Annotated in this window: 103 protein-coding genes, 1 other RNA gene and 1 riboswitch; of the genes, 66 read left to right on the forward strand and 38 right to left on the reverse strand. The window is 57.4% G+C overall.

Annotation, left to right across the window (positions count from 1 at the left end):
• Positions 1-8: 8 nt before the first annotated feature.
• From trxA to ALB80_RS15200, 3 genes are read left to right on the forward strand one after another with little or no spacing between them, the layout of a single operon-like run.
• Complete coding sequence (gene trxA / locus ALB80_RS15190) at positions 9-923, forward strand: thioredoxin (protein WP_050604934.1); 915 nt, start codon at positions 9-11, stop codon at positions 921-923.
• A 27-nt stretch (positions 924-950) separates the two neighbouring features.
• Positions 951-1,592, forward strand: coding sequence for an LON peptidase substrate-binding domain-containing protein (locus ALB80_RS15195; protein WP_050604935.1), 642 nt, complete (start codon positions 951-953; stop codon positions 1,590-1,592).
• Positions 1,589-1,774: a Trm112 family protein gene (locus ALB80_RS15200; RefSeq protein WP_050604936.1), complete on the forward strand. Its 186-nt coding sequence runs from the start codon at positions 1,589-1,591 to the stop codon at positions 1,772-1,774. The genes ALB80_RS15195 and ALB80_RS15200 overlap by 4 nt, the downstream gene beginning before the upstream one ends.
• On the opposite strand, the gene ALB80_RS15205 is transcribed toward ALB80_RS15200, so the two are convergent.
• Complete coding sequence (locus ALB80_RS15205; protein ID WP_253276890.1) at positions 1,771-3,033, reverse strand: FAD-dependent monooxygenase; 1,263 nt, start codon at positions 3,031-3,033, stop codon at positions 1,771-1,773. The genes ALB80_RS15200 and ALB80_RS15205 overlap by 4 nt on opposite strands.
• A gap of 52 nt (positions 3,034-3,085) precedes the next feature.
• On the opposite strand from ALB80_RS15205, the gene ALB80_RS15210 reads away from it, so the two are divergent.
• The 4 genes from ALB80_RS15210 (at position 3,086) to ALB80_RS15225 (ending at position 9,279) form a co-directional block, all read left to right on the forward strand.
• Positions 3,086-4,414, forward strand: coding sequence for an amidase (locus ALB80_RS15210; RefSeq protein ID WP_050604937.1), 1,329 nt, complete (start codon positions 3,086-3,088; stop codon positions 4,412-4,414).
• 108 nt (positions 4,415-4,522) lie between these two features.
• On the forward strand, positions 4,523-5,704 hold the full coding sequence (locus tag ALB80_RS15215) for an aminotransferase class I/II-fold pyridoxal phosphate-dependent enzyme (protein ID WP_050604938.1): 1,182 nt from the start codon (positions 4,523-4,525) through the stop codon (positions 5,702-5,704).
• A gap of 14 nt (positions 5,705-5,718) precedes the next feature.
• Positions 5,719-8,643 carry a DNA translocase FtsK gene (locus tag ALB80_RS15220; protein ID WP_050604939.1) on the forward strand — a complete coding sequence of 975 codons (2,925 nt, stop codon included), beginning with the start codon at positions 5,719-5,721 and terminating at the stop codon, positions 8,641-8,643.
• A gap of 39 nt (positions 8,644-8,682) precedes the next feature.
• Positions 8,683-9,279 (forward strand): outer membrane lipoprotein carrier protein LolA, encoded by a 597-nt coding sequence (locus tag ALB80_RS15225; RefSeq protein ID WP_050604940.1) that lies wholly within the window; start codon positions 8,683-8,685, stop codon positions 9,277-9,279.
• A gap of 14 nt (positions 9,280-9,293) precedes the next feature.
• Here ALB80_RS15225 and ALB80_RS15230 read toward each other — a convergent pair whose 3' ends face one another.
• On the reverse strand, positions 9,294-9,875 hold the full coding sequence (locus ALB80_RS15230) for a lytic transglycosylase (RefSeq protein ID WP_050604941.1): 582 nt from the start codon (positions 9,873-9,875) through the stop codon (positions 9,294-9,296).
• 61 nt (positions 9,876-9,936) lie between these two features.
• Entirely contained in the window at positions 9,937-10,818 is an 882-nt protein-coding gene (locus ALB80_RS15235) for an AEC family transporter (RefSeq protein ID WP_050604942.1), read from the reverse strand.
• Between the two features lie 80 nt (positions 10,819-10,898).
• On the opposite strand from ALB80_RS15235, the gene hspQ reads away from it, so the two are divergent.
• Entirely contained in the window at positions 10,899-11,225 is a 327-nt protein-coding gene (gene hspQ / locus ALB80_RS15240) for a heat shock protein HspQ (RefSeq protein WP_050604943.1), read from the forward strand.
• A gap of 35 nt (positions 11,226-11,260) precedes the next feature.
• On the opposite strand, the gene ALB80_RS15245 is transcribed toward hspQ, so the two are convergent.
• From ALB80_RS15245 to ALB80_RS15255, 3 genes are all read right to left on the reverse strand, one after another.
• Complete coding sequence (locus tag ALB80_RS15245) at positions 11,261-12,838, reverse strand: gamma-glutamyltransferase family protein (RefSeq protein ID WP_050604944.1); 1,578 nt, start codon at positions 12,836-12,838, stop codon at positions 11,261-11,263.
• A 205-nt stretch (positions 12,839-13,043) separates the two neighbouring features.
• The gene (locus ALB80_RS15250) at positions 13,044-13,508 is read right to left on the reverse strand and encodes an ATP-binding protein (protein WP_050604945.1); all 465 of its coding nucleotides are present in this window, start codon (positions 13,506-13,508) and stop codon (positions 13,044-13,046) included.
• Between the two features lie 15 nt (positions 13,509-13,523).
• Positions 13,524-13,862, reverse strand: a complete 339-nt coding sequence (locus ALB80_RS15255; protein WP_050604946.1) for an STAS domain-containing protein — start codon at positions 13,860-13,862, stop codon at positions 13,524-13,526.
• Between the two features lie 103 nt (positions 13,863-13,965).
• On the opposite strand from ALB80_RS15255, the gene ALB80_RS15260 reads away from it, so the two are divergent.
• The 13 genes from ALB80_RS15260 to rarD all read left to right on the forward strand — a co-directional run bounded on the left by ALB80_RS15260 (position 13,966) and on the right by rarD (position 28,017).
• On the forward strand, positions 13,966-15,138 hold the full coding sequence (locus ALB80_RS15260) for an acetyl-CoA C-acyltransferase (protein WP_050604947.1): 1,173 nt from the start codon (positions 13,966-13,968) through the stop codon (positions 15,136-15,138).
• 74 nt (positions 15,139-15,212) lie between these two features.
• Entirely contained in the window at positions 15,213-15,668 is a 456-nt protein-coding gene (locus ALB80_RS15265) for a GAF domain-containing protein (protein ID WP_050604948.1), read from the forward strand.
• Between the two features lie 141 nt (positions 15,669-15,809).
• Positions 15,810-16,559, forward strand: coding sequence for a hypothetical protein (locus ALB80_RS15270; protein WP_050604949.1), 750 nt, complete (start codon positions 15,810-15,812; stop codon positions 16,557-16,559).
• A 347-nt stretch (positions 16,560-16,906) separates the two neighbouring features.
• A complete protein-coding gene (locus ALB80_RS15275; protein ID WP_050604950.1) occupies positions 16,907-17,476 on the forward strand; it encodes a helix-turn-helix domain-containing protein in 570 nt (189 codons plus the stop codon).
• Positions 17,476-18,099 carry a LysE family translocator gene (locus ALB80_RS15280; RefSeq protein WP_050604951.1) on the forward strand — a complete coding sequence of 208 codons (624 nt, stop codon included), beginning with the start codon at positions 17,476-17,478 and terminating at the stop codon, positions 18,097-18,099. The genes ALB80_RS15275 and ALB80_RS15280 overlap by 1 nt, the downstream gene beginning before the upstream one ends.
• Positions 18,100-18,103: 4 nt before the next feature.
• Positions 18,104-18,484 carry a GFA family protein gene (locus tag ALB80_RS15285; RefSeq protein ID WP_050604952.1) on the forward strand — a complete coding sequence of 127 codons (381 nt, stop codon included), beginning with the start codon at positions 18,104-18,106 and terminating at the stop codon, positions 18,482-18,484.
• Positions 18,485-18,499: 15 nt separating this feature from the next.
• Complete coding sequence (locus ALB80_RS15290) at positions 18,500-20,947, forward strand: FAD-dependent oxidoreductase (RefSeq protein WP_050604953.1); 2,448 nt, start codon at positions 18,500-18,502, stop codon at positions 20,945-20,947.
• An 18-nt stretch (positions 20,948-20,965) separates the two neighbouring features.
• Complete coding sequence (locus tag ALB80_RS15295; protein ID WP_050604954.1) at positions 20,966-21,442, forward strand: cupin domain-containing protein; 477 nt, start codon at positions 20,966-20,968, stop codon at positions 21,440-21,442.
• 1 nt (position 21,443) lies between these two features.
• Positions 21,444-22,496, forward strand: coding sequence for an alcohol dehydrogenase family protein (locus ALB80_RS15300; protein WP_050604955.1), 1,053 nt, complete (start codon positions 21,444-21,446; stop codon positions 22,494-22,496).
• Between the two features lie 11 nt (positions 22,497-22,507).
• The gene (locus ALB80_RS15305) at positions 22,508-23,401 is read left to right on the forward strand and encodes a homocysteine S-methyltransferase family protein (protein ID WP_050604956.1); all 894 of its coding nucleotides are present in this window, start codon (positions 22,508-22,510) and stop codon (positions 23,399-23,401) included.
• Positions 23,402-23,409: 8 nt separating this feature from the next.
• A complete protein-coding gene (locus tag ALB80_RS15310) occupies positions 23,410-24,387 on the forward strand; it encodes a GlxA family transcriptional regulator (protein ID WP_050604957.1) in 978 nt (325 codons plus the stop codon).
• A gap of 90 nt (positions 24,388-24,477) precedes the next feature.
• The gene (locus tag ALB80_RS15315) at positions 24,478-26,931 is read left to right on the forward strand and encodes an FAD-dependent oxidoreductase (RefSeq protein WP_050604958.1); all 2,454 of its coding nucleotides are present in this window, start codon (positions 24,478-24,480) and stop codon (positions 26,929-26,931) included.
• A 186-nt stretch (positions 26,932-27,117) separates the two neighbouring features.
• The gene (rarD, locus tag ALB80_RS15320; RefSeq protein ID WP_050604959.1) at positions 27,118-28,017 is read left to right on the forward strand and encodes an EamA family transporter RarD; all 900 of its coding nucleotides are present in this window, start codon (positions 27,118-27,120) and stop codon (positions 28,015-28,017) included.
• Here the strand turns inward: rarD and ALB80_RS15325 are convergent.
• Together ALB80_RS15325 and ALB80_RS15330 are read right to left on the reverse strand one after the other, a co-directional pair.
• Entirely contained in the window at positions 28,014-28,724 is a 711-nt protein-coding gene (locus tag ALB80_RS15325; RefSeq protein ID WP_050604960.1) for an SGNH/GDSL hydrolase family protein, read from the reverse strand. The genes rarD and ALB80_RS15325 overlap by 4 nt on opposite strands.
• A gap of 2 nt (positions 28,725-28,726) precedes the next feature.
• Positions 28,727-29,137 carry a nuclear transport factor 2 family protein gene (locus ALB80_RS15330; RefSeq protein ID WP_050604961.1) on the reverse strand — a complete coding sequence of 137 codons (411 nt, stop codon included), beginning with the start codon at positions 29,135-29,137 and terminating at the stop codon, positions 28,727-28,729.
• Positions 29,138-29,229: 92 nt separating this feature from the next.
• Between ALB80_RS15330 and ALB80_RS15335 the strand changes: the two genes are divergently transcribed.
• The 4 genes from ALB80_RS15335 (at position 29,230) to ALB80_RS15350 (ending at position 32,164) form a co-directional block, all read left to right on the forward strand.
• On the forward strand, positions 29,230-29,877 hold the full coding sequence (locus ALB80_RS15335; protein ID WP_050604962.1) for an RluA family pseudouridine synthase: 648 nt from the start codon (positions 29,230-29,232) through the stop codon (positions 29,875-29,877).
• Positions 29,878-30,011: 134 nt separating this feature from the next.
• Positions 30,012-30,683, forward strand: coding sequence for an OmpA family protein (locus ALB80_RS15340; RefSeq protein ID WP_050604963.1), 672 nt, complete (start codon positions 30,012-30,014; stop codon positions 30,681-30,683).
• 131 nt (positions 30,684-30,814) lie between these two features.
• Positions 30,815-31,357, forward strand: a complete 543-nt coding sequence (locus tag ALB80_RS15345) for an NADPH-dependent FMN reductase (protein ID WP_050604964.1) — start codon at positions 30,815-30,817, stop codon at positions 31,355-31,357.
• Between the two features lie 15 nt (positions 31,358-31,372).
• On the forward strand, positions 31,373-32,164 hold the full coding sequence (locus ALB80_RS15350; protein ID WP_050604965.1) for an acyl dehydratase: 792 nt from the start codon (positions 31,373-31,375) through the stop codon (positions 32,162-32,164).
• On the opposite strand, the gene ALB80_RS15355 is transcribed toward ALB80_RS15350, so the two are convergent.
• Positions 32,156-33,190, reverse strand: coding sequence for an FAD-binding oxidoreductase (locus ALB80_RS15355; protein WP_083445323.1), 1,035 nt, complete (start codon positions 33,188-33,190; stop codon positions 32,156-32,158). The genes ALB80_RS15350 and ALB80_RS15355 overlap by 9 nt on opposite strands.
• A gap of 55 nt (positions 33,191-33,245) precedes the next feature.
• On the opposite strand from ALB80_RS15355, the gene mnmD reads away from it, so the two are divergent.
• A complete protein-coding gene (gene mnmD, locus ALB80_RS15360) occupies positions 33,246-33,911 on the forward strand; it encodes a tRNA (5-methylaminomethyl-2-thiouridine)(34)-methyltransferase MnmD (protein WP_050604967.1) in 666 nt (221 codons plus the stop codon).
• Positions 33,908-34,777: a DMT family transporter gene (locus ALB80_RS15365; RefSeq protein ID WP_050604968.1), complete on the forward strand. Its 870-nt coding sequence runs from the start codon at positions 33,908-33,910 to the stop codon at positions 34,775-34,777. Before mnmD ends, ALB80_RS15365 begins: the two co-directional genes overlap by 4 nt.
• On the opposite strand, the gene ALB80_RS15370 is transcribed toward ALB80_RS15365, so the two are convergent.
• A complete protein-coding gene (locus ALB80_RS15370) occupies positions 34,751-36,724 on the reverse strand; it encodes a lytic transglycosylase domain-containing protein (protein ID WP_050604969.1) in 1,974 nt (657 codons plus the stop codon). The two genes, ALB80_RS15365 and ALB80_RS15370, sit on opposite strands and share 27 nt — an antisense overlap.
• Before the next feature lie 134 nt (positions 36,725-36,858).
• On the opposite strand from ALB80_RS15370, the gene dapA reads away from it, so the two are divergent.
• Positions 36,859-37,731 (forward strand): 4-hydroxy-tetrahydrodipicolinate synthase, encoded by an 873-nt coding sequence (gene dapA / locus ALB80_RS15375; protein ID WP_050604970.1) that lies wholly within the window; start codon positions 36,859-36,861, stop codon positions 37,729-37,731.
• Positions 37,732-37,863: 132 nt separating this feature from the next.
• Here the strand turns inward: dapA and ALB80_RS15380 are convergent, their stop codons facing one another.
• The 6 genes from ALB80_RS15380 to ALB80_RS15405 all read right to left on the reverse strand — a co-directional run bounded on the left by ALB80_RS15380 (position 37,864) and on the right by ALB80_RS15405 (position 46,894).
• Positions 37,864-38,736, reverse strand: coding sequence for a DmsC/YnfH family molybdoenzyme membrane anchor subunit (locus ALB80_RS15380; protein WP_050604971.1), 873 nt, complete (start codon positions 38,734-38,736; stop codon positions 37,864-37,866).
• Complete coding sequence (locus tag ALB80_RS15385; protein ID WP_050604972.1) at positions 38,736-39,485, reverse strand: 4Fe-4S dicluster domain-containing protein; 750 nt, start codon at positions 39,483-39,485, stop codon at positions 38,736-38,738. The genes ALB80_RS15380 and ALB80_RS15385 overlap by 1 nt, the downstream gene beginning before the upstream one ends.
• 108 nt (positions 39,486-39,593) lie before the next feature.
• Entirely contained in the window at positions 39,594-42,413 is a 2,820-nt protein-coding gene (locus ALB80_RS15390; RefSeq protein WP_050604973.1) for a molybdopterin oxidoreductase family protein, read from the reverse strand.
• 90 nt (positions 42,414-42,503) lie between these two features.
• Positions 42,504-43,511 (reverse strand): phosphate acetyltransferase, encoded by a 1,008-nt coding sequence (gene pta / locus ALB80_RS15395; protein ID WP_050604974.1) that lies wholly within the window; start codon positions 43,509-43,511, stop codon positions 42,504-42,506.
• 22 nt (positions 43,512-43,533) lie between these two features.
• Positions 43,534-45,309 (reverse strand): sulfoacetaldehyde acetyltransferase, encoded by a 1,776-nt coding sequence (xsc, locus tag ALB80_RS15400; protein ID WP_050604975.1) that lies wholly within the window; start codon positions 45,307-45,309, stop codon positions 43,534-43,536.
• Positions 45,310-45,433: 124 nt separating this feature from the next.
• Positions 45,434-46,894: a PLP-dependent aminotransferase family protein gene (locus tag ALB80_RS15405; RefSeq protein WP_050604976.1), complete on the reverse strand. Its 1,461-nt coding sequence runs from the start codon at positions 46,892-46,894 to the stop codon at positions 45,434-45,436.
• A gap of 133 nt (positions 46,895-47,027) precedes the next feature.
• Here ALB80_RS15405 and ALB80_RS15410 point away from each other — a divergent pair, with 133 nt between their 5' ends.
• Positions 47,028-47,336 carry a helix-turn-helix transcriptional regulator gene (locus tag ALB80_RS15410; protein WP_050604977.1) on the forward strand — a complete coding sequence of 103 codons (309 nt, stop codon included), beginning with the start codon at positions 47,028-47,030 and terminating at the stop codon, positions 47,334-47,336.
• Complete coding sequence (locus ALB80_RS15415; protein WP_050604978.1) at positions 47,329-48,360, forward strand: permease; 1,032 nt, start codon at positions 47,329-47,331, stop codon at positions 48,358-48,360. The genes ALB80_RS15410 and ALB80_RS15415 overlap by 8 nt, the downstream gene beginning before the upstream one ends.
• 56 nt (positions 48,361-48,416) lie before the next feature.
• Here ALB80_RS15415 and ALB80_RS15420 read toward each other — a convergent pair whose 3' ends face one another.
• Both ALB80_RS15420 and ALB80_RS15425 read right to left on the reverse strand, forming a co-directional pair.
• The gene (locus tag ALB80_RS15420; RefSeq protein WP_050604979.1) at positions 48,417-48,806 is read right to left on the reverse strand and encodes a hypothetical protein; all 390 of its coding nucleotides are present in this window, start codon (positions 48,804-48,806) and stop codon (positions 48,417-48,419) included.
• 50 nt (positions 48,807-48,856) lie between these two features.
• Positions 48,857-49,615, reverse strand: coding sequence for a DUF1013 domain-containing protein (locus tag ALB80_RS15425; RefSeq protein WP_050604980.1), 759 nt, complete (start codon positions 49,613-49,615; stop codon positions 48,857-48,859).
• A gap of 130 nt (positions 49,616-49,745) precedes the next feature.
• On the opposite strand from ALB80_RS15425, the gene ALB80_RS15430 reads away from it, so the two are divergent.
• Positions 49,746-50,375, forward strand: a complete 630-nt coding sequence (locus ALB80_RS15430; RefSeq protein WP_050604981.1) for a ribonuclease T2 — start codon at positions 49,746-49,748, stop codon at positions 50,373-50,375.
• Here ALB80_RS15430 and ALB80_RS15435 read toward each other — a convergent pair.
• The 6 genes from ALB80_RS15435 to ALB80_RS15460 all read right to left on the reverse strand — a co-directional run bounded on the left by ALB80_RS15435 (position 50,372) and on the right by ALB80_RS15460 (position 55,309).
• Positions 50,372-50,860: a hypothetical protein gene (locus tag ALB80_RS15435; RefSeq protein WP_050604982.1), complete on the reverse strand. Its 489-nt coding sequence runs from the start codon at positions 50,858-50,860 to the stop codon at positions 50,372-50,374. The genes ALB80_RS15430 and ALB80_RS15435 overlap by 4 nt on opposite strands.
• A gap of 86 nt (positions 50,861-50,946) precedes the next feature.
• The gene (locus tag ALB80_RS15440) at positions 50,947-51,291 is read right to left on the reverse strand and encodes a hypothetical protein (protein WP_050604983.1); all 345 of its coding nucleotides are present in this window, start codon (positions 51,289-51,291) and stop codon (positions 50,947-50,949) included.
• A gap of 154 nt (positions 51,292-51,445) precedes the next feature.
• Positions 51,446-52,039, reverse strand: coding sequence for a recombination mediator RecR (gene recR / locus ALB80_RS15445; protein ID WP_050604984.1), 594 nt, complete (start codon positions 52,037-52,039; stop codon positions 51,446-51,448).
• A 64-nt stretch (positions 52,040-52,103) separates the two neighbouring features.
• A complete protein-coding gene (locus ALB80_RS15450) occupies positions 52,104-52,457 on the reverse strand; it encodes a YbaB/EbfC family nucleoid-associated protein (RefSeq protein WP_050604985.1) in 354 nt (117 codons plus the stop codon).
• A gap of 131 nt (positions 52,458-52,588) precedes the next feature.
• Positions 52,589-53,458, reverse strand: a complete 870-nt coding sequence (locus tag ALB80_RS15455; protein WP_050604986.1) for a TauD/TfdA family dioxygenase — start codon at positions 53,456-53,458, stop codon at positions 52,589-52,591.
• Between the two features lie 87 nt (positions 53,459-53,545).
• Positions 53,546-55,309 carry a DNA polymerase III subunit gamma/tau gene (locus ALB80_RS15460; RefSeq protein ID WP_050604987.1) on the reverse strand — a complete coding sequence of 588 codons (1,764 nt, stop codon included), beginning with the start codon at positions 55,307-55,309 and terminating at the stop codon, positions 53,546-53,548.
• Positions 55,310-55,481: 172 nt separating this feature from the next.
• On the opposite strand from ALB80_RS15460, the gene ALB80_RS15465 reads away from it, so the two are divergent.
• A complete protein-coding gene (locus tag ALB80_RS15465; RefSeq protein WP_050604988.1) occupies positions 55,482-55,982 on the forward strand; it encodes a protein-tyrosine phosphatase family protein in 501 nt (166 codons plus the stop codon).
• Between the two features lie 2 nt (positions 55,983-55,984).
• Here ALB80_RS15465 and ALB80_RS15470 read toward each other — a convergent pair whose 3' ends face one another.
• On the reverse strand, positions 55,985-56,392 hold the full coding sequence (locus ALB80_RS15470) for a hypothetical protein (protein ID WP_050604989.1): 408 nt from the start codon (positions 56,390-56,392) through the stop codon (positions 55,985-55,987).
• A 90-nt stretch (positions 56,393-56,482) separates the two neighbouring features.
• A riboswitch (cobalamin riboswitch) is annotated at positions 56,483-56,705 on the reverse strand.
• A gap of 131 nt (positions 56,706-56,836) precedes the next feature.
• On the opposite strand from ALB80_RS15470, the gene ALB80_RS15475 reads away from it, so the two are divergent.
• Positions 56,837-57,694: a hypothetical protein gene (locus ALB80_RS15475; RefSeq protein WP_050604990.1), complete on the forward strand. Its 858-nt coding sequence runs from the start codon at positions 56,837-56,839 to the stop codon at positions 57,692-57,694.
• 36 nt (positions 57,695-57,730) lie between these two features.
• On the opposite strand, the gene rsgA is transcribed toward ALB80_RS15475, so the two are convergent.
• From rsgA to ALB80_RS15485, 3 genes are all read right to left on the reverse strand, one after another.
• Positions 57,731-58,759, reverse strand: a complete 1,029-nt coding sequence (gene rsgA, locus ALB80_RS15480) for a ribosome small subunit-dependent GTPase A (protein ID WP_050605038.1) — start codon at positions 58,757-58,759, stop codon at positions 57,731-57,733.
• A 158-nt stretch (positions 58,760-58,917) separates the two neighbouring features.
• An RNA gene (ffs, locus tag ALB80_RS21905) (signal recognition particle sRNA small type) lies at positions 58,918-59,016 on the reverse strand.
• Between the two features lie 39 nt (positions 59,017-59,055).
• Positions 59,056-60,924 carry a bifunctional 2',3'-cyclic-nucleotide 2'-phosphodiesterase/3'-nucleotidase gene (locus ALB80_RS15485; RefSeq protein ID WP_050604991.1) on the reverse strand — a complete coding sequence of 623 codons (1,869 nt, stop codon included), beginning with the start codon at positions 60,922-60,924 and terminating at the stop codon, positions 59,056-59,058.
• Between the two features lie 183 nt (positions 60,925-61,107).
• On the opposite strand from ALB80_RS15485, the gene nudC reads away from it, so the two are divergent.
• The 3 genes from nudC to ALB80_RS15500 are packed head-to-tail and all read left to right on the forward strand — an operon-like array spanning position 61,108 to position 63,188.
• On the forward strand, positions 61,108-62,091 hold the full coding sequence (gene nudC, locus ALB80_RS15490; RefSeq protein WP_050604992.1) for an NAD(+) diphosphatase: 984 nt from the start codon (positions 61,108-61,110) through the stop codon (positions 62,089-62,091).
• 37 nt (positions 62,092-62,128) lie between these two features.
• Positions 62,129-62,596 (forward strand): SRPBCC family protein, encoded by a 468-nt coding sequence (locus tag ALB80_RS15495; RefSeq protein WP_050604993.1) that lies wholly within the window; start codon positions 62,129-62,131, stop codon positions 62,594-62,596.
• A 49-nt stretch (positions 62,597-62,645) separates the two neighbouring features.
• Complete coding sequence (locus tag ALB80_RS15500) at positions 62,646-63,188, forward strand: chloramphenicol phosphotransferase CPT family protein (RefSeq protein WP_050604994.1); 543 nt, start codon at positions 62,646-62,648, stop codon at positions 63,186-63,188.
• Positions 63,189-63,192: 4 nt separating this feature from the next.
• On the opposite strand, the gene ALB80_RS15505 is transcribed toward ALB80_RS15500, so the two are convergent.
• Positions 63,193-64,026, reverse strand: coding sequence for a prephenate dehydratase (locus tag ALB80_RS15505; RefSeq protein WP_050604995.1), 834 nt, complete (start codon positions 64,024-64,026; stop codon positions 63,193-63,195).
• Between the two features lie 120 nt (positions 64,027-64,146).
• On the opposite strand from ALB80_RS15505, the gene ALB80_RS15510 reads away from it, so the two are divergent.
• From ALB80_RS15510 to ALB80_RS15530, 5 genes are all read left to right on the forward strand, one after another.
• Positions 64,147-64,659, forward strand: coding sequence for a cytochrome c family protein (locus ALB80_RS15510; RefSeq protein WP_050605039.1), 513 nt, complete (start codon positions 64,147-64,149; stop codon positions 64,657-64,659).
• 170 nt (positions 64,660-64,829) lie between these two features.
• Positions 64,830-66,734: an extracellular solute-binding protein gene (locus tag ALB80_RS15515; protein WP_050604996.1), complete on the forward strand. Its 1,905-nt coding sequence runs from the start codon at positions 64,830-64,832 to the stop codon at positions 66,732-66,734.
• Position 66,735: 1 nt separating this feature from the next.
• Positions 66,736-67,830: a microcin C ABC transporter permease YejB gene (locus ALB80_RS15520; RefSeq protein ID WP_050604997.1), complete on the forward strand. Its 1,095-nt coding sequence runs from the start codon at positions 66,736-66,738 to the stop codon at positions 67,828-67,830.
• Positions 67,831-68,937: an ABC transporter permease gene (locus ALB80_RS15525; RefSeq protein WP_050604998.1), complete on the forward strand. Its 1,107-nt coding sequence runs from the start codon at positions 67,831-67,833 to the stop codon at positions 68,935-68,937. It abuts the gene before it with no gap.
• Complete coding sequence (locus ALB80_RS15530) at positions 68,934-70,511, forward strand: ABC transporter ATP-binding protein (RefSeq protein WP_050604999.1); 1,578 nt, start codon at positions 68,934-68,936, stop codon at positions 70,509-70,511. The genes ALB80_RS15525 and ALB80_RS15530 overlap by 4 nt, the downstream gene beginning before the upstream one ends.
• 24 nt (positions 70,512-70,535) lie before the next feature.
• On the opposite strand, the gene ALB80_RS15535 is transcribed toward ALB80_RS15530, so the two are convergent.
• Both ALB80_RS15535 and hemN read right to left on the reverse strand, forming a co-directional pair.
• Complete coding sequence (locus ALB80_RS15535; protein ID WP_050605000.1) at positions 70,536-72,464, reverse strand: elongation factor G; 1,929 nt, start codon at positions 72,462-72,464, stop codon at positions 70,536-70,538.
• 210 nt (positions 72,465-72,674) lie between these two features.
• Entirely contained in the window at positions 72,675-74,030 is a 1,356-nt protein-coding gene (gene hemN, locus ALB80_RS15540) for an oxygen-independent coproporphyrinogen III oxidase (protein WP_050605001.1), read from the reverse strand.
• Between the two features lie 61 nt (positions 74,031-74,091).
• On the opposite strand from hemN, the gene fnrL reads away from it, so the two are divergent.
• Both fnrL and ALB80_RS15550 read left to right on the forward strand, forming a co-directional pair.
• The gene (gene fnrL / locus ALB80_RS15545; RefSeq protein WP_050605040.1) at positions 74,092-74,835 is read left to right on the forward strand and encodes a transcriptional regulator FnrL; all 744 of its coding nucleotides are present in this window, start codon (positions 74,092-74,094) and stop codon (positions 74,833-74,835) included.
• A gap of 73 nt (positions 74,836-74,908) precedes the next feature.
• Positions 74,909-75,163: a GlsB/YeaQ/YmgE family stress response membrane protein gene (locus ALB80_RS15550; RefSeq protein WP_050605002.1), complete on the forward strand. Its 255-nt coding sequence runs from the start codon at positions 74,909-74,911 to the stop codon at positions 75,161-75,163.
• Between the two features lie 45 nt (positions 75,164-75,208).
• Here the strand turns inward: ALB80_RS15550 and ALB80_RS15555 are convergent, their stop codons facing one another.
• On the reverse strand, positions 75,209-76,048 hold the full coding sequence (locus tag ALB80_RS15555) for a universal stress protein (protein WP_050605003.1): 840 nt from the start codon (positions 76,046-76,048) through the stop codon (positions 75,209-75,211).
• A gap of 201 nt (positions 76,049-76,249) precedes the next feature.
• On the opposite strand from ALB80_RS15555, the gene ccoN reads away from it, so the two are divergent.
• From ccoN to nusG, 11 genes are all read left to right on the forward strand, one after another.
• Entirely contained in the window at positions 76,250-77,857 is a 1,608-nt protein-coding gene (gene ccoN / locus ALB80_RS15560) for a cytochrome-c oxidase, cbb3-type subunit I (protein ID WP_050605004.1), read from the forward strand.
• 14 nt (positions 77,858-77,871) lie between these two features.
• Positions 77,872-78,600 (forward strand): cytochrome-c oxidase, cbb3-type subunit II, encoded by a 729-nt coding sequence (gene ccoO, locus ALB80_RS15565; RefSeq protein ID WP_050605005.1) that lies wholly within the window; start codon positions 77,872-77,874, stop codon positions 78,598-78,600.
• Positions 78,601-78,612: 12 nt separating this feature from the next.
• Positions 78,613-78,798, forward strand: a complete 186-nt coding sequence (locus ALB80_RS15570; protein ID WP_050605006.1) for a CcoQ/FixQ family Cbb3-type cytochrome c oxidase assembly chaperone — start codon at positions 78,613-78,615, stop codon at positions 78,796-78,798.
• Complete coding sequence (ccoP, locus tag ALB80_RS15575; protein ID WP_050605007.1) at positions 78,795-79,658, forward strand: cytochrome-c oxidase, cbb3-type subunit III; 864 nt, start codon at positions 78,795-78,797, stop codon at positions 79,656-79,658. Before ALB80_RS15570 ends, ccoP begins: the two co-directional genes overlap by 4 nt.
• Before the next feature lie 174 nt (positions 79,659-79,832).
• Positions 79,833-79,970 carry a hypothetical protein gene (locus ALB80_RS22225; protein WP_157054225.1) on the forward strand — a complete coding sequence of 46 codons (138 nt, stop codon included), beginning with the start codon at positions 79,833-79,835 and terminating at the stop codon, positions 79,968-79,970.
• A gap of 106 nt (positions 79,971-80,076) precedes the next feature.
• Positions 80,077-81,504 (forward strand): cytochrome c oxidase accessory protein CcoG, encoded by a 1,428-nt coding sequence (gene ccoG / locus ALB80_RS15580; RefSeq protein WP_050605008.1) that lies wholly within the window; start codon positions 80,077-80,079, stop codon positions 81,502-81,504.
• Between the two features lie 2 nt (positions 81,505-81,506).
• The gene (locus tag ALB80_RS15585; RefSeq protein ID WP_050605009.1) at positions 81,507-81,965 is read left to right on the forward strand and encodes a FixH family protein; all 459 of its coding nucleotides are present in this window, start codon (positions 81,507-81,509) and stop codon (positions 81,963-81,965) included.
• Positions 81,966-81,968: 3 nt separating this feature from the next.
• The gene (locus ALB80_RS15590) at positions 81,969-84,146 is read left to right on the forward strand and encodes a heavy metal translocating P-type ATPase (protein WP_050605010.1); all 2,178 of its coding nucleotides are present in this window, start codon (positions 81,969-81,971) and stop codon (positions 84,144-84,146) included.
• 5 nt (positions 84,147-84,151) lie between these two features.
• Complete coding sequence (ccoS, locus tag ALB80_RS15595; protein WP_008757036.1) at positions 84,152-84,310, forward strand: cbb3-type cytochrome oxidase assembly protein CcoS; 159 nt, start codon at positions 84,152-84,154, stop codon at positions 84,308-84,310.
• 91 nt (positions 84,311-84,401) lie between these two features.
• On the forward strand, positions 84,402-84,599 hold the full coding sequence (secE, locus tag ALB80_RS15600) for a preprotein translocase subunit SecE (protein ID WP_050605011.1): 198 nt from the start codon (positions 84,402-84,404) through the stop codon (positions 84,597-84,599).
• Positions 84,600-84,787: 188 nt separating this feature from the next.
• On the forward strand, positions 84,788-85,321 hold the full coding sequence (gene nusG / locus ALB80_RS15605; RefSeq protein WP_050605041.1) for a transcription termination/antitermination protein NusG: 534 nt from the start codon (positions 84,788-84,790) through the stop codon (positions 85,319-85,321).
• A gap of 120 nt (positions 85,322-85,441) precedes the next feature.
• Here nusG and ALB80_RS15610 read toward each other — a convergent pair whose 3' ends face one another.
• The 3 genes from ALB80_RS15610 to ALB80_RS15620 form a co-directional block, all read right to left on the reverse strand.
• Positions 85,442-86,206: a hypothetical protein gene (locus tag ALB80_RS15610; protein ID WP_157054226.1), complete on the reverse strand. Its 765-nt coding sequence runs from the start codon at positions 86,204-86,206 to the stop codon at positions 85,442-85,444.
• Positions 86,203-87,063, reverse strand: coding sequence for a hypothetical protein (locus ALB80_RS15615; protein WP_157054227.1), 861 nt, complete (start codon positions 87,061-87,063; stop codon positions 86,203-86,205). The genes ALB80_RS15610 and ALB80_RS15615 overlap by 4 nt, the downstream gene beginning before the upstream one ends.
• A 342-nt stretch (positions 87,064-87,405) precedes the next feature.
• The gene (locus tag ALB80_RS15620) at positions 87,406-88,617 is read right to left on the reverse strand and encodes a peptidoglycan-binding domain-containing protein (RefSeq protein ID WP_050605014.1); all 1,212 of its coding nucleotides are present in this window, start codon (positions 88,615-88,617) and stop codon (positions 87,406-87,408) included.
• Positions 88,618-89,067: 450 nt separating this feature from the next.
• Here ALB80_RS15620 and rplK point away from each other — a divergent pair, with 450 nt between their 5' ends.
• The 7 genes from rplK (at position 89,068) to rpoC (ending at position 101,075) form a co-directional block, all read left to right on the forward strand.
• Positions 89,068-89,517 (forward strand): 50S ribosomal protein L11, encoded by a 450-nt coding sequence (gene rplK / locus ALB80_RS15630; RefSeq protein WP_050605016.1) that lies wholly within the window; start codon positions 89,068-89,070, stop codon positions 89,515-89,517.
• 1 nt (position 89,518) lies between these two features.
• Positions 89,519-90,217, forward strand: coding sequence for a 50S ribosomal protein L1 (gene rplA / locus ALB80_RS15635; protein ID WP_050605017.1), 699 nt, complete (start codon positions 89,519-89,521; stop codon positions 90,215-90,217).
• Positions 90,218-90,345: 128 nt separating this feature from the next.
• On the forward strand, positions 90,346-91,104 hold the full coding sequence (locus ALB80_RS15640; RefSeq protein WP_050605018.1) for a nuclear transport factor 2 family protein: 759 nt from the start codon (positions 90,346-90,348) through the stop codon (positions 91,102-91,104).
• A gap of 323 nt (positions 91,105-91,427) precedes the next feature.
• A complete protein-coding gene (rplJ, locus tag ALB80_RS15645) occupies positions 91,428-91,946 on the forward strand; it encodes a 50S ribosomal protein L10 (RefSeq protein WP_050605019.1) in 519 nt (172 codons plus the stop codon).
• A gap of 80 nt (positions 91,947-92,026) precedes the next feature.
• A complete protein-coding gene (gene rplL / locus ALB80_RS15650) occupies positions 92,027-92,401 on the forward strand; it encodes a 50S ribosomal protein L7/L12 (RefSeq protein ID WP_037314964.1) in 375 nt (124 codons plus the stop codon).
• Between the two features lie 249 nt (positions 92,402-92,650).
• Positions 92,651-96,784, forward strand: a complete 4,134-nt coding sequence (gene rpoB, locus ALB80_RS15655) for a DNA-directed RNA polymerase subunit beta (RefSeq protein WP_050605020.1) — start codon at positions 92,651-92,653, stop codon at positions 96,782-96,784.
• Between the two features lie 49 nt (positions 96,785-96,833).
• Complete coding sequence (gene rpoC, locus ALB80_RS15660; protein ID WP_050605021.1) at positions 96,834-101,075, forward strand: DNA-directed RNA polymerase subunit beta'; 4,242 nt, start codon at positions 96,834-96,836, stop codon at positions 101,073-101,075.
• 155 nt (positions 101,076-101,230) lie between these two features.
• Here the strand turns inward: rpoC and ALB80_RS15665 are convergent, their stop codons facing one another.
• On the reverse strand, positions 101,231-102,136 hold the full coding sequence (locus ALB80_RS15665; RefSeq protein WP_050605022.1) for a LysR family transcriptional regulator: 906 nt from the start codon (positions 102,134-102,136) through the stop codon (positions 101,231-101,233).
• A gap of 78 nt (positions 102,137-102,214) precedes the next feature.
• Here ALB80_RS15665 and ALB80_RS15670 point away from each other — a divergent pair, with 78 nt between their 5' ends.
• Both ALB80_RS15670 and ALB80_RS15675 read left to right on the forward strand, forming a co-directional pair.
• Positions 102,215-102,880: a class I SAM-dependent methyltransferase gene (locus tag ALB80_RS15670; protein ID WP_253276891.1), complete on the forward strand. Its 666-nt coding sequence runs from the start codon at positions 102,215-102,217 to the stop codon at positions 102,878-102,880.
• 120 nt (positions 102,881-103,000) lie between these two features.
• Complete coding sequence (locus ALB80_RS15675; protein WP_050605023.1) at positions 103,001-103,870, forward strand: DMT family transporter; 870 nt, start codon at positions 103,001-103,003, stop codon at positions 103,868-103,870.
• Here the strand turns inward: ALB80_RS15675 and ALB80_RS15680 are convergent.
• Together ALB80_RS15680 and ALB80_RS15685 are read right to left on the reverse strand one after the other, a co-directional pair.
• Positions 103,855-104,661: a putative rhamnosyl transferase gene (locus tag ALB80_RS15680; RefSeq protein WP_050605024.1), complete on the reverse strand. Its 807-nt coding sequence runs from the start codon at positions 104,659-104,661 to the stop codon at positions 103,855-103,857. The two genes, ALB80_RS15675 and ALB80_RS15680, sit on opposite strands and share 16 nt — an antisense overlap.
• 1 nt (position 104,662) lies before the next feature.
• Positions 104,663-105,472, reverse strand: coding sequence for a putative rhamnosyl transferase (locus ALB80_RS15685; RefSeq protein WP_050605025.1), 810 nt, complete (start codon positions 105,470-105,472; stop codon positions 104,663-104,665).
• 390 nt (positions 105,473-105,862) lie between these two features.
• On the opposite strand from ALB80_RS15685, the gene rpsL reads away from it, so the two are divergent.
• The 3 genes from rpsL to fusA are packed head-to-tail and all read left to right on the forward strand — an operon-like array spanning position 105,863 to position 108,856.
• On the forward strand, positions 105,863-106,234 hold the full coding sequence (rpsL, locus tag ALB80_RS15690) for a 30S ribosomal protein S12 (protein WP_005621086.1): 372 nt from the start codon (positions 105,863-105,865) through the stop codon (positions 106,232-106,234).
• A 15-nt stretch (positions 106,235-106,249) separates the two neighbouring features.
• Positions 106,250-106,720: a 30S ribosomal protein S7 gene (gene rpsG, locus ALB80_RS15695; RefSeq protein ID WP_008756926.1), complete on the forward strand. Its 471-nt coding sequence runs from the start codon at positions 106,250-106,252 to the stop codon at positions 106,718-106,720.
• Positions 106,721-106,738: 18 nt separating this feature from the next.
• Positions 106,739-108,856 carry an elongation factor G gene (fusA, locus tag ALB80_RS15700; protein WP_050605026.1) on the forward strand — a complete coding sequence of 706 codons (2,118 nt, stop codon included), beginning with the start codon at positions 106,739-106,741 and terminating at the stop codon, positions 108,854-108,856.
• The last annotated feature ends 58 nt before the right edge of the window (positions 108,857-108,914 follow it).

The following is a 108,914-nucleotide window of genomic DNA, read 5'->3' on the forward strand; positions in this document are numbered from 1 at the left end:
TGATTGCCATGGACCTTCTGAACGGCGCAGATGCCCCCGCCACCGATCTGATCAAAGACGGGAGCGAGGCCACTTTCATGGCCGATGTGGTCGAAGCTTCGCAAGAAATACCAGTTATTGTTGACTTCTGGGCGCCCTGGTGCGGCCCGTGCAAGACTCTTGGCCCGCTGCTAGAAGAGGCCGTCACTGCCGCGAAAGGCGCGGTGAAGATGGTCAAGATCAACGTGGATGAGGCGCAGATGATCGCGTCGCAATTGCGTATCCAATCGATTCCAACAGTTTATGCCTTTTCCAAGGGCCAGCCGGTCGATGGGTTTCAGGGTGCTTTGCCGGGGTCCGAAATCAAAGCGTTTGTCGACCGCGTGATCGAAGCTGCAGGTGGTGAAAGCCCGGGCGGCCAGTTGGATGATGCCGTGCAAGCTGCCGAAGACATGCTAACCGAAGGCGCAGCTGCGGACGCGGCACAGACCTTTGCGGCTATTCTGGGCGAAGACCCAAACCACGCAGCGGCCTATGGCGGGTTGGTTCGCGCCCATATCGCCACCGGCGATCTGGAACAGGCCGAGGCGATCCTGAACGGTGCTCCTGCCGAGATTTCGGCATCCGCCGAGCTGGAGGCTGCACATGCACAGCTTGAGCTGGCCAAACAGGCCGCGGATGCAGGTCCTGTTGCCGAGTTAACGGCTGCTGTTGAGGCTGATCCTGACAACCACCAAGCTCGGTTCGATCTGGCTCAGGCCCTGCACGCCAACGGGGATGTGGAAGAGGCCGTAACGCAACTGCTGGAGCTGTTCCGCCGGGATCGTGAGTGGAATGATGGCGCGGCCAAAACCCAGCTTTTCACCATTTTTGATGCACTCAAGCCCAATGATCCGATTGTTCTGAACGGACGTCGCAAGCTCAGCTCGATGATATTTGCCTAATCTCTGATCAGAGCTAGAATTGGGTACATGATGCATCCCGCCGACCTGCCGGATACGGTATCCGTTTTTCCATTGCCCGGGGCACTGCTGTTGCCCCGTTCGCGCCTGCCACTTCACATCTTTGAACCGCGTTATCTGCAGATGCTGGACGACGCGCTGAAAACCAAGGAAAGGCTGATCGCAATGGTTCAGCCGAACCCTTCAGTCAGCGACGAGGACAAGCTGCACCGTATCGGATGTGCCGGGCGGGTGACGCAGTTTTCCGAAACAGAAGATGGTCGGTACCTGATCACGTTGACCGGTGTGTCGCGGTTCCGCATTGCGTCCGAGCTGGACGCATTCACACCCTATCGCCGGTGCGCTGTCTCGTGGAACGGCTTCGACCGGGATCTTGGTAGGTCCGAAAAAGATGACGGGTTCAACCGCACCAAGTTTCTGAACTTGCTGGAACGTTTCTTTTCGTCCCGGCAGCTGTCCACTGATTGGGATTCATTGAAAGACGCAGACGATGAGTTGCTTGTGAACTCTTTGTCGATGCTTATGGATTTCGACCCTGAAGACAAACAAGCCCTGCTCGAGGCCCCCTGCCTGCGCACCCGGCGCGAGACATTGGTGACACTGATCGAATTTGCCATGCGCGGCGGATCGAACGAGGAAAAACTGCAATGACCAACCCCGACCATGCATTTGACCGCCACATGCTCGAAGCGCTGATCTGCCCGCAGACACACACGACACTGCACTATGATGTTGAAAAGCAAGAGCTTGTGTCCAAAGCAGCAGGACTGGCCTTTCCCATCCGCAACGGGATCCCGGTCATGCTGATTGATGAGGCGCGGCAGCTCGACTAGATAGGCCGCCCTTGCAACAGCTTGGGCAGGTCTCCGGTCAACCCGGCTGCTTCCCTGACAAAGCCGCGACGCAACCCGGGCAAAGAGCCGACAACTCCCATGCCAATATCTCGTCCAAGGCGCAGTAGGGGGTTATCGTTGGAAAACAGCTTGTTGAAGACATCCGTCGCCATCGCAAGCGAGGCAGTGTCAAAGCGACGCCATTCCTGATACCGCTCTAGCACCATGGTCGATCCGATATCCTCGCCGCGCCGCCCGGCCAGTGTCAGAACCTCGGCCAAGGCCCCGACATCGCGTAGACCGGCATTCAGCCCCTGACCGGCGATGGGATGCATTCCGTGGGCGGCATCCCCGACCAGCGCCATGCGGATGCCGACAAAGGAATTGGCGATGGTCAGGTTCAACGGGTATGTGAAACGATCACCAGCAAGGTGGATATCACCCAGAAAATCGCCAAACCGTGGGCGCAGCACCTGCAGATAATCTTCTTCGGGTAGGGCGTTGATCCGGGCCGCGGTCTCGGTGCGTTCGCTCCAGACGATGGAGCTGCGATTTCCGGTCAACGGCAGAATCGCCAGCGGGCCGGGCGGCATGAAGAACTGATGGGCAATGCCGTTATGCGGCAGATCATGATCGATGGCGCAGACCAGCGCCGTTTGGCCATAGTCCCAACCGGTGCGTTTGATACCCGCCCGCGACGCGGTGCCGCTGCGGCGGCCGTCACAGCCGACCAGCAGGCCGCCTTGCACGGTTGTGCCGTCGTCCAACGTTAAGGTCACTTCGGTGGCGTCGGTCTGTTGGGATACGACGGTCTTACCGCTTACCTGAGTGATGCGCGGCTCTTCCGCCATCGCGTCCAGAAAAGCCCGGCGCAGATGGCGGTCTTCGACCATAAAGCCCATCGGGCCTTCTTCGATCTCGGCATGGTCAAAATGCATGAAAAAGGGTGATGGCCCTGTTCCGGCATGGCCGTCTGTAACCTTGATTTCCAGCATCGGCTGAGCGTGTTCCGCAACACGATCCCACACGCCGATGGCATCCAGCAGGCGTTGCGACGCCAGGGCCAGCGCATATGCACGTCCGTCAAATGCCGCATTCTTGCGAACTTTCTCAGCCAGCGCATCGATCACCGTGACCGAGTGACCGGTTTGTGCCAGTGCTAGCGCCAAAGCGGGGCCGTTCAGCCCGCCGCCCACGATCAGAATATCAGATGCCTGTGTCATGCCCTGCAATATGCGCGCCCTTTCGGGATTGTCCATGTGCAGTCCTGTCGCTACCGTCCCCTTAAGCCGAAAAGCAGGAGGGGGCAGGATGCAGGATTGGTTGACCATGACCGCGTGTGATTTGGGCCGTGGCATTGGGATGGGTCAGATTGATCCGGTCGAGCTCACCGAGACCTATCTTGCGGCCATCGACGCCCACCCGCATCGGGACCGCATCTATGCCCGCGTCACCCATGATCGCGCCCGGTCTGAAGCTGAAGCAGCAAAGCAGCGCGCCAAATTGGGCCTGCGACGGTCTTTGCTGGACGGGGTCCCGATCAGTTGGAAAGACCTGTTCGACACTGCAGGAACCGTAACCGAGGCGGGCTCGGCTCTGTTGAAGGATCGCGTGCCGGATGCGGATGCGCTGGTGTTACGCAACGCGACGCAGATGGGCACCGTCTGTCTGGGCAAGACGCATATGAGCGAGTTGGCCTTTTCCGGGCTTGGGCTGAACCCGATCACCGAAACTCCGCCCTGCATACATGACGAGGCAGCCGTGCCGGGTGGGTCGTCTTCGGGGGCCGGCGCTTCGGTTGCCTGGGGTCTGGCGGCTTGCGGAATCGGATCGGACACCGGCGGGTCGGTCCGAATCCCGGCGGCGTGGAACGATTTGGTGGGGCTGAAAACCACTGCCGGGCGGCTCAGTCTGGAAGGTGTGGTGCCGCTCTGCTTGCGTTTTGATACGGTTGGGCCTCTGGCGCGGTCGGTCGAGGACGCCGCGCAAATGCTGGCTCTGCTCGAGGGCGGAATGCCTGCCGATCTGCGTGGTGCTTCGGTCAAAGGTCGCCGCTTTGCCGATTTGCAAAACATTGCCAAGGACGACCTGCGTGATACGCCCCGCAAGGCGTATGAGGATGCCCTTGCTAAACTTGCGGATGCAGGGGCCGAAATTGTGCCTTTGGAGGTGCCTGCACTGAACGAGGCCATGACCCTGACCAGCATCGTTTACACCACCGAGGCCTATGGACTGTGGCGCGATGTGATCGAGGCCAACCCCGAGGCGATGTATCCCGAGATCCTTGAACGTTTCCGCATCGGAATGGAGTTTTCCGGCCCCGACTATGTGTCCGCTTGGTCCAAGCTCAAGGCTTGCCGCACCGCGTGGGATGCAGCAACCGCCGGGTTTGATGCCGTTCTGGCCCCCACTGCACCGATTCTGCCGCCCAATCTGGAGCGGCTGATGAATGACCACGACTATTACGTGACCGAGAATCTGCTGGCCCTGCGCAACACGCGGATCGGCAATCTGATGGGTCTTGCAGCGCTGAGCCTGCCCACTGGAACCCCCAGTTGCGGTCTGATGATGCTGGGCTATCCCGGCTCGGAAGAGGCGCTTTTGCGGCTGGGTTCAGCGGCGGAATCGGTACTGGCCTGAATGCCACAATCCCCTGATTCGGAACCTCTTTGTCTGGACGGGGAGGCGCACGGACTGTAATCTGCTAAAAAAACGGGGCGCAAATGACCCCGATATTGAGGCAGTATTATGAATTTCCCCGAGCGGTTTTCGAACCTACCGGCTTATGCATTCCCGCGTCTGCGCGCCCTGTTGGATCATCACCAGCCGGGCGGTGACGTTGTTCACATGACCATTGGCGCACCCACGCATGATTTTCCGGCCTGGGTGACCGATGTCATCATCGAAAACGCCGCCGGGTTTCAGGGGTATCCTCCGAACGAAGGCTCGGAAGACCTGCGTGGTGCGATCACAGACTGGATTTATCGACGCTATGGGGTCCAGATGGACCCGGATGCCAATGTGATGGCACTGAACGGCACCCGTGAGGGGCTGTACAACGCCGCCATGGTGCTGTGTCCTGAACAGAAGAACGGCCAGCAACCGATCATCCTGTGCCCGAATCCGTTTTATCAGGTTTATATGGTCGCCTCGCTTTCGGTAGGAGCGCAGCCCTTTTTTGTGCCTGCCACCGCCGCGACGGGCCATCTGCCGGACTATGCTGGTCTGCCTGCGAATGTGCTGAATCGCACCGCCGTGGCCTATATTTGTTCGCCTGCCAACCCGCAGGGGGCTGTTGCCTCTCGCGAATATTGGGTCGAACTGATCCGTCTCGCCGAGCAATACGATTTCCGCATTTTCGCGGATGAATGCTATTCCGAGATTTACCGGGACAAGGCCCCGACAGGTATTCTGACCGTCGCGCAAGAACTGGGCGCTGATCCTGAGCGGATCACGTTGTTCAACTCGCTTTCCAAACGCTCAAACCTGGCCGGGTTGCGGTCGGGCCTGATCGCGGGTGGGCCTGAGACGATCAAACAAGTCAAGCAATTGCGTACCTATGCCGGGTCGCCTCTGCCGCTGCCCTTGCAAGCTGCCGCAGCAAAGGTCTGGGCAGATGAGGAGCATGTTCAGGAAAACCGTGCGCTGTATCAGGAAAAATACGCCATCGCGGATCAGGTCTTCGCGGGGGTACAGGGTTACATGTCGCCAGAGGCCGGGTTCTTTTTGTGGCTGCCGGTCGAGAATGGCGAAGACACTGCATTGAAGGTCTGGAAGGGCACCGGGGTTCGAGTTCTGCCGGGCGCATATCTTTCACAAGGTGATCCGGGGAATAACCCGGGCAAAGGCTTTATCCGGGTTGCGTTGGTGGCCCCAAAAACAGAGTTGCAGCGTGGTCTGATCACACTCCGCGACTGCATCTATTCGTGAGGTACGAGGGCAAAATGGCATCATATAACGCGCGCAACCGCGATCCATTGTTGGACAGCACCACGCAGGCCGCTTTGGAGCGACGCAGTAAGGAACTGATCGGTATCGCCTTGATCCTGCTGGGTTTGGCTGCGGCGGCGATGATCTGGTCCTATACGCCCGATGATCCGAACTGGATGGTGTCGACCGACGCCCCGGTACAGAACTGGATGGGACGGATTGGCGCGTCGATCGCAGCGCCCTTGTTCATGATCGTGGGGTGGGGCAGCTGGGGCATTGCGCTTGTTCTGATCGGGTGGGGTTTGCGTTTCGCGGGCCACTTCGGTGAAGACCGGGCCATCGCACGGTTGATTTTTGCCCCGATCTGGATTGCCGTTGTCTCGGTCTACGCCGCGACCCTTGTTCCCGATGCCGAATGGCGCGCAACCCACAGCTATGGGCTGGGCGGTTTGTTTGGCGACACTGTCATGGGAGCGTTGCTGACACTGTTGCCGATCTCTTCACATTTTCTGGTCAAGCTAATGTCATTGGCCATGGCGGTCGGCATGATTGCGCTGGGCATTTTTGTTTTGGGCTTCACCAAAACGGACGTGAAACGTGGTTTCCACGCCTTCCTGCTGGGCCTTGTGATGTCCTATGACATGCTGATGACCCTGATGGGGCGCGGTGCGGCGTCGGCGGCGCAAGCGGCACGGGATCGCCGAGCGCAGTGGGAAGAACGCAAACTTGCGCGTACTGAGGCGGAAGAGGCCATTTATGAAGACGATCTGGCCTACGCTGATCCAATCTTTGAAGCCCCCGAGCTGGAAAGCCCGGAACCTGCGGTGAAAGGCGGACTGCTGTCGCGCATGCCGTCGCTTATCCGCCGCCCTGACCCTATGCCCGAACCTGAACTGGTCGATCCTGAACCAATCGCGGGCTTTGATGAGATGCCGGGCGAGGATCGCATCCGGTCGAAAATCTCGGCCGCTGTACGCAATCGCAAAGTGGCGGCAGGTGAGATGACGCCCGAGCCGGACCCGAACCTGCCTTTGACCAAAGGTCGAGGCCGCCGCCCTGGTCCGCTGATCCTGAATACAAGCCAGCCGGATGGTCTGCCGATGGAGCCACCGGTGACGGCTGCGGGCTTGCCGTCCGAGCCTCCGGTTTCGGCGGATGTCACTGCAGAGTGGCAAGATCCCGCACCGACGGGATATGCGCCGGAGCCGATGCTGGATCATTATGCGTCTGAGCCGGAAGTAGACGACGCCCCGGTCTTCGAAGATGTTGAAGAGCCCGCACCGCAGCCGCGACCTGCAATGAAAATCCCTGTGGCCGAACCGCGAAAACCCGTGGTTGCCCAACCCGTGCGCCGCACGCCGCAGCCATCCCGTCGGGCACAGGCCGAAGCGCAACCGGCGTTGTCGTTTGAGGACAAACATGCCGATTTCGAACTGCCTCCGCTGGGATTGTTGTCGAATCCGGCCAGCATTCAGCGCCATCATCTGAGTGATGAGGCGTTGGAAGAAAACGCGCGGATGCTGGAAAATGTTCTGGATGATTACGGCGTCAAAGGTGAGATCGTCAGCGTTCGCCCCGGTCCGGTTGTCACCATGTACGAGTTGGAACCGGCTCCGGGTTTGAAAGCCAGCCGCGTGATTGGCCTGGCCGATGACATTGCGCGTTCGATGTCAGCGCTGTCGGCACGTGTTTCAACCCTGCCGGGACGCTCTGTCATCGGCATCGAGCTGCCCAACGAAAACCGCGAGATGGTGGTTCTGCGCGAAATTCTCGCCAGCCGTGACTTTGGCGATGGCAACCATGCACTGCCTCTGGCACTGGGCAAGGATATTGGTGGCGAATCCGTTGTGGCGAACCTGGCCAAGATGCCTCACTTGCTGATCGCAGGGACCACCGGTTCCGGTAAATCGGTGGCGATCAACACGATGATTTTGTCATTGCTGTACAAGCTGACACCGGATGAATGCCGCCTTATCATGATCGATCCGAAGATGCTGGAACTTTCGGTTTATGACGGCATCCCGCACCTGCTCTCGCCTGTCGTCACCGACCCGAAAAAGGCGGTCGTCGCGCTGAAATGGGTCGTGGGTGAGATGGAAGACCGCTATCGCAAGATGTCCAAAATGGGTGTCCGCAATATAGCCGGTTACAACGGTCGCGTGAAAGACGCGCTGGCCAAGGGCGAGCTGTTCAGCCGCACGGTACAGACCGGCTTTGACGATGAAACCGGCGAGCCAACCTTTGAGACCGAAGAATTCGCACCCGAAGCGATGCCCTATATCGTCGTGATCGTCGACGAAATGGCTGACCTGATGATGGTTGCAGGCAAGGAAATCGAAGCCTGCATCCAGCGTCTGGCACAGATGGCGCGGGCCTCGGGCATTCACCTGATCATGGCCACACAACGCCCTTCGGTCGACGTGATCACCGGTACAATCAAGGCCAACTTCCCGACGCGGATTTCATTCCAAGTGACCTCGAAAGTCGACAGCCGCACTATCTTGGGTGAAATGGGCGCTGAACAGCTTCTGGGGCAGGGCGACATGCTCTATATGGCTGGCGGGGCCAAGATCACCCGCTGCCACGGGCCATTCGTCTCAGATGAAGAGGTCGAGGAAATCGTCAACCACCTGAAACAGTTTGGTCCGCCAGACTACGTGAACACGGTGCTGGACGGCCCGGCTGAGGACAAGGCTGACAATATCGACGCTGTTCTGGGTCTGAGCACCGGCGGCAATACAAACGGAGAGGATGCCCTGTATGATCAGGCGGTGGCGATTGTGATCAAGGATCGCAAGTGTTCGACCTCTTACATTCAGCGAAAACTTGCCATTGGCTACAACAAAGCTGCGCGGCTGGTTGAGCAGATGGAAGACGAAGGCGTTGTTTCTGCGGCAAATCACGTCGGTAAGCGGGAAATCCTCGTCCCCGAGCAGTAAGATATTTAATAACAAGGGCAGAAGGCCTATCTGTACGGCATGAAACAGATCGCTTTTGCCCTTGCTTTGACACTGGCCGCTCCTGCCGCATGGGCGGCGGATAAGCTGCCGCTTTCGCAGATTTCGAATTACCTGAACGGATTGAAAACGGTTGAGACGACTTTCACGCAAGTGAACGATGACGGATCGTTGAGCACCGGTAAGCTGTGGATGCAGCGCCCGGGCAAGATGCGGTTCGAATATGACCCCCCCAATAGCGCAGTTGTTTTGGCACGTTCGGGCAGTGTTCAGATTTTCGATCCGAAATCCAACCAGCCCCCCGAGCAATACCCGCTGAAGCGTACGCCGCTGTCCATTGTATTGGCGCGGAATGTGAACTTGGGTCAGGCCAATATGGTCGTAGGCCACAGCTTTGACGGCACAGCCACCGTGGTCACGGCACAAGACCCCAAGAACCCCGAGGCAGGTCGGATTGAGCTTATGTTTACGGACAACCCGGTCGAGCTGCGCAAATGGGTGATTCACGATAACGCTGGTGGGCAGACAAGCGTTCTGCTCGGTGCGCTGAATGAAGGTGGGCGCCTCGATCAGGGCTTGTTCTCGAACAGAAAGAGGGTCGGGTCAGGCAATCGCTGACCCGCCCGAATGTGTCAGTATCGGCAGTTCGCCAACTGCGCTTGGTACAACTGCGCGCGCGCGTCCACGTCATTGGCTACGTTCAATAACCAGGATTTGCTGTTGTAGCTGCCACGCGCGTATCCCGTATGGCCTTCATGATAGGCTAGGTATTGATTGCGCGTATCTGCCGGGTGGATGCCGTTACGTTCGTTGCTTTTATTCATGTACCAGCCGATGAAGTCTGATGCGTCGCGGATACGATCCCGCTTGGCCCGGCGTTTTCCGGTTTCACGCTGGTATTGCTCCCACGTACCATCAAGCGCCTGACCGTAGCCGTAAGCGCTGCTTTGACGACCCATCGGGATGACGCCCAAAACGTATCTATGCGGGGTGCGCGCATCATGGCGATAGCGGCTTTCCTGATAGATCGTGGCCATCTGAACGTGAACGGGAACGCCCCATTTGCGTTCGGTGTTTTTGAAGGCCTTGATGTAGTCAGGCTTTTCACGCGCAATGCTGCACGCGTCGTTCAATCTGCTGGGCGGCTGTTTGGAGCCACCCCCACAGGATGCCAGAAGCAGCACCCCGAAGAGTACGATAAGAATTCTGCTCATGTGCCTCGTGCCTTTTTTGAGGCATTCTAACGCAGATTGAGTAATTATGAAATCACAATCGTTATAAAACGATAGCCAGAATAAGCGGTAACGCTGCGACGGAAAGCACGGTGGATACCATGACCATGCCAGCGACTGCATCGGAATCGGCCCCAAACCGTTCTGCCAACAGGTAAGAGGTTACCGCAACCGGCGTACAGATCTGCAATATCAGAACGCCAAAAGCGATGGTGTCCAGATCAAACAGCACCCCGATACCCCATCCCAAAGCAAAACACACGGTCAGCTTCAACGCTGACAGCCAGATCGCTTGCCCCAGGCTACGTGACGTCAGGCGGGCGATTGCCACGCCGACAGTGACCAGCATCAGTGGGACGGCCATTTGCCCCAAGAGCTCCAATGTGTTTGTCAGGAATTTAGGTGTTTGCCAGCCTTGCCAAAGAAAAATTGCACCAAGGATCGTAGCCCAAGCCATCGGCTGGCGCACAACCTGGCCCCATGCACCTTTTCCTGCGACCAGATAAATCCCATAGGTGAAGGAAAACAGTGCAGTTACAGACAGAAAGATAACTGCATAGCCCAAGCCGATTTGACCAAAGGCAAAAATGCACAACGGCAGGCCGAGGTTGCCGGTATTACCGAAAATCAAAGGTGACAGGTAAGTTCTCTGATCCAGTTTCAAGCCGCGAACGATCAGCCAGAACACCAACGCCAGCAAAAGATTTGCAAGCAAGGTCGCCATTGTGAAGCGCGAAAGATCTCCGCCCGGGATTTCGGTTTGCATTAGGGCAACAAAGATCAGGCTGGGCATTGCCAGGGTTGTCGCAAAGCGGGTGACGAACTGCAGGCGATACTCGAACCCCAGTTTGACCCAGGCAAAACCAATCCCCGCCAACAAAAAGACCGGCGCTACGATTTCGAACACTGTCAGTATTAGGTTCACAGACTGTTTCCCTGAGTTTCACATCAATGATTGGCTTTTCGGGCCAGAAACGGGTAGTAAATGCTCTGGGGGCTGAAACAATGCTAAAGACACGTGCAAAATACGGCTTAGGCCAGGTGGTTCGTCACAAAAAACATCCTTTCCGAGGGGTAATTTTTGACGTGGATCCAGAATTTTCAAATACCGAGGAATGGTATCAGGCCATCCCTGAAGACAGCCGTCCACGGAAAGAGCAGCCATTTTATCACCTGTTGGCTGAGAACGACCAATCCTTCTATGTTGCTTATGTTTCAGAACAAAATCTGGTTGCCGACTATTCCGGAGAGCCGGTCGAGCACCCGGATATCCCCAATATGTTTGGTCCGTTCGAAGACGGCGCATACCCCCTGCATTTCCACCTGAACTAAAGTTACCTGCCACCTCGGTGGCGGTTGTGCGCCTGTTAGTATCCAAGGGCGCAGCCGTCCTTACGCGGGTCGCTGGCACCTTCCAAAATACCGTCTTCCCGGATTCGGATCGCTTGTGCACCCCCTAGTGGCGTTTCGGGTGTTTCGACAGTGTGTCCAATTTCTGTCAATTGTTTCAGCACCTCTTCTGGGTAGCCACGTTCCAGCTTCAGAACAGATCCGTCGAAGAATGCGCGGGGGGCATTGATGGTCTCTTGCAGTTCAAGGCCGAAATCTCTGAGATTGGACACAAATCGCGCGTGGCCAGTTGGTTGATACGCTCCGCCCATCACGCCAAAGGGCATCATGACGCGGTCGTTTTCGGTAAGCATCCCCGGAATAATCGTGTGCATCGGACGCTTGCCGCCGCCCAGTTCGTTTGGGTGGCCCGGCTCCAGCGTGAATCCAGCGCCTCTGTTCTGAAGCAAGATGCCATACTTTTCTGATGCGATGCCCGATCCAAAGCTGTGAAAGATCGAGTAGATCAGCGACACGGCCATCCGATCGCGGTCAACGACGGTGATATAGACAGTGTCCTTGTGAATGGCTTCGGTCAAAGGCGCCGCCGCAGGTATTGCACGTTTGGGATCAATGAGCGCGGCCAGCTTGGCGGCGAGCTCAGGGTCAAGAAAGCGCTCTGCTCTGGCCATATGGTCTGGATCTGCGATGAACCTGTTGCGTGCATCATAGGCCAGTTTGGTCGCCTCTGCCTCGATGTGAATCCGGTCTGCTCCGAATGGATCCATGCGGGTCAGATCAAAGTGTTTCAGGATATTCAGCAGCAAAATCGCAGTCGCGCCTTGGCCGTTTGGCGGATGTTCCACCAGATCGACGCCTTTGTATTCTCCGCGCATGGGCTGAGCGTCGCTACATCCCGCGTTTTGAAAGTCCTCAGCGGTGTGGACGCCGCCGCGAGCGGACAAGGCTGCGATCATGTCCTCGGCAATGTCGCCCGAATAAAACGCGCCGCGACCTTCGCTTGCGATCCGACGCAATACTTCGGCTTGACCTGGCGCGCGAAAGATCTGTCCGACCGAAGGGGCTTGCCCGTCGATCAGATAGTGGTCGCGCGCCGAACCTTGCAATGTTTCCGCCCCAATTCTCCAGTCAAACGAAACTCGGGGCGCAACGGGAACACCCGCTTCCGCGTAGTGAATTGCAGGGGTCAGGATCGCGTCCAACCCCAAACGCCCTTCAGTCTCTGCAAGATGGCAGAACGCGTCCACAGCGCCGGGAATTGTCACGGCATCCGCCCCGTTCAAGGGCACAGATGAAAGGCCCTGATCGCGCAAAAGCTGTGCCTGAGCTGCAGCTGGCGATCGGCCTGAACCGTTCAAGGCTCGGATTCGGCTTTCCCCAGCCCGGTTGAACAGAACAAAGCAATCGCCGCCCAGCCCGGTCATCTGCGGCTCGCAAATTCCCAGCAGGACCGCTCCGGCAATAGCGGCGTCCATTGCGTTGCCGCCCTGTTCCAGAGTGTCGATCGCTACTTTAGCTGCAAGCGGGTGAGATGTTGCACACATCCCGTGCGTCGCAAAAACTTCTGACCGGCCTGGTTTATGCAGATCCCTCATGGTGTGCTCTTTCTCCCTGAAACAAGGGAAAGCTATTCACTGATCCAGGATTGTCCAGAGATTTCAGGAGAGAAGTTCCTCGGCGCCTTTCACTGGGTGGGGGCTGTGATAAGTGGCGCCGAGGGAAGCTATCTGAGCTACGAGTCACTGTATGGCGGTTGTTTGCGGCGCGACAATGTTTCGAAAATGGCGTTATTGTGACCAGTTATGCCCGATTAGGCGCATTGCCGAAGTTAAACCGCAGGGAAAGCCGATTGCACCCATCCCGGCGCTCATACCGGATGTCACTGGTGAGCTGATGAATCAGGAACCAGCCAAACCCCCCTTCCGGTAGGTCTTGCGTGGTTTCCCCCAGCGGTGCAGGCGTTCCGTCCGGCATCCGAAAACCGGGCAGCGGATGGCCGGTATCCGAGATCAGGATGTCCAGCCTATCCCGGTCCAGTCGGCAAGTGACCTGAACATTGGCCGGTGCAATGCCATTGTATGCGTGTTCCACCACGTTGTTGATTGCTTCGGCCAATGCAATCTTCACATCGTCCGATTTATGAGGCGGCAAGCCATGATTCGCCAGACCACTGCTAAGCCGCGCGATACCTGCGCTGGCTTCTGTGTCCGTCGCGTGGAAGCTTAGCTCCAGGCAGGTCTTGTTACAAATTGGCTCCACGCCCATTCACTCCTGCCTAGGTTACGCATCTGGCGCGGACAGCGCGTCGTCCAGTGTTGAAAACAACCGGAAAACAGTATCCATGCGCGTCAGGCGAAAAACTTTCTCGACCACTGGCTGCGGCCCGGCCAGATCCAGTTGCCGGTCTTTGCCCAGCTGCTTCATCGACGCCACAATGGCACCCAGACCGCTGGAATCGATGAACTGAACGCCGGACAGATCCAGCACAACCCGATCTGCGCTGGTCTCGGTTTCCGAGCGCATGTCTTCCTTGAACTGAATGGCCATTGCGGCATCGATCCGGTCGGAATGAACGGTGATTATCTGTGTTGCGCCGTTTGACGCGCTGGTCAGCCCCATGGTTTGGGCACCCTCCAAACTGAAAAATGAGTCGTAGAAATACGCTAGACGCCAATTCTTACCATTCGGTATTCAAGAACCGAAAAGCAGGAGGAAAACCCGGATGAAAGATGTTGTGATTGCAGGGGCCGCCAGAACGCCAATGGGTGGTTTTCAAGGCATGTTCGATGGGGTTGCGGCAGCCGACCTTGGGGGGGACGCGATCCGGGCGGCGTTAAGCCAAGCAGGGGCACAATCAGTTGATGAAGTTCTGATGGGATGTGTTTTGCCAGCGGGGCAGGGCCAGGCCCCCGCGCGGCAGGCAGGTTTTGCCGCTGGTTTGGGCGAAGAGGTCCCGGCAACAACGCTGAACAAGATGTGCGGCTCGGGCATGAAAGCGGCAATGGTTGCCTTTGACCAGATTGCCTTGGGCCATGCGGATACAATGATTGCAGGCGGAATGGAGAGTATGACGAATGCCCCCTACCTGCTGCCCAAGATGCGCGGTGGTGCCCGCATTGGCCACGGTCAGGTGGTCGATCATATGTTCCTGGACGGGCTCGAAGACGCCTATGACAAAGGCCGTCTAATGGGCACTTTTGCTGAGGATTGTGCCGAAGCCTATCAGTTCACCCGCGAAGCGCAGGATGAGTATGCGCTGCAGTCTCTGTCGAACGCCCTGACCGCACAGGAAAACGGTGCATTTGATCGGGAAATTGCTCCGGTCACAGTTCGTACTCGAAAGGGTGAGGTTGTGCACGACACCGATGAGCAACCAAATTCTGCCCGCCCTGATAAAATTCCTACGCTGAAACCCGCGTTTCGCAAGGACGGAACAGTGACGGCCGCCAACTCCTCTTCGATTTCGGACGGGGCCGCGGCGCTTGTTCTGGCTTCGGCCGAGGCGGCCGAAGCGCAAGGGCTGGCGGTGCGTGCCCGTGTTTTGGGTCACGCCAGTCACGCCCAGGCACCCGGGCTGTTTACCACTGCGCCGGTTCCGGCCGCACAGAAACTCTTGTCCCGCATCGGCTGGAGCAAGGAGGATGTTGACCTGTGGGAAGTCAACGAAGCCTTCGCGGTTGTGCCGATGGCGTTCATGTATGAAATGGGATTGCCGCGCGACAAAGTGAACGTGAATGGCGGCGCCTGTGCGCTGGGTCATCCTATCGGTGCCTCGGGCGCGCGCATCATGGTTACATTGCTGAACGCATTGGAGAAGCGAGACCTCAAACGAGGAGTTGCGGCCATCTGCATCGGCGGCGGCGAAGGCACCGCGATTGCAATCGAACGCGTTTGACCCTTCATCTTTTTCCAAATACTTCGGGGTGCGGGGGGGGAGCGCCCCCGCGCAGTCCCAATGGATAAGAACCAATGACAGTCGATTACGACAGCCTGACCAACACAATCGCAGCATTGACCGAAGGCGAAACGGATCAGGTCGCTTTGATGGCCACGGTCGCGTGCGAGGTGCATCATTCAGACGACCGCTTTGACTGGACCGGATTTTATCGTGTGGTGGAACCTGGTTTGCTAAAAATCGGCCCTTATCAAGGTGGGCATGGGTGCCTTGTCATCCCGTTCGAACGCGGCGTTTGCGGTGCCGCAGCGAAGACAGGCAAGGTGCAGCTTGTGTCGGATGTTGACGCTTTCCCGGGTCATATTGCGTGCGCGTCTTCAACCCGGTCTGAACTTGTCCTTCCGGTGCGGGACCCGTCAGGTGATATCATTGCTGTTTTTGACATTGATAGCGATCAGCCAGCTGCATTCTCATCGTTGGATGCGCAAAAACTCCAAGATATTCTGACGGCTGTTTTTGCAGGATCCTAGCTGTCGCAGTCGTTGCTGGCTTGCATCAAAACCAAGGATTCCCGCGTGATTGCACGGCTAAATCGAGTTCGCCTTGCGGGCTTCGAAATGATCTCATATCAAAATCAATAGCGAAGGTTCTTTTTTGGGTGTTTCTCAGGGATGCAAGAAGCTGAAATCAATCCGAGGGTCACAGGCGGGGCGCCCAAAAAAGGGATCAAACGCGCGCATATGGCAACCTTCCCGGATCGTGTCGGCGTTTTACCTCATTCGGTGGCAAGCATTGCATCGCAGGTCGACAAGGTGTTCCTCTGCCTGAATGAGTATCACGATGTACCTGGCTTTCTGAACGAGTTCGACAACGTCACTGCTGTGATCCCCGAGCGGGACTATAAGGATGTCGGCAAGTTTATTTTCCAGCCTGATCCTGAAGACACCGTTTTTCTTGTCGATGACGATATCGAATATGCCGACAACTATGCCCGTCAGACCCTGCGCCGAGCACGGGGCGTTGGAATGGATAAGCGCGTCTTCGGTTATCACGCGACGACGTTCTCAAACCCGACGCCAAGGTCGATACGGCAACGCACGTTATTGCGGATGAATCAAAAACTCACATACTCAACCAGAGTCCATCAGTTGGGAACCGGAACCGTCATGCTGTCCGGATCACTGTTTCCACCTCTGGATTACATGGAGGGCAGTGAGAAGTTCGTTGATGTACGTTTTGCCCGCTACTGTTTCGAAAATGATATCGAAATGTGGACTTTACCCAGAAACCGGCGCCGCTTTCCCAGTTTGCTCGCCGGGCTTGAGCCGGAGAAACGCGAAACGATTGCCGATAGTTTCAGCCGTCGTTGGCCGCAACATGTGCTGGATGAAGTGAAGGTTTTTGCGGGTCTTCAATTCTGAAGCCAAACGAGCTTTCCGACATTGAACGTGTTCCGGGAAGTACCCAGGGCGTGAAGGATAGCCCTTCTTGATGGAAACACGGCAAGGGAGCGCCGCGCGACGTCTTTCCGAAGTCAAATAGCTGTCTGAAGCCATTTCGCATAACTTGTTAGTTTCATATTTTCGATACCCTTTCACCTGCCGGTTCTTAAGGGCCAAGTTTGCCTGCGGTCGTCAACTCGGCGGTTGGCGGTCTGCACAATTCAAAATCCAATCGAAAACCATGCGTGAAAAAATGCTTGGAAATTTCACAAACTTGCTTCATCGTGAAAATAGGAAGAAAAATTTCACAAGATTCGGAGTGGCCAGTGAACAGCCATGCCCCCCAAAGCGCGACACTCGGAGCCGACCTAAGGGCCTTGCGCAAGGCCCGAGGATTGACCTTGACCGAGATTGCAACGCGGCTGGATCGGTCGGTGGGATGGTTGAGTCAGGTTGAACGCGACATGTCCGCCCCCTCGATCTCGGACCTGCGCCAGATCGCCGAGTGCCTTGGCGTCCCCATGTCGATGTTGTTTGCGCATTCAGCTGCACCTGCAGACGAGCAAGGGTATGTTGTACGCGCGGGGTCACGTCGTCCCATGGGGTCGGGCGAAGAAGGGCTGATCGAAGAGTTGCTCTCGCCGGATCTGACCGATGACTTCGAAATGGTGCATTCCACGTTCGAGCCCAATTCGAAGATGCAGACGCCCGCCAATCGCCCGACGCAAGAAGTGGGCTACATGATCTCTGGCCGATTGGATCTGAACATCGGATCACGCGCATTTTCCGTCGGGCCAGGTGACAGTTTTCGGATCAAACACGAACCTTATCAATGGTCTAACCCCTATGATGAGCCCGCGGTGGCCATCTGGGTCATCGCTCCACCGGTGTATTGATGAGCTTTGAAGCCTGGACCATATTCGCGCTGTTCTGGGTGGTATTCGTGACCACGCCGGGCCCGAACGCAGTCAATTGCATCTCGAACGGGATGAGTTTGCCGTTCCCCAAGGCGATGTTGGGTGTTCTGGCAATCCTCACGCAGGCAAGCGCCTTTCTTATCCTGTCTGCGCTGGGCGTTACTGCTTTGATTGCCGCCTCTCCGACCGGGTTCTTTATCGTCAAGCTATTGGGTGCAGGGTTTCTGATCTGGGTTGGAATACGTGGATGGATGAATGCTGCAAAACCTGCACCGGCCTCCGAAAGGCCGGCTCGGCACGTCTATTTTCATGCGCTGGCTGTTGCGGCGATCAATCCCAAAAGCGTGGCCGGATACCTCGCCGCCTTCTCACAATTCGTTCAGCCCGACGTGCCAATCTGGCAGCAGATGGGAGTGATCATGCCCACGGCGCTGATCATCACAACGCTCAGCTACACCGGCTTCACCCTGTTAGGTGCGCTGATGGGCAAAGCGGCGCTGGGGGCCGTGTTCAACATTTGGGTCCGTCGCGTAATGGCGACCTGTTTTGTCATCTACGGCGTGTTGTTAGGGGCCAGCAGCTCGCCCGCAGCAAGGGGGTAAACACATGCATACCGGATCCTGCCTGTGCGGCGCAGTCGCATTTACAATCGACGGAGATCTGTCGCCGCCCTCGGTCTGCCATTGCAGCCAGTGCCGAACGCAATCGGGCCATGTCTGGGCGTCGACTTCGACCCATCAGGACAACCTTAGCTTCACTGCAAGCGATACACTCAGCTGGTTTCGCGCCTCTGACATCGCCCGGCGTGGGTTTTGCAGTGCGTGTGGCTCGTTCCTCTTCTGGCAGCACAATGACGAGGACACGATTTCAGTTTCCATGGGTGCGCTCCGCGAACCCACGGGTTTGATGCTCTCGAAGCACATCTTTGTCGCCGACAAGGGCGATTACTACGACATCACGGACGATCTGCCTCAAGAGGCACAGTAACAGGGAACAAAACACATGAGTGACTTTCCGACAAAAGCCCGCGTGGTCATTATCGGTGGCGGTGTGGTGGGGGCCTCGTCCCTTTATCACCTGGCCAAGAAAGGCTGGACCGATTGTGTCCTGCTGGAGAAGAACGAACTGACTGCAGGCTCGACCTGGCACGCGGCGGGTAACGTTCCGACCTTCTCGACCTCTTGGGCGATCATGAACATGCAGCGGTACTCGACCGAGCTGTATTCGCGGCTGGGCGACGAGGTCGATTATCCGATGAACTACCACCAGACCGGGTCAATCCGTCTGGCGCATTCGAAAGAGCGGGTTCAGGAATTCGAACGCGCAATGGCGATGGGACGCTATCAAGGCATCCCGATGGAAATGTGGACCCCGGAAGAAGCTAAAGAGCGTTATCCCTTCCTGGAAACCCATGATCTCGAGGGCGTTCTTTTTGATCCGTCGGATGGTGATATCGATCCGGCTCAGTTGACTCAGGCGCTTGCGAAGGGCGCTCGGGACATGGGGCAGAAAATCCTCCGCTTCACCCCGGCAACGGGCGTGACGCAGCATGATGACGGTACATGGACCGTACAGACCGAAAAAGGCGATATTGCCTGTGACTATGTTGTGAACGCAGCCGGGTATTATGCCCAGCGCGTGGGCGAGTGGTTCAAACCCTTCGGAGGTCGTACCGTTCCTGCGATGGTCATGAGCCACCAGTACCTGTTGACGGACGAGATCCCCGAGATCGAAGCATGGACCAAGGAAAGCGGTGCCAAGCTGCCTCTGCTGCGAGATGTGGACGTATCCTATTACCTGCGGCAGGAGAAGCATGGCTTCAACCTTGGTCCTTATGAGCCCAACTGCAAGGGCCACTGGATGACGGAAGACGACCCCATGCCCGAGGATTTCAGCTTCCAGCTGTGGAATGATGACCTGGATCGGATCGAAGACATCATGACCGACGCGATGGAGCGGGTTCCGCTGATGGCGACCTCGGGTGTTGGTCGTGTCATCAACGGGCCGATCCCCTATGCACCGGATGGGTTGCCGCTGATTGGCCCGATGCCCGGTGTGAAAAACGCGTTTGAGGCACACACATTTACATTCGGCATCGCGCAGGGCGGTGGTGCAGGCAAGGTGCTGGCAGAGTGGATTGTCGAAGGCGCAACCGAATGGGATATGTGGGCCGTCGATCCGCGCCGCTACACCGATTACACTGATCAGGACTACTGCAATCAGAAGGGTCTGGAGGTTTACGGCAACGAATACGCCATGCATTTCCCCCACCACGAATGGCCTGCTGCGCGTGACAAGAAGCTGTCGCCGGTACATGACAAGGTCAAAGCGCTGGGCGGTGTGATGGGTGCCTACAACGGATGGGAGCGGGCCAACTGGTTCGCGAAGCCGGGCGATGACACCTCGCTTGAGGCGACCCATACCTGGGGCCGTTCCGGCCCGTGGGAGCAGCGGATCAAAGAAGAATGCGAGGCCGTGCGAGACCATTGTGGCGTACTGGATTTGCCAGGTTTCTCGCGCTTCATGGTCAATGGAGAAGGTGCCGCCGAGGCGTTGCGCGGCCTCGCAACCGGTGGATTGCCCAAGGTCGGCCGGATGAACCTCATCTACGTCTCCGACGACCGTGGTCGTATTCTGACCGAGATGTCCTGCATCCGTCTGGGAGAAGACGAGTTCGTGATGATCACCGCGGCGACTGCGCAATGGCACGACCGCGATATTCTGATGAACGCGTTGCCTGCCACTGTGTCGATTACGGATGTCACAACCACGCGCGACACGCTGATCGTCACTGGTCCGAAATCGCGTGAGATCCTGTCGAGTATGAGCGATGCTGATCTGACCTCCGGATGGCTGACCCACCAGTCCGCCACCGTCGCGGGGCAGCCTGCCTACCTGATCCGCGTTTCCTTCGCCGGTGAGCTGGGCTGGGAAGTGCATGCGCTGAACGAGCATATGCCTGCGATCTATGACGCGATCATCGAGGCGGGTGCCAAGCCGTTTGGGATGTATGCGCTGAACTCGCTGCGGATCGAAAAAGGGTATCGCGCTTGGAAAGGCGATCTGTCGACCGACTACTCGCTGCTCGAAGGCGGGTTGGAGCGGTTTGTGAAGCTGGACAAACCACAGGACTTCCCCGGAAAAGCGGCGATCCTGAACGAAAAACAGCAGGGTGTGAAGAAATCATTCGTCACCCTGACTGTTGATGCGGGAGATTGCGACGCGCCATATATGTCCTGCATCTGGCAAGGCGATGAGATCGTAGGTGAGACCACTTCGGGCGCATGGGGATACCGTGTTGGCAAATCCATCGCGCTGGGCATGATCAAGGCCGATCTTGCGAACCCCGGTACTGAACTTGAGGTCGAAATCTACGGTCAAAAGTTCCGTGCTGTGGTAGAGCAGGATCAACCGCTCTGGGATCCCGAGAACGAGCGGTTGCGCGCTTAACCTCTTGCGGAGACAGCCATGAGCAAACGATACGCTAAACTGGGGCCTGGTGAGGGCCCCAGCTATGACTGGGAAAATGACCATACCTACGTGAAGGTGTCAGGTCAGGAAACAGATGGCGCATACACGCTTATGGAAGACAATCTGAAGGCCAGTTTTGCGCTTGGCCTTCATTGTCACGACACCCACGCCGAAACCTTCTATTTTCTGGAAGGTCAGGTTGATTTCTATGTCGATGGTGATTGGCATCGATGTGGACAGGGCACCACGATGCACGTGCCGCCCGGAGTGCCGCATGCCTGTCGTGTGGCGGGCGATGCGCCAGCCAAAATGCTCATGATCTTTCAGCCTTCGGGGTTTGATGGGTTCCTTGCCGAACTTGCAAAGATGAGCGAAACCGACTTTGCCGACGAGGCCAAGATGGCCGATCTCAACGCGCGGTATGACATCGTTCCCATGGGCCCTGTCCCACTGCATCCGGATGATGAGGTCTGAGATGGCCGTTCCAAAATCCATGTCTGGCGTCTACTTGACTGGTCACGGTGGACCCGAAGCGTTGGAGTGGCGCGAAGATATTCCAGTACCCGAGCCCGGTCTGGGCCAGGTGCTTGTTCGCGTCGCCGCCGCGGGTGTGAACAACACGGATATCAACACCCGAGTTGGTTGGTACGCGTCCGAAGTGACGGGGGCCACGGATGCCGTAGATCAGGACGTCGAATCCGGTGGGTGGGGCGGTGCCTTGCACTTCCCCCGCATTCAAGGTGGGGATCTGTGCGGTATTGTCGAGGCTGTGGGTGACGGGGTTCATTTCAGCATGGGCCAACGCGTGACCTGCCCGATCAACTTGCCGCGCCCGCGCCCGGGAAATCCTCAGGGGTTCATCGCGCTTGGGTCCGAGATCGACGGCGCCTTTGCGCAATACTGTCTGGTTGAGGCGGATGATCTGTACGACGTCAGCACCTCGCCTCTGTCGGATGTTGAAATTGCAGCCATTCCCTGCGCCTTTGGCACCGCCGAGAACCTGCTGACCCACGCAGGTGTGACGGCAGGACAAAAGGTCTTGATCACCGGTGCGTCAGGTGGTGTTGGTCTGGCCGCTGTGCAACTCGCAGCACTGCGCGGGGCCACGGTCTGGGGCGTAACAGGTGCCACGAAAGCCGAGGTCGTCAAATCCCAAGGGGCAAAAGCTACCTTTGACCGTGATGAATCGCCGCCGCAGGATATGTTCGACGCGGTGATCGATGTGGTGGGCGGTCTCGCTTGGGCATCGCTGATCCTGGCCTTGAAACCCGGCGGGCATTACGCCGTGTCAGGCGCAATCGCAGGCCCAATTGTTCAGGCCGATCTGCGGGACATCTACTTGCGCGACATCACGATTCATGGGTGTACACATCAGACCCCCGAAGTCTTTGGCCGCCTTGTGGAATTGATGAATGTGGGACGGATCAAACCGCTGATCTCGCGAACCTATCCGCTGCGTGAGATCGCCTTGGCGCAGGCTGATTTTCAATCCAAGACCTTTCCGGGTAAACTGGTTCTTGTGCCTTAAGGAGCGATGGCATGGCAGATATTACCCTTTTGGACGGCTCGATTGGGCAGGAACTGGTCAAGCGCAGTGGTGATGCGCCAACGGCGCTTTGGTCAACCCGGGTCATGATCGATCGCCCTGAATTGGTGCGCGAAGTGCATGCAGAGTACTTTCGGCGCGGGGCGACGATTGCAACGACCAACACTTATGCAGTTCACCGGTCCCGATTACGGTTCGAAAACATCGAAGATCAGTTGGAAACTCTTATTAACATCGCGCTGTCGCAGGCTCAGGCCGCTTGTGAAGGGACGAAGAATCGTGTTGCGGGATCACTGGGGCCATTGCTGGCCTCATACAGACCTGACCTACAGCCAGACCCGAGCGAAGCCGACGAAAAATTTGGTGAATTGGTCAGTTTGATGGCGGATAAGGTAGATCTGTTCCTAATTGAAACGGTTTCTTCCGTGCTCGAAGCCGAAGGTGCGCTACGCGGCACAACCGGGTCTGAAAAACCGGTGTGGCTGGCCCTGTCGGTCAATGACGATGAAGGAAGCTTTCTCAGGTCCGGTGAACCCTTGGCGGACATAGCTACATTGGTCGAAGAGTATTCACCGGATGCTGTGCTGATCAATTGTTCGCGCCCCGAGGCGATCCCGGCAGCATTGGACATCCTGTCGGGCATGTCCCTGCCATTTGGGGCCTATGCCAATGGGTTCACACATATCTCGGACGGGTTCCTCGAAGATGCGCCTACGGTGGACACTTTGGAACAACGACATGACCTTGGTCCGGATGCCTATGCGGATCATGTCATGCGATGGGTCGATCAGGGGGCCACGATCGTCGGCGGATGCTGCGAAATAGGCCCAGATCACATCGAAACGCTGGCCAACCGATTGCGGACGGCCGGACACAGTATCGTCTGAGAACGCTGATGGCAGCAGAGTCGAAACAGGGCGATTCACAACAGACCCTCTGGCAGTTCGACATTATCGTCGCGCCGGGTTTTGTGTTGTTGGAACTCGCCTCGCTTGTGGATGTTCTGCGGGTGGCTAACCGCGTCTGTGCTTCACCGCCTTTCACCTACACGTATCGGTCACTGCGCGGTGGCGATGTGGCCAGCAGCAGTGACGCCGTAGTTTCGACAACAAAACTGCCACCGCAACCCAAGGCCGATTATCTCTTTGTCATTGGCAACTCCGACCCGGATCAACCTGACCTTTCGCTTGGCCGTATCGTTTCGGATTACACGTATCGCGGTGCACAGGTCTTTCTTCTGTCTGAAGCTGCCAGTCGTTACATAGACGAAAACGGCACCGAACATCTGGCGACCCATTGGGAAAACGCCTCTTTCCTACGCGAACGAGGTGCCCGGTTCGAGGCTAAACTCTCAATCGCCACGGAAAACGGGCCGGTGGTTACATGTGCCGGAATGGGGGCCACAGCCGACATCGCATTGGCCGTCATCGGGCGGCATATTTCAGGGCCGACGAAAATGACGGTCGCGGATATCATGCTGCATGAGCAGATTCGCGATTTCTCATCCATGCAGCCATTTTCAGGGGCAAAGACCACGGCCACCGGCGACGCCAAGCTGGATCAATGCATTAAGCTGATGCAAGAGAATATCGAAGACCCCCTGCCTATTCGACAGATTGTCGAGGATCTGAGCCTGTCGAATCGATCGCTGGAGCGTAAGTTCAAATCCTTTTTCGCCACCACACCCAACGGGTTCTATCGCGAAATGCGTCTGGCCAAGGCCAATAATCTTCTGATGAACACCACGATGAGCGTGCGTGAGATCGGTATGGCCTGCGGTTTCCCCAACGGATTTTCGTCTGTTTACAAAAGCTTCTTCGGTGTCACCCCCTTTGTCATGAGGCGGGAAAAACGCCAGGCCGCACAAAGATGATTTTCCCGGATACCGTGACGCTTTTAGTGCATTTGTTGTCGATCCCCCGTGGCATTCTGGCCAGAACCAAACACTAGCGGAGTCGTCACAATGGTTGATCTTCCCAGCAAGGCCCGAGTGGTCATCATCGGCGGCGGCGTCATCGGATGCTCGGTCGCTTATCACCTGACCAAGAAGGGTTGGAAGGATGTCGTGCTGCTGGAACGCAAACAGCTGACCAGTGGTACCACCTGGCACGCGGCAGGCCTTATTGCGCAGCTGCGCGCCACCGCAAACATGACCAAGCTGGCGAAATACAGCCAGGAACTTTATGGCTCGCTGGAAGAAGAAACAGGCGTTGCCACGGGCTTCAAGCGCTGCGGGTCAATCACCGTGGCCTTGACTGAAGAGCGCAAGGAAGAGATCTATCGTCAGGCCGCGATGGCGCGGGCCTTTGGTGTCGAGGTCGAAGAAATCTCGAATGAGCGGGTGCAGGAACTGTACCCACACATCAATCTCGAAGGCGTCAAAGGGGCTGTTTATCTACCATTGGACGGGCAAGGTGATCCGGCCAACATTGCACTGGCCTTGGCCAAAGGCGCGCGTCAGCGCGGCGCTGTAGTGAAAGAGCGAGTGAAGGTTACCGACATCGTCAAACAGGGCCGGTCGGTCACTGGTGTGGACTGGGTCGCCGATGATGGCAGCGCCTCGGGCCATATCGAATGCGACATGGTGGTGAACTGCGCGGGTATGTGGGGGCACGAAGTTGGCCGGATGGCCGGTGTGAATGTACCGCTTCACGCGTGTGAACACTTCTATATCGTAACCGAGAACATTGACGGTCTGACCCAGCTGCCAGTGCTGCGTGTGCCTGACGAGTGCGCCTACTACAAGGAAGATGCAGGTAAAATCCTGCTGGGCGCGTTCGAACCTAACGCGAAACCCTGGGCAACGAACGGTATCCCTGACACGTTCGAGTTCGATCAGCTGCCCGAAGATTTCGACCATTTTGAGCCGATCCTTGAAGCCGCTTGTGAACGGATGCCAATGCTGGCCGAGGCGGGTATCCACACCTTCTTCAACGGTCCTGAAAGCTTCACGCCCGATGATGCGTACCACCTGGGTCTGGCGCCCGAGATGGACAATGTCTGGATTGCCGCCGGGTTCAACTCGATCGGCATCCAATCCGCCGGTGGCGCGGGAATGGCGCTGGCCGAATGGATGGATACAGGCGAGAAACCCTTTGATCTAGGCGACGTGGACGTCAGCCGAATGCAGCCGTTCCAGGGCAACAAGAAGTACCTGTTCGAGCGCTCGAAAGAGACACTGGGATTGCTTTACGCCGACCATTACCCCTATCGCCAAAAAGCCACCGCCCGCGGCGTGCGCCGGACGCCGTTCCATCATCACCTGCTGGAACAGGGCGCTGTTATGGGCGAACTGGCCGGTTGGGAACGCGCCAACTGGTTTGCGAATGACGGTCAGGAGCGCGAATACCAGTACAGCTGGAAACGCCAGAACTGGTTTGAGAATTCGGCGGCCGAACACATGGCGGTACGCGAAAATGTGGGCATGTATGACATGTCTTCCTTTGGCAAAATCCGTGTCGAAGGCCCGGATGCCGAGAGATTCATGAACTACATCGGTGGCGGCGACTACTCGGTGCCAAATGGCAAGATCGTCTACACGCAGTTTCTAAACCGCACAGGTGGGATTGAGGCGGACGTCACCGTGACCCGACTGACCCAAACCTCTTATCTGGTGGTAACCCCGGCGGCGACCCGTCTGGCGGATCAGACCTGGATGCAGCGCCATGCCGGTAATTTCAACGTGGTCATCACCGACGTGACCGCCGGCGAAGGCGTCCTGGCCATCATGGGTCCGAATGCGCGCGCGCTGCTGGAAAAAGTCTCACCCAACGATTTCACGAACGCGACCAATCCGTTCGGCACAGCACAGGAGATCGAGATTGGCATGGGCCTCGCACGTGCTCACCGTGTCACCTATGTAGGCGAGCTTGGATGGGAGATCTATGTCTCTTCGGATATGGCGGGCCACGTCTTCGAAACCCTGCATGACGCCGGGCAGGACATGGGTCTGAAGCTCTGTGGTATGCACATGATGGACAGCTGCCGGATCGAAAAGGGCTTTCGCCATTTTGGTCACGATATTACCTGCGAAGATCACGTTGTCGACGCTGGCCTGGGCTTTGCTGTCAAGGTGGACAAAGGCAGCGATTTCATTGGGCGCGAGGCCGTGATCGCACGGAAAGAGAGCGGCCCCAAATACCGTCTGGTGCAGTTCCGCCTGAGGGAATCCGAACCGCTGTTGTTCCACAATGAACCGATTGTCCGCGACGGTGAGTATGTCGGCTATCTAAGTTCCGGCAACTATGGCCACACTCTCGGTGGTGCTATTGGTTTAGGCTATGTGCCCTGCGAAGGAGAGAAAGCCGCGGACGTCCTGGCTTCGAGCTACGAGATCGACGTTTGTGGTGTGAAGGTCAAAGCTGAAGCGTCGCTGAAGCCGATGTATGATCCAAAATCAGAACGGGTTAAGGTCTAAATCAGAGGGTAGAGGGCTCTGCCCCCGCTACCCGGAGCGCGAGGCAGAGCCTCGCATTTCCGTTTGAAAGCCTTGATGCGGTCGGACAACTCATCAAAAACTGTTATGTGACACATCACTGTTTTCAGAGTTTCCAAACACTTTGGTTCTGCCGTAAACGGAACCGGTATCAACCGGAGACCTGACGTGGCCGACACGCCTTTACCATCTCAGAGCACGGACACGCCGAAAGGTCTTGCGCTGGCTGTCACAGCTTATGTCCTGTGGGGCTTTCTGCCACTATACATGAAAGCGCTGGATCATTTGGGACCGATCGAGGTTGTGGCGCATCGTATTATCTGGTCAGTGCCAGTGGCCGGGCTTTTGCTGGTCGCATTGGGCCGGACCCGAGATCTGAAGGCCGCTTTGGGCAATCCGAAAATGCTGGGCATGGCTGCTGTGACAGCTGCGCTTATATCCGTGAACTGGGCGATTTACGTCTGGGCCATCTCCACGGGTCACGCACTGGATGCAGCGCTGGGATATTACATCAACCCTCTGTTCAGTATCGCGCTGGGGGCGATCTTGTTAAGGGAGCCCCTGACGCGGACGCAACTGTTCGCGGTCGGGTTAGCCGCACTGGGTGTGGTGGTACTTGTGGTGGAGGCCGGCCGGTTGCCTTGGGCGGCTCTTGGACTGATGGTCAGTTGGGGGTTCTATGCGTTTTTCAAACGTTCGCTGCCAATTGGACCCAATCAGGGCTTTCTGCTTGAAGTCCTGATCCTTTTGATTCCAGCCCTCGTCTATGTCACCTTTCTGGGTGTGCAGGGCACGGGGCATTTCGGTGTGGGGATGTCAGATACCCTATTGCTGTCCTGTGCCGGTGTTGTGACGGCTGTGCCCCTGCTGGTCTATGCGAACGGTGCCAAACTGGTGCGGCTGTCCACGATGGGTATCCTGCAATACATTGCGCCGACCATGATTTTCATCACGGCAATCTCTTTGTTTGGCGAAAAGATCGACACCGGCCGGATGATCGCCTTCCCTCTGATCTGGGCGGCTTTGATTGTCTACTCGATCCCGATGATCCGGCAGGCACGGGCTTAGGCCTGACGCAACAGCTGCGCTGCGGCTTCCGCCCAAAGGGCGTAGGCGCGTGGGCTGGGATGATAGCCGTCTGGGGCAGCAAGGGCAGGGTCGTCCGGCAGATCGAGTTTCAGATGCCTGACATGGGGGTGGGCAAACACAACCTGTTGCAGCGCCTGATCCAGCCTGGCAGCCTGACGGCCAAGGACCCACGCCAAAGGATAAGGTAAGGCTGGGAATCTGTTCATCTGTGGAACGCCGGTGACGACAATGCGCCGTGCTTTCAGATCTTTGGAAAGAGCAGTGATGAGCTGTGTTTGGCGCTGTGCAAACTGCCGGGATGTTACGGCACGGGTCACATCATTGACGCCCAAAGCCGTGACAACCGCGTCGAATTCGCCTTGCACGCCTTTCAGGCGATCGAGCGTGTCCTGTGTCGTATGCCCCGTGGTTGCTTCCAATCGCCACTCAACCGAGTAATGCTTGGCCAGCTGGTCAACCAAGTGCCCGGACAGAGCCTGCGCTTGGGTTCCGGCCCCAACCCCCGCAGCCGAACTGTCGCCGCAGATGAGCAGGCGCAGGCGCGGGCCGCGGCCGGATCGGCCTGTTCGCGGACCCGTCGGTTCGGGCAACATCTGAGCGTTTCGGCGCACTGCAAGGCCCTGTGCCGCCAGAACCGGCAGCAAGGGAATGCGCAGGACCTGATCGGCTGCAATCAAGCCGCGCATGGTCAGCTTAAGGCATCTTTGAATTTGAGAAACCGCGCATCGGTCATCACGCGTGCCATCATCGCCTCTCGCAAGGCGCCGACCGTTTTATAGGGCCGCATGACGACTTCGAAGGTCTGGATCAAGCCGTCGTCGTTCAGCGTGATCAGGTCCACGCCGATCCCGTCAAGATCGCCGACCTTGCACTGGAATTCCAGCGCCCAGTCTTTTCCTTCGCCCATGATGCGGCGATAGCGGAAGTCCGAGAAGACCTGCCCGACATGTCCAAGAACGGCTGCCACCGGCGTGCGACCTGTCCAGGTGCTGTAGTAGGTTGGCGGCAGGAACCGGACATCCTCGGCCAGCAGCGCGTGGATCAGGGATTCATCGCCTTTGGCGACAACCTCTTGCATTCGGTCTATGGTCGGGTGCATGTCGTCTCCTCCTGTGCGGAAGGTCTCTGAACATCGCGCCACAGGCAAGGGCGACGTTGCGGGAGGGAGCGAGCTGCGATAGGCAGGCCCGCATGAGCGAGACCTATGATCCCCCTAGAACCCCGCTGGATGTGTTACATGAAGACGCCCAGTTGATTGTGGTGAACAAACCGTCTGGCCTGCTTTCGGTGCCGGGGCGTGGCCCGCATCTGGCGGATTGTCTTCTGACACGGGTGCAGGCGGCGTTTCCTCAGGCACTGCTGGTGCACCGGCTGGACCGGGATACATCCGGTGTCATGGTTTTTGCCCAAACGCCCCATGCACAGCGAAACCTGAGTATGCAGTTCGAGCAGCGGCAGACGCGCAAAACCTATATTGCTGGTGTCTGGGGGCGGCTGGAACCCAAGACCGGCACAGTTGACCTGCCTTTGATTGTGGACTGGCCCAACCGGCCCAGACAAATGGTCTGCCACGACACGGGAAAGCCCGCGATCACCGATTGGCGTGTTGTGAAATATGAAGGCGAAACAACGCGCGTGCGCCTGTTTCCCAAGACAGGCCGGTCCCATCAATTGCGCGTTCACATGCAGGCGTTGGGTCATCCGATTCTGGGCGACCCGTTTTACGCAACCGGTGCTGCCGCAGATTTCCCCAGGTTGATGCTGCATTCGGAAGAACTGCGCCTGAAACACCCAGAAGGCGGCGTTTCGATGAAATTCCGTGCTCGGGTGGAGTTCTGAGGAAATCGCGTCGGGATTGGCGGCTAATTGCCGATCTCACCCGATTGTTGCTTGAGCCCCAGCGCCTTGGCCGTGATATACTGAGAAAAACCAAACTCACCCGACAAACGGGTGTCGGAGCAGAAGGTGATATCATGACGATTTCCAAGTTTATTCTGGCCACGGGGCTGATTTCAGCCCTTGTTTTGTCAGCTTGCACGGATCCGGGCACGTTGTCGGTGCAGGGCGACCCGAACCAGAACGCTAAACAAGGTGCCGTTTTGGGCGGTCTTGTTGGAGCTGGCGTCGGGGCGATCGCTAACAACTCGAATCCTGGCCTTGGGGCGCTGGCGGGGGCTGCAATTGGCGCAGCCGGTGGTGGCCTGATCGGCAACCAGCTAGACAAACAGGCGGCTGAGCTGCGTCAGCAATTGGCAAATGACGGGATCACCATCGTGAATGCGGGCGATCGTCTGATTGTGACGGTCCCCAATGATATTACCTTTGACACCGACAGCTCGACCGTGCGCCCGGCGCTGCGATCCGATTTGGTGAAAGTGGGTCAGAACCTAGTCAATTACCCGAACTCGAACGTGCAGATCATTGGTCACACGGACAGCGACGGGGACGCGACCTATAATCTGGGCTTGTCCCAGCGTCGCGCTAATGCAGTGGCGGATGTCCTGCAGGCCAATGGTGTCAGCTATAATCGCATCACAACAATTGGTCAGGGCGAAAACAATCCTGTCGCCTCGAACCTGACACCAGAGGGCAAGGCGCAGAACCGTCGGGTCGAGATCGTTGTCGTACCCAGCGGAAACACGTAACGCAGATTAAGTTTGATGCACGGGGTCGCCATCGGCGGCCCCGTTTGCGCATTGACTGCGCGTCAAATGGGGTTTGGAACAGGTCAAACTCAGGCTAGGTTCCCGAAAACACAGAAACGGAGCTACCCTAGATGTCTCAACTCACCCTCGTTGGCCTGTCCGGATCCCTTCGTCAGGAGGCGACCAACCGCAAGCTTTTGCGTGAAGCGGCCCGCTTGTTTGATCCGACCCACTTTGTTGAAGCAGACCTGAACTTGCCGCTTTATGACGGAGATCTGGAAGAGGGCGAGGGGATTCCGGCAGCGGTACAGTCTCTGGCAGATCAAATCGCCCAGGCTGATGCGGTTGTTATCTCGACGCCGGAATACAATAAGGGACCGTCGGGTGTTCTGAAGAACGCGCTGGACTGGGTCAGCCGGACTCAGGGCAATCCTTGGGCCGACAAACCGGTGGCGGTTATGTCGGCGGCAGCAGGTCGTGCAGGGGGTGAGCGGGCGCAGATGATCCTGCGCGCGTTTATGGTGCCCTTTCAGCCGCGCATTCTGCAGGGGCCTGAAATTCATCTGGCAGACACCTCGAACGAGTTCGACGAACACGGCAAACTGGTCTCTGACCGGTATGAAAAGTCATTGCATAAACTGATGCAGAAACTTCGGGCCGAGGCCGGTTTCTGAAACAGGGCCAAAAGAATGAAAGAAGAGCGTCAGACGGATATCATGGACCCCGCCCGCGCCGCTGCATTTCAAGCTGCGCTGGGTTCCGAGCCGACGATTGCCGGTGGTTCAGCCTTGCCGCCCTTCTTCCATCAGCTCTATTTCTGGTCACCGCAACCGCCTGCCGCGTTGGGGCGGGATGGGCATCCCAAGGTTGGTGGTCTGATCCCGGATATGGGATTGCCGCGCAGAATGTGGGCCGGAGGGCGGTTGGAGTTTCATGTGCCTTTGGTCGCGGGAATCGACGCGGACAAGAAATCGGTTCTGGAGAGTCAAAACTCCAAAGTGGGGCGGTCCGGCCCGTTGGGTTTTGTCACTTTGCGACACGAGATCTGGCAGGAGGGGCAGCTGTGCCTGACCGAATGGCAAGACCTGGTCTATCGTGAGGATCCCGTGCCGGACGCAACAAGTTCGCAGCCACCGATCGCGCGGGGGGATGAAACGGATCTGCGCGCGGTTAGGTTCGATTCAACTCTGTTGTTTCGATACTCGGCACTGACCTTCAACGGTCATCGCATCCACTATGATCTGGATTATGCGCGGGATGTGGAAGGATATGACGGGCTGGTCGTGCATGGACCACTATTGGCGCAACTTCTCATGCTGTTTGCGGTTGATCTGAACGGTCCGCTTACGTCTTTCTATTTCCGTGCCACCTCACCGCTTATGCACTTCGAGACCGCCCAGTTGTGCCGCAACGGAGAGGACATGTGGGTACGTGGTCCCGATGGTCGACAGTGTATGCAAGCTGTTGCCATGTCACAGTGAAGCGTCGGGTCGGAAATCATCGGGAATATAATCCCGGCCTTCCAGCATCAGCTCCGCCATAACCTCGGCTATTTTGGGTGCCATGCCAAACCCGATCTTGAACCCGCCATTTGCGATGAACTGCCCTTGATGCAATGGATGCGCCCCCAACATCGGCGCGCGGCTTTTGCTGCGCGGGCGGACACCTGCCCAGCATTCCATTACCTCGGCCCCATGCAACAGAGGCAGGGCGCGTGTGGCGCGGTCGATCACATCGTCCAGGGCGCTGTCCGTGCTGGTCGGGTCGTCATACTCCCGTTCCGAGGTTGACCCGATTGCCAGTGTCCCGTCCGCATGGGGTACGATGTGTATCGCGTCGGCAAAGAGCTGTGGAACCTCGCCGGCATCGAAGCGCAGCAGGGCGGCTTGCCCTTTGACGCCGCTTCCAACGGTCTTGCCGTACACGTCATTCAGTTCCTGTAGACCCGCCAGGCCCGTGGCGTGGACAACCTGCCCTAGGTCATCGGCTTCGCTGATCACGTGGATGCCCATAACTTCAAGGGCCGCAACAAGCGCGGCGCAGGCTCGTCGGGGATGCATCCGCGCCGTCAGAGTATCCCGGATGACAAATCCGGTGGGGCTGGGCGGGCACCATGCACCAGCCTGCGCGGCGCTGATCACGCGCCATTCGGCCAACCCCTGCCAAAGTTCATCCGCCGTGCCCTCACGCTGGCGCGCCAGGTACAGGCTGCGGGTATCCGCGATGGGCTGAAGGCGACCCAGACGACCATAGCCGGGGGAAACGCCGCCGGTTTCTTCGACCTGCCGCCAGAAAGACTCGGCCATGATCAGGCTTTCGAACTGAAAGGCTTTCTTGGCGTTCCAGTTTTCAGGGACATGCGGGGCCAACGCGCCGACCAGACCGCCGCTGGAGCCGGTTCCCGGCCCGAACGGATCGATAACCTGCACTTTTGCGCCGCGCCGGGCACAGGCCCAGGCAATGGACAGGCCAAAAACTCCTGCACCGCGAACCGTCACGTCGACCATTGCCAATTTCCTATTCCTTGTTCAGTGTCGCGCCGCTTAGCTACAGGATTCCCAGATGGCAGACCAGCGTGCCAAATTGACGTGGACCGAGGATCAGATACCGGTCTCGGATCGTTTCGACGATCCCTATTATTCGTTGCAGAACGGGCTGGAAGAGACACGCCATGTGTTTCTGGCGGGCAACGATTTACCCGCGCGATTCACGCCCGGATTTCACATTGCCGAACTGGGTTTTGGCACCGGCCTGAATCTGCTGACCGTTTGGTCTGAATGGGAAAAATCAGGCCAGACCGGACCCTTGCGGTTTACCAGTTTCGAAGCATTTCCCATGGCTGCGGAAGACATGCGGCATGCGCTTGCAGCCTTCCCCGAATTGCATCCCTGGAGTAACCGTTTTCTGACGCATTGGACGGGCTGCGAATGTAAGCTTGAAACCCTCCAGTTTGAGGTGATCATCGGAGATGCGCGCGCGACCCTACCGAATTGGGCTGCGGCGGCGGATGCTTGGTTTCTCGACGGGTTTTCGCCTGCCAAGAACCCTGAATTGTGGGGCGCAGACCTGATGCAGGAGGTGGCAATCCACACCGTCACAGGGGGTACGGCAGCCACCTATACGGCCGCAGGCTTTGTGCGGCGGGGGCTGGAGGATGCCGGTTTCAACGTTACCCGTACGCCCGGTTATGGCCGCAAGCGGCATATGACACGGGCACACAAAGCATGACACAGAAAAACCATGTAGGCGCGGGCATCACATTGATGGTGGGCGCAACAATTGTCTTTGCGTTGCAGGACGGCCTCTCTCGTCACTTGGCCGGGACCTATAACACCTACATGGTGGTTATGATTCGCTATTGGTTTTTTGCCGCGTTTGTCATCGCACTGGCCGCGCGCTCTCCGGGCGGGTTGAGGGCAGCGGCGCAGACAAGTCAGTTGGGTCTGCAGATCACCAGGGGTGTGCTGCTGGCCGCCGAGATTTGCGTGGCGGTCTTTAGCTTCACCATACTTGGGTTGATCGATAGTATGGCGATCTTCATCTGCTATCCGCTGATTGTCGCAGCACTCAGCGGGCCCGTTCTGGGCGAACAGGTCGGATGGCGGCGGTGGAGCGCGATCGCGGTGGGCTGCATCGGCGTTCTGATCATCTTACAACCGGGTGTCGGCGTTTTTGATCCATGGGCGATCATTCCCCTGATTTCGGCCCTGATGTTTGCGATCTACGCTTTGTTGACACGTTATGTCGCCCGTCAGGACAGCGCAGCCACCAGCTTTTTCTGGACTGGCGTCGCAGGCGCAGTCGCAATGACCCTGGTCGGTATGTGGTTCTGGGAGCCGATGGCTTCCGACGATTGGCTGTGGATGGGGCTGCTTTGTGTCAGCGGAGTTTCCGGGCACTGGTTGCTGATCAAATGTTACGAGATGGCTGAGGCCAGCGCGGTGCAGCCCTTTGCCTATTTCCATCTGGTCTGGAGTGCGATTCTGGGGATCTCGGTCTTTGGGGAAACGCTGCGCCCAGAAGTTGTTGCGGGCGCAGCGATTGTTGTGGCCGCAGGGTTGTTCACCCTATGGCGCGAACGCCGCCAGCGATGATCCTACCAGTTCTTGTGAGAACGGGATCGGAAGCGGGGGCTGCCCCAAGCGGGCCCGGTAGACCGGCAGGCTTTCGGTCACGCGCATCACGTAGTTGCGGGTTTCAGTGAACGGAATCGTCTCGATCCAGTCGACGATATCAATCTCACCCGCGCGGGGGTCGCCAAAACGCTGCATCCACGAGATCGGGCGCCTTGGTCCTGCGTTATACCCGGCGGCCATCATCACCACGTTCCCGTTGAAATCCGCCGCCAATCCTGAAAGATAATTGGCCCCCAGTTTGGCGTTGTACTGCCAATCCGTGGTCAATCGTCCAGTCTGGTGACCACTAAGGAGGCCCAGCTCACCCGCTACCAGTTTGGCCGTCGCGGGCATCACCTGCATCAGACCACGCGCACCCGCACCGCTGACCACCACCGGATCAAACTCGCTTTCACGTCGCGCAATGGCCAGCGTCATTTCCTTTGCCATGGGCAAACGAATATCGGCCACGGGATGCACCGGGTAATAAGCTGCGGGCAACACGGTGCCCGTAGTTGCCGCCCGCTTGGCGATCATCACGGCCAGATGCGGCTGTTTCAGCTCGATGACCAGATCACCAAGTTGATTGGCTTGCACCTGATCAAGACTTTCGACCAGATGGGCCAGGAACCTCTCGGACAGGTTGGCCTCTCCGGCTTTCAGCAGCAACAGCCCCGCTTCCAGAACGCTGGAATCGGCGAACTCTGCCTGCCGCCAATGCGGTGCGCGCCGCGGATTGGCCAGCTCTGCATCAAACGGCCTCCCAATCCGTTCCGCAGCCAACAAGCCGTAGAACGAGGTTTGATAGTCGGCCCCCGTAGCGTAGGCGTCGTAAGCCTTGTCTGCGTCGCCCATCGCTGCGTAAGCCCGCCCAAGCCAGTAACCGCCACGCCCTTTTGAGATTGGCGATTTGACCGCGTCAGAGAAACTCTGGAAATGTCGCACAGCCGTGGCCGGATCATTCAGCTTGCGCAGCGCCAGAAACCCGGCCAGCCATTCCAGATCGGCATAGCCATAGCCCATTTCGGGTGTCATGTGGTGATTGGCGGCCACGTCGTAAGCCCGTGCCGATCGTCCCGACCGCATCTCAAGCCGCGCCAGTCGACGGCGTCCTTCGGCCCATTTGTCAGGTTCGCCCAAGGCATCCGGGCCGGTCGATCGTGCCAGCATCAGGTCAACGGCGCTGTCATCCAGTTCCTTCTTGTCCCGCCAGACAAAACGGTCAAAGGCAAGCCCGGGCGCATCCGCCAAGGATTTCGGAACTGCCGCCACTTTGCCGTCCACGCCGGGCTGGCGTTTCTGTAACGCGATCCGTGCCTCGGCCAGCTTGCGCTGGTCTGCACTGACCAGAGACAACATCTGCCCGGCGCTGACCAGATGACCATCCCATAGCATCCGGTCCAGCCGTGCCGCGTGATGCGGTTTCAACAGCTTTGCGAAGTTTTCCAGATACGTCTTCTGCAACCCTGAGCCCATCGGCATAGTCCGCCACGCGGTGACGATATCCGCTTCGGCGTCTCCGATACGTCCCTTTGCTTTCAGAGCGATTGCATAATTCAACGCACCTTCAGCAGTCTGAGGGGGCATTTCGGCATAGAATTTCAGAACCCTGTCAGGATCGGCGCCGGTAAAGGCCGGCTCGCTTTTGCGGCGCAACCATGCCAGACCGGGCCAGTCGGGGCGGCGTTCGAGAAACACCAGTACATCGCCCGAGCTGCCGAACCCTTCGCGCAGCCAGTGCCAAACGATGATATCGCGCGATACAGATCCGCGTTGGCCAGATACGCGCAGAGCGGCGTTCCAGTCGCCCTTACGCATTTCATAAAGCCCCGCACGCAAATCACCTGCGGCATCCGCCCGCGCAAGCTGCGGTGCCGTTACTGAGTACAGAATCGCGGCAATCAACAATGCCAGAAAGCGTGTCATCCCTTGCATTTCCCAACCAACCGAGGATAGAGCCTGTGAAGATAAACCCTGCGTCGCCGGGATCAACTCACAAAGCTGGAAACGTGAGGGACCGAGGCGCAAAAACCGCAAAATGCACCTTAAAGGAGCGTGTCATGTTCAAAGGCTCAATGCCAGCCCTCGTCACCCCGTTCAACAACGGCGAGTTGGACCTGAAGACGCTCAAACATCTTGTGGATTGGCAGATTGCAGAAGGGTCGACCGGGCTGGTGCCGGTGGGTACCACAGGCGAAAGCCCCACGCTCAGCCATGACGAGCATGAAACGGTGATCGAAGAGGTCGTGAAAACGGCCGCAGGCCGCGTGCCGGTCATCGCCGGTGCCGGTTCGAACAATACGGTCGAGGCTATTCGGTTCGTGCAGTTCGCCCAAAAGGTCGGCGCGGACGCAGCGCTGGTCGTTACCCCCTATTACAACAAGCCAACCCAAAACGGCCTGATTGCGCATTTCCAGGCCCTGCACGAAGCTGCGGATATTCCGATCATCATCTACAACATCCCCGGACGGTCCGTTGTCGACATGACACCGGCCACTATGGGTGAGCTGTCAAAGCTGCCGCGCATTGTTGGTGTCAAAGATGCAACGGGCGATCTGGCCCGCGTTAGCCAGCAACGCGCGACCTGTGGCGCAGATTTCTGCCAGCTGTCCGGTGAAGATGCGACCGCGCTTGGTTTCAATGCCCATGGCGGTGTTGGCTGTATCTCGGTCACTGCAAACGTCGCTCCCAAGCTCTGCGCCGAGTTTCAACAGGCCACGCTGGCCGGAGACTATGCAAAAGCGCTGGACTATCAGGATAAGTTGATGCCGCTGCACGAAGCCATCTTCATCGAACCGGGTCTTGTCGGCGCCAAATACGCGCTCAGCAAACTGGGCCTCTGCGGCACCGAGGTCCGTTCACCGTTGACCGAGCTTGAGGACAGCACTAAGGCCGCAATTGAGGCTGCAATGGCCCATGCTGGCCTGATCTGACACGTATTTCAGAATACAACAAAGGGCGGCCTCAAATCCTGAGCGCCGCCCTTTTCATTTCGGATCCAGACTTCATCTGGCAAAAAATATCTCGGGGGAGTCGCGGCTTGCCGCGGCGGGGGCAGAGCCCCCTCAGCGTTTACCGTAGTAAAGCCCAACGACATGTTCAGCCTGTGCAAAGAACAACCAGCGCGACGTTGCCACGCCCGCCAGATGCGATGCTACGGCCAGCAATGCGAAGAAGTGATTGAACGGTAAAACCAGCAGTAACACCGGCAGCACGAAGGCCAGAACAAACGAGATGACACGCAGTTTCTCTGCGTGTTTGCGACCGACCACGTGAACAAATTCCCGCAGCAGATAGTTGGTGCCGGTATGCGGTGGTTCAAAGGCGCGGACAGACCCGCGCACACCAAGCCCGGTTGCGGTGCCCAGATCGGTTCCAGAGCAGGCAAACGCCTGATCCCCTTTACGCCAATACAGCATCTGGACAAGCGCCGAGATCAACAGCAGCGGAATAGCAACGCTTGTTTGACCGGCCAGCAATGCACCACCCGCCAAGCTGAAGCTAAGGAACATCGCCGGGGTCAGGTTCATGTTCCAGCGCGGGATGGTTTTGAGCTGCGTGTAGATCATTGATGTGGTGAAAACGGTTGCCAGCGAGAACAGCGCGCCTATCCAGCCCAGCAGGCTCCAATTCTGATCCAGAAACACCAGTCCAATCGCGTAGAGCCCCATGATGATCAGCGCCAGAACAGCGCACCAGCCTTCGCGGCTGAGCCAGCTGGTCTTCCATTGGATAAAGGCTTTCCAGGCGCGCTCCGGGTGCCCCAGGTGGAACGTGGACGCCATCAGCCCGCCGACTGCCAACGCGTAGGCGATGGCAAAGAAGGCAAAGGCCATCCAGCCCGAGACAGCCGGAAACCCAAGGCCAAGAAAGACCAACAGGCCAAAACCCAGCCCGGACAAAGTGGTGAAGATAATGACTGAGGGTGCGGGATGCATCAGAGTTTCTCCAACGTCTTGTCGAGCCAGCTGAGGAAGCCCTTGGGTTCTTCTGCAACAGGTGCCAGAAGGGGGGCCAAAATGTCGATCTGGTCCTCCACCGTGTCCTTGGGGCGCGGCGGCAGGTATTTGTTGACAGGTTTGGTGCCCATTTCGGGCATCAGATCCACACCGCCCCGATCTGCAACCAGCTTGCTGACATCGCTGTCAGGATCGCCCAGATCGCCAAAGTGCCGGGCACCTGCGGGGCAGGTGCGTACACACGAGGGGACACGATCCACCTCTGGCAGGTTTTCGTTATAGATTCGGTCAACGCAGAGCGTACATTTTTTCATGACGCCTTCGGCCTGATCCAGTTCGCGCGCGCCATAGGGGCACGACCAAGCACAGAGGCCGCAACCGATGCAGTCGCTTTCGTTAACCAGAACGATGCCATCTTCCACACGTTTATAGCTGGCGCCGGTCGGGCAGACGGTGACGCAAGGCGCGTCTTCACAATGCAGGCAGGATTTAGGGAAGTGGATCAGCTGAGCATGACCTTCGGCAGGCTGCACTTCGTAGGAATGCACCCGGTTCAGGAACGTACCCGACGGGTTACCGCCGTAAGCGTCCTGATCTGAAAGGGGCGCGCCGTAGTTTTCAGTGTTCCAACCTTTGCACGAGATCACGCAGGCGTGGCAGCCTACGCAGGTGTCCAGGTCGATGACCAGACCCATCTTGCGATCGGTGGATTGAGGTAGCTGGGTCATGTCATTGAACCTCTGCTTGCAATGCCGGGGAGGGGGCCAGCCCCCTCTTGAGCCTTTGGCTCAATTCACCCCCGAGATATTTTTGGCCAGATGAAGTGCGGATCCGGGTCATTTGCCCACCTTCCATGCCAGGTCCTGTGGCCCAGTCCCAACCGGGGACTTGATCGCAGGGAACTCAGGCTGACTTTCCGCATCCGAAGGAGGCGCGGCTTTCTCGATCTTGACCTTAAGGTCGAACCACGCGGCCTGGCCCGTGATCGGATCAGAGTTTGCCCATCGCAGGCCGTCGCCTTTGGCGGGCAGAAGCTCGTGTATCAGGTGGTTGAGAAGAAAGCCTTTTGTGGCCTCGGGTGCATCTTCTTGCAGGGCCCAGGCACCTTTGCGTTTACCGATGGCGTTCCAGGTCCATACGGTGTTGTCGTTCAGGGCAGCCATTTCCATGACAGGCACCGTGATTTCACCATGTGGCGAGGTCACCTTGGCCCAGTCACCATCTTGCAATCCATGTTCACGCATCAGTTTTGTCGGCACGTAAAGCGGGTTGCGCCCGTGCAGTTGACGCAGCCATGCGTTCTGGGTGCCCCAGCTGTGATACATCGCCATAGGGCGCTGTGTCAGGGCGTTCACAGTGAAGCCTTCATTGCCGGTCTGGTCGGTTTCGTACCAGATCGGCATCGGGTCCATAGTTTCTTTGATGCGCGCGCGCAGATGTTCGGGCGGTTGGCGTTCGCCATGGCCTTCGGCGGCCAGCTGAAACTTACGCATCGGCTCGGAATAGAGTTGGAACAAGTAGGGTTGCGGGCTGTCGTAGATGCCCATGCCAACCGCCCAGTCTTGGTAAGCGGTGTTCCACGGTTTGTAGTAATCCGCACCTTCGGGGATATGGGCCACGTAGAAGCCGCCGTTTTCAATATAGCGGTTCAACTGGTCGGGGTTTACTTCGCCCCGGCCCTTCTTGTCGCCATTCTCGCCCCGGAATCCAGCAAGGGGGCCGATGCCTGGCTTGCGTTCGTGGTTAACGATGTAATCGGCATAGTCGACCCATTTGGCGCTGCCGTCCTCGTTGGTGAAGCACGGCAGTCCCATTCGGTTCGCCAGATCGATCAGCACGGACTGAAAACCGCGCACTTCACGATCAGGTTCGATCACTGGCCAGCGGATCGCGTCCGCGGCGGCGTCTGCTTCGCAGATCGGGCGGTCGAGCAGCGAGATGCAATCGTGACGTTCCAGATAGGTGGTATCCGGTAGGATCAGGTCGGCATAGGCGACCATTTCCGAGGAATAGGCATCTGAATAGATGATGCGCGGGATCACGTAATCGCCGTTCTCATCCTTATCCGTCAGCATCTCCATGACACCCTTGGGGTTCATGGTCGAGTTCCAGGACATGTTGGCCATGTACATGAACAGCGTATCGATCTTGTAGGGATCGCCTGCATGGGCGTTAGAGATCACCATATGCATCAGCCCATGGCTGGACATCGGGTTTTCCCAGGTAAACGCCTTGTCGATTCGTGCGGGGCTGCCGTCTTCTTTCAGCGCAAGATGTTCGGGGCCCTGTACAAAGCCCAGATGCGGGCCGTCCAGCGGTGAATTTGGGGTCACCTTGCAGTGCGGGGTTGGGTGGGCCTCGACCGGTTTGGGGTAGGGCGGCTTGAAGCGGAAGCCGCCCGGAACCTCGACTGTGCCCAGCAGGATTTGCAGAACGTGCAGCGCGCGGCAGGTCTGGAAGCCGTTGGCATGGGCCGAGACACCGCGCATCGAATGCATCGCCACGGGGCGGCCGATCATTTTGCTGTGTTTTTCTCCGCGGAAATCGGTCCATTCACGGTCCAGCTCGAATGCTTCGTCAAAGGCCACGCGCGCCAGCTCACCCGCGATGGCACGAATGCGCTGGGCGGGGATGCCGCACTGTTCGGCAATGTTTTCGGGCGCGTATTCGTCGCTCAGGTACCGTTCGGCCATCAGGTGGAAGACCGGGCGGTGGGTGACGCCGTCTTTTTCGTAAGTGGCCGACAAGTCCGGGCGAACACCGGGCTTGTCGAAGGCAGTCAATTCACCGGTGGCGCGATCTATGACCAGTGGTTTGCCGTCTTCGTCCCGCAAGAACAAGCCCTTGGTCGGACCTTCGGAGGCGTCGATCAGAACCGGTGCGTTGGTGTAGCGACTGAGGTAGTCGAGATCGATCTTGCCCGCCTTCATCAGCACGTGGATCATCGACAGGATGAACAGCCCATCGGTGCCTGGCGTAATGCCGACCCAGTCATCGGCCACGGCGTTATAGCCCGAGCGGATCGGGTTGACGCCGATCACACGCGCGCCACGCGCCTTGATCTTGCCGATGCCCATCTTGATCGGGTTGGAGTCGTGGTCTTCGGCCACGCCGAACAGCATGAACAGTTTGGTGTGGTCCCAATCGGGCTGGCCGAACTCCCAGAATGCGCCGCCCATCGTATAGATGCCGCCCGCTGCCATATTGACGGAACAAAAGCCGCCATGTGCTGCATAGTTACAGGTACCGAAGTTTTGCGCCCAGAAGCTGGTGAAGCTTTGACTTTGATCGCGCCCAGTGAAAAAGGCCAGCTTTTCGGGGTTGTCTTCACGGATCGGCTTCAGCCAGCTGACAGCGAGCTCCAGTGCTTCGTCCCAGCTGATTTCCTCAAACTTCCCCGAGCCGCGCGGGCCAACGCGTTTCAGCGGCGCGCGCAGGCGTGACGGAGCGTTGACCTGCATGATCCCGGCGGATCCTTTGGCGCAAAGGACACCTTTGTTGACTGGGTGATCGCGGTTGCCTTCGATATAGGCAACCTTGCCATCTTTCATATGCACGTTGATGCCACAGCGGCAGGCGCACATATAGCACGTGGTTTTGCGAACCTCGTCCGAGACTTTCGGAGACGTATCAAGGATCGGCTGCTGATGGGTCATTGGCGGGTCCTGTCGGTTGTTTCGGGAGGAATGTGTCAGTTTCTTCCCGATATGAGAACACTGTTCCGAAAAACGGTGTGAATAAGTGAATTACGTACTGTCGGCTTGCAGTGCAGTCACGGCGATCATTTGGGTTACATCTTCGGCGCTGCAGCCGCGCGACAGGTCATTGGCCGGTTGTGCCAGCCCTTGAAGCACCGGGCCAATTGCGGAGTATCCGCCCAGCCTCTGGGTGATCTTGTAGCCGATGTTGCCCGCATCAAGATTTGGGAAGATCATCACGTTGGCCTGACCGGCAACGGATGATCCGGGGGATTTGCGATCACCGACCGAGGGAACAAAAGCCGCGTCAAACTGCAGTTCTCCGTCGACTGACAGATCAGGTGCGGTCTGGCGCAAAGATTCCGTGGCCTCGATCACCTTGTCCACGTCCGGGTGCTTGGCGCTGCCTTTGGTCGAAAAGCTCAGCATCGCGATCTTGGGGTCGATCTGCAGAAGACTTTTGGCCGAGGCGGCCGAGGCGATGGCGATTTTGCTCAGCTCAGAGGCAGTCGGATTGATGACCAGACCGCAGTCTGAATACAGCATCGCCCGTGCGCCGGACTGCGCGTTCTCAGGCGGGTACATCAGGAAAAAGGACGACACCATCCCGGCATCCGGGGCCATTCCGATGACCTGAATGGCCGCGCGAACAATATCGCCGGTTGTATGCACCGCGCCGCCAACCGTTCCGGTGGCGCGTCCGCTGCGCACCAGCATGGCGGCATAGACCGGTGCCGTTTCAACGGCCGCGCGGGCCGTGGCCTGATCAACACCCTTGTGTTGACGCAACTCAAAGAATGTCTGGGCAAACTCCTCGGTCAGTTCCGAGGTCACGGGGTCATGCACCGCAGCGCCCTGTGAAGGAGCAGCACCGTGATCCTTCAGGGCAGCTTCGACTTCGGCTTGCGGTCCGACCAGAATAACATCGGCCAGATCGGCCTGATGGGCGGCCAGCGCCCCCGCAACAACGCGGGGATCACTGCCTTCGCATAGTGAAATCACAGGGCGGGTGGCCGGAGCATTCTGCCGCAACAGCTCAATAGGTGTCAGGGTCATTCGCTCCGGCCTCGTCCTGTAATTATACGGCTTGCTCGCGCATATCGTCAGCCGAAACGCCTGCGACTGCGACGGGCTTCTTCATCGCATCACGGCGGAAGGGTTCACCCAGTTCCTGGTTGATCAGGGCCTCGATCAGGGTGGTGATGCCGTTCTTCTGATCTTCGATCGCCTGGTTCAGGGCTGCGGTCAGCTCGTCCTGCGTGCTGGCAACAACACCTTTCAGACCGCAGGCTTGTGCGATACCGGCATAAGACACCTGGGTGTCCAGCTCGGTGCCGACGAAGTTATCGTCGAACCACAGGGTCGAGTTCCGCTTTTCAGCACCCCACTGGTAGTTGCGGAAGACGATCTGGGTCACGGCAGGCCATTCCGAGCGGCCGATCGCGGTCAGTTCGTTCACTGCGATACCAAAGGCACCGTCACCGGCAAAGCCGACAACCGGAACTTCGGGCTGGCCGATTTTTGCACCTACGATGGCAGGCAGACCGTAACCACAGGGGCCGAAAAGGCCGGGGGCCAGGTATTTGCGGCCCTCTTCAAAGGCCGGATAGGCGTTGCCGATGGCGCAGTTGTTGCCGATATCGGATGAGATGATCGCCTCTTTCGGTAGCGCCGCCTGAATGGCACGCCATGCCATGCGCGGGCTCATCCAGTCGGGCTTGGCATCGCGGGCGCGCTGGTTCCAGCTGGTGCCCGGATCGTCATCCTCGTGGGTCATCGAGGTCAGTTCCTGAGCCCAGGCGGATTTCTTCTGCGCGATACGGTCTTTACGCTCCTGACGGCCTTCGTCACCTGCGGTGCCGCTCAGCTGGTTCAGGATGCCGTTGGCCACCTTGGCCGCGTCGCCAACGATGCCGACGCTGACTGTCTTGGTCAGGCCGATACGGTCGGGGTTGATGTCGACCTGAATGATTTTCGCATCCGCTGGCCAGTAGTTGATGCCGTAACCCGGCAGGGTCGAGAACGGGTTCAGACGGGTGCCGAGGCACAGGACCACGTCAGCTTCGCTGATCAGCTCCATCCCGGCTTTCGAACCGTTATAGCCCAGGGGACCTGCAAACAGCGGGTGCGAGCCGGGGAAGGCGTCGTTGTGCTGGTAGCCAACGCAGACCGGTGCGTCCAGACGCTCGGCCAGCGCCTTGGAGGCGTCGATGCCGCCTTCGGACAGAACCACACCGGCACCGTTCAGGATGACCGGGTTCTTGGCGTTCGACAGCAATTCAGCGGCTTGGGTAACGGCGGCCTCGCCGCCCGAGGGGCGCTCGAATTCAACGATGGCGGGCAGGTCGACGTCGATCACCTGAGTCCACATATCGCGCGGGATGTTCAGCTGAGCCGGGGCGCTGGCGCGTTTGGCCTGCATGATCACGCGGTTCAGAACCTCGCAGACGCGGGACGGGTCGCGGACTTCTTCCTGATAGGCAACCATGTCTTCGAACAGCTTCATCTGCTCGACTTCCTGGAAACCACCCTGACCGATGGTCTTGTTGGCCGCCTGCGGTGTCACCAACAGCAACGGTGTATGGTTCCAGTAGGCGGTTTTGACAGCGGTCACGAAGTTGGTGATACCAGGGCCGTTCTGCGCGATCATCATCGACATCTTGCCGGTGGCGCGGGTGTAGCCATCGGCCATCATGCCGGCGCTGCCTTCATGGGCGCAGTCCCAGAACATGATTCCAGCTTTCGGGAAGAGGTCCGAGATCGGCATCATCGCCGAGCCAATGATACCGAACGCATGTTCGATCCCGTGCATCTGCAGAACCTTAACAAAGGCTTCTTCGGTCGTCATCTTCATGTGAGTGCTCTCCAAACAAGTGGGTGAAACCGGGCAAAGTGCCCGGGGTTTTGATACGGTTTTGGCGTATGGGTGCGCTTGGCGTTAGGGCCAAAACGAAACCCGAATTAGGTCCAGATATCGCCTAGGCGGTCCGAATGGCGTCCGCAATCAGATTCACACCTGGTGCAATGCGGTCGGTCGAGATTGAGGAGTAGCCGAGGCGGTAAAAGTTCCGGGGTCTGTCTGGTCCAGAGAAAAACGGTGCGCCCGGTTCAATATGAACACCCTGATTCTGCAGCCTCAACGCCAGTTGGGTCGTGTCGACATGTTCCGGCGCCGACATCCACATTGACGAACCACCAATCACGCCGCGCCCGGCCACGGTCAGGCCGCTTTCTTCGATGGCTGAGTTCATTGCAGCGCGCCGCTCTTGCAAAGCCTTCGACATGCGCCGGATCTGCGCGTCGTAGTGGCCCAATGACAAAAAGTATGCGGCCGTGCGCTGAATGTGCCCAGGTGGGTGGCGCAGAACCAATGAACGAAGCGCACGTGCCTCGCGGATAAAGGGCTCGGAGCCGACCATGTATCCAAGCCGCAATCCGGGGAACAGCGACTTGGAAAAACTGCCGACGTAGATCACGCGCCCATCCCGATCCATGGATTTGAGCGCCGGTGAAGGCGCACCCCGAAAAGCCATTTCAAATTCGTAGTCATCCTCGACAACCATCGCGTCCAGTTCGCGTGCTCGATCCAGCAATTTGTTCCGGCGTTCGATCGACATCGTTGCGGTCGTCGGGCTTTGATGGCTGGGCGTTGTAAAGATGACGTCAGCGCTGTCGGGGATCGTTTCGGGTGGAAGTCCGTTTTGATCGACGCTCAGGGGCGTCACCGCGCAGTCCCAATGGTTCAGCAAGCTCCGTAGCGCGTAATAACAGGGGTCTTCTATCACTGCGGAACGATTGTGGGTCAGCAAGATGCGCGATGCCAGCCAGAGTGCGTTCTGCGCGCCCAGCGTGATCAGAATTTCTTCGGGGCGGGCGGCAATGCCGCGTCTGGGTAGGGTGTGGCGGGCGATGAACTCGACCAGAAGTGGGTCATCCTGATCCACGTAATCACCTGTCAGCGAATCGAAGTCCTTGTGTCCCAAAGCTCGCACAGCGCACAAGCGCCAGTTGGCGTGATCAAACAAAGTCCGGTCTGCCTGACCGTAGATGAACGGATAGCGGTATTCGCGCCAGTCGCTGGGTTTCGGCAGAACGTAGCTGTCCAGAAAGCGACGCGCTAGCGCCTTGTCCCAGTCTACGGATTCTGTGCCGCGCTGGACGGGCGAGTATTTGGGCGGGACGGGCGCATTATGCGAAACGTAGTATCCAGATCGTCCCTTGGCAGTCAGGTAATCATTTGCCAGCAATTCGGTATAGGCCAACGTCACCGTGATCCGGCTGACACCCAGATGTGCGGCCAGTTTGCGCGACGAAGGCAGCTTTTCCCCAACGTGAAAGCGACCAGACAGGATGCCTTCGGCGATCATCTGCTGGATCTGAGCCTGAAGCGTGCCTTGACCGTTGAGTTCAAGAAAGAATGTATCGACTGATATCCCCATGCCTGCTTATAGGGTGGACTTAAGGTGGGGGCAATCTGGACTTACATTGCGGTCACGAAATTTCACCTGGTGGGTTGACCCGGAAATCGGTTTAGCCTAAATAACTATAAATCTAGTTTAATGGAGGCGACTCATGTGGGAAGCTGCTGCTGCCGGATTTTCTGCCATGGGATCTGAAGCCCGGCTGAAAGTCCTCAAGACCCTGGTACGGGCTGGCGACGCCGGTTTGACCGTTGGCGAGATTCAAAACCGGACGGGTATCGCCCCGTCGACCTTGGCGCATCACCTGCGGTTTCTTGCGGCCGGTGGTGTTGTTGAGCAGGAAAAGATCGGGCGCACCACGATCAACCGGGCCTGTTACAACGAATTGAGAAACCTGGCGCAGTTCATTCTCAGCGAATGTTGCGCCGACGCGGTTGGAGAGGCTGCGAACGATGGTTGAATTAACACAAAATCCCAAGGTGACCGCCAAGGGCGTGCTGGAGCTGATCAAGACGCCTTGGGCGTTGATCGTTGCAATTCTTGCGGCTGTAGCAATCCTGGACCCCGGTAACTTGCGTGAGGTGGTGACTTTCGCAGTCAAGGCCTTGGCGCATACCGGGCAATACATCCTGTTTGCCGTGCTGCTGCTGTCATACCTCAAGGCGACCGGAGCAGAAGTGATGGTGGCCCGCGCCTTTGAGGGGCGCGAGACCCGGATGATCTTTCTGGCCGCACTATTCGGTGGTCTCGCACCGTTCTGTTCTTGCGAGGTCATTCCCTTTATCGCAGGCCTTCTGGCGCTTGGCGCACCGTTGTCGGCGGTCATGGCTTTCTGGCTCAGCTCGCCCTTGATCGACCCGCCGACACTCTTGATTACCGCCGGTGCGCTGGGATGGCCCTTTGCCATCGGTAAAGCTGTGGCAGCGGTTGCTCTTGGCCTGTTTGGCGGGTTCATGGTGCGACTGTTGATGCGCCAAGGAGCGTTTGCCCAACCTCTGCGCGAATACAAACCTGCCGGATGCTGCGGCTGTGGTCCGAAAATGGATGACAAGCCGGTCTGGAAATTCTGGCAAGAACCCGAGCGACGCGTTCGGTTCCGTTCAGAGTTCGTACACAACGGATTGTTCCTGCTGAAATGGCTGGCTCTGGCGTATGTGCTTGAAGCCTTGTTGGTCAACTATGTGCCTGCCGACCTGATCGCTGGCGTGGTTGGTGGAGATGGTGTGCTGCCCATCGTTGTTGCCGCCTTGGTGGGAATGCCGGCTTATCTGAACTCCTACGTGGCACCGCCGCTGCTGGCGGGATTGATGGAGCAGGGAATGACGGCAGGCGCCGCCATGTCGTTCATGGTTGCTGGTGCCGTCAGTTCCATCCCGGCGATGGCCGCCGTCTGGTCGCTGGTCAAACCCCGCGTGTTTGCCACTTACCTTGGCCTCGGTGTGGGTGGTGCTATTATCGCAGGCATCATCTTTCAGATGGTATGAACGAAAAAGCCGCCCGGTGTCAGCACCGGGCGGCTTTGTTAAATGGGTTCAACCAATCAGCTGTCTTCGCACAAGCGTGGCAGTTTGAACCGATACCGGGCTTCGCCACTTTCGACATACACGCGTTTCTCGATGCAAGCCGTTGTGCCCACGGTCTGTGAAATTTGGGATTCGGTCGAAGTGATCGACGTGGCAGATCCATCCGGCAAACGAACAGAGGCGATGACGCCGTTCTTAAGATCTCCGTTTACCGCCGTGGCAGACAAAACCGGCACAGTCAGGAAGGCTTCGTGCGCGTGTTCCCCTTCATCACCCAGCAGAAACAGGAACGTAACGATAACGATCATGACAACGCCGCCGGCCAAACCAAGGCCCCAGGTTTTGAGAAAGGCATAAACAGAGACGGCACGGTGCGGGCCAAAAACAGCAGATAGAACGTTCAGCATGGCAAGTCCGTTAAAAAGCCCCAGCCGTTCTGGCCGGGGCTGATTGTGCGTTAGGGGCGAAGATCATCTTCGTCTTCGTCATCAGCCCCACCTTTGGGCAGATTAAAGAAGCTGTCAGCATCGATGATCGCTTCTTCTTTCTCTTCCTCAGGTTCATCGGACAGTGAGAACGTTTCGAGCCCTTCAATCGCGGTTGGGATTTTTGGCGCAGCGTCCATTTCCAGCGACTGTTCGGTCGACACCAGTTTGCGACGTTCATCATCGCTCATCACACCGCCTTCTGCGGCTTTCTTGGCGGCGGCCTTCTGCACGATGGCGTCCAGCTCGGACTGTTTGCACAGGCCCAGAGCGACTGGGTCGATCGGTTGCATGTTGGCGATGTTCCAGTGGGTGCGCTCGCGGATCGACTGGATGGTGGGTTTGGTGGTGCCCACCAGCTTGGCAATCTGACCATCGCTGAGTTCCGGGTGGAACTTGACCAGCCACAGGATCGAGTTCGGACGGTCCTGACGCTTGGACAGCGGTGTGTAACGCGGACCACGACGTTTTTCTTCGCCCGAAGCGGCCGGGTTGAACTTGAGCCTCAGCTTGTGAAGCGGGTTGTTCTGCGCCGCGTTGATCTCGTCCTGGGTCAGCTGGTTGTTGGCAATCGGGTCAAAACCCTTCACGCCAGCAGCGACATCGCCGTCAGCGATGCCTTGCACTTCCAATTCGTGCATCCCTACGAAGTCCGCGATCTGCTTGAAGCTGATCGTGGTGTTGTCCACCAGCCATACGGCGGTTGCCTTGGCCATAAGCGGTTTTGCCATCAGCCCGTCTCCTATACATACATCTGTCCCGTCGCCGGAATTCGGCGGCCCCTTGGTCTTGAGGCAGGTTTCCGTTGTCGGGGAACTTGGGCCGTATATAGTCGCGCAAAGGCAAGAAGGGAAGAGGTGAATGCGCTGGGTCGTATTGTGGGTTTTTAGCGCGTTTGCTGCGCTGGCCGAAGGCGAAAAGGCCGGAGAGTTCGATTACTATGTTCTGTCGCTTAGCTGGTCGCCCAACTGGTGCGCCCGCGAAGGTGATGCGCGTGGGTCCGATCAGTGCGATGCGCGTCATGATCATGGCTGGATTCTGCATGGCCTTTGGCCACAATTCCATCAGGGATGGCCGTCCTATTGCAGAACGCCCGAAGCGCCTCCGACCCGTCGTATGACACGCGAAATGGAAGATATTCAGGGCAGTGCGGGTCTGGCCTGGCATCAGTGGAAAAAACACGGCACCTGTTCCGGACTGTCTGCGCCCGACTATTTCGCCCTGTCCCGACGCGCCTATGACGCGGTCAAGCGCCCACAGGTGTTTCGCAAGCTGGACTCATCCGTCACCCTACCCGCTACAGTGGTCGAAGAGGCGTTCCTGAAGGCCAATCCCGGTTTGAAACGGGACATGATCACCGTCACATGCAAGCAGGGCTATATCGAAGAGATCCGCCTGTGCCTGTCGCGCGACCTTGGTCCAGTGCCCTGTGGCGGCGACGTGATCCGCGACTGTACCGCCAAGGACGCGCTGTTCGATCCGATTCGTTAAAGCTTCTTGTTCTGGCAATCGCGGGCATAATCCAGCGCTTTGGCGGTCCCTTTGAGGTCGATAGCCATCACCACTTCACCTGCGGGGTTATGAACGGTCATCGTTTTGTTCTGTGCGATGGCGTTCACAAAGCTTCGATCGGTGAAAAACACCGTCGCGCCCGGTACATCTCGTTCGTTGAACCCAATGGCAGTCGCGTCATAGCTTTTGCCGTCCAGCTCAAACCGGATCGGATAGCTCTCGCCTTGTTTGATGTCGCCCCAAGCCTTGTTGTAAACGGCGAAATACCCGCGATTGCCAAGCGCGTCATAGCCAAGGCGCACCACCGAGAGATCCTGATACACCGTCTGGATCAGGCACCCGTTGCCAAGTGCGGGGTCCATCATGATGTTCCAGCCTTCGACAAAGCCTTTGTCGATGAGGTCTTGTGCGAGAGCAGAGGTGGTGGTGAAGGCAGCGAAGGTAAGGGCAAGAAGGCGGGTCATAGCACATCCACAAATCAGACAATCTATTTATGTCATTGTAAATTGTCGTGGAAGTTAGACAATCTATTAATTTCCAAGGGGCCGTGTCAGGTCTCCTCGCCGTTGGAACATATCTCAATTCTCAGGTTAACAATTGCCTGGTTCGGAACGTCTTCTGAATTCAGCGACCCTCCGACAGCTAACCATTCGGAGTATTCAGGGTTAATGCAATCAACGTATAGAGCGCCGAAAAAATCGCCGTACTTACCTTCGCCGCGAACATAGACGTGCCTGTCTGTTTGTTCATCATATCTTTTGTCTTCCGGAATTGCGCTCCACCATTGTTTGTATGGCGGCGGTAGATCGTGGGTGTCTTCGTATAAGTAGAGAGTTTCAGCAGCAATGGGCGAGGCGAAAGCACCAACAATTGCAAACAACGCTAAGTGTTTCATCGTGTTTGATAATCCGTGAAATTAACAGAAAGCAACTCATCCAACAACTATACCGCTGTCAAGGTAGGTACCGCGATATTTGAGCGAGCGCCGTGCGCTGCGCTGGCGCCGACTAGCGCAAAGGCAGCGCGAAAAAAAGAACTGGGAATTTGAGCTACAGTTCCTTCCGCGCCCGCAGCGCGGCCGTAATCGTCCCGTCATCCAGATAATCCAACTCACCGCCAATCGGCACACCCTGCGCCAGCGAGGTCAGGCGTACCTGACCCTCCAGTTGGTCTGCAATGTAGTGGGCGGTGGTCTGGCCGTCGACGGTCGCGTTCAGCGCCAGAATGATTTCGGTGATACCCTCGGAAGTCACCCGATCCCTGAGACGGGGAATGCGCAATTCATCCGGGCCAACCCCGTCCAGCGCAGACAATGTGCCGCCAAGAACGTGGTAGCGGCCTTTGAAAACAGCCGCGCGTTCCATCGCCCAAAGGTCGGCAACATCCTCGACCACGCACAGCTCTCCGGTCGCGCGGGCCTCATTGTCGCAGATATCGCAGATGTCGGTGGTGCCCACGTTACCGCAATTCAGGCATTCACGAGCGGTAATGGCAACCTGCTGCATGGCATCAGACAAGGGCGTCAGCAGAAGGGCACGTTTGCGGATCAGATGCAGAACGGCGCGACGGGCCGAACGGGGGCCGAGGCCGGGCAGCTTGGCCATCAGTTCGATCAGATTGTCTATGTCGTTGTTGGAACTCAATCCGCACGCTCCTGCAAATGGGCCGGGCAAGGGGGCCCGGCCTTTGGGTCGTCAGGAGTGTCTATCAGAACGGCAGCTTGATGTCTGCTGGCAAGCCCATGCCTTCGGTCAGTTTTGCCATTTCCTCCTGAGAACGCTCAGTCGCTTTGGATTGGGCATCCTTGATCGCGGCCAAGATCAGGTCTTCTACCACTTCCTTGTCGTCGCCGTTAAAAATCGACGGGTCGATGTCCAGACCTTTCAGGTCGCCCTTGGCCGTTGCAGTTGCCTTGACCAAGCCAGCCCCGGATTCACCGACAACCATCATGTTGTTCAGCTCTTCCTGCATTTCGGTCATTTTCGTTTGCAGATCCTGCGCGGATTTCATCATCTTGGCCATGTCGCCCAGACCGCCAAGCCCGCCGAGTCCTTTCAGCATTGGTATTCTCCTGTGTCTCTGTTTGGGTTCTAGATACGGGCCGCAGCCGCGTGGCACAAGAGTTGTCCCGCCGGTCGGAGAGCTCTTTGGCATAACCGATGACTCGAAGCGGGCGCGGGAGGGATGGTTTTTCAAACCACACGAACTGCGTTTAAACCATCAGACTCGGTTACAGAGCTACAAATAGATTTCAGCGTTCTTGGATGGTTGTAGTCCCAGGGACGGCCGCGATGCATCGTTGCGCGTTCATCCCAGATCAGAACGTCTCCGACTGACCATTGGTGCGAATAGACATATTCGGGCTGCGTGCAGAACGCGATGGCTTCGTCCAGCAGAATCTGGCTTTCTTCATGCCCCATTCCTTCGATGGCAAAGGCGTGCGAGGCGATGAACAAGGCTTCTTCCCCGGTCACTGGATTTGGCCAGATTGCGCGCCATGGGCGATCCGGCCATCGCGTCATTTTCGGCAGCGCAGCGAGGTCAGCTGAAATCTTTGATCGGGAATGTGACAACCGATGCCAGATGATGGCATCCTTGAGGGCGGATTTCAGATGATCTGGCATATCCGCCCAAGCGGCACGCGTCGACGCGAGTTCTGTTTCACCGCCGGATGGAGGTACGACTTTTGCAGTCAGAATGTTGATCAGCGCCGGCGTCGACAGGAACGTGCTGTCCGTGTGCCACAACATGTTGGCCTGCAAGTCCAACAAGCGCAAATCGTCTTTCGCACGCAGTCCATCCTTGGTCTTGTTTGTCAGCTCGGGAAGCTGAAACTCAATATCGCGACCCGCTGCCATGGCTTCCCGGTTTTCCAATGGCCCAAAAAGTTCGGCAAGGCGCATGTGATCCGCGTCAGATATCGATTGCGCAGGAAACAGGAGCGCAGAATGGGTTTCGAACGCTTGCCGAATTTCCGGAAAATAACGCTGTTTGGTGACGTCGCGCAAATCCAGGTCGTGAACGACCAATCCGAAACGTGGGTGCAGTGGTGACGTTCGCATGCAATCCCTCCCTAACATCATGGAAGGGTGTAATCGTTTGAAGTGTCAATCTGCTTCGTTTGCGACACGGGATCGATCGCTTTCGGGTCAGTCTTCCTCGAACGGGTCCCATTCATCTTCGACTTCGGGAAGCGCTTCGGTTTCGACTTGGGCAGCGCGTTGCTCTGGCGTCTCGATTTTTGTGATCTTTGCCTTGGGAAATTGAGCAAGCACAGCCTGAACCAGAGGGTGTTGTTCGGCTTCGGCTTTCAGGGCCAGCTCGGCCTCGTCCCGAATTTCCGCAATTGTCGGTGCATCCCCGTTCGAGACTATCGACACAGCCCACCGGTTTCCGGTCCAACGTTGCAGGGCAGAACCCAACCGGGGCGCAAGGTCGGTCGGTGCCTGCGCGGCGGGGGTGAATTCGATCCGACCGGGTTGATAAGACACCAGCCGCACGCCGTTTTCCACTTCGACCAGAAGCTTTACGTCGCGGTTGGTGCGGATCAGTTCGACCACATGCTCAAAGGTCGGATACCGGGCCAGGGCCGTCTGGACATCCTGTGCCAATGCGGCAACGGGCGCGCCGCTTGGGCCGCGTGGGGGCGCTGCGTATGCAGGTGCCGGGGCCGCGCTGGCCTGCACAGGCACTGCGCCCTGCCGGGACACCGAAGCGCCGCCACCAGGTCCACCAGCCGGAGGTGGCGGGGCATCCTGCAACCGTTTGATTAATTCTTCAGGGCTGGGCAGATCGGCCACATGGGTCAGGCGGATAACGGCCATCTCAGCGGCCATCATGGCATTGGGCGCGGCAGAGACTTCTTCTAGCGCCTTCAGCAGCATCTGCCACATTCGGGTCAGGACACGCATCGGCAGGGCCTCTGCCATGTGCTGGCCACGGCTTCGTTCATCCGGCGAAACAGTCGGGTCTTCGGCGGCGTCGGGCGTGATCTTTACGACGGACACCCAATGCGTGATTTCGGCCAGATCGCGCAAGACGGCTAAAGGGTCTGCGCCTTCTGCGTATTGTCCGCTCAGTTCCGTCAGCGCGCCAGCGGCATCGCCACGCAGGATCATGTCCATCAGGTCCAAAACGCGGCCACGGTCCGCAAGTCCCAGCATTGCGCGGACCTGTTCGGCCGTGGTTTCACCTGCCCCATGCGAAATTGCCTGATCCAGCAGCGAGGTTGCATCCCTTGCAGATCCTTCTGCTGCGCGGGTGATCAGCGCCAGAGCATCTTCGGCGATCTGAGCGTTTTCGGCAGCCGCGATCTTTTGCAGAAGGCCAATCATGTCCTCTGGTTCGATCCGGCGCAAATCAAAGCGCTGACAGCGGGACAGAACCGTAACAGGCACTTTGCGGATTTCGGTGGTTGCGAAGATGAACTTCACATGTTCAGGCGGTTCCTCAAGCGTCTTGAGCAGCGCGTTGAAGGCGCTGGTCGAGAGCATGTGAACCTCGTCGATAATGTAGATCTTGTAACGTGCGCTGGCGGCGCGATAGCGGACACTGTCGATGATCTCGCGGATGTCGTTCACACCGGTTCGGCTGGCGGCGTCCATCTCCATCACATCGACATGGCGGCCTTCCATGATCGCCACGCAATGTTCGCATTGGCCGCAAGGCTCGGTCGTTGGGCTGCCAGCGCCGTCGGGACCGATGCAGTTCATGCCCTTGGCGATGATCCGCGCGGTGGTGGTTTTACCGGTGCCGCGAATGCCGGTCATGATGAAAGCCTGCGCAATCCGGTCCGCTTCGAATGCGTTTTTCAGGGTGCGCACCATGGCATCCTGGCCCACCAGATCGGCAAAGGTTTCCGGGCGATATTTGCGGGCGAGAACCTGATAGGCGGGGCTGGGAGTGTCGGTCATGTTTTCTCGGTCGGATTCGGGGCTTCGGCACAGCGTAGTGGCCGCTGTCGTTTACGTCCACAGCATGGCGCGATGATTTTTGATTTAGAAACCGGCCGGTTTCGCACTAAGCTGTTCCAACAGATTTAAAGACTCATATTTGTAACGAGTTCTGGGTGGAGGACACAGGTTCATGTCGCAGCTGGTTATCTATGCCTTGCAAGTCGCAGGGGGAACGCTTGCCCTGACGTCGATGCCCGGACGCGGTGGTGATTACGGGGGTGATCTTGAAACGATTGCGGCATGGAAGCCGGGGCTTGTTGTTTCAATGACAACGGATGTCGAGATGCTTCAGCATGGGGCTCAGGATTTCGGCAGCGATATCCAAAGCCGCGCGAGCCGGTGGGTGCATCTGCCGATCGAAGACTTTGGTGCACCTACTGCAGCAGTTGAAGAGGCATGGCCCGGCGTCAGCGCCGCCGCCCGGCACGCCCTGGCTGGAGGAGGCCGGGTGCTGGTGCATTGTCGGGGCGGCTGCGGCAGGTCGGGGATGGTTGTCCTGAGGCTGATGGTCGAATGCGGCGAGCGGGCAGACAAGGCCCTTGAGCGTTTGCGGGCGTTGCGTCCCTGTGCCGTGGAAACAGATGCCCAACTGGCCTGGGCGGCACGGGAATTTCAGACTCAGGTCGTGTAGTCTTAGGCCGAAAGATGTTCAGGCGCGTGCACGGGTTTGCGGGGCTGCAGCGCTACAACCTCGATTATCGCGCAGGGTGGGTCTGCAATGAGGCCGGACGGCAAGGTGGTGAACGTATTCCCAAAGATCAGATCGGCGTACGCGTTCAGGTCCTCGGGCTGAGCTTCAGACTGTGTGCCGCAAAAGATGCGAATTCTGTCTGATTGAGCTCGAATGGTTGCGTGGCACCCTTCCGCGCAATGCGCCAATTCACTGCCGCCATCAAACTCGAATTCGTCGCCTGTGGCCGCTGTGGCCTGAGTCATAGCCTCGGAAACCGAGCGCGCAAGTCGCGCCAAGGCGGGGCAGGTTTTGCCTGTCCGCTGACATACCGTTGCGCTGTATTCATGTGTCTTTGTCTTCCAGATCATCCTGCGCCCTCCGCGCGTGTTGGACAGGAAGATCGGGTCAGGTGGGACGGCAAAGTGCAGTCAGGACCTGCCCGGACACCCCGCCCGAGTTTCGGTTTCAATTCCGATGGCAGGTCTCCTGACTTGCGGGTCTTGGCTTTGCCGACCTTCCCAGCCCTGGGGGCCAGTGGTGTTTTGGCATCGCTCACCGCTTACAGTTGCGGGGGCAGTCGCGGATTTGGTTTGCACCTGAATGACCAGGCTGAACCGCACCGTGTTCCCTTTTCATCCCGACCCCTTGTGGGGGACAGGAACCATCACACAACCGCTAGCGTCTGACCCGGTGCCGAGTCAAGCTGATCTTTTCGCCCGACGTTTGGTCATGCTGGATGGGTGGAAAGTTCCCGCTTAGAGTCTTCACTATTGAAGGTAAGCAAGTCAATTTTCAGCGCAGGGTCAGGGATCATGTTGGACACAGAGCAGTCGGTTTTGACCGAAGATTTCCTCTTTCCGTCCGGGTCGACGACCCTATCAGCGCGGCTATACCGACCGATCACAGAACCCGAGACCGTGGTTGTTCTGAACAGCGCAACAGGCGTGCCGCGCGACTATTATCGCCACTTCGCACGTTGGCTGGCTGCCGAGCGAGGTATGGCGTGCCTGACATATGACTACCGGGATTTCGGGCATTCTCTGACCGGCGGTATGAAGGATGCACGTGCGACAATGGCGGATTGGGCTTTGATCGACATGCCAGCGGCGCGGGCGGAAATGCGCAGGCGCTATCCTGATGCGCAGCAGTGGACCATTGGTCATTCGATAGGTGCGATGCTGGGGCCGGTTCAGCCGGATATTGATCTGATCGATCGAATGATTTCCGTGTGTTCGGGTCTAGTGACCCTGAGTGATCACCCGTGGCCTTACCGAGGATTGGCCGCTGTGTTCTGGTATGGGCACGCGCCATTGCTGGTAAAAGCACTGGGCTATCTGCCGGGAAAGGCAATCGGGTTTGGCGCGGACTTGCCGGCGTCGGTCTACTGGCAATGGCGCAAATGGTGCACGGCACCTTTGGGTTATGTGCCTGAAATCGGACAAAACCTTCCGGAGACGCGTTGGGACGGCTCTGGTACACCCGTGGACTTGTTCACTTTCGAAGACGACCAGATGGTCCCGCCGGAAGCGGTCTGGCGGCTTGCCGACCTTTATGGAGCTGAGGCTAAGCGGCACCTGCTTAGGTCTGATGATTTCGGATTGCCGGAGATTGGCCATATCGGAGCATTTGCACGGCGCAACGCGGCAGTATGGCCGCGCCTGATCGCTTGACCAGGCGCGGCACACGAATTGACGTACACCTTCCAGCTATCGCCCTTTGCGCAGTTTTTGCTCCTGCATGACACCCCGCACCATCTTACCGAACGCTTTGTCCCGCGCCCGGGATTGGGCGACAGATTCCGAGTTGCGCTGATCTTCGCGCCGAAGTTTTCGCCAGCGATCCAAACGGGCAGGATCAAGCACGCCTTGGTTGATCGCCTGCTGTACCGCGCAGCCTGGCTCGGAGTCGTGCTGACAATCTGAAAAGCGGCAGTTCAGGCCAAGTTCGGTGAGGTCTGAAAAAACTTCATCGATACCGTCCTGAGCGTCCAGCAAGCGCAAAGCGCGCATTCCAGGCGTGTCGATCAGCCAGCCACCGTTGCGCGTCCGATGTAATGCGCGTGCCGTAGTTGTGTGCCGACCGCGAGCGTCGTCCTCTCGAATACCTGACGTGGCAAAATCCTTATTGGTCAAGGCGTTGGACAGTGTCGTCTTGCCAACACCTGACGACCCAACCAGCGCGCCCGTCTGGCCTTTAGGACACCAGGACAGAACCGTTTCAATTTCCGCTGGGTCCAGTGCGTTGATTGCCAGAACTGTCAGATACGGGTCCAGGGCCTGCACCTGTCCCGAGAAACGCTTGGGGTCATCAGATTTGTCAGCCTTTGTCAGGACAATGACTGGGTAACATCCTGCTTGATGCGCAAGCGCCAGATAACGCTCTAGCCGGGGCAGGTTGAAATCTGCGTTGCACGAACTGACGATGAACAGCACATCGACATTGGCTGCGATCAGTTGCGTCGCAGCACCTGTACCTGCAGCTCGTCGTTGCAGTAGGCTGCGCCGGTCGAGCAGATGGTGAACGCGTTTGTCGTTGTCAGTTAGAACCCAGTCTCCGACGGCATAGCTACCGGTCGATTGATCAGGGGTCAGCAGTGGAAATTCGCCCTCTGGGTTCAGCCCGATTAGGCGGTCCCGATGAACAGAAGCGATGCGAAACGGCGTACACGAAGAATGAGCCGCGTGTTGCGCGGCAAAATGAGAGGACCACCCCAGGTCCGAAAGAGAAGAATGCATTGGTCTGCCTGTTGTCAGAAACAGCAATCCCAACGGATGGCGATCGCGCATCCCCGGGTCATGTGTTCAGGCAGTCGGCTGGTATTGTGAGATCAGAACCGTACTGCCCGAAGGGTTTTTGTTGCAATCATAAAGCCCTCCTGCGGCTAACGTTCATTAAGTGAGAGGTTGGACATCGACCCAAGCGGGGCTCGTTGTGGCTGCTTCCTTCCGGACCTGACCAGGTTGGCGAGGCGCTCGCCCGCGCCAACCTCTCGACTCTGGATATAGGGAAGGCAGAGGAAAAAGACAACCCGTCAGAACATCAGATGGATACGCTCGAATCCTGTGTCATCGGGGCTGAGCACCTTGGGATCGAACTTGAGCAATTCATCAATGTGTTTAAGGGCACCCGGACCTGTTCGAAGTACGGTTTTTGTGCCCGCTTGGGCTGCCAATGTAAACGGATAGGGGTGCCGCGTTATTGGATCGAGAGGAAGGCGATCAGACAGATAATCCCGCACCAGGTCCTTGATATCGAGAGGCGGCAGATTGATATGCCGGGCTGCGGATGCCACAGGAAAATGCCCCCCTCCGCTGGTGCGATAACTGTTGCAAGCCAGAACAAACCTTTGTGTGGGAGGAACGGATTGGCCACCAATTTGCAGATCACGAACCCGCCTGTTGTCTGGGTCGATCACCCGTCCTTCGACGTCGAAGCGTGCAGGTTGCGACAGATCGATTTGATAGGACAGTCCAAAGATGACGTCGAAATTATATCCGGCCCGCTCGGGGTTGATCAGATCCGTTTCGAAATCGGGCGCAAGCTGGTTGAACACACTTGCCGACATTTCAAGCCAATCCAGCAATTCTACACCATTGATCTGGATCGCACGCAACTCATTGCTATACGGATACAGGTCAGCAACATGGCGCAGGCATATTTGTCCCGCCGGTACATTTGTATAATGTCGGGGGCCAGCGCGTCCGCCGCTTTTGGCCGGTGCAACGGCTGACAGAAGCGGTAACTCTTCCAACGCGGAACCATGCAAGAAAGGGCGCACTGCAGAGGCCTGAGCAGCGGCGGCCAGAGCCAGCCCGCGATCTGGCAGGCAGAAGCTGAAATAGCTATGCATGGCGTCTGACACTTGCGCGACAGGTTTGGCTACTGCGTCACGGGTCTGACGATGGGCATCGGCGAGCAGGCGCACCATGTCCTGATCTTCGTCAACTGCAGCGCCGGCCACAAGAAACGGGCGCAGTTCTGCGCGACACTCTGCAATGCTGAACCCGGCATCCGGCCGCGGAGCGACAACTAGGTCTATTACGCCAAGGTAAGACCCGGCAGAACCGGCCATGACAACCGGTGTCCCGTGCACCAACCCTTTTGTTTGATTGAGATACGAGGAGTTGGCATTGGCGCGACTTGGAAGGGTCAGATGCGTGTGCCCGGCAACAATGGCGTCGATTCCGTCGATGGCGGCCAAAGGGATGACGGCATTCTCCATACCTTCTGCAGCCTCTGATTGGCCCAGCCCGGAATGGGCAAGCATCACGATCAGATCACACCCTTTGGCGCGCAAAAGCTCTGTCAGCTCGCGGGCGGTGGTTAGGATGTCTTCGGCTATGACCGTTCCGTTCAGGTGATGCTCTTCCCAGCACGTTGTCTGCGGCGGAAGAACGGAAATCAGGCCGATACGAAGGGGTATGTTTTGGTCGCCCACTGGTACGGTGCGGTCCAGTATCGTATACCTCTGCCACGTTTGCTGACCGTCCAAACGATGCAGGTTGCTGCACAGAACCGGGCACGGGGCTTGTGAGAGGATATTGTCCAATTTTGGTAACCCAAACCCAAAATCATGGTTGCCAAGACCCACGGCGTCATAATCCAGCTTTGTGAAGGCCTGCATCAACGGATGCGGCGTGTCGTTCCGCGCTGCCCACTCGCCCAGTGGAGTTCCCTGTATCGCGTCCCCATTGTCCACCAACAGAACCAACGCATCACTGGCTTCTTGGCGAGCTGCACGGATCAGGCTGGCGGTACGCGTCAGTCCAAGCGTCGGGTCCGGTGTGTCTGTGTAATAGTCAAAACCTGTCAGATGCATATGCAGGTCGGTCGTGGCCAGAATGCGTACGCGTCCGCAGTCCTTTGCAGGGCGTGTCTGAGTCGATGGGTTTTGCTTCACTTTAAAAAGTCTGCTTTTGACTAAGGTAATTGATCAAATGGTACAGGGCGTAACTTAAATGATTTTTCCGAGGCTACCATGCGGCTTTTCGGCGGCAGTCTCACGTATTGCAAGAGCCGGAATTGCGATTGCAACACGGGCACAGACATGGCAGCCCTGTGCGCAGGACCAGAAGGACATCCAATGAAAAACGCAGAGCAGGTGACGTTTGGCGGCTCGGGCCTGGATCGGGCCGCCCATTTGCGCGGGAATGCCGAATCACTTGCCGAAGCGATGCGCAATCCGACCGCACAGTGCATGTTGGTGTGGCGGGGGAAAATCCTGGTTGCAGGCGACGGGCTGGATCAGCTTGCTGTACTGCCGATGACGCATCCGCTGGTCAGCGACGGGCCCGGTGGGGTAGCTGAGATCCCGGTCTTTTTGGGTATGACCGCCGAAGACGCGCCTTTTTTTGCGGTGGATATCTCGGCCTGGACAGCAGAAGGTCTGGACCTGACCGGACTGGGCGAGTTCGTAGACAAGTCTGAACAGCAGCACCCGGATTTGCCGGAAGGGTATGTGTTCGCCGAATTGCGCCGGATCATGACGCGATTGTCGGCGCGGGATGCCGAACTGGCCGCGACGGCCAAAGCGGTTATCGGCTGGCACGAAACGCATCGATTTTGCGCCCGCTGCGGTGCCACCAGTGAGATATCGCAAGGCGGTTGGCAACGCAGTTGTCCGTCATGCAGCGGGCAACATTTCCCGCGCACCGACCCGGTTGTGATCATGCTGATCACGCATGGGGACAGTGTGCTGATGGGGCGGTCTCCGGGTTGGCCCGAGGGTATGTTTTCGTTGCTGGCGGGCTTTGTCGAGCCCGGAGAAACCCTGGAAGCCGCCGTGCGCCGCGAGGTGATGGAAGAGGCGGGCGTGCCCGTTGGGGACGTTTCCTATCTGTCCAGTCAGCCCTGGCCATTCCCAGCTTCGTTGATGTTTGGCTGCGCGGGAGAGGCGTTGTCGCGTGACATCGTGATTGATCCCGTCGAGATTGAAGAGGCCATGTGGGTAAGTAAATCCGAGATGATGCAGGCATTTGCCGGGGACCATCCAAACCTGCTGCCCGCCCGAAAAGGTGCAATCGCCCATTTTCTTCTTGAGAACTGGCTTGCGGATACGTTGGACTAACGAAATATAGGCGCGGCCATAATCTTCAAAGGGTATCATGCAGTTTTTAGCGCGAGAGGATATCGAAGCCCCAATTAACGCGGTGTTCGATATGGTGTCGGATTTCGAGCGGTTCGAACGTATGGCAATGCGCCGGGGAATCGACGTAAGGCGCTCGGATTCGGAGGCGATCTTTGCTGCGGGAACTGAATGGCAGACAGAGTTCAAGCTGCGCGGCAAATTGCGCGAGATGTCAGTGGTGATGACAGATTGCGACCGGCCTTCGCAAATGCGTTTTGAAGCCAGCAGCAAGGGCATGACCGGTCTGACGAGTGTGGATTTTCTGGCCCTATCGCCACGCAGAACGCGCCTGAGCCTTGAGATGTCTCTGGCGGCCAAGACTTTGCCTGCGCGCCTGTTGCTGCAATCGGTGAAGTTGGGCCAGTCCCGGTTTCGCAAACAGCTGCAATCCCGGCTGAGTGAATTTGCGCGTGAGTTGGAACAGCGTCATCTGCATGGTGCATAGAGAATACTGTTACTCTGTTTCTTGTGTTGATTAAGCGGAAGAGGCCCGGATGTCGCACATCATCTTTCTGCACGGCGCATCGAGCAGCGGAAAATCGACCACAGCGCGGGCCTTGCAGCAGAGGATCGAACTGCCGTTCTGGCACATTTCCATTGATCATCTGCGCGAGTCCGGGGTTTTGCCGCTGACTCGATACCGCAACAAAGAGTTTGATTGGCGCGCTGACAGATCTGCGGTTTTTGACGGATTTCATCAGTCGCTGGCGGGATATGCTGCAGCGGGCAACAATCTGATCGTGGAACACATTTTGGACACCCCGGGTTGGGTCGAAGATCTGCACAGGCTGCTTCGACCTTTCGACGTGCTTTTTGTTGCAGTTCACTGTCCGGTCGCGGAGTTAAACGCACGTGAGCGTTTGCGCGGTGATCGTCCAATTGGAAGCGCAGCGCAGGATCACTCTGAAATCCATGCCGGAAGGGTCTACGATATGGAAATAAACTCAACTGTAGGTGTCGAGTTTAATGTACAAACGATCCTTCAGGTGTGGCGCAGCAACCTGCGCCAGTCTGAATTTACCCGATCGAAGGAATAGAACCCTAGCCGCGCGGTTGCGCTGCCGGGTAGACGCCCAGGATTTCAACATTGGTTGTGAAATGCTCTAACTCATCCATGGCCAGTTGAACATTTCGGTCGTCAGGGTGCCCGACTATGTCTGCGTAGAACTGTGTCGCGGTGAAGGATCCGTCGACCATATAGCTTTCCAGCTTGGTCATGTTGATCCCGTTGGTGGCAAAGCCGCCCATCGCCTTATACAGCGCCGCAGGGATATTGCGGACCTGAAACACAAAGCTGGTGATCATGCCGTGTTCGCCGCGACGTGACAGATCGGACTGGCGAGACATCACAAGGAAACGGGTCGTGTTGTCGTCACTGTCCTCGATATGGCGGGCCAGAACATTCAGATTGTAAATCTCACCCGCCAGTTCGCTGGCCAACGCAGCAGAGTGGGGGTCGCCTACCTCGGCCACCTCGCGCGCGGCGCGCGCGTTATCCGGGCTGACGCGTCCGCGTATGCCATGCTGTTTCAGAAAACCGGCGCATTGCGGCAGCAGCACCAGATGGGAATGGGCCTCGGTGACGTCTTCCAGTTTTGCGCCTGGGACAGCCAACAGGTTGATATGCACCCGCACGAATGCCTCGTCGATGACATGCAACCCGCTATGGGGCAACAGACGATGAATATCGGCAACCCGGCCGTAGGTTGTGTTTTCGACTGGAAGCATCGCCAGATCCGCGGCACCGGAACGAACCGATTCGATCACATCTTCGAATGTGCGGCAGGGCAGGGCTTCCATATCGGGCCGAGCGTTGCGGCAGGCTTCGTGACTGTAGGCGCCGGGTTCGCCCTGAAAAGCAATGCGATTGGTCATTTGGTCGATTCCATGCAACAAGTTCGCGATTTTGTCGTTTCGTCGCGGTGTCTATACCTTGCCTCTCGCAAGGGGAAGCCTTAGACAGCAGCCCAGACAGCTGAAATGGACACGCGATCAATGTTCGACACGATGACAGTTACCAAGGCCGCCGCAGGCCTGTTCGGCACTTTCCTGGTGCTGCTTCTGGCCAAATGGGGGGCAACCGTCCTCTATTCTTCCGGTGGCCATGGCTCGGCTGAGGCCGCCTACATTATCGAAACCGAAAGCTCGGGCGAAAGCGCCGACGGCGAAGAAGTGGTCTTCGAAGACCTGCTGGCCGCCGCTGACGTTGAGAAAGGCGCTAAAGTATTCCGCAAGTGCACCGCGTGCCACAAGCTGGAAGACGGCGCAAACGGCACTGGCCCTTATCTGTACGGCGTTGTTGATCGCCCGGTCGCCTCGGCCAATGGTTTTACCGGTTACTCGGCCAGTATGCAGGCGCATGGCGGCAACTGGACACCTGAAGCGCTGGATGCGTTCATTGAGCGCCCAAGTGCCTATATCTCGGGCACATCGATGAGTTTTGCCGGTCTGAAAAAGCCGCAGGACCGTGCAGACCTGATCGCTTACCTGCAGACAATCGGCAACTGATTGCCTGACAGATCAAAGAATTCGAAAGCCGCTGCCATACGCAGCGGCTTTTTTTGTCTGAAGGAAACTTCACAAAGCGCTCACGCGTTCTAAACTTGAATTTGTCAGTGTTGGCTATTTAGCTAGCTGTTACGACATTTAAGATGCCCATGACCCAAAGGACGAGCCACATGATATCCCTGATGCCCGCTGCACGTGATCTGAAGTTACGGCCCTGGGTTGGCATATTGGGGCTTTGCACTGCTTTGATCGCTCCGCAATTCGTACAGGCTTCGGATGAGGGTGTCACCAGCAGTCATGGGTACTCGTATTTCGGCAATCTGGATTATCCCGCTGATTACACGCACCTGAACTACGTGAATCCGGATGCGCCCAAAGGTGGCGAGCTTTCTTTGGCGGCCTCGGGTACGTTCGATTCTCTCAATCCCTATTCCCGAAAAGGGCGCGCTGGCGCATTGACGACGCTGCAATATGATCGCCTTTTTGAAAGTTCGGATGACAGTGTCGGGCAATATTACGGAGTATTGGCAGAAAGCCTGGAATATGACGAAGGGCGCAACTACGTCATCTTCCACTTACGGCCCGAAGCAACCTTTTGGGATGGCACTCCGGTAACGGCGGAAGATGTCGTCTATAGCCACCGCCTGTTCATCGAACAGGGCTTGCCCTCGTACGCGCAGGCCGTAGGTCGCATGGTGACTGGGGCTGAAGCGCTGGATGAACATTCCGTCAAGTTTTCGTTTAACCCCGAAGTAACCCGCCGCAGCCTGATCGAAACGGTCGGCGCGACCCCCGTATTTTCCAAAGCGTGGTTCGAAGCGGATGAGTCTAGACGCCTGGATGAGCCTCGCCTGGAAGTAGCGGTTGGATCAGGTCCTTATAAGCTTGACAGTTATGACATCAATCGTCGGATCGTTTACAAGCGTCGCGATGATTATTGGGGCAAGGATTTGCCGTTCAACGTTGGTCGGAATAATTTCGACACAATCCGCGTCGAGTATTTTGCTGATCAGACGGCGGCGTTCGAAGGTTTCAAAGCTGGTGAGTACACGCTGCGTATCGAGAACGACCCCAAGCTTTGGGCGACGGGGTATGATTTCCCGAAGCTGAACGAAGGATCGGTCGTTCGCGATGAGATCGCGGATGGCAGCCCACCTACCCCCTCGGGTTTTGTTTTCAATCTCGGAAAACCGCAGTTGGCAGACAAGAACGTCCGTAAAGCCCTTGCTCTGGCCTTCAATTTTGAATGGGCAAACGAGTCTCTGTTGTTCGGTCTGAATTCGCCGCGCGATTCCTTTATTCAAGGTACCCCGCTTGCAGCAATAGATCTGCCCGAAGGCGATGAACTGGCGTTTTTGCAAGCGTTGGGTGACGTTGTACCCGAAGACCTTCTGACAGAGCCTGCTGTTATAACGCACGTGTCAAACCCTGCACGTCTGAACGATCGGAGAAATCTTCGCAAAGCAGCGAAAATACTGGACGAGGCCGGGTGGCCTGTTGGCGATGGCAATGTGCGACGCAATGCCGAAGGACAGACACTGAAGCTAAATATTCCGTATCCTTCAAATCTGCCGACATCGACCGCCACCATGATCGAAACCTATGTTCAGAACTTGCAGTCTATTGGTGTGGATGCTTCGGCTGAAAAGGTTGACCCGGCGCAGTACACTCTGCGCAGCCGCGAGCGGGATTACGATATGGTCTACTCCACACGTTACGGGTCATTCCTGTCCACCGGTGGCGGGTTAAGCCAGATGTATGGATCGGAAGAAGCTGCATTCAGCCTCTTTAATCCGGCCGGGTTGGCTAGCCCCCTGGTTGACGCAATCATCGAAGCATCTTTTGAAACCGACAATCAGGCGGATCAGGACACAGCACTGATGGCGTTGGATCGCGCCCTGCGGTATGAGTTCTTCGTAGTTCCCGTAGGATACATCGCTGACTATTGGACGGCGTATTACGATATGTACGAATACCCCGAAAACCTGCCACCCTATTCGCTGGGCCATCTGGATTTGTGGTGGATCAATCCGGAAAAAGAGGCCGATTTGAAAGCGAAAGGCGCACTGCGATAACATGGGCGCCTATATTCTAAGACGCTTGTTGCTGATCATTCCAACCCTTTTGGGTATCATGATCGTCAACTTCACGCTGGTACAATTCGTGCCGGGTGGACCGGTCGAACAGATAATCGCGCAGATCGAAGGGCAGGGTGACGTCTTTGCAGGATTTGCGGGTGGGGGTGATGCTGGCGCTGGTTCTGAACCGGGAGGCGGCGTTTTCGACGACAAATACGTCGGCGCGCGGGGCTTGCCGCCCGAGTTCATTGCTGAACTTGAAAAGGAATTCGGCTTTGACAAACCGCCGCTGGAGCGGTTCGTGATCATGATGGGTAACTATCTGACACTGGATTTCGGGCAAAGCTATTTCCGTTCGATCAGCGTGATTGATCTGGTGCTTGAAAAGATGCCGGTTTCGATTTCGCTGGGCTTGTGGTCAACGTTGATTGCCTATCTGGTTTCGATCCCGTTGGGCATTCGCAAAGCGGTCAAGGATGGCTCGCGGTTCGATACCTGGACCAGCGGGATGATCATTGTGGCTTACGCGATACCGGGCTTCCTGTTTGCCATTTTGCTGCTGGTGCTGTTCGCCGGTGGATCGTATTGGCAAATCTTCCCGCTGCGCGGTCTGACTTCGGATAACTGGGACAGCCTGAGTTTCTTCGGCAAGATCGCGGATTACTTCTGGCACATTGCGTTGCCGACAATCGCGCTGACAATCTCGGCCTTTGCGACGCTGACACTGCTGACCAAGAACTCGTTTCTGGATGAAATCAAAAAACAATATGTCATGACGGCCAGAGCCAAGGGCCTGAGTGAAAGCAAGGTGCTTTATGGTCATGTATTCCGTAATGCGATGCTGATCGTGATCGCCGGTTTTCCAGCTGTTTTCATCGGCGTGTTTTTTGGTGGGTCGATCATTATCGAGACGATTTTCTCGCTCGACGGTCTGGGCCGTCTGGGGTTCGAAGCAGCCGTGGCGCGCGATTACCCGGTGATCTTCGGCACACTGTTCATCTTTGGCCTGATGGGGCTGGTCGTCGGCATCATCAGCGATCTGATGTATGTGCTGGTCGATCCGCGCATCGACTTCGAAAAGCGGGAGGGGTAAATGGCACTGTCCCCTCTGAATCAGCGTCGCTGGAACAACTTTTGCCGCAACAGGCGCGCTTTCTGGTCACTCATTATCTTTTCGGTACTGTTTGGCCTGTCTCTGTGCGCCGAGTTCATAGCAAATGACAAACCCATCCTCGTGAAGTACCGGGGTGAGTTTTATGCGCCGATCTTCAATTTCTATGCTGAAACCGAATTCGGTGGGGACTTCCAGACCGAGGCGATCTATCGCGATCCTGAAGTTCAATGCCTGATCGACAGCGGCGGCCTGGAAGAGTGTTTCGACGATCCCGAAGGCATCATCGAAAAGATTGACGCCGGGACTTTCCAGGCGGAAGGATTCGAGCGTGGCTGGTCGCTTTGGCCGCTGATCCCATATTCCTTCAACACTTCGGTAGACCGACCGGGTGCCGCACCCTTGCCGCCCAACGGTCAGAACCTGCTGGGTACCGATGACACCAAACGCGATGTACTGGCCCGGGTGATTTACGGCTTTCGCCTGTCGATCCTGTTCACTCTGATTGTCACAGGCGCCGCCAGTCTGATCGGTATTTTCGCCGGGGCCCTACAAGGATTCTTTGGCGGTTGGCTTGACCTGATTTTTCAGCGGATCATCGAGATCTGGTCAGCGACCCCGTCGCTTTATGTCATCATCATTATGTTCGCTGTTCTGGGCCGAGGTTTCTGGCTGCTGGTTGCATTGATGATCCTGTTCAGTTGGACCGGGTTGGTGGGTGTCGTACGTGCCGAGTTTCTAAGGGCCCGAAACCTCGAATACGTTCGCGCCGCGCGGGCGCTGGGGGTGAGCAACATGACAATCATGTTCCGCCATATGCTGCCCAACGCGATGGTCGCCACGCTGACCTTCATGCCGTTCATTGTTACGGGAACAATCGGTGGTCTCGCCTCGCTCGACTATCTAGGTTTTGGCTTGCCATCCTCGGCCCCGTCGCTGGGGGAACTGACCTTGCAGGCCAAACAAAACCTTCAAGCCCCGTGGTTGGCTTTCACAGCCTTCTTCACCTTTGCCATCATGCTGTCGCTGCTGGTCTTCATTTTCGAAGGCGTGCGGGATGCGTTTGATCCTAGAAAGACCTTCTCATGAGCTTGCTGGATGTGAACAACCTCAAGGTCTCGTTCCGGCAGGACGGTCAGGTCAGCGCTGCTGTCAAAGGCGTGTCCTTTACCGTGGATCGGGGTGAAACCGTTGCGTTGGTGGGCGAGTCCGGGTCAGGGAAATCCGTGACGGCTTTGTCGACTGTTTCACTGCTGGGTGACAGCGCACTGGTCGAAGGGTCTGTGACCTACGACGGACAAGAGATGATCGGCGCCTCAGAACAGCATCTGATGGATGTGAGGGGCAACGACATCAGCTTTATCTTTCAGGAGCCGATGACCTCGCTGAACCCGTTGCACACCATTCAGAAACAGATGGCTGAATCCCTTGCCCTGCATCAGGGTGTTGCCGGTGACGCGGCGCGGGGTCGGGTTTTGGAGCTGCTGACCAAGGTTGGCATCCGCGACCCCGAGGACAGGTTGGACAGCTATCCGCACCAGCTGTCGGGCGGACAGCGGCAGCGGGTGATGATCGCAATGGCGCTGGCCAACAAGCCGGACATTCTGATCGCCGATGAACCGACGACTGCGCTGGACGTCACCATTCAGGCGCAGATTCTCGAATTGCTGGCCGAATTGCAGAGATCCGAAAACATGGGGATGCTGTTCATCACCCATGACCTGGGCATCGTGCGCCGGATCGCTGACCGGGTCTGTGTGATGAAGGATGGTGAGATTGTCGAAACGGGCGCGACGCAGGACATCTTTGACAACCCACAGCATCCCTATACCCGCAAACTTTTGGCGGCAGAACCTTCGGGCCAGCCCGAACCAGTTGCTTCAGACGCGGAAGAGGTTGCGCGCACTGATCACTTAAAGGTCTGGTTCCCGATCCAGCGCGGATTTCTGAAGCGTACAGTTGGCTATGTGAAGGCGGTCAATGACGCCACGCTCAGCGTACGCGCGGGAGAGACTCTGGGGATTGTCGGCGAAAGCGGCTCGGGCAAGACCACGCTGGCACTGGCGATCATGCGGCTCATCGCGTCTGAAGGAGCCATCACCTTCCGTGATCAGGATGTGCGAAGATGGTCCACGAAAGAGCTGCGCCGCTTGCGCAAAGACATGCAGATTGTGTTTCAGGACCCGTTCGGCAGTCTCAGCCCGCGCATGACCTGTCAGCAGATCATCGCGGAAGGTCTGGCAATTCACAACATTGACCCTCATCGCGCGCCGCGTGAACTGGTTGCTGAGGTGATGACCGAAGTGGGGTTGGATCCTGCGGCAATGGACCGGTATCCGCACGAGTTTTCAGGTGGTCAGCGCCAGCGCATCGCTATTGCACGTGCGATGGTTTTGCGACCGAAGCTGCTGGTGTTGGACGAACCGACCAGCGCGCTGGACATGACGGTTCAGGTTCAGATCGTCGATCTGCTGCGCGATTTGCAAAAGAAATACGGACTGGCATACCTGTTCATCAGCCATGACCTGAAAGTGGTACGGGCGATGTCGCACAACGTGATCGTCATGCGAAACGGAGATGTGGTCGAAATGGGCACGGCAGAGGATTTGTTCGAAAATGCCCAGACCGACTATACCCGCGAACTGATTGCGGCGGCGGGCTGAGACCAGCCCGCCTTCTTCAGCCCATTACGCGCTTGCCTTTTCTTTGGTCGCGGCTTTCGGCACTGGCCCACGCAGCTCTTCATAGTGGTCAAAGTTCAGCTTCACCCAACCGGTTCCTCGCGTGGCACTGGCGAGCGTGCGATGCAGTTCATCCTCGGAAACGGCAGGAATCTGAGCATTGAAGATTTCCCAGCCTGATGCGTTGGGATTGCCTTCAAATCCCAGAACCTGCCCTTGTAGCGAGCTGATTGTTGGCACGAGATCGCCCACAAAATCGGATGGCAGGTGAATTTCAGCGGTCAGGATTGGTTGCAGGACCACCGGTTTGGCCTGAGGCAGCGCTTCGCGTACGGCATTCTTACCTGCGGTACGGAAGGCGTAATCCGAACTGTCCACGTTATGGTGTTTACCGTCGCTCAGGGTGACTTTCACATCGACCACGGGAAAGCCTTCGGGGCCTTGTTCCAGCGCGTCCTTGGCACCGTGTTCGACGGAGGGGATGTAGTTCTTGGGCACCGCACCGCCCTTGACCACCTCTTCGAACTGGAACCCCGATCCGCGCGGAAGAGGCGCAACCGAGATCACCACATCCGCGAACTGCCCGGCCCCACCGGATTGTTTGCGATGACGGTGGCGATACTCGACAGGTGTTCGAATGGTTTCGCGATAGGCGGTTTCGACCTGGTCCGCTTCGATCTCGATTCCAAAGTCCTGGGCCAGCTTGGCTGTCACCCGGCGCATATGTTGCGGCCCCTGTGATCCAAGGATCAAATGACCGCTCAGCTCGTCCTGCTGCAAGCGCAGGCCGGGGTCGATCTCGGCCAGACGGCTCATGGCGTTGGACAGGCGCACATCGTCCCGCTCATGCGCAGGTGAGACGATCTGCCGATGCGCGACCGGGTGTGAGGCCGCCCATTCCGGCAATTCCGTCGCTGAATTGCTATCGTAAATATAGCCAGGGTTAAGGTGATCGGATTTCACCGCCAGGCCAATCTGCCCAGCTTCCAGCGTGGCGATTTGGGTCTTGGCATCCAGCGTTGTCAGGTTTCCGACGGTCTCGCCCCCCAAAGCCTCGTGCGCTTTCACGCCATCCCCGAGGCCTCGCAAAACGACGATCTTTCCGATGTGCTTTTTGACGTCAGCAAAACCAGCAATGGCACGCGCACTGTCCGCGGCTTCGTCCCGCCCGGCTGCGATATTAAACTCAGGTGCTTCGTGCCTCAGTGCTTTCATCAGGCGGGTCAATCCGTTGCCGTGGCTCGCGGCCCCCAGACACGCAGGAATCAACTGGTGATTTTGCAGGACCTGCGCGGCCAGATCATAAACCTCGTCACTTGGCGGCTGTTTGTCTTCGATCAGCTGTTCCAACAGATGGTCGTCGAAATCAGACAGGGTTTCCAGCAGCTCGGTCCGGGCTTCCTGTTCGCGGTTTTCGACGGATTGAGGCAGTTCGATCAGGGCCGAGGGTTGGCCTTCCTGATACTTCCAGGCCCGTTCCGAAATCAGATCGACCGCACCGATGATCGTGTCTCCTTCGCGGATCGGCACCTGACGCAGGGCGATGTGATGGGTGCAGTATGTTTGCAGGGCAGCGATAATGTCACGGATACGGCCATTGGGGCTATCCATCCGGTTGATGAACAGAAAGCAGGGGATGCCTGCTTCTTCCGCCAGTCGCAAGTAAGGCGCACACAGAACGGCGGCATTGGGATCGGGGGGTACAACCACGACGGCCGCGTCCGAAATGGCCATTGCAGGCCCGACATAGGCCAGCGCATCGCCGCCCCCATCAACGTCGATCGCGCACCATGGCTCGTCCAAGTAAGAAAAACCGTGCAAGTGCACGGTTCCGGAAACATCGAATGTGGTGGGGCGCCCGTCGAGGCGGCTGATGGCCTCGACCAGGGTAGACTTGCCCGATTGGCTGGGCCCGAGGACGGTGAAAACGCGCATGAGTGTTGTCCCTCTTTCAGGTTGCAGAATGGCTGCACGAAAGGGACTGACCGACGCGTTTGCGACGACAAGGATTGTCTGTATTTGCCCGCCTCAGGGTGCAGAGTGAAACTTCACCCTACAGCATGAGTGTGGGAAAAACCGCAGGCGCGCGTCAAGCCCCTGATGTGTTATGCGCGTCACGGGCCAAATGCTGCCCGCAGAAAAAGATCAGATGGCCGAACTGTGCCCGGCTTTACTGAGGTCATAGGCATCAAAACTGCGAGCGATCATTCTAGTCAGCGCACGCGCTTCGGGCGGTACGAATAGCCCGTCTTCGGTGATCTGCAGTAGCCCGTCGAAAGACGCATTGGCAGCGCGATACATCTCGTCCAGTTCAGTGGCAGATACATCGTGATCCCGCAGAATTTCCGCCGTGTTGATCTTGAAATCGCACATTAGCGCCTCAATCAAGCGTGCACGCAGAATGTCCTGACCTTTGAACAGATGACCGCGTGAGGTTGAAAACTGCCCGTTGCGAATGGCTTTGGTATGGGCCGACGTAGCCGGCGCGTTCTGGGCGTAGCCTTGCGGGAAGCGCGAGATTGAGCTGGCTCCGACACCGATCAGAACGTCGGCCTGATCGTCGGTATAGCCCTGAAAGTTCCGCTTGAGACGGCCAGCATTCAACGCGTGGGTCAAGCCGTCATCCTGCGTGGCAAAGTGATCGATGCCGATCTCGGCATATTTGTCCCACAGGAATAAACGCCGGGCTGTTTCGAACAGTTCGAGCCGTTGTTCAGGCGTGGGCAGTGCGTCCGACGGGATCATCTGCTGGCGTTTGGCCATCCAGGGTACATGCGCATAGCCGTAAAGCGCCACGCGATCCGGGCTGAGCGACAGCAATTTCTGCACGCTTTCCGTCATGCGCGCTTTGGTCTGATGTGGCAATCCGTAGAGGATATCGGCATTAAGGCTAGTGATGCCACGTTCGCGGATCATATCGATGGCGTCGCGTGTGGTGTCGTAGCTTTGAATGCGACCGATGGTTTTCTGGATTTCGTCGTCGAAATCCTGCACTCCGATAGAGGCACGGTTCATACCCGCGTCGGCCAGCGCGTCCAGACGGGCCTCATCAATTTCGTTCGGGTCGATCTCGACCGAGAATTCGGCATCAGGCCCCATCGGCACAATACCAAGTATATGCTGAGCCAGTTCGCGCATCAGTTGCGCGTTCAGCAAGGTTGGCGTGCCGCCACCCCAGTGCAGACGCGATAGCACCACACCCTCGGGCAAGCGTGCTGCAAGCAGATCCAGCTCGGCTTTCAGAACGTCCACATAGGCAATAACCGGGTTGTCGGTTTGCGTTCCCTGTGTCCGGCAAGCGCAAAACCAGCACAGCCTGCGGCAGAACGGAACATGGACGTATAGGGAAATGGCGCTGCCGGGTTTGATGCCCGAAATCCAGTCGCCAAACGTGTCCTCTCCCACATCGTTGCTAAAGTGGGGGGCGGTGGGGTAGCTTGTGTAACGTGGTACTTTCGCGTCAAAAAGTCCAAGCTTTGCCAATTGTGGTTTCACTGTCATGGCGATACCCTTATGGGACAGCCAGCTTGGTTGCTTTGATGGAGATCAAGTGGGAACGCGCATGACAGTAAAAGCACAGTTTGATCACTCCAACTGCGAAGACTGCCCGATCCGACATCGAGCCGTCTGTGCCCGCTGTGATGCCGATGAGTTGGAAGAGCTTGAGAGCATTAAATATTACCGCAGTTTCGAGGCGGGTCAGACCATCATTTGGTGCGGCGATCAGATGAATTTTGTGGGCTCGGTTGTGGCCGGGATCGCGTCATTGACACAAACAATGGAAGACGGCCGGACCCAGATGGTGGGTTTGCTGCTGCCCAGTGATTTTGTCGGCCGCCCCGGGCGAGAGGCAGCGCCCTATGATGTGCAGGCGACCACGGATGTCGTCATGTGCTGTTTCCGTAAGAAGCCGTTTGAAGAATTGATGGCAACAACACCGCATATCGCGCATCGCCTGTTGCAGATGACATTGGACGAGCTTGACGCCGCCCGTGAATGGATGCTGGTGCTTGGACGCAAGACCGCGCGGGAGAAGATCGCCAGCCTGCTGTCGATTATCGCGCGTCGGGATGCGTCGATCAGCCAGAAAGGCCTGACGGGATCGATTGTGTTCGACCTGCCCCTGACCCGAGAGGCCATGGCGGATTACCTTGGTCTGACGCTTGAAACCGTCAGCCGTCAGATCTCGGCCCTGAAAAAGGAAGGTGTGATTACGCTCGAAGGCAAGCGCCACGTAACAATTCCTGATCTGGGTCGTCTCATGGAAGAGGCTGGTGATGATTCGGATGGCGGCTTTCTGGTCTGATCCCTGTCCGTTGTGACGTGACACAGTTGCCGCGATCTTTCGATCCCGGCTTTGAAAAACTCAGGAGCTTGGCATGGTTTTCAGTAGTGTTTTGGCAATGATTCTTATCGGCGCAATCGCCGGATGGCTGTCAGGTAAGATCATGGAAGGCCGCGGATTCGGCCTGCTGGGCAACATAATCGTCGGAATCGTAGGCGCGTTCCTGGCAGGCATGATTTTTCCTGCACTTGGCTTTTCGGTGGCCGGAGGGATCTTTTCGTCGATCCTTTTCGCGACCTTGGGGGCGGTGATCCTGTTGTTTGTGATCGGCCTTATCCGCAAAGCATGACGAAAGCCGCCGTCTTGGGCGGCTTTTGATTTTTTGAGTCCCAGTTCAGTGCGCGAGGAACACGGGGACGGATGACTGTTCCAGCATGTTACGGGTCGCACCGCCGAGTATGGCCTCGCGGAAGCGCGAATGACCGTAGGCGCCCATCACAATCATATCCGATTCTGTGTCTGACGCATGACGGTTCAGTATGTCTGACACACGCGTCATGGTCTTGCTGAGCACATCGATCTCGCATTTGACCCCGTGACGGGCCAACATCTGAGACAGCATCCCGCCTGGATCTGACCGGTCTGGCCCGTGGCGTGGCGGATCGATAACCACGATTCGGACCAGTTCAGCCTGTTTCAGGAAGGGCAGCGCGCGCCGTATGGCACACATTGCTTCAACGCTTTCATTCCAGGCGATCATCACATTGAGTGGTTCTTTCAGTGGCGGGGTGTCCTCTGGAACCACCAGAACCGGGCAGTGTCCTTCAAACATTGCGGCTTCGATAATGGGTTCAGCTTCGGCCCCGCGATCCTTGCCGTAAGGGTGCGGCAAGACAACGAGGTCTGAAAAGCGCGCCCGATGCGCGACATGCCTGCCAATATCGGCTATCTGCGCCACGCCTTGTTCAGCGGACCAGCGAACGCCGGATTTGCCCAGAAAATCCTGGGCAAATGTCAGCAACTCCTGCGCTTCGGCGTTGGCCCGCGCAAGTGTCTCTTGAACGATCAGAGCGTTGGCTCCGGCGTAATAGTAACCGGTTTGGCTGCGATCGACGCCAAGACACAGCGCCTCGGCATGGGCATCCTGCGATTCCGCCAGTGCGACCATCTGTGCGAGAGCAGCCGGTGCTGTCTGCGATTCGGTCATGACAGTGAGAAGAGATTTGTACGCCATATTGACCTCTTGTTTCGGGCATTTGGTCTCATGTGACCAGTTGGCCTATTTCCTCTACAATGCGTGTCACAGAAAACGCAGAACTGTCTTGATACAGATCAAAGCAGTAGTAGCCGCCGTGCTTCAGAACGGCAGCCAGTCAAATAGGTTTCGCGTGTAAAAAGAATCAATAACGCGCGGAGCACGGCAAAGGGACGCAATATGTCGAATTACATCAAGCTGATCGTGCTTGGTCTGATCGCGCTATTCGCAGCGATCGGAACCAACTATGCACGCGATTTGGCGTATCAGGTGCATGCGCTGCTGGTGATGATCATCGCCGGCGGCTTGTTCATCTGGACGCTTCGAAACACCGATGAGCCAGATATTCTTGTCGACCGTTCGGCGGAATACATGGATGACGTGATCCGCTATGGCGTGATCGCGACGGCCTTCTGGGGCGTGGTTGGATTTCTGGCAGGCACCTTCATCGCCTTCCAGCTGGCCTTTCCCGTGCTCAACTTCGAGTGGGCTCAAGGGTATTTGAATTTCGGACGTTTGCGGCCTTTGCACACATCGGCAGTGATTTTTGCATTTGGCGGTAACGCGCTGATCGCAACCTCGTTCTACGTGGTGCAGCGCACCAGCGCCGCGCGCCTGTGGGGCGGTAACCTCGCATGGTTCGTGTTCTGGGGTTATCAGCTGTTCATCGTGCTGGCCGCAACAGGCTATGTCTTGGGCGGAACGCAGTCCAAGGAATATGCCGAGCCTGAATGGTATGTCGATCTGTGGCTAACCATCGTCTGGGTTGCCTATCTGGCGGTTTATCTGGGCACGATCATCAAACGGAAAGAACCCCATATCTATGTGGCCAACTGGTTCTATCTGGCGTTCATCGTCACCGTTGCGATGCTGCACCTGGTCAACAACATGACCATCCCCGTCAGCATCTGGGGTTCGAAGTCGGTTATCGTCTGGTCGGGCGTGCAAGACGCCATGATCCAGTGGTGGTACGGCCACAACGCTGTGGGCTTCTTCCTGACTGCGGGCTTCCTGGGCATGATGTATTACTTCATCCCGAAACAGGCCGAGCGTCCGGTCTTCTCGTACAAGCTGTCGATCATCCACTTCTGGGCGCTGATCTTCCTGTATATCTGGGCCGGTCCGCACCACCTGCACTATACCGCGCTGCCTGACTGGGCGTCGACGCTGGGCATGGTGTTCTCGATCATCCTGTGGATGCCGTCCTGGGGTGGCATGATCAACGGCCTGATGACCTTGTCGGGTGCATGGGACAAGCTGCGCACCGACCCTGTGATCCGGATGATGGTGATCTCGGTCGGCTTCTACGGCATGTCCACCTTTGAAGGTCCGATGATGTCGATCCGCGCTGTGAACAGCCTTTCCCACTACACCGACTGGACCATTGGTCACGTGCACTCAGGCGCGCTGGGCTGGAATGGCATGATCACCTTTGGTGCGCTGTACTTCCTGGTGCCTGTTCTGTGGAAGCGCGAGCGTCTGTACTCGCTGCAGATGGTCAGCTGGCACTTCTGGCTCGCCACCATCGGCATCGTGCTCTATGCCGCGTCGATGTGGGTGACCGGCATCATGGAAGGTCTGATGTGGCGTGAAGTGGATGCCAACGGCTTCCTGGTGAACTCGTTCGCCGATACCGTGGCTGCCAAGTTCCCGATGTATGTGGTGCGTGCTCTGGGTGGCGTCCTGTTCGTCGCTGGTGCTGTGATCATGTGCTACAACCTGTGGATGACTGTGCGGAAAGCGCCGGCCAAAGAGGCCAGCCTGACCGTCGCGGTCCCGGCTGAATAAGGAGGGCCGGAGCAATGGCAATTCTCGACAAACACAAGATCCTCGAGACCAACGCGACCCTCCTGCTGGTCTTCAGCTTTCTGGTCGTGACTATTGGTGGCCTCGTGCAGATCACCCCACTGTTCTATCTTGAGAACACCATCGAAAAGGTGGAGGGCATGCGCCCTTACACCCCTCTCGAGATGGCTGGGCGTGATATCTATATCCGCGAAGGCTGCTATGTCTGCCACAGCCAGATGATCCGCCCGATGCGGGACGAGGTCGAACGCTATGGTCACTACTCGCTGGCGGCGGAATCGATGTACGATCACCCGTTCCAGTGGGGATCAAAACGTACAGGACCGGATCTGGCGCGTGTCGGTGGCCGCTATTCGGATCAATGGCAGGTTGACCACCTGCGGGATCCGCAATCCGTGGTGCCGGAATCGGTGATGCCGAAATACGGTTTCCTTGAGCATCGCAAAATTGACGGCAAATACATCGGTGATGTGATGGCCGCAAATGCTCTGGTCGGTACGCCTTATACCGAAGAGATGCTGGAGAATGCGCAAGCTGACTTCCGCGCTCAGGCCGATCCGGACAGCGACTATGACGGTTTGCTGGAGCGCTATGGTGACAAGGTCAATGTGCGCAACTTTGACGGCCAGCCCGAGCTGACCGAAGCTGATGCGCTGGTTGCTTATCTGCAGATGCTGGGCACGCTGGTCGACTTTTCGACCTTCACCCCGGACGCAAACCGCTAAAGGAGGATAGTGATGGAAGAATACACAATTCTCAGGCAGTTCGCGGATAGCTGGATGCTGCTGTTGTTGTTCGCCTTCTTCGTTGGCATCGTCATCTGGGTTTTCCGTCCCGGTGCCAGCAAGGAATACAAGGACACTGCCAACATCCCCTTCCGGCATCAAGATAAACCCGCCACATCCAAGGAGGCGCGGCAATGAGCAAGACACCTGAAAAACAGCCGGGTGATCCGAACACAACCGGGCACAGCTGGGACGGGATCGAAGAGTTCGACAACCCGATGCCGCGCTGGTGGCTGTGGACATTCTATGTGACCATTGTCTGGGGCGTGATCTACACGATCATGTATCCTGCATGGCCATTGGTGCAATCAGCAACCGCTGGCGTCATGGGGTGGTCTTCACGGGCACTGGTACAGCAGGAGATGGTCGCGTTCGAAGAGGCAAATGCGCCCTGGAACGCCAAGTTGGTGGAAACACCGCTGGAAGACATCGCGAAGGACGCTGAACTTCAGCAATATGCTGTGAACTCTGGTGGTGCCGTATTCCGCACCTGGTGCGCACAGTGCCACGGTTCCGGTGCACAGGGCGCGCCTGGTTTCCCGAACCTGCTGGATGACGCATGGCTCTGGGGTGGTACGATGGAAGATATCGTCTACACTGTCAGCTATGGTATCCGGAACGAAGAAAGCGACGATGCGCGCTATTCCGAGATGCCTGCCTTCGGAGAAATCCTTGAGCATGATGAAATCACGCAGGTGGTGCAGTACGTCATGTCGCTGAGCAACGCTCAGACCGACGATGCAGCGGCGCAGGCGGGCAAGGTTGTCTTCGAAGACAATTGCGCTTCCTGCCATGGTGAGGAAGGCACAGGTGACATCTTCCAAGGTGCGCCGAACCTGACCGACGCCATCTGGCTTTATGGCGGCAGCGAAGAGGCTCTGACCGAAACAGTGACCAATAGCCGCTTTGGCGTCATGCCGAACTGGGATACTCGCCTGACCGAGGCGCAGATCCGTGCAGTATCCGCTTATGTCCACCAGTTGGGCGGTGGTCAGTAAGTTACAAAGAACACTTTCGGGCGGTTCGCTGCCCGAAGGCTGTGGCACCGGCTGTTCCATCTGTTCGCGCGTTTCCTGAACAGCCGGTGCTCACTTTCTACAAATTTCAATTATGCAGTCTTACAGGCTGGTGCTGCGTGGGCTGGGTCGCTGCGTTCAGATGACTAAGGTCTCATGCTGCGACAATTGGTCGGCATGTGGCGTGCGGCAGACGGGCAACTGGGCTGGTATCGCGACAAAAGCCGTTTTTCTGCTAAAATGAGTGAAAACCGGGCAAAATATGTCTGGTCCGACGCGCCTGAGATCGGCTGACTTGCGAAAGATGTTTGTTCGATGCGCGTTTTGACCCATGTCAAAGTTCGCTTGACCGTGATCTGGAACAAGACGCCTTCAGAAGACCCATTTGTGGAGCCAGCCAGTGAGCGATTCCGATCCCGCCCCCAGCCTTTACGCAGCCAGAGAACCGATCTTTCCCAGACGTGTCTCAGGGCCGTTTCGGAACCTGAAATGGATCATTCTTATTGTGACACTGGGCATCTATTATGTGACGCCCTGGATCCGATGGGATCGCGGTCCCAGTCTGCCGGATCAGGCGGTATTGCTGGATCTGGCGAATCGACGGTTCTATTTCTTCTGGATCGAAATCTGGCCCCACGAATTCTACTTTGTCGCAGGTCTGCTGATCATGGCCGGTCTGGGTCTGTTCCTGTTCACCTCGGCCCTTGGGCGTGTCTGGTGCGGGTACGCCTGCCCGCAAACGGTTTGGACCGACTTGTTCATTCTTGTTGAGCGATGGATCGAAGGGGATCGAAACGCCCGCCTGCGCCTGCACCGCCAGGAAAAGCTCGATTTCCGCAAGGCCCGTCTGCGGGCCACGAAATGGGCCGTCTGGTTTCTGATTGGTTTGGCGACAGGAGGGGCCTGGGTTTTCTATTTCGCAGACGCCCCGACGCTTTTGATGGATCTGGTCACAGGCAATGCGCATCCTGTGGCATATACGACGATGCTGATACTGACCGGCACCACGTTCCTCTTTGGCGGTTTCGCCCGCGAACAGATCTGCATCTACGCCTGCCCCTGGCCACGCATTCAGGCGGCAATGATGGACGAAGATACATTGGTAGTCGGCTATCGCGAATGGCGGGGCGAACCGCGGGGAAAAGGCAAGCGGACAGCGGATTCCGAGTTGGGGGATTGCATCGACTGCATGGCCTGCGTGAATGTCTGCCCTGTCGGGATCGACATTCGCGATGGTCAGCAGCTTGAATGCATTACCTGCGCCCTCTGTATTGATGCCTGTGACGACATGATGGCCAAGATCGGTAAGCCTCGTGGGCTGATCGACTACATGGCCCTCAGCGATGAAACGCGCGAGCGGTCGGGCCAGCCGCCTAAAAACGTATGGAAGCACGTATTCCGCGCCCGCACGATCATGTACACGGCCATGTGGTCGCTGGTGGGCTTTGCCTTGCTTTTTGCGCTGTTCATCCGTTCGGAAATCGATCTGACTGTTGCACCGGTACGCAACCCGACTTTTGTGACCCTGTCCGATGGTACGATCCGCAACACCTACGACGTGCGGCTGCGTAACAAACATGGCGAAGATCGTCTGTTCACTCTGTCTCTGACCGGGGATCCGGCAATGCGACTGGAAATCGAGGGTACGAACCTGCACACTGTGAATGTTCCGGTGGATACGGCACAATTGACCCGTGTGTATATTATCTCGTCCCGCGACTCGCGCCCTGCCGGAGCGGACTCGACACCGGTGCGCATCTGGGTCGAAGACCTGAGCAGCGGTGAACGGGCCTACAAGGACACCACGTTTAACGGACGGGGGAACTGATCATGTCGGAACGGAAGTTCACTGGAAAACACGCTTTGGCGGTGTTTGTCGGTGCCTTTGGCGTGATCATCGCCGTGAACCTTGTCTTGGCCTACAGCGCGGTCAAGACCTTCCCTGGGCTTGAGGTCAAGAATTCATACGTGGCCAGTCAGGAATTCAACGAGCGTCTGAAAGTACAACAAGCGCTGGGTTGGACTGTTCAGGCCGAAACCAAAGGCGGGTTGCTGATCCTTCACATCACCGACGAAAGCGGTGCGCCGGTTCAGGTAAGTGAATTGAACGCCGTTGTGGGCAGAGCGACCCATGTGCGCGAGGATTTCGCGCCGGATTTCATCTTTGACGGAACGGCCTATGCCACGCCTGCCACGTTGGGCGAAGGCAACTGGAACATTCGTCTGGTGGCGCGGGACAGTGATGGCGCCGAGTTCTCGCAGCGCGTTCCGCTCTATGTGAAGGGATAAGCGATGACGGCGCAGCTTTCTTCCGGTACCGCAGCCTGCCCGGGCTGCCTTGCGGCCCCGGCGGAACCCGCCCAGCCCATACCGGAGGACGTGCAGATTGCCCTGTCTTTGCCAGGCATTCACTGCTCGGCCTGTATCGCGACGGTCGAACGGGAACTGAACGCGCATCCCGGTGTTGAAGATGCGCGGGTGAACCTGACCCTGAAACGCGCGATGATCAAGGCTGCGCCGGAAACACGCGCTGTCGACCTGATCCCGGTGCTTGAGAAAGCCGGTTTTGAAGCGCATGAGCTTGATCCGGGTGCCTTGTCGGCCACTCAGACAGACAAGGCAGGGCGCGACTTGCTGATGCGCCTGGCGGTGGCCGGGTTTGCATCTATGAACGTGATGCTGTTGTCGGTGTCGGTCTGGTCGGGTGCCACGGACGCCACGCGCGATATGTTCCACTGGATATCTGCCGCGATTGCTCTGCCAGCCATTGCCTTCTCGGCTCAGCCTTTCTTTGCCAATGCCTGGAGCGCGCTGCGCGTCCGCCGTCTAAATATGGATGTGCCAATTGTGTTGGCGATCCTGTTGGCGCTGATTACATCACTGTGGGAAACAGCGCTGAGCGGCGAGCATGCCTATTTCGATGCGGCCCTGACCCTGACCTTCTTCCTGCTGGCGGGACGTTATCTGGATTACCGCACCCGCGCCGCAGCCCGATCTGCCGCCGAAGAGCTGACGGCGCTTGAGGTGCCGCGTGCCATCCGTTTGGTAGATGGTGTTGAACAAGAGATCGCGGTTGCTGAACTGAAGGTGGGCGATTTGATCCTTGTGCGCCCCGGTGGTCGTATGCCCGTGGATGGTGAGATCATGTCTGGCCAGTCCGAACTGGACCGGTCACTGCTGACCGGAGAAACGGTGCCTGTGTTTGCCGAAACCGGCCAATTGGTCAGCGCAGGCGAGGTAAACCTGACAGGTCCCCTGACACTCCGTGCAACAGCTGTGGGTGAGGATACGTCGCTACACCGCATGGCGGATCTGGTGGCGATCGCTGAGTCCGGGCGGTCGCGCTATACTTCGCTGGCAGACAAGGCGGCCAAGCTTTATGCGCCCGGCGTGCATATCCTTTCAGCGCTCAGCTTTTTGGGCTGGTACATTTATTCGGGCGACATCCGCACAGCGCTGAACATCGCGGCGGCGGTTTTGATCATCACCTGCCCCTGTGCCTTGGGTCTGGCTGTTCCAGCGGTGACAACCGCCGCGTCGGGCCGGTTGTTCCGCAAGGGCATGTTGATCAAACATTCAACCGCGCTGGAGCGGCTGTCCGAGGCCGACACGGTGGTGTTCGATAAAACGGGTACCCTGACTTCGGGCGCACCCGAACTGGTCAATCTTGGCGATCACACGCGCGCAAAGGTCGAAGTTGCCCTCGCGTTGGCCGAGGCATCGGCACACCCTTTGTCCGTGGCCTTGGCGAAAGCCGCGCGTGAGGCCGGGATCAAACCTGCCAACGTGCGCGGCGTCGTCGAGGTTCCGGGATACGGCACCGAAGGTGAATACCGTGGTCAACGCGTACGTCTGGGTCGGGCGGCTTGGATTGGGGCAGAGCAAGGCAATGAAACCTCAGCTTGGCTGGCGATTGGCGATCATGCACCTTTGGCTTTCCGCTTCTCGGACGCGTTGCGCCCGGGTGCGGCCGAGGCGGTCGACGCGTTGCGTGCTTCGGGCAAGCATGTGGTTCTGATGTCCGGCGACTCGCAGGGGGCTGTGCGCGCATTGTCTGAAAAGCTGGGGATCACCGACTGGATTGCCGAGGCTTTGCCGCAGGACAAGGCGCTGCGCATTCAGGAGCTCAGCGATCAGGGCCACCATGTCTTGATGGTAGGCGACGGTCTGAATGACACGGCCGCCCTGGCGGCGGCGCATGTATCGATTTCACCGGCGTCAGCGCTGGACGCGGCACGGGTGGCGTCAGACATTGTACTGTTGGGCAATGACCTGTCCCCCATCGCGGACGCCTGTGACACGGCGGTCAAGGCGACAAAACGCATTCGCGAAAACTTCCGCATCGCGACCGTCTACAACGTGATTGCCGTTCCGTTGGCGGTGATTGGACTTGCAACACCATTGATCGCGGCGCTGGCGATGTCGACCTCGTCTATCACCGTGTCGCTCAACGCCCTGCGCCTGAGGTAAACCGGATGGAAGTTCTTGCATACCTGATCCCGATTTCCCTGTTGCTGGGCGGCGTTGGTCTGGTCGCCTTTGTCTACACCGTCCGGTCGAACCAGTATGAAGACCCCGAAGGCGATGCGCGTCGGATTCTGAACGATGAGTGGGACGACAAACCCAAACCCTGACCGCTCAGGGCAGAGTTGATCCAACTGCTCTTGAAATTGCCGCAATGCCCGGCTATGTCCGGGCCATCCGCTAGCAGAGAGAACACGCCAAATGGCCACCACCAACCCGATTCAGTTCATTCAGCAAGTCCGTGCCGAAGTTTCCAAGGTCGTTTGGCCGACCCGGCGCGAGGTGCTGTTGACCACGGTTATGGTTTTCATCATGGCAGCCCTTACAGCTGTATTCTTTGCTTTGGTCGATCTGGGCATCCGGGGTGGCCTTCAGCTGATCCTGGGCGCGTTCAGCTAAGCGCGGAAACGCGGCTGCCCTCTTGCACAGCGGGCAATGTCAGAGTAGTTGACACAGGACTATTCGGAATAGGCGTGTGGCGATTCGGGCCGCGCGCCGCTTTTTATTCCGGATAACGTGACAGGATTTTAATGACGGGTGTATCCGGCAAGCGCGATACCCCGAAGACAGACAAGGACGACAGGTTCATGGCGAAACGGTGGTACTCGGTCAGCGTTCTTTCGAATTTCGAAAAGAAGATCGCAGAACAGATCCGCACGTCGGTGGTTGAGCAGGGCCTTGAGGACGATATCGACGAAGTATTGGTGCCCACCGAAGAGGTGATCGAAGTGCGCCGCGGCAAGAAAGTCACGACTGAACGCCGCTTCATGCCCGGCTACGTGCTGGTGCATATGGAAATGTCGGATCAGGGCTATCACCTGATCAACTCGATCAACCGCGTCACCGGTTTCCTGGGTCCGCAGGGTCGTCCAATGCCGATGCGCGACGCCGAGGTGAACCAGATCCTCAACCGCGTTCAGGAAGGTGAAGAAGCACCCAAGCTGATGATCACCTTCGAAATCGGCGAGAAGGTCAAGGTCAACGATGGCCCGTTCGAGGATTTCGACGGCATGGTCGAGGGCGTGGACGACGACAACCAGAAACTGAAGGTCTCGGTTTCGATCTTTGGTCGCGAAACCCCGGTCGAGCTGGACTTTACGCAGGTGACCAAACAGGGCTAAGCACTCTATGCTTGTTATAAACGCCGCGTTGCTTCGAGCATCGCGGCGTTTTTTTGTTTTGATGCCCCACTTTTTCAACCAGCACCAAGGAGCGGTCCAAACGGCAAGGCGTAGTCTTTGCTAGGGTCGGCCCGGAATAAGTTCTTGTTGTTGAAGAACTGTCAGAATGTCGAGGATTGTCGAAGGGCTGACATCAACGGATCCGTCCAGAAAAACGCCAAGACCGCCTTCTCCGATCTCACGCGGGCCGCCTTTTTCATACGCTGGATCAAGTGACGCAAGCTCTGCCGGGAGTTCCGGGCATAACGGGGTTTCGTTCAGTACAAGATCCACGGCAGCCAACATCAACTCCTTTACGGAGTCCAAAGTGTCGTCTTCCAGCAGTTGCTCTCGCTGTTCTTCGGGGGCCGTGAGTGTAAGATCAATGAGTTTGAAGTAGGCGCAGTTATCACGCAGTTCGACAGTTGCTTCGGTGGACATTTTGGCCAAGATAGCTCTTTTTTCTTCGCCGCGCTGAAAGTCGCGTTCGCTGGTGCGGCTGCATTCGAAGATCGTGACCGTTACATCACCATCCAGATCTATCGCATCGTCCTCGGCTTTGAAGCTCAAGTCGTCAAGTCGGACTTGCAGACCACAATTGTCGACGATCGCATTGTCAGCCAACCGCTCAGGCACAATTTTCTGAATTTCGCGCAGATCGAGAAGGGCACCAACCCCGATCCGAGTGGGCGCAGCAGCAGTGAGGTTCAGATCAAGCGTATATGGCAGTTCGGTATCGCGAACGGGTAGTGTTGCGTCGATGACAAAGTCCACCTCTTGCGCGTCGGGTGCTCGGGCGTCCAGAAAAGCTGCCATAAGGGCTGGTAGAATAAACCAAAGTCTCATTCAGCAAACTCCAACACGCCAAGTTCCTTTAACCCGGCAAGGACTTTAACTATCGTCTCGGCGCTTACATCGGCCGAACCGACAACAGCAGCGCCCATTCCTCCTGGTGCAATTTCGCGTGTTCCACCGGTCTCGTAAATCGGATCAAGCACAGAAAACTCTTCAGGCAGTGGCGGACAAACCGGATTGGCTGCCAAGAACTCACCACCCTTTTCAAGAACAGCTTCGTTGATACGGTTGGTCAGGCCGAAAAGGTTGGTAACAGCTCCGATGAACCCGCGCGGGCTAAGGTCGGCACTTTCGATGCTGAATGTTAGGCATTGGCCCTTAACTTCTGCCTTGGCGACTGCAATCGCATCCACCGTTGCCCCGAAATACTGAAAGCCAGGTTCTTCATTTCGCTTGCACCGCGTAAACCGGGCGCGGGCGGAACCTTCAACCTTTACGGTTTCACCGATTGCGGTGACATCTCGGATCTCGAGATAGATCTGGCGCTTACAGCTTTCTTCCAAGGGGCCAGTCAGTATCTGAGGCGCCTTTTCCTGCAATCCACGCAAATCCATGAATACCCGCAATCGCAGCCGGGTCGGGCTGGATTCCTCTAGGCCGCCGTAGACGGTGAAGGGCACGGGAATGTCGCGCAGGGGAACTTCCTTGGTCAGTTTGACTTGAAAGCGACCGGCATAGGTGGCGGGATCAATTCCTGCCGTGTTGAGTGAAGAAGCGTTTTTGGACGCTTCGGTTTGGGCAATTGTCTCGGACACCGCACCCTGATCTTGGGCTTTGCTGCCGCATCCGGGCAACATAGCAATAAGAACGCTGACCAGTAGCCCCTTGTTTAGTCGAGATGATGCCATCCCAGACCGCCCCTTCTGTAACCAAGTTGCCCTAAGATACCCACCGGTGCCTCTTAAGCAACGTATGTCTTTGAAAACTTTTTGTTTCACGTGCAAATACTGGCGATTTGGTCCGATCAGAGCCAAATACGGTTGCTCTAGAGTATTTCGCCAGTCTCTTTCCAACGTCTTCGGTCCGGTATCATCGCCGATGTTATCGCCTTCGAACAAAACTCATTGGTGGGAAGAGGCGTGGATCAAGCTGAGCTTTGCTGAATGCACCATGCTCAGAGTGACTATTGCAACGCCGCGAAGCTTTAGGCTTCGCGGCGTACTTTTAAAAATGGATTTCTATGTGTGAATCTACTGCGCCTGAACCATAGCCGCGCGCAGCAGTTGTGGGCGATCGGTCTGGGACGGCAAGAATACGGCTTGCGATCCGGCGTCGAGTGCCGAAAGGCTCGCATCATACCACTGCATCGCCAGATCACGACGCTCTTGTACGCCGAAGCCTTCGCGCAGGTGGTGACCAATCAGCTCTCCGTAGGCGGGTTCACCCATAGCGACCAGCATAAGCGCAGAACCAACAGCGGTATCCATGTTGTCCTGACGGTAGCCAATCGCAAGGCAGACTTTGCTTGTTGCTGCAAGATCCTCGGGGCTGAGTCCGGAATCCAGCGCAAGCTTGCGCATCTGGGTCTCCGCGTCGGATTTCGAGTTGAGAGACAAGGCGACAACTTGCGGTGCCAACATGTCGCCGTAAGAGTCGCACTGGGCCGCCACCTGATCCGGCGTCAACCCCTGAACATCCTGAAGCAGTTCCTCGCCGCGCGCCATTGCGTAGCTACGTGCAAGGCAGAACTGCTCGCTGAGTGCGAAGTCAGGGTCGGGCATGTTCGACAGAGTTGTATAGCCGCCATTGGTCGATGTTTGCAGCATGACACCACTGCAGCGATTGGCCAGCGATGGGCCTCCAGTTCCGCCGGAAAACAGGCTCGGCAGACTGGCAGATTGTGTTTCGGCAGTGGCCGCCTCTGGCTCGACCTCCTGAGGCGTAGCAACCGGTGTGGTCTGTGCGGGCGCCTGAGGTGCCGCAGCCACAGCAGATCCGCTATGGAGTTTTTGGCGGTACGCCATAAGTAGAGGCTGGCCCGAAAGTTGCATTGTGGCTTGTCCGCCGCTTGTCGCCCAGTAGTAGGCTTGCATCAGAAAGTCGTACTGATACGGCTGGAAGTCGTACCCGTTCACGGGATAACCCATTGTAGCTTGATAGCGCTCGATCGCTGATCGGGTGCCACGACCGACCTGGCCATCGACACGCCCGGCGTTATAGCCGAAATAGTTGAGCGCCGTTTGGGTTTGCGCCCCTTGTGTGGTCGACGGAATGCCCGGTCGGTACGTCCGGGTTGTTGTCCGTGTCTTTTTCTTCTGCTGGTCCTTTCCGATCGCGTAACCTACCACCCCGCCGACAACGGCTCCGCCGAGGAAATCACCGGCGTCTGCTTGGGCTGTCTGAGGCGTGGATGCGGCGAACGAGACTGCAATGACAAGTGTTGCTGCTAAACGAAAAATCATAATTAACCTCCACCAGAAATAACTATTTTCACAGAGTATAGCACAGCCATGGCGGGCGCGGGTGTCAAAGCTGTTAAATGGCTGAAGCTCGGGTTGTTTGCCAGCCAGCTTGCGTGTTTTGCGGCGGTGTTTTTCCATGTAATACAAGTTATTAACGCCTTATCGTATCGTGGGATGCTAAGCGTCCGGAGCCTTTCTGGAATGACGGAAAGGATCGCGTACGAAGTACCCCTCAATGCCAACGCCTTGCTTTGTACGCGTGGGGCCGATTCTATGATTCCGAATTGGGGTGCGGCCCACTTGCCAACCCCTCCGTTCCGCTATACATGCCGCACTATCGTCTTCGGGCGAGATTCTCTCGTGGGAGATTGCAGGGATCGCGATCCCTGATCGGACCACGCAACATAAACCGGGTGGAACGCGTTTCACCTACGTTGAAAGGAAAACCAAATGGCCAAGAAGCTTGCTGGTACAATGAAGCTGCAGGTTCCTGCAGGTCAGGCGAACCCGTCGCCGCCAGTTGGTCCGGCGCTGGGTCAGCGCGGCATCAACATCATGGAATTCTGCAAGGCGTTCAACGCCAAGACTGCAGACATGGAGCAAGGCGCGCCTTGCCCGACCGTGATCACCTATTATCAGGACAAGTCCTTCACCATGGACATCAAGACGCCGCCCGCGTCTTATTACCTGAAAAAAGCCGCTGGCCTGAAGCCGGTTGGCAAGCGGAACCGTCCCCGTGGCGCGGAAAATCCCGGTCGTGAGACCGTGGCCACCGTGACCAGCAAGCAGGTTCGCGAAATCGCCGAAGCCAAAATGAAAGATCTGAACGCCAACGACGTCGAAGGCGCAATGCAGATCATCGTGGGCTCGGCCCGCTCTATGGGCATCGAGGTGAAGTAAGATGGCAAAACTTGGTAAACGCACCCGCGCAGCGCGCGAAGCTGTCGCTGGCAAGGAAAACCTGTCGGTCGAAGAAGCAGTTGCCCTGGTCAAAGCCAATGCAACCTCGAAATTCGACGAGACCATCGAAATCGCACTGAACCTGGGCGTTGACACGCGCCACGCGGACCAGATGGTTCGTGGCGTTATCGGTCTGCCGAACGGCACCGGTAAAGCGATGCGCGTTGCTGTTTTCGCTCGTGGCCCCAAGGCGGACGAAGCGAAAGAAGCTGGCGCAGATATCATTGGTGCAGAGGACCTGATGGAAACCATTCAGGGCGGCACCATCGAATTTGATCGCTGCATTGCGACCCCGGACATGATGCCGATCGTCGGTCGTCTGGGCAAGGTTCTGGGCCCCCGCAATCTGATGCCGAACCCCAAGGTTGGCACCGTGACCATGGACGTGAAAGCGGCCGTGGAAGCAGCCAAAGGTGGTGAAGTTCAGTTCAAGGCGGAAAAAGGCGGTGTTGTACACGCCGGGGTTGGCAAAGCGTCGTTCGACGAAGCCAAGCTGGTCGAAAACGTCCGCGCCTTTGTCTCGGCTGTGGCCAAGGCGAAGCCGTCGGGCGCCAAAGGCACCTACATGAAGAAAATCGCGCTGAGCTCGACTATGGGCCCTGGCGTGACTCTGGACGTGGCGGAAGCATCGGGCGAATAAGTACCGGCGTTCAGCTTTGAAAAATTGATCCCGGGTGGTGCGAACTGCCCGGGATTTTCTTTTCTTGCGTTCGATGCAAAAGTGGTCCGGTATCCAATGCTGTGCTCATAAATAATCGGAATCAAGCCATGGAAACCAAGCGCGAACTCCTTCAAAGGTTCCTCAAGGGCTTGGAGACCGGTGACGCTATGGCGGCTGCTGTGGTCAATGAAAAGAAGTACATGCAGCACAATCCCCAAACCCACGAAGGTAGTGAAGGTATTGCAGACTTGTTCGCGCGCTTGTCCAAGACATCGCCCAAGGTGACGTTCAAGCGAGTGTTCGAAGACGGTGATTTTGCCTTTGCGCATATCGAATACGATTTCAGCAGTCTGCGTGCAGCGTTTGAGGTGTTTCGGTTCGAAGATGGTAAAGCTGTAGAGCATTGGGACAACATTCAACCTTTGCGCGGCCCTAACCTGTCTGGACGCGGAATGCAGGATGGCCACGCTGTAATAGCAGATTTGCAGAAGACGGAAGAAAATCGAGCGATTAGCAGTTTGTTTGTCAAAGATGTGCTGATCAAACGCCGGTTTGAAAGATTGGCGGACTTCGTCGCCGAGGACTTGAAACAGCACAATCCGGATATGGCCGACGGTATTTTAGCCCTTAAGGGCGTGTTGGAGGGCAAAAACGAAGGCGAACCGGTATTTGTTTACGCGCAATTGCACAGGGTTTTAGCTGAGGGCAACTTCGTTCTTTGTGTATGTGAAGGTCAGAGAAGTGGAGTACATTCCAGCTTTTACGATCTGTATCGTTGGGAAGCTGGTCGCATCGTCGAACATTGGAGCACAATCGAAGACGTTCCGCCACGCGAGGAATGGAAGAACGACAACGGAAAGTTTTGAAGCTGCGGTCGGAAACCAACTGTTGTTTGATCCGATCTGAAAGCAATTTACCTCTTGGAAACCCCGCCTAACTGCCCTAAGTAGGGCTACGAAATAAAGCGTGCGATTCGTCGTGCGCTTTATTTTGTTTCGTCCAAGACGGTGGGTGGTGCCATTCGGCCCCTTAATTCCCTGCCTGAGACGGGTAAGACCAAAGAATTTCGGGGGCTCTGGCCCTCGGGCGAATTTTGGCTCAACCCCGTAACAACGGACCTGAACGCTGGGGCGCAAGCCGCAGCAAATATGAGCCGGGGTGAGATATCGCCCCAAACTTGGAGAGAACTGTGGATAGAGCCCAGAAAGAGAAAGTGGTCGAGGAACTCGGCCAGATCTTCGAAAGCTCTGGCGTCGTGGTGGTTTCGCACTACGCCGGTCTGACAGTTGCCGAGATGCAGGACCTTCGCGCACGTGCTCGTGACGCGGGTGGCGCCGTGCGTGTTGCCAAGAACAGGCTCGCCAAAATCGCCCTCGACGGAAAGCCATGTGCAAGCATTGCTGACCTGCTGACGGGTATGACCGTTCTGACCTATTCCGAAGACCCCGTGGCAGCAGCCAAGGTGGCCGAGGACTTCGCCAAGGATAACAAGAATTTTGAGATTCTTGGTGGCGCAATGGGTGAGAACGCTCTGGACCGCAAAGGCGTCGAAACAGTTTCGAAAATGCCGTCTCGCGAGGAGCTTATTGCTCAGATCGTGGGCTGCATTGGCGCACCTGCTTCGAACATCGCCGGCGCGATTGGCGCACCTGCAAGCAACATCGCAAGCATCCTTTCCACCATCGAAGAGAAGGCGGAAGCTGCGTAAGCGGTTGGCACTGAATGATCTGCGTAGGGCAAATGCCCTGACGTTGGAACACACACTGTAAAACGGAAAGAGCTGATAAAATGGCTGATCTGAAAGCACTCGCAGAAAGCATCGTGGGTCTGACCCTGCTGGAAGCACAAGAACTGAAAACCATCCTCAAAGACGAATATGGCATCGAGCCCGCAGCTGGCGGCGCAGTTGTCATGGCAGCTGGCGGCGACGCCGGTGGCGCAGCTGAGGAAGAAAAAACCGAATTCGACGTCGTTCTGAAGAACGCCGGCGCTTCGAAAATCAACGTGATCAAAGAAGTTCGCGGCATCACCGGTCTGGGCCTGAAAGAAGCCAAGGAACTGGTCGAAGCTGGCGGCAAGATCAAAGAAGGCGTGTCGAAAGACGAAGCCGAAGAAGTCAAAGGCAAGCTGGAAGCAGCTGGCGCCGAAGTCGAGCTGGCCTAAGTCAGTCGACAGATACGTCGCTGACGTATCGTAATATTTGGCTGGATCCGGAGAAATTCGGGTCCAGCCGAACCTGTCTTAGAAAGGGCCTCAGCACGTGGGGCGTTTTCTAAGGCACGGTTTCGGATCGGGAGGCTGCCTTCGGGACGGTGGCCATGAATTGATCCGGACGTGTTATCTCGATTGTGCAAGATGCCGGGGCCCGACGGTGTCTTTGCCCGCTGAGAACATCGAAAGGTGACATCTGACATGGCTCAAACGTTCCTTGGCCAGAAACGTCTTCGTAAATATTACGGCAAAATCCGCGAAGTGCTGGAAATGCCGAACCTCATTGAGGTCCAGAAATCTTCTTATGATCTATTCCTGCGCTCCGGCGATGCAGAGCAGCCCGCTGACGGCGAAGGCATCAAGGGCGTGTTCCAGTCGGTTTTCCCGATCAAGGATTTCAACGAAACCTCTGTTCTGGAGTTCGTGAAATACGATTTGGAAAAACCCAAATACGACGTCGAAGAGTGTATGCAGCGCGACATGACCTACAGCGCGCCGCTGAAGGTCACCCTGCGTCTGATCGTGTTCGATGTCGATGAGGACACCGGCGCTAAATCGGTAAAAGACATCAAGGAACAGGATGTCTTCATGGGCGACATGCCTTTGATGACGCCGAACGGCACCTTTGTCGTGAACGGGACCGAGCGTGTGATCGTATCCCAGATGCACCGCTCGCCCGGTGTGTTCTTTGACCACGACAAGGGCAAGACCCATTCCTCGGGCAAGCTGCTGTTTGCCTGCCGCATCATCCCGTATCGCGGCAGCTGGCTGGACTTTGAGTTCGACGCCAAAGACATCGTGTTCGCCCGGATCGACCGTCGCCGCAAGCTGCCTGTGACCACCCTGCTTTATGCGCTGGGTCTGGATCAGGAAGCGATCATGGACGCGTATTATAACACCGTGTCTTACAAGCTGGACAAGAAGAAGGGCTGGATCACTCCGTTCTTCCCCGAGCGTGTGCGCGGCACTCGTCCGACCTATGATCTGATTGACGCGAAGTCTGGCGAAGTGATTGCCGAAGCAGGCAAGAAAGTCACCCCGCGCGCGGTCAAAAAGCTGATCGACGAAGGCAACGTCACCGACCTGCTGGTACCGTTTGAAAACATCGTCGGCAAGTTTGTCGCCAAGGACATCATCAACGAAGAAAACGGCGCGATCTATGTCGAAGCCGGTGATGAGCTGACCCTGGAATACGACAAAGGCGGCGACCTGATTGGTGGTACCGTCAAAGACCTGATCGACGCAGGCATCAAAGACATTCCGGTTCTGGACATCGACAACATCAATGTCGGCCCCTACATGCGCAACACCATGGCTCAGGACAAGAACCTGAACCGTGAAAGCGCGCTGATGGACATCTACCGCGTCATGCGCCCGGGCGAGCCGCCCACCGTCGAAGCCGCGTCGGCTCTTTTCGACACCCTGTTCTTCGACAGCGAGCGTTACGACCTGTCCGCCGTTGGCCGCGTGAAGATGAACATGCGTCTGGCTCTGGATGCGCCGGATACCCTGCGCACCCTGCGCCGCGAAGACATCGTCGCCTGCATCAAGGCGCTGGTGGAACTGCGTGACGGCAAAGGAGACATCGATGATATCGACCACCTCGGCAACCGCCGTGTACGTTCGGTCGGTGAACTGATGGAAAACCAGTACCGCGTCGGTCTGCTGCGCATGGAGCGCGCGATCAAAGAGCGTATGTCGTCGGTCGAGATCGACACCGTCATGCCTCAGGACCTGATCAACGCGAAACCGGCCGCTGCTGCTGTTCGTGAGTTCTTTGGCTCGTCGCAGCTGTCGCAGTTCATGGACCAGACCAACCCGCTGTCGGAAGTCACGCACAAACGCCGTCTTTCGGCGCTTGGCCCCGGTGGTCTGACACGTGAGCGTGCGGGCTTTGAGGTTCGCGACGTGCACCCGACCCACTATGGTCGGATGTGCCCGATTGAAACGCCGGAAGGTCCGAACATCGGTCTGATCAACTCGCTGGCCACCTTTGCCCGCGTGAACAAGTATGGCTTCATCGAAACACCTTACCGCGTCGTCAAAGACGCCGAGGTGACCGATGAGGTTCATTACATGTCCGCGACCGAGGAAATGCGCCACACCGTGGCACAGGCGAACGCGACTCTGGATGCGGATGGCAAGTTCATCAACGATCTGGTGTCGACACGTCAGTCGGGTGACTATACGCTTGCTCCGCGCGAGAATGTGGACCTGATCGACGTAAGCCCAAAGCAGCTGGTCTCGGTTGCCGCATCGCTGATCCCGTTCCTTGAAAATGACGACGCTAACCGTGCTCTTATGGGCTCGAACATGCAACGTCAGGCGGTTCCGCTGCTGCGGGCCGAGGCACCGCTGGTCGGTACCGGGATCGAGGAAAAGGTTGCGATCGACTCGGGTGCTGCGATTCAGGCGAAACGCGCCGGTATCATCGACCAGGTCGATGCACAGCGTATCGTTATTCGCGCCACCGAAGATCTGGAACTGGGCGACGCGGGCGTTGACATCTATCGTCTGCGCAAGTTCCAGCGTTCGAACCAGAACACCTGCATCAACCAGCGTCCGCTGATCAAGGTGGGTGACACCGTCCAGAAGGGCGAAGTCATTGCTGATGGTCCGTCGACGGATATGGGTGAACTGGCTCTGGGTAAGAACGTGGTCGTCGCGTTCATGCCGTGGAACGGTTACAACTACGAAGATTCGATCCTGATCTCGGAACGTATCGCGCGTGACGACGTCTTTACCTCGGTTCATATCGAGGAATTCGAAGTCGCCGCCCGTGACACCAAACTGGGCCCGGAAGAGATCACCCGCGACATCCCGAACGTCGGTGAAGAAGCGCTGCGCAACCTCGACGAGGCCGGCATCGTTTACATCGGTGCGGATGTTGAGCCGGGCGATATTCTGGTCGGCAAGATCACTCCGAAGGGCGAAAGCCCGATGACCCCGGAAGAAAAGCTGCTGCGCGCCATCTTTGGTGAAAAAGCATCTGACGTGCGCGACACCTCGCTGCGCGTGAAGCCGGGCGATTACGGTACGGTCGTTGAGGTTCGCGTCTTCAACCGTCACGGCGTCGAAAAAGACGAACGTGCGCTGCAGATCGAGCGTGAGGAAGTCGAGCGTCTGGCCCGTGACCGGGACGACGAGCTGGCGATCCTGGACCGCAACATCTATGCGCGTCTGCAAGGCCTGATCCTGGGTAAAACTGCGGTCAAAGGCCCGAAAGGCGTCAAGGCTGGGTCAGTGATCACCGAGGACCTGCTGGAAACCCTGACCCGTGGTCAGTGGTGGCAGCTGGCGCTGGAAGGTGAGCAGGACGCACAGATCGTCGAAGCCCTGAACGAGCAGTACGAAGTACAAAAGCGTGCTCTGGACGCCCGTTTCGAAGACAAGGTCGAAAAGGTCCGCCGTGGCGACGACCTGCCGCCGGGTGTGATGAAGATGGTCAAAGTCTTCATCGCCGTGAAGCGCAAGCTGCAGCCCGGTGACAAGATGGCCGGTCGTCACGGGAACAAAGGTGTGATTTCCAAGGTTGTTCCGATGGAAGACATGCCGTTCCTTGCCGATGGTACTCCGGTTGACTTCTGTCTGAACCCGCTGGGTGTGCCTTCGCGTATGAACGTTGGTCAGATCCTTGAAACCCACATGGGTTGGGCCGCACGCGGTCTGGGTCTGAACATCGAAGACGCATTGGGTGAATACCGCCGTTCCGGCGACCTGACCCCGGTGCGCGAAGCGATGAAGTTGGCTTATGGTGAAAATGTCTACGAAGAAGGCATCACCGGTCTGGACGAGGATCACCTGATCGAGGCTGCGGGCAACGTGACCCGTGGTGTTCCGATCGCGACCCCGGTCTTCGACGGTGCCAAAGAGGCTGACGTCAACGACGCGCTGGTGCGTGCAGGCTTCTCGGAAAGCGGTCAGTCGATCCTGTTCGACGGTCGTACCGGTGAGCAATTCGCGCGTCCGGTGACCGTGGGCATCAAATACCTGCTGAAACTGCACCACCTTGTGGACGACAAAATCCACGCGCGTTCGACCGGGCCGTACAGCCTGGTTACCCAGCAGCCGCTGGGTGGTAAGGCGCAGTTCGGTGGTCAGCGCTTTGGTGAGATGGAAGTCTGGGCTCTGGAAGCTTACGGCGCCGCCTACACCCTGCAGGAGATGCTCACCGTGAAATCGGATGACGTCGCCGGCCGGACCAAGGTCTATGAGTCGATCGTCAAGGGCGAGGATAACTTTGAAGCGGGCGTGCCGGAATCGTTCAACGTTCTGGTGAAAGAAGTCCGTGGCCTCGGCCTGAATATGGAACTCCTGGATGCGGAGGAAGAGTAGGGGCGGCAACGCCCCACACTCATCCCATCCCAATTTGTAAGGACGCAAAATGAACCAGGAAATCACCAACAACCCGTTCAACCCGCTGACGCCGCCGAAAGTCTTTGACGAGATCAAAGTCTCCTTGGCGTCGCCCGAGCGGATTCTGTCTTGGTCCTATGGCGAGATCAAGAAACCCGAAACCATCAACTACCGGACGTTCAAGCCTGAACGTGACGGTCTGTTCTGCGCGCGTATCTTTGGCCCGATCAAAGATTACGAATGTCTGTGCGGCAAATATAAGCGGATGAAGTATCGCGGCGTTGTCTGCGAAAAATGCGGTGTGGAAGTCACCCTGCAGAAAGTCCGCCGCGAGCGTATGGGCCACATCGAACTGGCCGCGCCTGTCGCGCATATCTGGTTCCTGAAATCGCTGCCGTCCCGCATCGGTCTGATGCTGGACATGACGCTGCGCGATCTGGAACGTGTTCTGTACTTTGAAAACTATGTTGTCATCGAGCCCGGTCTGACTGACCTGACCTACGGCCAGATGCTGACCGAAGAAGAGTACATGGACGCGCAGGATGCCTATGGCATGGACGCGTTCACAGCGAATATCGGTGCCGAAGCCATCCGCGAGATGCTGGCGCAGATCGATCTGGAAGCAGAAGCCGAGCAGCTGCGCGCTGATCTGGCCGAAGCAACCGGCGAACTGAAGCCCAAGAAGATCATCAAGCGCCTGAAGGTTGTTGAATCCTTCCTCGAGTCGGGCAACCGGCCTGAGTGGATGGTAATGACCGTGATTCCGGTCATTCCGCCGGAGCTGCGTCCGTTGGTTCCGCTGGATGGTGGTCGTTTCGCGACTTCGGATCTGAACGATCTGTATCGCCGCGTCATCAACCGGAACAACCGTCTGAAGCGCCTGATCGAGCTGCGCGCGCCTGACATCATCGTCCGCAACGAAAAGCGGATGCTGCAGGAATCTGTTGATGCGCTGTTCGACAACGGCCGTCGTGGCCGCGTGATCACAGGCGCCAACAAGCGTCCGCTGAAATCGCTGTCGGACATGCTGAAAGGCAAGCAGGGCCGCTTCCGTCAGAACCTTCTGGGTAAGCGCGTTGACTTCTCGGGTCGTTCGGTCATCGTGACCGGTCCGGAGCTTAAGCTGCACCAGTGTGGTCTGCCCAAGAAGATGGCTCTGGAACTGTTCAAGCCCTTCATCTACTCGCGCCTTGAAGCCAAGGGTCTGTCTTCGACCGTGAAACAGGCGAAGAAACTGGTCGAGAAAGAGCGTCCCGAAGTGTGGGATATCCTCGACGAGGTGATCCGCGAACACCCTGTCATGCTGAACCGTGCGCCGACGCTGCACCGTCTTGGCATTCAGGCGTTTGAGCCGGTTCTGATCGAAGGTAAAGCCATCCAGCTGCACCCGCTGGTCTGTTCGGCCTTTAACGCCGACTTCGACGGGGACCAGATGGCCGTTCACGTTCCGCTGAGCCTTGAGGCACAGCTGGAAGCGCGTGTTCTGATGATGTCGACCAACAACGTTCTGTCGCCTGCAAACGGCGCGCCGATCATCGTTCCGTCGCAGGATATGATCCTGGGTCTGTACTATGTGACCCTGGAACGCGAAGGCATGCCGGGCGAAGGCAAGGTCTTTGGGTCGATCGACGAAGTTCAGCACGCGCTGGATTCAGGTGAAGTGCATCTGCACACCAAGATCACCGCGCGGATCACCCAGATCGACGACGAAGGTAACGAAGTTCAGAAGCGCTATGAAACCACTCCGGGCCGTCTGCGTCTGGGTGCTCTGCTGCCGATGAACAACAAGGCACCGTTCGAGCTGGTCAACCGCCTTCTGCGGAAGAAAGAAGTGCAGCAGGTGATCGACACGGTCTACCGCTACTGCGGTCAGAAAGAGTCGGTTATCTTCTGTGACCAGATCATGTCGATGGGCTTCAAAGAAGCGTTCAAGGCGGGCATCTCGTTTGGTAAGGACGACATGGTCATTCCAGGCGACAAGTGGGGCATCGTTGATGACACCCGTAGTCAGGTGAAAGACTTTGAACAACAGTACATGGACGGCCTGATCACTCAGGGCGAAAAGTACAACAAGGTTGTCGATGCCTGGTCGAAGTGTAACGACCGCGTGACTGAGGCGATGATGAGCACGATCTCATCCTCGGATCGGGCAGCGGACGGGTCCGAACAGGAACCGAACTCGGTCTACATGATGGCCCACTCGGGTGCGCGTGGCTCGGTCACTCAGATGAAGCAGCTGGGCGGTATGCGCGGCCTAATGGCCAAGCCGAACGGTGACATCATCGAGACGCCGATCATCTCGAACTTTAAAGAAGGTCTGACCGTTCTCGAGTACTTCAACTCGACCCACGGTGCCCGTAAGGGTCTGTCGGATACCGCTCTGAAGACGGCGAACTCGGGTTACCTGACCCGTCGTCTGGTGGACGTGGCGCAGGACTGCATCGTTCGTGAAATCGATTGTGGCACCGAGCGCGCGATCACTGCCGAAGCAGCCGTGAACGACGGTGAGGTTGTTGCCTCGCTGGCGGAACGAGTGCTGGGCCGTGTCTCGGCGGACGATGTTCTGCGTCCGGGCACCGATGAGGTGATCGTAGCAGCGGGTCAGCTGATCGACGAACGTATGGCCGACATCATTGATGAAGCCGGTGTTGCCTCAATGCGCATCCGTTCGCCTCTGACCTGTGAGTCCGAGGAAGGGGTCTGTGCAACTTGCTACGGTCGTGACCTTGCACGTGGTACCATGGTGAACACCGGTGAAGCTGTCGGCATCATCGCCGCCCAGTCCATCGGTGAACCCGGTACGCAGCTGACAATGCGGACCTTCCACATCGGTGGGGTTGCCCAAGGTGGTCAGCAGTCGTTCCAGGAAGCCAGCCAGGAAGGCATCGTTTCCTTCGAGAACCCACAGATCCTGGCCAATGCCGCAGGCGAAAACCTGGTCATGGGCCGGAACATGAAGCTGGTGATCAAAGACGAGCATGGTGAAGAGCGTGCCAGCCACAAGCTGGGCTACGGCTCCAAGCTGTTCGTCAAGGATGGTGCCAAGGTTGCTCGCGGTGACAAGCTGTACGAATGGGACCCCTACACTCTGCCGATCATCGCCGAGAAAGCCGGTACCGCGAAGTATGTCGACCTGGTTTCGGGCATTGCTGTCCGCGATGAGACCGACGACGCAACCGGCATGACCCAGAAGATTGTGATCGACTGGCGCGCGGCCCCCAAAGGCAGCGACCTCAAGCCCGAGATCATTCTGGTCGGTGAAGATGGCGAGCCGGTCCGCAACGATGCGGGCAACCCGGTTCACTATCCGATGTCTGTGGATGCGATCCTGTCGATCGAAGACGGTCAGGAGATCCAGGCCGGTGAAGTTGTCGCGCGTATCCCGCGTGAAGGCGCCAAGACAAAGGACATCACCGGTGGTCTGCCGCGTGTGGCCGAACTGTTCGAAGCCCGCCGTCCGAAAGATCACGCGATCATCGCAGAAGCCGATGGTTACGTGCGCTTTGGCCGCGACTACAAGAACAAGCGCCGCATCAGCATCGAACCGGCTGACGAGTCCATGGAGACCATCGAGTACATGGTACCCAAGGGCAAGCACATCCCGGTCGCCGAAGGGGACTTCATCCAGAAGGGTGAATACCTGATGGACGGTAACCCGGCTCCGCATGACATCCTGTCCATCATGGGCGTCGAAGCGCTGGCGGATTACATGATCGACGAGGTTCAGGATGTGTATCGTCTGCAAGGCGTGAAGATCAACGACAAGCACATCGAAGTTATCGTGCGCCAGATGCTGCAGAAGTGGGAGATCTTGGATTCAGGCGACACCACCCTGCTGAAAGGCGAGCATGTCGACAAGCAGGAGTTCGACGCAGCCAACGAAAAGACGTTGGCCCGCGGCGGTCGTCCAGCACAGGGCGAGCCGATCCTTCTGGGGATCACCAAGGCCTCGCTGCAGACGCGTTCGTTCATCTCGGCGGCGTCGTTCCAGGAAACCACTCGCGTGCTGACCGAAGCTTCGGTTCAGGGCAAGAAAGACAAGCTGGTTGGCCTGAAAGAGAACGTCATCGTCGGTCGTCTGATCCCCGCCGGTACCGGTGGCGCAACTCAGGCTGTCCGCCACATCGCGCAGTCGCGTGACAACGTAGTCATCGAAGCCCGCCGGGAAGAGGCCGAAGCGGCCGCTGCTCTGGCTGCGCCGACCTTTGACGACGACATGGTCGGTGATGAGCTGGACGTTCTGGTGGAAACACCGGAAAGCCGCGAATAAGTCTGAGCCCAGTGAATAAAAGAAGGCCCTGCAAAACTGCGGGGCCTTTTTTTTGTGGGCGAGCGTTGAAGGGGGCGGCCAATACCGTACCAGCTAAATCCGGGGTCGCAAGGCAGGTTTATTCACTGTTCAGACATCCAGCGTGCGATGTTTCTCTAACTCCTAGAGGTGGCCTGTGTCTTGAGCTGGTCCGCAAGCTGATCAAACACCAACCTGATCCTGCGCGCCGTGTGTAGCTCTGAGTGGGTGGCGAGCCAAATTGGGAACTTAAAGGGCTCGCGTTCGGGTAACACCCGCTCGATGTCAGGTGTCAGTGCGGCCACCTCATCCGACATGATACCGACGCCGAAACCTTGGCGCACCAACTCCCATGAGACTATCCCGCTTTGTGAGCCGATCCGGAAATTCTTGCGGGTGACATCAATTCCTGCCGGATTGAGATAGCCGATCATCGTGTCAACATCGCCAAATCCGACGAAGTCCAACTTTACAAGTTCGCCCTCATTTTTGGGTCGTCCGACCTGATCAAGGTATGACGGAGCGGCATAAAAACGCGCTGTCGCTTCCGCTACAAGCTTCGCGATCAGATCCGGCTGCGTTGGGCGTATGTGCCGGATGGCGATATCGGCTTCACGCCGATGAATATCGCGCACTTCATTTGAAGCGACAATGTCGATCTCAAGTCGTGGTGCCGCAAGTCTAATCTGCTTTAGCATATGCGGAAGCTGATAGGTGGACATCACGTCCGACGCCGTGATCCTGACTTGCCCCTCGACAGCTTGTGACTGGCTTGTGGCGGTAAGCGAAATCCTGTTTGCAACATCTGCCATTTCCCTGACATGCAACAAGAGCTCCGCGCCCGAGGTGGTTAGGTTAAGCGACTTTCCGACTCTTTCAAACAAGGTGATTCCAAGTGCCAGCTCAAGGGCTGCAACCTGACGGCCGACGGTGGGCTGGGTTTGCTCAAGAACACGCGCCGCTGCGGAAAAAGAGCCTTCTTCTGCTGTCGCGAGAAAAGACCGCACTTGATTCCAGTCGAAATTGATGGCTTTCCAATTCATGCATAAATGCATAACGCTTCTTCATCCTGAAGTAATTCCAAAAGTTTGTGTTTGAATTTACTAAGGGCAACAACTGGCTTGAAAGAAAGTAATGAAATGGCTGCTTTGTCTAAGGATGCTGCGTTCTGGAGCAAAATTTCGCGCAAGTATGCGGCTGATCCAATCCGGAACATGGAAGGGTATCTGAACACGCTCGAACGAACGAAGTCGTACCTGAAAGCCCAAGACAGCATACTGGAGATTGGTTGTGGGACAGGTTCAACCGCGCTGCTGCTTGCACAGCATGTAGCTCATGTCACTGCCTCCGATCTTGCTCCGGGGATGATCGAGATCGCCGAAGAAAAACGCGACGAAGAAGGATTGCAGAATGTGACGTTCAAAGTGGCGGAAGTTCTCGAGCACGATCTTGGCGAAGGTTCATACGACGCTGTCCTGGCGCACAACCTACTTCACCTCTTGCCTGACCTGGACCGAGCACTTGAACAGATTTCTTCGCTCTTACAACCCGGTGGGATTTTCATTTCCAAGACTGTCTGCGCTCCGCAGAAAAAAGGCTTCAAATACGTTGTAATCAGCCGGATCGCGATCCCGATCATGCAGGCGCTTGGGAAAGCCCCGTTTGTGAATTTCGTTTCCGGAGCTGAACTCGAGCAAAGAGTTGCGCGTTCGGGCTTCAAAACCTTAGAGATAGTAGATCAAGCCGGGTTGCTACCGAGCCGGTATATTGTTGCGCAAAAAGTCTGATCCCGTTCAGAACCCTAATTCCGTTGGGATGAACCTTGGATAACAGCTTCAAGCGATATTGACATCCCACTCAAGACCTCGGCCAATGCGTGGAATTCCCTTGCGCGGAGCCTAACCAATATGACGCCGAATACGAAAGGTGCTTTGCTGATGATGGGCAGCATGGCGGCGTTTACCGTGAACGATGCGTTGGTGAAGGTTGCGCTTCAGGACCTGCCGCTGTTTCAGTTGGTGGCCATCAGGGGCGCGCTGGCCGTGGTTCTGGTGTACCTATTGGCGCGGTCTTTGGGCGCGCTGCACCTGAATTTCTCTCGCCATGACAAGTGGTTGGTCGCATTGCGCAGCTTGTGCGAACTGGCCACCACATTCTTTTTCCTGACAGCTCTCAAGAATATGCCGCTTGCCAATGTGACGGCCATCCTTCAGGCCCTGCCACTGACTGTGACACTCGGTGCTGCGTTGGTTTTTTCGGAAAAGGTGGGCTGGCGTCGTGCCACGGCAATTGGATTAGGGTTCATCGGGATGACGCTGATCGTAAGGCCCGGGCCGGACGGTTTTAGCCTCTATTCCATCTATGCGTTGATTGCGGTGATGTCGATCACGGCACGGGATCTAGTCACCCGTCGCATGTCCGCCAATGTGCCGTCGATGGTGGTGACATTGGCCACATCGTGTTCAATCGCCGTAGCAGCAGCAATCGCGTCGGTGTTTGAAGGATGGGTCCCGGTCTCGGTCGAGGCCGGATCTCTGGTCGTTGCGGCGGCTGTCTTTGTCTTGATGGGGTATTTTTTCAGCGTTTCGGTCATGCGGCAGGGCGATGTCGGATTTAGCGCTCCTTTTCGGTATTCAAGCTTGATCTGGGCGCTGGGGTTGGGTTGGGTCTTGTTTGACGAATGGCCTGACTCTCTGACGATGCTGGGCGCGGCGCTGATCGTTGGGGCAGGGCTTTTCACCCTGTTTCGAGAGCGCGCCCGTCAGAGTGCTGAATGAACCTGCCTGACATGGCTCACGTTTATGGCAAAGCGCGCCAGAAATTCATCCTCTTGCTGCGGTGAAAGCGGACTTAGATTGACGTCGAGGTTTCTGGTGCGAGGCGAGTCGTTGAACCGGTTCAGGCCGCGCACCCACATCGGATCTTCGGGTCGGGTGATAACGGGCATGGCCCGGTTGATCCGGTTGTGTGTGAAGTTCATGATCGATTTTCGGATGCCGCCTTGAATGAACATTCCAAGCCCGGCCGTCATCAATGGGCGGTGTACACGGATGGCCGCAATTCCTTTGGCATCCGCGCGGGCCAGATACCCACAGTTGAAATCGATCGCGACTATGGTTCGCTTCTGAAATAGCCCGGTGCAATCACCAACGGTTCCACGCAACCGTTCGACAAAATCCACTGCCACCGCGTCATCATCGTCAAGACGAAATTGCAAGCAGGGGTGATCGAGGCTGAGGCGCGCCGCATTCAGAACCTCCTGCATGACCTTTCTGTGCCGACCCGGAGGTTTGATGGCAATGCGCACCTGCTTCAGGTCAGCAGTCAGATCGTGCAGGCGCTCGAAGGCGGGTTTGGGCAGGCATTCACCGACAACGATCAGCAGGCGGAAGTCTTCGTCGGTTTGCTGCCTTAGACCGGGCAGAGCGATGGATTCAAACAGTCGGAACCGTTCTTCCAGCCGGTCAGGTTGATACAGAAACTGCCGTCGTTCTTCGACGGAGGCGTGCGCGGTTTGAAACCCCCCAATGGCGGGGTAGGAAAAGCGGCAAAGACCAAGGACTTGCATCTTAACAATCCCTGACACGCGTTCTTTTCATTGTGTCCGGGTCGATAGAGAACCGCGTACGCAAATCCTCTGTCTGTTCCGGAGTAAGCGGCAACAGCTCACACGTATCCTTGCGCGCGTGGTCAGAATCGTTGAACGCGTGCAGCATTCGCAGCCACATCGGCACGTCAGGGTAGCTGACCACCGGCATGAACCGCGCCAGCCTGTTGTGCAATCGGTCAAATATCGTCCGTTTACTTCCGCCTTGAACAAACATGCCCAAGCCGACCCCCAGCAGCGACCGATAGACCTGCGCCACTTGTATCCTATGTTTGTCACATCTGGCGACGTAGCCGTTATTGTAATCTATCGCGATGGACTCGCTCTGCCGCACCAACCCTGCATTCTCGCACAGGGCAGAGCGCAGGCTTTCTATGAAGTCGACGGAAACCGCGTCATCGTCGTCATGCCGAAACTGAATGCAGGGTTCATCCGGGTTGGTGCGGGCGGTGTTCAGAACCTCTCTCATCACCCGTTTATGATCCGCGGGGTCTCTTTCGATGATACGGATCTGTTTGATCTGGGCGGTCAGGTCCCGTAATCGATCCGAAAAGGCTGTAGGCAGGCACGTTCCCGTTAACAACAACAACTCAAACGCTTCATCTGTTTGGGCACGAAAGCCAGGCAGGGTGATGGTTTCAAACAGGCGAAAGCGTTCCGCCATCCTGTCGGCGGCATATAGAAACCGCCTTTGATCTTCGATTGTATCCTGGTTCAGCCGAAAGCCGCCAATCGCGGGATAAGAAAAGCGGCACAGGCCAATCACTTGCATCTGTTGTCCATCGGCTGATATCCAGCACGACTATGCCCCCGCCATGAATTAGTCGCAACGGGGGCATGGCGTCTTTTTGGGGCAATCCATTATGCCCCGAACCATGCCGCCCCGAAACCGCTGGCTTAGTGCTGTTGACACTTGGGCCGACTCCCCCTATTACGCGCGTCATCTCGGTGCCGGGGGCCGCCCCGTAGCCGATTCCAGTAATGAACTGGTCAAGGCCCGGACAATTTTACAGTTCGCGCCCTCTGAGAACCAACCGCGACGTTCACCTCGGAATGGGAACGCTCGTGGGTTTTGCGCTTGTGGACGCATAAGTGCAGCGAATTTAGCCGCACGCTACGCGCGTGCATGTCATGTGTGTTGCAAAACGGGGAAAGAACCGGAATGCCAACTATTCAACAGCTGATCCGCAAACCGCGGCAGCCTAAAGTAAAACGCTCGAAGTCCATGCACCTGGAGCAGTGCCCGCAGAAGCGCGGCGTCTGCACCCGCGTGTATACCACCACTCCGAAAAAGCCGAACTCGGCTATGCGTAAGGTTGCCAAAGTGCGCCTGACCAACGGGTTCGAGGTCATCTCGTACATCCCAGGTGAAAGCCACAACCTGCAGGAACACTCGGTTGTTCTGATCCGTGGCGGTCGTGTAAAAGACCTTCCCGGTGTGCGTTATCACATCCTTCGCGGTGTTCTGGATACTCAGGGCGTCAAAGATCGTAAACAACGTCGTTCGAAATACGGCGCGAAGCGTCCCAAGTAAGAAGGAGAGGCTGATATGTCACGTCGTCACGCCGCCGAAAAACGCGAAGTCCTGCCTGACGCCAAATTTGGCGACAAGGTACTGACCAAATTCATGAACAACCTGATGATCGACGGTAAGAAGTCGGTTGCAGAGCGCATCGTCTACAACGCCTTTGACCGTGTTGAAGGCAAGATCAAGCGCGCACCTGTCGAAGTGTTCCACGAAGCGCTCGACAACATCAAACCGTCGGTCGAGGTTCGCTCGCGCCGGGTTGGTGGTGCAACCTATCAGGTCCCGGTCGAAGTGCGCCCCGAGCGCCGCGAAGCACTGGCCATCCGCTGGCTGATCACTGCTGCGCGTGGCCGTAATGAAAACACCATGGAAGAGCGCCTTGCGGGCGAGCTGCTGGACGCCGTACAGTCCCGTGGTACCGCCGTTAAAAAGCGCGAAGACACCCACAAGATGGCCGAGGCGAACAAAGCCTTCAGCCACTACCGTTGGTAATTCCAGAGGCTTATCAAAATGGCACGCGAATATACACTCAACCATTACCGTAACTTCGGTATCATGGCGCATATCGATGCAGGTAAAACCACCTGCTCGGAGCGTATCCTGTATTACACCGGCAAATCCCACAACATTGGTGAGGTGCACGATGGTGCAGCCACCATGGACTGGATGGAGCAGGAGCAGGAACGCGGCATCACCATCACCTCGGCTGCGACCACCACGTTCTGGGAACGCACCGAAGACGGTGAAACCGCTGACTCGCCCAAGCACCGCCTGAACATCATCGACACCCCCGGCCACGTTGACTTCACCATCGAAGTTGAACGCTCGCTGGCGGTTCTCGACGGTGCCGTTTGCGTTCTGGACGCAAACGCCGGTGTTGAGCCCCAGACCGAAACCGTGTGGCGTCAGGCTGACCGCTACAAGGTTCCGCGTATGGTGTTCGTCAACAAGATGGACAAGATCGGCGCGGACTTCTTCAACTGCGTTGCAATGATCGAAGATCGTACCGGCGCACGTGCTGTCCCGGTTGGTATCCCGATCGGCGCAGAAACCGAGCTGGAAGGCCTGATCGATCTGGTCACCATGGAAGAATGGCTGTGGCAGGGTGAAGACCTTGGTGCAAGCTGGGTCAAAGCACCGATCCGTGACAGCCTGAAAGACATGGCTGACGAATGGCGCGGTAAAATGGTCGAAGCGGCCGTCGAAATGGACGACGACGCAATGATGGAATACCTGGAAGGCAATGAGCCCGACGTTCCGACCCTGCGCGCCCTGCTGCGCAAAGGTACTCTGGAAATCGCGTTTGTTCCGGTTCTGGGCGGTTCCGCGTTCAAGAACAAAGGCGTTCAGCCGCTGCTCAACGCTGTGATCGACTATCTGCCCAGCCCGCTGGACGTTGTTGATTACATGGGCTTCAAACCCGGTGACGAAGAAGAAACCCGTAACATCGCCCGCCGCGCGGATGATGATATGGCGTTCTCGGGTCTGGCGTTCAAAATCATGAACGACCCCTTTGTTGGCTCGCTGACCTTTACCCGCATCTACTCGGGTACTCTGGCCAAAGGCGACACGCTTCTGAACTCGACCAAGGGTAAGAAAGAGCGTATCGGCCGGATGATGATGATGCACTCGAATGATCGTGAGGAAATCACCGAAGCGTTCGCAGGCGACATCATTGCGCTGGCAGGTCTGAAAGACACCACCACGGGCGACACCCTGTGTTCGACCGTTGATCCGGTGGTTCTGGAAACCATGACCTTCCCTGATCCAGTGATCGAGATTGCGGTTGAGCCGAAAACCAAGGCTGACCAGGAGAAAATGAGCCAGGGTCTGGGCCGTTTGGCCGCCGAAGACCCGTCCTTCCGTGTGGAAACTGATCTGGAATCGGGTCAGACCATCATGAAGGGCATGGGCGAACTTCACCTGGACATCCTGATTGACCGTCTCAAGCGTGAATTCAAGGTTGAAGCGAACATTGGTGCGCCGCAGGTGGCCTATCGCGAAACCATCGGTCACGAAGCCGAGATCGTTTACACCCACAAGAAACAGTCGGGTGGTTCGGGTCAGTTCGCCGAGGTGAAGATGATCATCTCGCCGACAGAGCCGGGCGAAGGTTATTCGTTCGAATCTCGCGTTGTTGGTGGTTCGGTGCCCAAGGAATATATCCCGGGTGTCGAAAAAGGTATCAGATCCGTTATGGATAGCGGTCCGCTGGCTGGCTTCCCTGTGATCGACTTCAAAGTTGCCCTGATCGAAGGTAAATACCACGACGTGGACTCCTCGGTTCTGGCCTTTGAAATCGCGGCTCGTATGGGTATGCGCGAAGGCATGCGCAAAGCTGGTGCGAAACTGCTTGAACCGATCATGAAGGTCGAAGTGATTACCCCGGAAGAGTATACCGGAGGTATCATTGGTGACCTGACATCACGTCGGGGACAGGTTTCCGGTCAGGAAAACCGCGGTAACGCCATCGCGATCGACGCGTTCGTTCCGCTGGCCAACATGTTCGGCTACATCAACACCCTGCGTTCGATGTCGTCGGGCCGTGCCCAGTTCACCATGCAGTTCGACCACTACGATCCGGTTCCGCAGAACATCTCGGACGAGATCCAGGCGAAATACGCATAAGCGAAATCGGGGAAGGGGCGTTCGACCTCTTCCCTTTCTCAATGACAGGAGGCCATCA

The organism is Ruegeria sp. 6PALISEP08, from assembly GCF_001238295.1.
Classification (GTDB): Bacteria; Pseudomonadota; Alphaproteobacteria; order Rhodobacterales; family Rhodobacteraceae; genus Ruegeria.

What these genes read in the sequence shown, in the direction of transcription:
- dapA (WP_050604970.1), top strand. Translation starts at nt 36,859, where the DNA reads ATGTTCAAAGGCTCAATGCCAGCCCTCGTCACCCCGTTCAACAACGGC.
- hemN (WP_050605001.1), bottom strand. Translation starts at nt 74,030, where the DNA reads ATGACAGTGAAACCACAATTGGCAAAGCTTGGACTTTTTGACGCGAAA.
- hspQ (WP_050604943.1), top strand. Translation starts at nt 10,899, where the DNA reads ATGCTAAAGACACGTGCAAAATACGGCTTAGGCCAGGTGGTTCGTCAC.
- rplA (WP_050605017.1), top strand. Translation starts at nt 89,519, where the DNA reads ATGGCAAAACTTGGTAAACGCACCCGCGCAGCGCGCGAAGCTGTCGCT.
- ALB80_RS15460 (WP_050604987.1), bottom strand. Translation starts at nt 55,309, where the DNA reads ATGACCGACACTCCCAGCCCCGCCTATCAGGTTCTCGCCCGCAAATAT.
- ALB80_RS15495 (WP_050604993.1), top strand. Translation starts at nt 62,129, where the DNA reads ATGCAGTTTTTAGCGCGAGAGGATATCGAAGCCCCAATTAACGCGGTG.
- ALB80_RS15470 (WP_050604989.1), bottom strand. Translation starts at nt 56,392, where the DNA reads ATGATCTGGAAGACAAAGACACATGAATACAGCGCAACGGTATGTCAG.
- nudC (WP_050604992.1), top strand. Translation starts at nt 61,108, where the DNA reads ATGAAAAACGCAGAGCAGGTGACGTTTGGCGGCTCGGGCCTGGATCGG.
- ALB80_RS15680 (WP_050605024.1), bottom strand. Translation starts at nt 104,661, where the DNA reads ATGCAAGTCCTTGGTCTTTGCCGCTTTTCCTACCCCGCCATTGGGGGG.
- rsgA (WP_050605038.1), bottom strand. Translation starts at nt 58,759, where the DNA reads ATGCATTCTTCTCTTTCGGACCTGGGGTGGTCCTCTCATTTTGCCGCG.
- ALB80_RS15405 (WP_050604976.1), bottom strand. Translation starts at nt 46,894, where the DNA reads ATGGGGATATCAGTCGATACATTCTTTCTTGAACTCAACGGTCAAGGC.
- pta (WP_050604974.1), bottom strand. Translation starts at nt 43,511, where the DNA reads ATGACCCTGACACCTATTGAGCTGTTGCGGCAGAATGCTCCGGCCACC.
- fnrL (WP_050605040.1), top strand. Translation starts at nt 74,092, where the DNA reads ATGACAGTAAAAGCACAGTTTGATCACTCCAACTGCGAAGACTGCCCG.
- ALB80_RS15640 (WP_050605018.1), top strand. Translation starts at nt 90,346, where the DNA reads ATGGAAACCAAGCGCGAACTCCTTCAAAGGTTCCTCAAGGGCTTGGAG.
- ALB80_RS15205 (WP_253276890.1), bottom strand. Translation starts at nt 3,033, where the DNA reads ATGGACAATCCCGAAAGGGCGCGCATATTGCAGGGCATGACACAGGCA.
- ALB80_RS15290 (WP_050604953.1), top strand. Translation starts at nt 18,500, where the DNA reads ATGAGTGACTTTCCGACAAAAGCCCGCGTGGTCATTATCGGTGGCGGT.
- ALB80_RS15345 (WP_050604964.1), top strand. Translation starts at nt 30,815, where the DNA reads ATGTCTCAACTCACCCTCGTTGGCCTGTCCGGATCCCTTCGTCAGGAG.
- ALB80_RS15215 (WP_050604938.1), top strand. Translation starts at nt 4,523, where the DNA reads ATGAATTTCCCCGAGCGGTTTTCGAACCTACCGGCTTATGCATTCCCG.
- rplL (WP_037314964.1), top strand. Translation starts at nt 92,027, where the DNA reads ATGGCTGATCTGAAAGCACTCGCAGAAAGCATCGTGGGTCTGACCCTG.
- ALB80_RS15260 (WP_050604947.1), top strand. Translation starts at nt 13,966, where the DNA reads ATGAAAGATGTTGTGATTGCAGGGGCCGCCAGAACGCCAATGGGTGGT.
- trxA (WP_050604934.1), top strand. Translation starts at nt 9, where the DNA reads ATGGACCTTCTGAACGGCGCAGATGCCCCCGCCACCGATCTGATCAAA.
- ALB80_RS15535 (WP_050605000.1), bottom strand. Translation starts at nt 72,464, where the DNA reads ATGCGCGTTTTCACCGTCCTCGGGCCCAGCCAATCGGGCAAGTCTACC.
- ALB80_RS15620 (WP_050605014.1), bottom strand. Translation starts at nt 88,617, where the DNA reads ATGATTTTTCGTTTAGCAGCAACACTTGTCATTGCAGTCTCGTTCGCC.
- ALB80_RS15615 (WP_157054227.1), bottom strand. Translation starts at nt 87,063, where the DNA reads ATGGCATCATCTCGACTAAACAAGGGGCTACTGGTCAGCGTTCTTATT.
- ALB80_RS15245 (WP_050604944.1), bottom strand. Translation starts at nt 12,838, where the DNA reads ATGAGGGATCTGCATAAACCAGGCCGGTCAGAAGTTTTTGCGACGCAC.
- ALB80_RS15255 (WP_050604946.1), bottom strand. Translation starts at nt 13,862, where the DNA reads ATGGGGCTGACCAGCGCGTCAAACGGCGCAACACAGATAATCACCGTT.
- secE (WP_050605011.1), top strand. Translation starts at nt 84,402, where the DNA reads ATGGCCACCACCAACCCGATTCAGTTCATTCAGCAAGTCCGTGCCGAA.
- ALB80_RS15365 (WP_050604968.1), top strand. Translation starts at nt 33,908, where the DNA reads ATGACACAGAAAAACCATGTAGGCGCGGGCATCACATTGATGGTGGGC.
- ALB80_RS15415 (WP_050604978.1), top strand. Translation starts at nt 47,329, where the DNA reads ATGGTTGAATTAACACAAAATCCCAAGGTGACCGCCAAGGGCGTGCTG.
- rplK (WP_050605016.1), top strand. Translation starts at nt 89,068, where the DNA reads ATGGCCAAGAAGCTTGCTGGTACAATGAAGCTGCAGGTTCCTGCAGGT.
- ALB80_RS15515 (WP_050604996.1), top strand. Translation starts at nt 64,830, where the DNA reads ATGATATCCCTGATGCCCGCTGCACGTGATCTGAAGTTACGGCCCTGG.
- ALB80_RS15220 (WP_050604939.1), top strand. Translation starts at nt 5,719, where the DNA reads ATGGCATCATATAACGCGCGCAACCGCGATCCATTGTTGGACAGCACC.
- ALB80_RS15330 (WP_050604961.1), bottom strand. Translation starts at nt 29,137, where the DNA reads ATGCACCCGACCATAGACCGAATGCAAGAGGTTGTCGCCAAAGGCGAT.
- ALB80_RS15475 (WP_050604990.1), top strand. Translation starts at nt 56,837, where the DNA reads ATGTTGGACACAGAGCAGTCGGTTTTGACCGAAGATTTCCTCTTTCCG.
- ccoO (WP_050605005.1), top strand. Translation starts at nt 77,872, where the DNA reads ATGGCAATTCTCGACAAACACAAGATCCTCGAGACCAACGCGACCCTC.
- ALB80_RS15350 (WP_050604965.1), top strand. Translation starts at nt 31,373, where the DNA reads ATGAAAGAAGAGCGTCAGACGGATATCATGGACCCCGCCCGCGCCGCT.
- mnmD (WP_050604967.1), top strand. Translation starts at nt 33,246, where the DNA reads ATGGCAGACCAGCGTGCCAAATTGACGTGGACCGAGGATCAGATACCG.
- ALB80_RS15665 (WP_050605022.1), bottom strand. Translation starts at nt 102,136, where the DNA reads ATGAATTGGAAAGCCATCAATTTCGACTGGAATCAAGTGCGGTCTTTT.
- ALB80_RS15420 (WP_050604979.1), bottom strand. Translation starts at nt 48,806, where the DNA reads ATGCTGAACGTTCTATCTGCTGTTTTTGGCCCGCACCGTGCCGTCTCT.
- ALB80_RS15455 (WP_050604986.1), bottom strand. Translation starts at nt 53,458, where the DNA reads ATGCGAACGTCACCACTGCACCCACGTTTCGGATTGGTCGTTCACGAC.
- ALB80_RS15435 (WP_050604982.1), bottom strand. Translation starts at nt 50,860, where the DNA reads ATGACCCGCCTTCTTGCCCTTACCTTCGCTGCCTTCACCACCACCTCT.
- ccoS (WP_008757036.1), top strand. Translation starts at nt 84,152, where the DNA reads ATGGAAGTTCTTGCATACCTGATCCCGATTTCCCTGTTGCTGGGCGGC.
- ALB80_RS22225 (WP_157054225.1), top strand. Translation starts at nt 79,833, where the DNA reads ATGCTGCGACAATTGGTCGGCATGTGGCGTGCGGCAGACGGGCAACTG.
- ALB80_RS15195 (WP_050604935.1), top strand. Translation starts at nt 951, where the DNA reads ATGATGCATCCCGCCGACCTGCCGGATACGGTATCCGTTTTTCCATTG.
- rpsG (WP_008756926.1), top strand. Translation starts at nt 106,250, where the DNA reads ATGTCACGTCGTCACGCCGCCGAAAAACGCGAAGTCCTGCCTGACGCC.
- ALB80_RS15250 (WP_050604945.1), bottom strand. Translation starts at nt 13,508, where the DNA reads ATGGGCGTGGAGCCAATTTGTAACAAGACCTGCCTGGAGCTAAGCTTC.
- ALB80_RS15340 (WP_050604963.1), top strand. Translation starts at nt 30,012, where the DNA reads ATGACGATTTCCAAGTTTATTCTGGCCACGGGGCTGATTTCAGCCCTT.
- ALB80_RS15410 (WP_050604977.1), top strand. Translation starts at nt 47,028, where the DNA reads ATGTGGGAAGCTGCTGCTGCCGGATTTTCTGCCATGGGATCTGAAGCC.
- ALB80_RS15270 (WP_050604949.1), top strand. Translation starts at nt 15,810, where the DNA reads ATGCAAGAAGCTGAAATCAATCCGAGGGTCACAGGCGGGGCGCCCAAA.
- ALB80_RS15385 (WP_050604972.1), bottom strand. Translation starts at nt 39,485, where the DNA reads ATGACCCAGCTACCTCAATCCACCGATCGCAAGATGGGTCTGGTCATC.
- ALB80_RS15450 (WP_050604985.1), bottom strand. Translation starts at nt 52,457, where the DNA reads ATGCTGAAAGGACTCGGCGGGCTTGGCGGTCTGGGCGACATGGCCAAG.
- ALB80_RS15465 (WP_050604988.1), top strand. Translation starts at nt 55,482, where the DNA reads ATGTCGCAGCTGGTTATCTATGCCTTGCAAGTCGCAGGGGGAACGCTT.
- ALB80_RS15325 (WP_050604960.1), bottom strand. Translation starts at nt 28,724, where the DNA reads ATGCGCGGCTTGATTGCAGCCGATCAGGTCCTGCGCATTCCCTTGCTG.
- ALB80_RS15285 (WP_050604952.1), top strand. Translation starts at nt 18,104, where the DNA reads ATGCATACCGGATCCTGCCTGTGCGGCGCAGTCGCATTTACAATCGAC.
- ALB80_RS15265 (WP_050604948.1), top strand. Translation starts at nt 15,213, where the DNA reads ATGACAGTCGATTACGACAGCCTGACCAACACAATCGCAGCATTGACC.
- rpoC (WP_050605021.1), top strand. Translation starts at nt 96,834, where the DNA reads ATGAACCAGGAAATCACCAACAACCCGTTCAACCCGCTGACGCCGCCG.
- ALB80_RS15520 (WP_050604997.1), top strand. Translation starts at nt 66,736, where the DNA reads ATGGGCGCCTATATTCTAAGACGCTTGTTGCTGATCATTCCAACCCTT.
- ALB80_RS15380 (WP_050604971.1), bottom strand. Translation starts at nt 38,736, where the DNA reads ATGCATCCCGCACCCTCAGTCATTATCTTCACCACTTTGTCCGGGCTG.
- ALB80_RS15555 (WP_050605003.1), bottom strand. Translation starts at nt 76,048, where the DNA reads ATGGCGTACAAATCTCTTCTCACTGTCATGACCGAATCGCAGACAGCA.
- ALB80_RS15610 (WP_157054226.1), bottom strand. Translation starts at nt 86,206, where the DNA reads ATGAGACTTTGGTTTATTCTACCAGCCCTTATGGCAGCTTTTCTGGAC.
- ALB80_RS15510 (WP_050605039.1), top strand. Translation starts at nt 64,147, where the DNA reads ATGTTCGACACGATGACAGTTACCAAGGCCGCCGCAGGCCTGTTCGGC.
- ALB80_RS15590 (WP_050605010.1), top strand. Translation starts at nt 81,969, where the DNA reads ATGACGGCGCAGCTTTCTTCCGGTACCGCAGCCTGCCCGGGCTGCCTT.
- ALB80_RS15530 (WP_050604999.1), top strand. Translation starts at nt 68,934, where the DNA reads ATGAGCTTGCTGGATGTGAACAACCTCAAGGTCTCGTTCCGGCAGGAC.
- ALB80_RS15430 (WP_050604981.1), top strand. Translation starts at nt 49,746, where the DNA reads ATGCGCTGGGTCGTATTGTGGGTTTTTAGCGCGTTTGCTGCGCTGGCC.
- ALB80_RS15335 (WP_050604962.1), top strand. Translation starts at nt 29,230, where the DNA reads ATGAGCGAGACCTATGATCCCCCTAGAACCCCGCTGGATGTGTTACAT.
- ALB80_RS15300 (WP_050604955.1), top strand. Translation starts at nt 21,444, where the DNA reads ATGGCCGTTCCAAAATCCATGTCTGGCGTCTACTTGACTGGTCACGGT.
- fusA (WP_050605026.1), top strand. Translation starts at nt 106,739, where the DNA reads ATGGCACGCGAATATACACTCAACCATTACCGTAACTTCGGTATCATG.
- rpsL (WP_005621086.1), top strand. Translation starts at nt 105,863, where the DNA reads ATGCCAACTATTCAACAGCTGATCCGCAAACCGCGGCAGCCTAAAGTA.
- ALB80_RS15440 (WP_050604983.1), bottom strand. Translation starts at nt 51,291, where the DNA reads ATGAAACACTTAGCGTTGTTTGCAATTGTTGGTGCTTTCGCCTCGCCC.
- ALB80_RS15370 (WP_050604969.1), bottom strand. Translation starts at nt 36,724, where the DNA reads ATGACACGCTTTCTGGCATTGTTGATTGCCGCGATTCTGTACTCAGTA.
- ALB80_RS15500 (WP_050604994.1), top strand. Translation starts at nt 62,646, where the DNA reads ATGTCGCACATCATCTTTCTGCACGGCGCATCGAGCAGCGGAAAATCG.
- ccoN (WP_050605004.1), top strand. Translation starts at nt 76,250, where the DNA reads ATGTCGAATTACATCAAGCTGATCGTGCTTGGTCTGATCGCGCTATTC.
- ALB80_RS15305 (WP_050604956.1), top strand. Translation starts at nt 22,508, where the DNA reads ATGGCAGATATTACCCTTTTGGACGGCTCGATTGGGCAGGAACTGGTC.
- nusG (WP_050605041.1), top strand. Translation starts at nt 84,788, where the DNA reads ATGGCGAAACGGTGGTACTCGGTCAGCGTTCTTTCGAATTTCGAAAAG.
- ALB80_RS15675 (WP_050605023.1), top strand. Translation starts at nt 103,001, where the DNA reads ATGACGCCGAATACGAAAGGTGCTTTGCTGATGATGGGCAGCATGGCG.
- ALB80_RS15390 (WP_050604973.1), bottom strand. Translation starts at nt 42,413, where the DNA reads ATGACCCATCAGCAGCCGATCCTTGATACGTCTCCGAAAGTCTCGGAC.
- ALB80_RS15355 (WP_083445323.1), bottom strand. Translation starts at nt 33,190, where the DNA reads ATGGTCGACGTGACGGTTCGCGGTGCAGGAGTTTTTGGCCTGTCCATT.
- ccoP (WP_050605007.1), top strand. Translation starts at nt 78,795, where the DNA reads ATGAGCAAGACACCTGAAAAACAGCCGGGTGATCCGAACACAACCGGG.
- ALB80_RS15280 (WP_050604951.1), top strand. Translation starts at nt 17,476, where the DNA reads ATGAGCTTTGAAGCCTGGACCATATTCGCGCTGTTCTGGGTGGTATTC.
- ALB80_RS15505 (WP_050604995.1), bottom strand. Translation starts at nt 64,026, where the DNA reads ATGACCAATCGCATTGCTTTTCAGGGCGAACCCGGCGCCTACAGTCAC.
- ALB80_RS15225 (WP_050604940.1), top strand. Translation starts at nt 8,683, where the DNA reads ATGAAACAGATCGCTTTTGCCCTTGCTTTGACACTGGCCGCTCCTGCC.
- ALB80_RS15200 (WP_050604936.1), top strand. Translation starts at nt 1,589, where the DNA reads ATGACCAACCCCGACCATGCATTTGACCGCCACATGCTCGAAGCGCTG.
- ALB80_RS15210 (WP_050604937.1), top strand. Translation starts at nt 3,086, where the DNA reads ATGCAGGATTGGTTGACCATGACCGCGTGTGATTTGGGCCGTGGCATT.
- rpoB (WP_050605020.1), top strand. Translation starts at nt 92,651, where the DNA reads ATGGCTCAAACGTTCCTTGGCCAGAAACGTCTTCGTAAATATTACGGC.
- ALB80_RS15230 (WP_050604941.1), bottom strand. Translation starts at nt 9,875, where the DNA reads ATGAGCAGAATTCTTATCGTACTCTTCGGGGTGCTGCTTCTGGCATCC.
- ALB80_RS15525 (WP_050604998.1), top strand. Translation starts at nt 67,831, where the DNA reads ATGGCACTGTCCCCTCTGAATCAGCGTCGCTGGAACAACTTTTGCCGC.
- ALB80_RS15570 (WP_050605006.1), top strand. Translation starts at nt 78,613, where the DNA reads ATGGAAGAATACACAATTCTCAGGCAGTTCGCGGATAGCTGGATGCTG.
- ALB80_RS15685 (WP_050605025.1), bottom strand. Translation starts at nt 105,472, where the DNA reads ATGCAAGTGATTGGCCTGTGCCGCTTTTCTTATCCCGCGATTGGCGGC.
- ALB80_RS15310 (WP_050604957.1), top strand. Translation starts at nt 23,410, where the DNA reads ATGGCAGCAGAGTCGAAACAGGGCGATTCACAACAGACCCTCTGGCAG.
- ALB80_RS15295 (WP_050604954.1), top strand. Translation starts at nt 20,966, where the DNA reads ATGAGCAAACGATACGCTAAACTGGGGCCTGGTGAGGGCCCCAGCTAT.
- ALB80_RS15315 (WP_050604958.1), top strand. Translation starts at nt 24,478, where the DNA reads ATGGTTGATCTTCCCAGCAAGGCCCGAGTGGTCATCATCGGCGGCGGC.
- ALB80_RS15585 (WP_050605009.1), top strand. Translation starts at nt 81,507, where the DNA reads ATGTCGGAACGGAAGTTCACTGGAAAACACGCTTTGGCGGTGTTTGTC.
- ALB80_RS15425 (WP_050604980.1), bottom strand. Translation starts at nt 49,615, where the DNA reads ATGGCAAAACCGCTTATGGCCAAGGCAACCGCCGTATGGCTGGTGGAC.
- ALB80_RS15550 (WP_050605002.1), top strand. Translation starts at nt 74,909, where the DNA reads ATGGTTTTCAGTAGTGTTTTGGCAATGATTCTTATCGGCGCAATCGCC.
- xsc (WP_050604975.1), bottom strand. Translation starts at nt 45,309, where the DNA reads ATGAAGATGACGACCGAAGAAGCCTTTGTTAAGGTTCTGCAGATGCAC.